Raw genomic sequence first — 96,222 nt, 5'->3', positions numbered from 1 at the left:
CAGGATGGTGATGTCTTCCTGGCTGTAGCCGAACGCCTGCTGGCGATCGAGCAGCGACAGGTTGGAGCGCACGCCGGTGGTCGGCACCTTCGGCAGCTCTTCCAGCACGATCTGGGTTCGCTCCAGCCACTCGGTGTAGGGATGGCTCCTGGCGAGCTCGGCCTTGATCTCGTCGTCGGGGATCAGGCGGCCCTGCTCGAGGTCGACCAGCAGCATCTTGCCGGGCTGCAGGCGCCACTTGGTGATGATCTGGTCCTCGGGAATCGTCAGCACGCCCATCTCGGACGCCATCACGATGCGGTCGTCCTTGGTGACGAGATAGCGCGCCGGACGAAGGCCGTTGCGGTCGAGCGTGGCACCGATCTGGCGGCCGTCGGTGAAGGCGATCGCGGCGGGGCCGTCCCACGGCTCCATCAGGGCGGCATGATATTCGTAGAAGGCGCGGCGCTTCTCATCCATCAAGGGATTGCCGGCCCACGCCTCCGGAATCATCATCATGACGGCGTGCGGCAGCGAGTAGCCGCCCTGCACCAGGAATTCGAGCGCGTTGTCGAAGCAGGCGGTGTCCGACTGGCCTTCGTAGGAGATCGGCCAGAGCCGGTTGATGTCCTTGCCGTACAACTCGGAGCTCACCGAGGCCTGGCGCGCCGCCATCCAGTTGGTGTTGCCGCGCAGCGTGTTGATCTCGCCGTTATGCGCGATCATGCGGTAGGGATGCGCCAGCGACCACGCCGGGAAGGTATTGGTCGAGAAACGCTGGTGAACGAGCGCCAGCGCGCTCTCGAAATCCTTTTCGTGCAGATCGGGATAGTACTTGCCGAGCTGATCGGCGAGGAACATGCCCTTGTAGATCACGGTGCGGCACGACATCGAGCAAGGATAATAGCCGGCGAGGCCGCGGTCGCGGCGCTGATAGATCGCTTGCGAAATCGACTTGCGCAGGATGTAGAGCCGGCGCTCGAAATCGTCCTCGGTCTTGGCGGTGCCGTTGCGGCCGATGAACACCTGCATGCAGGCGGGCTCGGTCGGCTTCACAGTGACGCCGAGCGAGGAATTGTCGGTCGGCACGTCGCGCCAGCCGAGCAGCGTCAGGCCCTCTTCCTTGATCTGGTCGGCGATGATGCTCTTGATGACGTTGCGCCAGGCGGTGTCGCGCGGCATGAACAGCGCGCCGATGGCGTATTCGCCGGGATTGGGCAGCGCGAAGCCGAGTTCCTTCGCCTTGCGGCTGAAGAAAGCATGCGGGATCTGCACCAGAATGCCGGCGCCGTCACCGGCGCGCGGGTCGGCGCCGACGGCGCCGCGGTGCTCGAGGTTGCACAGGATGCTGAGCGCGTCCGCGACGATCTCGTGCGACTTCTTGCCCCTGATGTTGGCGATGAAGCCGACGCCGCAGGAATCCTTTTCCAGGCTCGGATCGTACAAGCCTACGGCCGGCGGGCGTGAATTGTGTTCCTGAATCGGATCACTCGTTTTCGAGGCGACCGTCGCCGACAGTTGCTCTGCCACGATGTTTCCGCGCTCGACTTGCGACCCGTTCATGTCCTCGTCCTCTCCATGCGGCAAGCTGCCTCACCGCCATCTTCGGCGCACCTTGGGCGTCCCGCGGCACCCGCTTCTGGGTCACCGCTCGTCCGCTCGCGAGCCGCATTTTCTTAAATTCAGGCCAAGGCGTTCTTCGTCCCCGAGAACGGCTTTGCCTGTTGCCTTCTTGGCGCTCGAAAGCACCGACTTTCGTTGCAATCCCTATGCCGGAACCGCAAGCAAAATTGAGACAGTCTTCCTGTCCTAACCGCCACCTTGCCAAATTTTTGTCTATCACACAAGCGCGCGCAAGTCCCGATTCCCCATAGATCAATCGATCCCTTTCCAAAAGTTGCGCGGCCCCGCTTTTGAAGCAAACGCGCCCTGATCCGGCCCCGCCGACGCCGGAATCCCCAATGAAGCTTCTGATCAACCCTTCGGAAGCCGCGCCACGCCGCAAGAAGCGAAAGAGTGCGATCCATCCGGGGGCCTGACAGGAGCGTCTCGATCATGAAGTTTTTCACAGGATGGATGGCTGCCGCCGCGCTGGCGCTGGCCCCGACCGCCGCACAAGCGCAAGTTCCAGCGCGAGGGGCGATGATCGCGGTCTCGGATTTCGACGGGCCCTATGCGCCGCCGGAGGCCGCGCCGCCCCCGCCGCCGCGCTATGGCTATGGCTACGAAGAACGCGGGCCGGCCTCGGTGCTGCTGCCATCGACCGAGGTCTACGCGGTGCTGCGCGAAAACGGCTTTTCTCCATTGGGCATCCCGCGCCTGCGCGGCGGCGTCTACACCATCGCGGTGATTGACCGCCGGGGCGAGGACGGCCGGCTGGTGATCGATGCCCGCGACGGAAGGATTTTGCGCTTCATGCCGGCTGCCGACGCCTACGGTATGGCGCCGGGCTACGAGCAGCCTGCGGTTGCGCCTTACCGCCCGCAAAGCGCGCTACCGCCGCCAACCATGATCCGCAATGGTCCGCCACGCCCACCGGCCCCGATCCCACATGTCGCCAGCCGCTCCGTCCCGCTCCCGAAGGCGGCTCCGCCACGCGAGGCGCCGGTCGCCGCCAAGCCAGCCGAACCCGCGGCGGCGCAGGCAGCGCAGGCTCAACCTACCACGCAGACCGTGGCGGCCGTGCCGGCAAAGCCCGCTGAGGTCCCACCGCAAGCCGCCGCGCCGACCGTAGGTCAGGCCAAGCCTGCCGCGACGATCCTGCCGACACAGGAGATGCCGGCGGCACAAGGGCTGGACTAAGCGTGGGCGTTTGATGCGGTGGCCCGCATCACACCAACGGTGTCGCCCTGGCGAAGGCCAGGACCCATACCGCGAGGTCCCTCGGTTATTCGTGGTAGGAGTACCGAACGGCAAGTCTTCGCCACACTACTCCCTGTGGTTATGGGTCCCGGCCTTCGCCGGGACGACATAAAAAAACGCCCCGGGGCACCGGGGCGTTTTCGCAACTTGGAAGTGGCCGACGTGATTTACGCGGCTACCGAGTTCTCGATCACCTGTGCGCCTTGCGCACCGGTGTTGATCGCGATCTGGCGGGGCTTCTTCGCTTCGGGAATCTCACGGACGAGATCGACGTGAAGCAGCCCGTTCTCGAGCGAGGCGTTCTTCACTTGCACGAAGTCGGCAAGCTGGAACGCGCGCTCGAAGGCACGCGCGGCGATGCCGCGGTACAGCACTTCGGCCTTCGAGTTCTCGTTGGCGACTTTCTCGCCCTTGATCGTCAGCGTGTTTTCCTTCGCGACGATGGAGAGCTCATCCTTGGCAAAGCCCGAAACCGCAACGGTGATGCGGTAGTCGTTCTCGCCGGTGCGCTCGATATTGTAGGGGGGATAACCGGGGCTGCCGTCCGAACCGGCCTGGTCAAGCAGGTTGAAGAGGCGGTCGAAGCCGACGGTGGAACGGTAGAAGGGGGTCAGGTCGTAGGTACGCATGGTCAAGTCCTCCATTGAGCGACTGTTGGTAACCCGCCCGCCAATCGGGCCGGGCTTTCGTCTGTGTGCAGCCTGATGTTCCGGTTCCGAAACACTGGTAGCGGCCTGCACCAAGGTGATATGGGTTGAGGAGAACGGCGTTCAAGAGGGCGGATACTTAGCCTTTTCGGCGCTCCCGCCCCCTGATTTGCAGCACTTCGTGCCCAAGCCCTCCTCATCATGACGCTGGTCTCGATACCATCCAATCCCGTTCCCGAAGACGTCGTCAGCGGTACCATCAAGACCCCCGATGGCGTCGAGCTGCGCTTTGCGCGCTGGGCGCCACCGGCGAACCGCAAGGGCACGGTCTGCGTCTTCACCGGGCGCAGCGAGCAGATCGAGAAATATTTCGAGACCGTGCGCGATTTGCGCGACCGCGGCTTTGCGGTGGCGATGATCGACTGGCGCGGGCAGGGCCACTCCTCGCGCCGCCTGCGCGATCCGCGCAAGGGCTATGTCCGCGACTTCGCCGATTTCGAGATCGACGTCGAGACCTTCGTGCAGCAGGTGGTGCTGCCGGATTGCCCGCCGCCCTTCTTCGCGCTCGCCCACTCCATGGGCGGCACCGTGATGCTGCGGGTGGCGCATGCGGGCAAGCGCTGGTTCGACCGCATGGTGCTGTCGGCGCCGATGATCGACCTGCCCGGCCGCGCCACCTCGTTTCCGGCGCGGGCTCTGCTGAAGACGATGCGCGTGTTGGGAATGGGCGGCCGCTATGTCCCCGGCGGCAGCGACCAGATCACCGGGCTCAATCCCTTCATCAACAATCCGCTGACCAGCGATCCCGTGCGCTATGCGCGCAATGCCGCCATCCTGGAGGAGGATCCGACTCTCGGGCTGGCGTCACCGACGGTCGCCTGGGCCGATACCGCTTTCCGCGCGATGAACACCTTCAGGGGCAAAAACTACCCGTCCGAGATCCGTCAGCCGATCCTGATGCTGGCGGCCTCCAGCGACACCGTGGTCTCGATCGCGGCGATCGAGGAGTTCGCCTATCATTTGCGCGCCGGCTCCCATCTCGTGATCGCCGGCGCCAAGCACGAGATCCTCCAGGAGCAGGACCGCTACCGTTCCCAATTCTGGGCCGCCTTCGACGCCTTCGTGCCGGGCACGCCGCTGTTCAAGTGAGGATTTGAAGTGAATGGCTGCTGCGCGCGAGGTGCGCTCCCTCGCCCCGCTTAGTTCGCGAGACCCTCATGGTGAGGAGCGCGGAACGCGCGTCTCGAACCATGAAGGCCCGGCTCTCGCCCGCGGCCATCCTTCGAGACGCCCGCTTTGCGCGGGCTCCTCAGGATGAGGGCGGCCTGCTTGGGACAGAGCTCGACTACAGCGTCTTGAGATACTCGATCAGATCGTAGCGCTCGTTGTCGTCCTTGAACACGCGGCCGATGACGCCGGGACGTTTTTCCTCGCCCGGTTTGCGCTCGAAGGAATGGCCGAGCACGCTGTTGCCCTGGATCGGATCCTTGTCCGACCCCGCCGAGAACTCGGTTTCACCCGGCTTGCACTTCTCGTTGGCGGTGACCGCAAAGCCGACGGTTACGGGATCATAGTCGCGGCGGCCCATGCAGAATTTTTGCGGGCGCTCGCTTGCAGGCTTCAGCAACCAGTAGAGAGAGGGCACCGAACCGTTGTGCAGATAGGGCGCCGTGGCCCAGATGCCGTTCAGCGGCCGTGCCCGATAGCGTGCCCCACCCACCGGATTGAGGCAGTTCTTGCGCGCGAGATTCCACAATTTCGCCCGCTCGGCGTCCGGAGTCTTCTCGTCGTCCATCCATTTGCGGGCGACGAGATCCACCACCGTCATGAGCCCCAGCGCATACACCATCTCGGTCGGCGAGCTCTCGGTCGAGACGTCGCATTGCCACCATTTCTGGAGGTCGGCCGTATTCACCTTCAGGAAGCCGGGCAAATCGACGATCCTGTTGCTGAGCACGAGCGACTGTTCGGGATCCGTCTTGATCTCGTCGAGGGGGATCGTCACCGCGTTCAGCACCTTGCTGTCGCCGCTCGGCTCCCAATGTCCCGAAGACCAGAAAGCCGGGGTGTCGATCGCCGGCAAATGGCATCCGGAACACATCTCAGCGTAGATCTTGCGGCCATTCTCGACCTTCTTCTGATCGAGCCTCCAATTGTCGCCAAGGATCTGCGAGGGCCATTTCGGCGCCAGCAGGCCGCCGAACTTCAGACCGGCGGAGGGATCTGCCGTCTTGAACGGATCTGGCCCCCTGAGCATGTCCTCGATCCAGCCGAGCGTGTTGATATGAACGGAGGACCGCCACAGCCTGTCCTCCGGGTAGGCGTCGGACAGGTTGAGCAGCGCCGTCACGCCGAGGGCTTCGCCGGCGTTGCGGATCAGCGGCTGCTCGATCGAGGCGTCGTACTGGGCGAACTTGAACCAGGGCACGGTCCAGATCGGGGGATAGCTGACCGGGGCGTCCTGGGCGTGCAGGTTCTTCTCGAAACCCTTAAGCCCGCTCAGCGCGAGATCCTGCGAAAAGACTTGATTGCCGATGCGATTGAGGGCGTCGAGGCGACCGAACCCTTCCTCGGTGTCACTCTGCTGCCGGCCGTTCCAGGTCTTCTTGCCTTCAATCGTCTTTTGCTGGGTTTGCGCCCAGTCGATCAGGAAGTTGCCGATCGCGCTGAGCTTCTGCTTGAGCGCGGCGCGGTCAGCCTTGCTGGCATCGGGGCCGAGCACGCGATCGGCGAAGCGCTGGAAGCGGAACGGCACGTAAAGCGTGTAGGCGATCGACAGGCCGGTGGAGAGCTCGAGCTTCTTCAGATCGGTCATGGCCGGACCGCCGTCGAAACGCACGTCCACGCCCTGGTAGTGGATCTGGCCGGTATGGCAGGCCGCGCAGGTCAGTCCGATCTTGTCCTCTTCGCGATGGCCGGTCGCGGGATCGATGACACCGGTCATCCGTGCGAAGCCGACCGGCAGGCCATCGACGTTCTCTGTCGGCGTCCACCTCGTCGACCAATCCGGCACCTGCGTCGTCTCGTAGACATTGGCGTAGCCGAAGCGGCGCAGTGACGTCGCGTCAGTCTGGATCGACTGCGGGCTCGGGATGAACCCGAAGCGCTCGAGATAGGCGCTGTCCGTCATCATGCCCGGCCGCGAGAACAGATGCAGGCGCGGCTGCTCCAGGGCCATGAACCATTCATAAGGCACCGGGAAGGTCGCTGTGCCCTGGCTGGCATGGTGAAACCAGTGCCTGTCCTTCAGCGACCAGTTCTGTTCGAGCCAAAAGGCCGCCTTCGTCTCGGGGACCGTGGGCAAGGGCGGCGGCAGGAGATTCACGAGAATTCCCTTTTGCGGCAGCATGGCACGCACGTGGTCGGGGAATTCGGCGACCGCAACGAGCAAGGCGAGACCGAGGGCGACGAGCAGGGCCGCAACCTTGAGGGCGCCTCGCACCACGCGCTGGCAGGTCGACAGCACCGGCTGCGAGACGAGCCGCTGATTGATGCGAGCAGGGAATTGCCGCTCGTTGAACAGAGTGCGCACGTCGGCCACGCTGAGATAGCGGTCCTCACCCGCGCCCTTGCCCACGATCTTCAGGAGGATCGGCCATTCGAACTTCATCAGCAGGGGGTAGTACCAGCGCGCGGCGCTGCCGGCGCGCTTGAGGTTGTCGCGCATGAAGACGCCGATTTCCGAGGCGTTGAGACCGGGCTCGGAGCCGCCGCCGTTCGGATCCTGGTAGGTCCGGCCGAAGCTCGCAAACCGCGCAAGCTCGTCCTCATCGACCGTGCCGTCGACGCCGAGCACGCGCGAGCCGGCACCGCGCTTGTCGAGAGGGCCGCCACGCAACGCGTCGAGCTGCGCGCCCGAAAATATGCTCTTGAGGACGTGACCAAGACCGTTGGCGATAAGCGCGACGCCGCGGACCTGGATGCGGGCCGAGACCTTCTTCAGCCCGGTCTCGCCGCTTGCATTCGCGATCGTTTGCGACAGCGTGCCGAGCGGGACGGTTCCACCGTCAACAAACCCCTCGCCGACGAGGCCGCGCAGGAATGGACAGGGATTGTTCGGCGAGACCTGGATCGAGGGGGCGAAGGGGGGCTTCGGAGCGGAGTCATGCATGGCCCAAAATCCTGAAAACGGCGAATCGTGAAATACAGACGCGGCGATAGAGCGCGGAAAGTCCTGACAAACCGACAACACGTTATACTACTTCAGCGTGTAGCGGAGTGTGGCTGAATTCACTGTCGTGTCAATAAAGGCGGAGGGGACATTGCCGCGTGGCCGCGGCTGGCCCTCAGGATTCGGCGACGCGTTTGACGTCGCTCAAGACCAGGGTCAGTTTGCCGAGCGGCACGCCCGCATTCAAGAGTCCGGCGCGGTAATGGGCGAGGTCCTCGGGCCGCTTCCAGTGGAAATTGCGCAAATGGCGGTCGACATTGAGTGTCGGGTAATTAGCCATGAGCACGCGGGTCGCCTCGACCGCCTCGTCGCCCCGCCCCAATTGCGCCAGCGCCGCGGCGCGGATTGCCAGCGCCTGCAAATGGTTCGGGTTGATGTAGAGTTGCTCTCGAGCCCATGACAGGGTCGCGTCATATTGGCCCAGCAAATAATGGCTGAAGGCGTTCAGTGCGGCCCATTGGTAGCGCGGATCGCTGTTGTCGCGCTGTGCGGCCATCGAGAACAGCTCGATCGCCTCGCGGTGCTCGCCGACGGCGAAATGGCAGATGCCGAGCACGCCGCGCGCGCCGTTGTCGTAGGGGTTGAGCGCGACGGCGCGTTTGGCGGCATCCATCGCGGCCTCGTAATGGCCCTCCAGCGCGTGGGTCCAGGACAGGATCGAGAACGCAAATGACGAGCGCGGGTCGAGCCGGACGCTGGTTTCGGCAAGCTTCATCGCCTCGGCCCACATCTCGCGCGTGCCCTTGACCCAGCCGAAATGGATACTCTGGATCTGGATCGTGGCGAGATAGGCATGCGCAATCGACAGCTTGGGCTCGAGCCTGATGGCCTCCCGGAACAGGTCGACGGCGATGGCCAGGTCTTCCTTGGTTTGCCGATAATAGTGCGACAGCCCTTTGAGGAAGCGGTCCCAGGCGGTGACGTCGGTCGACAGCCGCGCCGGCGCCGAGGCCTCGGCCCGGACGATCTCGGTGGCGATGGCGGCGGACAGGTTGGTGGTGATCTCGTCCTGCATCGCGAAGAGATCGCCGATGTCGCGGTCGTAGCGGCCTGTCCAGAGCTGCTCGCCGGTCTCCGGCGCGATCAGCTCTGCGGTGACGCGGATCTTGGCTCCGGCACGCCGCACCGAACCCTGGATCAGATAGCTAGCGTCGATCTCCCGCGCGATCAGGCGGGTGCTGACGTTGTTGCCCTTGAACACGAAGGTCGAGTTGCGGCTCAGCACGCGATAGAAGGATTGCAGCGACAGCGCGTGAATCAAATCTTCGGTCAGGCCATCGGAGAAATACTCGTCCTGGGCGTCGCTGAGATTGGCAAAAGGCAGGACGCCGACGATCGCGGTGCGGTACTGCTGCGAGAGGGCGGATGCCTCCCTCAGCGCGGGCGCAAGCGCCGGTGCACCCTCAGGCGTCCAGGTCCAGACCCCGATCGGATCCTTGATGTTCTTGAAGCGGTGGTTGCCGGCATCGACCAGCGGCACGGTGAGATGCTTGCCGGCCTCCTTGTAGGCCTTGGCCGAGATCGCGAAGCCGCCGGGGCTCGCCACGGCTTCGAGGCGGACGGCAATGTTGACATCGTCACCGAAGACCTCGTCCTCGTCGGCGATGACGTCACCCATGTGGATCCCGAGGCGGAACTGCATGGCGCGATCGGCGGGCAAATGGTGATTGCGCTCCGCCATCAGCGTCTGCATCGCGATCGCGGCCTCGGTGGCGCCGACGATCGAGGGGAATTCCAGCAGGAAGCCGTCGCCGGTGTTTTTGACGACGCGGCCGCCGTGATTGAGGATGATGGGGTGGATCGCGCTGCGATGGGCCTTGAAGGCGGCATGGGTGCCGGCCTCATCGGTGCCCATCATGCGCGAATAGCCGGCGACATCGGCGCAGACAATGGCAGCCAGACGTCTTTCCATATTCCGGAGCTCCAAGAGACTTGCAAGAGACTTGGAAGAGATCGAGGACCGGCCACGGCGTGGCAGTCGCCTCGAATCCCGCATTCAAAGAACCCGTTCCTTATAGAGCAGATGAGGCCGAGCGAAAGTACGAACCGCATTGCAAATTCGAGGTAAATCCTCGGCAATCCCGGCAGTGGACGGGGACGAGCGTACCCACTAAGCCGGCCTCTTGGGCCACGGTTGGGCGGCGGAGGTACGTCACACATGCTGGGCATTCACGAAATCTGGCTCTTCGTCCTGTCGGGCGTGCTGCTCAACATCACGCCGGGGCCCGATACGGTCTATGTGATCGGCCGCAGCATGCAGCTGGGCTGGCGAGGTGGCGCCGCGGCCGCGCTGGGCATCGGTTGCGGCTGCTTTTTCCATGTCGCGGGCGCCGCGATCGGGCTTTCGGCCCTGCTGATGGCCTCATCGACCGCGTTCTCGATCCTGAAGCTGGTTGGAGCGGCCTATCTCGTCGTGACCGGGCTTCAGATGCTGTGGTCGCGCCCGGTGCCGGCCTCGGCCATCGACGAGCCGGTGCAGAGCTCGCTGCGGAGGGTATTCCTCCAGGGCGTCTTCACCAACGCGCTCAATCCCAAGGTCGCGCTGTTCTTCCTGGCCTTCCTGCCGCAATTCGTCGCAGCCGACTCGGCGCACAAGCCGCTCGCCTTCCTGACGCTCGGCCTGATCTTCATCTGCACGGGAACGCTGTGGTGCCTGGTGCTGGCGGCGTTCGCGGCAAGGGCCGCCCACCGCCTGCGGAGCTCCGAAGGCGCGATCGCCTGGGTCAACCGTGCCCTCGGCGGCCTCTTCATCTATCTCGGCGTCCGCGTCGCCATGCTGGAGACGCGGTAACGTCTTTTACGCGAATTCCTTCAGCAGCGCGCTGCCGGCGAGATAGAGGCCGAGCAGGATCATCGCGATCAGGAACCAGCGGCGAAACGCTTCCGCCGGCATCCGCGCCCGCACCGTTTGGCCGATGTACATGCCGGCAAACGCGCACGCCATGCCGACGGCGCCCGGCACCGCATTGGCCGGCGTCAGCAATCCGCCCGCGGTGAGGTTGAAGGCGAGCGCCAATGTCGCCGTCGTGAAGAACACGCCGAGCGCCTGCACCAGCTCGTCCTTCTCCATGCCGATCGCCTGCATGAACGGCATCGAGGGGATCACCTGCACGCCGGTCGAGGCCGAGATCACGCCGGTGACCACGCCGACCACGCCGCCGACCCATTTCTCGTTCTTTGGCGCAACGTGGAACTGGAATTTGTTCAGCCCGATGATCGCGTAGACGACCAGGAGCACGCCGAGCACGATCGTGCCGTAGCGCGCATGCGGGCCGGTGAGCGCGCCGGCATTGAGCCAGCACCCGATCACGGTGCCGATCATCAGCGGCCACAGCCGCCGCAGGATGTCGCGCAAATGGGGACCGACGAAAGTCTGCCAGATGTTGGTGACGATGGCGGGCACGATCACGATGGCGATCGCGCGGCTCGGCGCCATGCTCACGGCGAGCAGTCCCATGGACACCGTCGGCAGGCCAAGCCCGACCACGCCCTTGACGAAGCCGGCGAGCAGGAAGATGGCGGCGATGAGAATGAGGAGCGGGTCGATCATATCTGCACATTGACCGATGCCGCGCGTCGGCACAATCTGTAGCTTACGGAGAAAGCCTTCGTCCGGAGCGAAGGCTGGAGGGACCCGGGATGCGCTTCGACCTCGTCGACCTCCAGCTGTTTATCGCGGTCGCCGACCAGCGCAGCATCACCCGCGGCGCGGAGCGGTCGCATCTGGCGCTAGCCTCAGCCAGCGCGCGCATCAAGGGGCTGGAGGATGCGCTCGGCGTCGCGCTGCTCAAGCGCGGGCGCCGCGGCGTTGAGTTGACCTCGGCCGGCGAGAGCCTGCTCGATCACGCCCGTCTCGTCATTCACCAGATCGACGCCATGCGGGGCGATCTCGCCGGCTTTGCCAGCGGCGTGCGCGCGAGCGTGCATTTCCTCGCGAATACCTCCGGCCTCTCGGAGCATCTGCCGAAGGCGCTTGCCGGCTTCCTGCGCGAGCATCGCGACGTCGCCATCGACATCGAGGAGCGCGAGAGCACCGACATCGCGGCCGCGATCACTGCGGGCGCGGCCGATCTCGGCTTCGCAGCCGAGCACGCGCTGCCCGATCATATCGAGCGATTCGCCTTCAGCGAGGATCGCCTGACCCTGGTGACGTCCAGGCGCGGCCCGTTCGCCGGCCGCCGCGCGATCGATTTCCAGGAGGCGGGCGCTTGCGACTTCGTCGGGCTCACCAGCGCCACCGCGCTTCAGGTGCATATTTCGAAGCACGCCGCTCGGCTCGGCATGCGGCCGCATTACCGCGCACGCCTGCGCGATTTCGACGCGATCTGCCAGATGGTCGCCGCCGATGTCGGCGTTGCCCTGGTGCCCGAAGCCGCGGCCCGCCGCTGCGCGAAACTGATGCCGCTTGCCATGGTCCGCCTGCGCGATACCTGGGCCAACCGCAAACTCGTGATCTGCGCGCGAAGCTTCAAGACGCTGCCGCGCCCGGCAAAGATGCTGGTGGAGCATTTGCGGTCTGCGGCAGTGTGAGCTCTGCGCTACCTCGCGGTCTCCACGCCAGCGTCCTTGATCACCTTCGCCCATTTCTTGGTCTCGTCCGCGATGAAGCTGCGAAAATGCTCCGGCTCATCGCCGACAAGCGTCGCGCCCTGGGCGGCGAGCTTTTCCTTCACCGCGGGATCCGCCATCGCCTTCGTGGCGAGGGCATGCAGCGCCGCGACGATCTCCTTCGGCGTGCCCTTCGGCGCCACCATGCCGTACCAGTTCTCGATGCGCAGATCGGCAAAGCCGGCTTCCGCCGTGGTCGGCACGTCAGGCGCCGTCGGCGAACGCTCGGCGGAGCCCACCGCGATCGGCCGCAGGGCGCCCGCCTTGACCTGCGGCAGCAGCACGGGGAGATCCAGGAACGTCATCTGCACCTGCTGGCCCAGCAGATCGTTCACGGCGGGCGCCGCGCCGCGATAGGGCACGTGCACGATGCCGATCTTCGCCGTCAGCTTGAACAATTCGCCGGCGAGATGCGGCAGGCTGCCGGGGCCGGAGGAGGCGAAGTTGAGCTTTCCGGGCTGCGCCTTGGCGAGCGCGATCAATTCCGCGATGTCCTTTGCGGGAACGTTGGTGGCGACAACGAGCATTTCCGGCACGGTCGCCACCAGCGTCACTGGTGTGAGGTCGTTGAGCGTATCGTAGGCGATCCTCTCCATGCTCGGGCTGATCGCCAGCGCGCCGGCGCTGGAGATCGCGATGGTGTAGCCGTCGGGTGCAGCCTTGGAGACGGCATCGGTGCCGAGCACGCCGCCCTGGCCGCCGCGATTGTCGATCAGCACCGGCTGTCCTGACAACTCCGACATGCGCTGGCCGATCACCCGCGCGATGATGTCGTTGGGGCCGCCGGCCGGGAACGGCACGATCAGCTTGATCGGCTTGGCCGGGAAGTTCTGGGCGCAGGCCAGTGTCGGAACCAGAAGCAAGGCGGCGAGAAGGAGCGTGCGTCGGTTGGTCATGCAGGCTCCTATATCGCCTATCCGTTGAGCAGTTTCAGTGCTTCTTCGTGAACCCTGGCGTCGCCGGCCGCGACGATACGGCCGCCGCCCTGCGCCGGCTTGCCTTCCCAGGTGGTGACGACGCCGCCGGCGCCGGTCACGATCGGGATCAGGGCTGCGATGTCGTAAGGCTTCAGCTCGGTCTCAACCACGAGATCGACGTGACCTGCCGCCAGCATGCAATAGGAGTAGCAGTCGCCGCCATAGCGCGACAGCCGCGCGCCCTGCTCGATGCGGCCGAAGATGGCGCGGTCGCGCTCGTTCATCAGCAGCGGGCTGGTGGTGTAGGTCGTCGCCTCCGACAGCGAAGCACAGCGCCGGACCTGGAGCCGGCGCTCGCCGGAGGGGCCTTTATAATGAGCGGAGCCGCTGTCGCCGGAAAAGCGTTCGCCGATGAAGGGCTGGTGCATCATGCCGTAGACCGGCGTGCCCTTGTGCAGGAGCGCGATCAGGGTGCCCCAGATCGGAAAGCCGCCGATGAAGGATTTGGTGCCGTCGATGGGGTCGAGCACCCAGACATAGTCCGAATCCTCGCGCTCGTTGCCGAATTCCTCGCCGACGATGCCGTGCTGGGGAAAGTTGGCCTTGATCAGACGCCGCATCACCGCCTCCGCGGCGCGATCGGCCTCGGTCACGGGGTCGAATTCCCTGGTCTTGCTCTTGTCCTCGATCGACAGCGAGGTGCGGAAGAATGGCAGGATGGTTTCGCCGGAGGCGGTGGCGAGCCGTCCGATGAAGGCGGAGAAATCGATCACCGTCACGGCGTATCCTCAAAAAGCGAAAGTCGGGTGAAGCTCACTCCTGCCTAGCTCAAATCGGAAGAATCGTGCAGCGCTGTCTTGCTTTTGCACCCTGGTATTTTGGATGCGGGAAGCGTTCGCCTCGTCGAAGACACCCGCTGGGCAAATATCGATCATTGAGTTGAAACCTTAGTTCCGGGCCTGCCTTGTTCGTATGCAAATGACTATCAACCCATTGAATTTCCTTATCAAAGGAACTGAATCTGGGTTTCTCTGGAAGCAACCGAGCTATGTCCTCATTGCATGGGAAATCGCTCGAAAGCCCTTGCACTTTGTGCGTCGCGGCCGCATATTGTTGCGGTGCGGTAGCGCTTCTCGCGTTACTGCTGCCCTCCTTGGGCGTTTCCTCCCTAGACTTGGGCCGCTTCTTCATTAGAAGCGGCCCTTTTTTCTTTCAGCCTCTGCTTTCTCTCAGCATCGGCTTTCATTTCAAGGCGCGCCGCGAAACGCGTTCGCGCTGATCGCACCCAACACAATCGTTAGAAGAAAAACGTCGCGCCTATTCCGCCGCGGCCTGGAACGGGCCGAGATCGCCGAACGGGACCGTAGTCGCCAGCACGTCGGCGAGCACGCCGAAGTCCGACGCCACTTGCGCAAAGCGTGGACTGCGCTCGCGCCGCCGCTCGTCCATGTAGATTGCGCGGTTGAGCTCGAGCTGCACGGCGTGCAGGCCACTGGCCGGGTTGCCGTAATGCTCGGTGATGAAGCCGCCGGCATAGGGCTTGTTGCGGCCGATCGAATAGCCGAGGCCGGCCATGGTCTCCTCGACCCGGTCGGGCAATAGCGGCGTGCAGCTCGTGCCGTAGCGGTCGCCGATCACGATGTCGGGCCGGCGCGGCTCGTCGCGGGAGACGCCGACCGAGGGCATCGAATGGCAGTCGACCAGCACGACGGTGCCGAACATCTGGTGCACCCTGTTGATCAGCCGGCGCAGCGCGCGATGATAGGGCTTATACAACGTCTCGATCCGCCCCAGCGCGTCGTCGACCAGGATGCGCTCGCGATAGATCTCCTGGCCGTCGCCGACCACGCGCGGAATGGTGCCAAGTCCGCCGGCAACCCGCATCGAGCGGGTGTTGGCAAAGCTCGGCAGGCGCCCGGTGAACATCCGGGGATCGAGCTCATAGGGCTCGCGGTTGACGTCGACATAGGAGCGCGGAAAGTTGACCCGCACGGTCGGAAAACCGCGCTCGCTGAGATGGCCGATCAGCTCGTCCATGAAGGAATCTTCGGAACGCCGCAGCGTCGGCAGGTCGATCCTGGAGGCGCTGAGGAATTCGTCCGGATAGGTCGAGCCGGAATGGGGCGAGTTGAAGATAACAGGCGCGCGCCATTGCGCGGGCTCAACGATCTCGAAGGCTGGCGACCTGTCGCCGTCAAACCGGGTCATCTTCTCAGGCTTCGTCCCTTGGTGTCAGGCTTCGTCCCTTGGCAATCACGCTTTGCCCGTTGGTATCAGGCTTCGCCCTTGGCGCCGCACGATCCAACAAGCCCGGCACCGGCCTCAACGCATTGATTCGGCCGATCGGGCGGCTCTTATGTGTCGTCATTGTCCGGAATCGCAACCATCCTGCCAAGCGAAAAGATGAGATCTGTGCTGGAACATGTCTTAACCCTGCGGGCAGCGAGGTGGGGACCGGCAAGTACGGCTCGATTGCTTCGAACTGCTTTCAGGTTCACAAGGGGCCGGCAAGCACAGCCGGCTGAGGGTAAAGATTTTCACCCCAAATTTACCCTCCGTCGGGCTTAGTGACCTCTGCTGATATCCTCTGGGGATTCGACATTTCCGCCATGCCAAAGATCCTGCTCGCCGAAGACGACAACGACATGCGCCGTTTCCTGGTCAAGGCGCTGGAAAACGCCGGTTTTCAGGTCTCGTCCCACGATAACGGCATGGCCGCCTATCAGCGGCTGCGGGAAGAGCCGTTCGAAATGCTGCTCACAGACATCGTGATGCCGGAGATGGACGGCATCGAGCTCGCCCGCCGGGCCTCGGAACTCGACCCCGACATCAAGATCATGTTCATCACCGGCTTCGCCGCGGTCGCCCTGAACTCGGATTCGGACGCCCCCAAGAACGCCAAGGTGCTGTCCAAGCCTGTGCATTTGCGCGAATTGGTCAGCGAAGTGAACAAGATGCTGGCGGCCTAAATCGGCCGCCTTCCGTCCTTGCACCGGCTCCCCTGAGCCGTTATAGGGACCCGACCCGATCTAGACGACATCTAGGGCGCGTAGCTCAGCGGGAGAGCACTACCTTGACATGGTAGGGGTCACAGGTTCGATCCCTGTCGCGCCCACCATCCTTCGCTCGCGATAGCCGAGTGAAGGATGCCACGCCGAAGCCCAAAGGGCGCAGGCGGGCTGCCGCCGCGAGCTACGGCTCGGCAAGCCACCAATCTGATTGCGGCGAAGCGTGTCCGGCGTAGCTCGAAGAGCGGAGACGGACTGGAGCGGCAGCCTCCTCAGCCGACATACCGCCGCTAAATCCCCCTATTTCAGTTCCGTATTCGCGACCGGAAGGATGGAGGCGACGTGCCAGCCGTCCGTGTCCTGAACGTAGGTCTGGCTGATCAGAAACGTGTTCTGTTGTGGCGGCTTGCCCGGAAGGCCGCGCGTAAAGACGATCGGCACGAGGACCTGCATGACCTCGTTCGAGATCACGGCGACGTGGAATTTCGACATGTCGGGTTCGAGGTGCCAGGTGCCTTCGTAATACGCCTTGAAGCGGTCGGCGATCGGATCACGGCCTCTGGTCTCGATCCCTCTCGCAAACAACAGCGTGCTCGGCGAATTCCAGAGCATGGCCTTCACATCGTTTGCGCTATGCGCATTCTGCGCGGCAATGAACTTGTCGAAGATGGCTCGCGCCTCGGCATCATTTGCGGCAGCGCGCGCAGGTCCGGCTGGCCAGAACGTTGCGGCGAAAAACAGCGCTGCGGTCATCACGGCAAGATGGGGGCGTCGCGCAATCGGTCGTGACCCGGCGCTGGCCAAAAACTTCCTGGGAAGGATCATGTTCACCTCGTTGTTTGCCGGCTGGCGTTTTGAATGCTGGTTGTCATACCATTGATCGCTTCGCTGATTTTTCAGGATCGCGCGATCAGAGCTCACAGCTGCATCACAGATGCGTTGGATCAGGCTGTCGGATGCCGCGGGACGTAACCGGCAAGCTCTCGCCGCCGGCGTCAAGTTGAGTTATCGTCTTGCAGTGTCATTAGCTCGGATGACATCCGGGCCACGATGCCGCCTGGCGCGATCCGGCCACATCACGGTGAAGGGAATGCGCACCATGCGAGGGAGCTGTCTTGCCGTGGCGATATTGTCGCTGATGGCGTCGCGGGCCGACGCAGCCATCATCGACTGGCAGGCTGAGCTCCAGCGCTGCCGCGCGCTGCGCGAAAACGTGGCGCCACTGCTGCAGGCCGGCCAAGGAATATCCGCAGTCGGCCGCTCCAATACGGCCGTGCGACGTTGCATCTGGATCCAGCGCCGGGCGGTGCGCAAGAAAATCCCCGGCGCGGAGACCTGGTAGCTACGCAGACCGGCATCTGCCCATCTCTGAACAGACGTGTCCGAAAAGACGTGTCTGCAAAAAACTTGCCTGAAATAGACTTGCCTCAAATAGACTTGGACCCGCGCACGATCGTCTCCATAATCGACGCAGAAAGTGCATTGCTGCGGCAATCAACCCGCCAACAAAAATGCGGCACACTGCAAGGGAACTGGAGACGCCGATGTTCAAAACCCCGAGTCCGAAATTCGTGATGGCGCTCGCCGTCGTCACAGGCCTCGCGATGGCGCAAGCCCACGCGGATTCGTCGCTGCCGGTGGGACCGAAAGTCGGCGATCAGGACCTGTCCGGCTTTTATCGCTGGCCCCAAGCCCTCCCAGAAAGCCCCGGCGTGATGCTGCGCAGGGAGGCGATGCTTGCGCAGCCGGAGATCACGAGCGCCGGTGTCGCCGAGCGCATCCTCTACACATCCACGGATGTGCGCTGGCACGCCGGTATCGTGCCGGTGAGCGGTACGGTCTATCTGCCCAAGGGCGAGCCGCCGGCCGGAGGCTGGCCGCTGGTCGCGTGGGCGCACGGCACGCTCGGCGTGTCGGATTCCTGTGCGCCGTCCTGGACCGGGCACAAGCCGCGCGATGCCACCTACATCCAGCGCTGGCTCGAGAACGGGTTTGCGGTGGTGGCGACCGATTATCAGGGGCTCGGCGGCGCGGGGCCGCATCCGTATCTGATCTGGGAGGCGGAAGGGCGCTCCGTGCTCGACGGCGCGCGTGCTGCGCTCGCCGCGTATCGCGACAAGCTCGCTTCAAAGGTTTTCGTCACCGGACAATCGCAAGGCTCGGGCGCCGCAATCGGCGCGACCGTGATCGCGGAAAGCTACGCGCCCGACGTGCCGCTGATCGCCACCGTGGCGACGGGCCTGGTGTCCACGTTCCCCGATGGCCCCTATAAGCCGCCGCAGACGACCGCGATCGCTTCGCCGATCTATACGTCGCTGATGATGCTCGGCGGCTCGCTGCCGGATGGTGCGCCGTCCGCCGACGATCTCGTCTCCGACAAGGGCAAGCCGGTCCTGAAAGCGGCGCGTGAAAGCTGCACGCCTGAGATGCGCGAGGTCGCGCGCAAGGACGGCATTACCGCCGAGAACGTCTATGTCGAGCCCATCGCCAATGTGCTGGCGCGGTTGACGCCGATCACGGACATGAAGGCCGTGCGGCTGAAGGTGCCGGTGCTGCTCGGGACCGGTCTTGCCGATTCCACGCTGGTCCCGACACGGCAATATGCCGAAGTCGCGGCGCTGTGCGCGGCCGGCAACGAGGTGGTCTGGAAGACTTATCCCGGCGCGACGCACAATGGCGGCCTGAACGCGGCCTTCCCGGATGCGCTCGCGTTCTTCCGCGGCATGCTCGCCGGACAAAAGCCGCAGGCCAATTGCGCGGGAATTGCCGAGCCCGGCGCTCCGGGCGAGGCCGCGAAGGGCATCGCTTTCAACGATTAGCTCACGAGATACTTCTTCACCGCCGCCTCGTCCCACACAATTCCGTTGCCGGGCTCCTCGCCCGGCAGGGCAAAGCCGTCCTTGACGATCAGCCGCGTTGAAAGCACCGCGTCGGCCCAGTCGACATATTCGAGCCAGTGCGCGGTGGGCGTTACGCACAAAAGATGCGCGCTGACTTCCGAGAACAGATGCGTCGACATCTCGACGCCGGCGGCATGCGCCAGTGCGGCGGCGCGCAGCCAGCCGGTGACGCCGCCGATGCGCTGCACGTCGGGCATCACGAAGTCGCAGGCCTCGGCGGAGAGCGCGGATTGCATCGCGAACGCGCTGTCGAAATTCTCGCCGATCTGGACCGGCGTGCGCAGCGCGTCCGCGATACGGCCGTTGCCCTCATAATCGTCGTGACGGATCGGCTCCTCGATCCAGGTCAGCCCCTCGTCGTCGAGCATCTCGCCGCGGCGGATCGCCTCGGTCACCGTCAGCGCCTGGTTGTAGTCGCACATCAAGGTCACGTCGTCGCCGACGGCCTTGCGCACCGCGCGCACCACCTTCAGGTCTTCCCGTGCATCGGGGCGGCCGACGCGGATCTTTGCGGCCTGAAAGCCCTCGGCCAGCAGTTTGTGGGCTTCCTCCACCGCGGCATCCGCCGGCATGATGCCGAGCCCCTTCGAATTGTAGGCCCTGACCGGTTTTGGCGCGCCGCCGAGCAGCCGCGCCAGCGGCAGGCCGCGTGCGCGTGCCAACGCGTCCCAGGCCGCCATGTCGATGCCGGATTGCGCCAGCCGCTGCAGGCCGGCGAGGCCGAGCAGGGTGAAGCGCTGGGTCAGCTTGCGCTCGATCTCGAACGGCAGCAGCTCGTCGCCCGCAAGCAGCTCTGACATTTCCGCGACCATCGCCGCCAACGGCTTCAAGGCCGAGGGCGTGATCGAGAACAGATAGGCGTGCCCCCGCACGCCCACGTCGGTCTCGCAGTCGATCAGCACCAGCGGCGCTTTTGCGACAGCCCCGGTCGAGGTCTTGAGCGGGAGGTTCATCGGCACGATGACGGGGCGCGCATTGAAGCGCTTGATACGGATGGTCTCGGTCATTTGGTGGATCTCCCGGCGGAGTGAATGCAGGTTCGTGCCGATCTTAAACATCCGTGATGAAACGAAAAGCCGCCGACCGCGACCACCATAAAATGGGGTTGCGCGGGAGTTGAAGCCGGCGTGAGAAGCCGAATTCAGTCCGGGCGTGCCCGGATTCTGCCAACACGCAGGTGCGTCGCCTCTCCCGCTTGCGTGAGAGGTCGGCGCCGTCCGGGCGATGCGAAGCATCGTCCCGCGCGCCGGGTGAGGGCTTTCTCCTCTTGGGGGCTCTCGATTGCGGATGCACCGTCTCCCCAACCCTCCCCCGCAAGCGGGGGAGGGAGCGCACCTCTCCCTTCGATGCGATAAACGCCGACGCTCCCTCAAGCGGGCAACTGCCCTGCCCGAGTCAGCTCACCGCGCCGCGCCTTCCGTGAAGGCCGTCTCGATCACATCGCCGAAGGGTTGCCAGGAGCGGCCGTCGAACTGGACCAGCCGCATCTGCCTGATCGGCAGGTAGCTGTTCGGCGAGGTGTTCATCCTGATGTTGGGCAGCGCGACCGAGGGTTGATAATTCCTCAGCGAAGCCGCCTGACGCATGATGTTCTCGCGCGAGAGGTCATCGCCGCATTGCTTCAGCACCTGCGTCAGCGCCTCGGCCGCGGCATAGCCATAGAGCGCCGCGCTGCTGTTGGTGCTTTCGTCGTGATGGTATTTGTCCATGAAGGCGAACCAGTCCTTCATGGCGGGATCGTCCTTCCATGCGGGATCGCTAGGATCCTTCAGGAAGGCCGCCGAGATCACGCCGGAGGAATTCTCTAGGCCTGCCGGCGCCATCGCGTTGGCAATCGAGGCGGAGGCGTCGTTGACGATAAAGACCGGGCGCCATTTCAGTGCCGCCGCCAACTTGATCACCTTGGACGCCGTCGACGGCACGCCGAGAAAGACAAAAATATCGGCACCGGCGCGCTTGAGGATCGAGACGTGTCCGTCGAGATGCTCGTCGGCAATGTCGAAGGCGATGTCGACGAGGACGAGACGGTTCAGATCGCCAAGGCCTTCCTCCATGCCCTTGAGAAGCGCACGCCCGAACTGGTCGTTCTGCCAGAGCACCACGATCTTCTTCCTGGGATAATAGGCCTGGAGATAGTTGGCGTAGATGCGCCCCTCCGACCGGAACGACGGCTGCCAGCCCATGGTCCAGGGAAACGCCTTGGCCTGGCTCAGCTCCTCGTCGCCGGAGGCGACGAACAGCTGCGGAATCTTCTTCTCGTTCAGATACCAGCGCGCGGCGATATTGCCCGGCGTGCCGAACGAGCCGAACATCAAATGCACGTCGTCTTTCTCGACGAGATTGCGCGTCAGCTCCAGCGCGCTGTTCGGATCAGAATTGTCGTCGCGGGTGATAAAGCGGATCTTGCGGCCGTTGATGCCGCCGCGCGCGTTGACCATGTCGAAATAGGCGGCTTCCGCCTGGCCAATGGCGCCGAACTCGGAGAGCGGTCCCGAATACGGCATGACATTGCCGATGCGGATTTCGTTGTCGGCGGTGGGTTGATCGGCGCGCTCCTGCGACATCGCCCCGAGCGAGGCGTAGGAGATGATCAGAACGAACAGCAGCCTGCCGGTGACGCGCATGCTCGACACCTTGTCGTTGGCCCCCAACGAGGTCGGCTCACTCCGCAGCAAGGCGATTGATCTACGTCAAGCGTTTGTCAAAGCTGTGGCCGGACGGCGGGCTTCTTGCCGGCCGAACGGAATGGCAAGCGTATTGACGTGCCGACCGTGGCGGGCCGTCCGCGGACCTCGAACTCGATCTCGACCCCGCGGTCGCGAAACCGGACGATACAGTGCAGGTTGCCGATGAAAAATGATTCTATCTGTGAAAGTTCACATTTGGGATAGCGGGCCTTAGTTTGGCTGGTGGTCAATATTGACCGGTGGCAGCAGAGCTTGCCGTTCCATCATGTTCCATCACCGCTCCCATTGGCATCCATCGATGACAGAGAGTATTGCGCTCCCGCCGGATCCAGGCAAGCCTCATGACCATTCAACGAACGCCTTGTCCTAAATGCCAGACGACAATGATGCTGGCGCGCATCACGCCCGGCTCCGCCGGTTTTGACATTCGTACCTTCGAATGTTCCGCTTGCGATTTCGTCGATCAGATCGCGGTCGATCTGGTCGACCCGATGAGATCGGCCCGTACCTTGGCTTGGTTTCACAGCGAATTGCGGGCGCCTACGTAGGAACGCGCCCTACCCGGAACGATCGAGCGCCGAAAGCCTGGACGTGGGCGTTGGTTGAGAATAACCGATTGCAGCGCTCGGCTTGGCAGGGACGGTGACGTGCTCAGTATGGATCGGTCCGACCTTGAGTGTTCCGCTCAGCGCTATTCTTCAGCGATCTTAGTGCTGCGCTTTGACAAACATGTCGAAGGAGGGTTTCCGAAAGACGGACGACCAATTCTTTCAAGTCCTTGGTCTCCTTTTCGAGAGAGTGGAGGGCGCGCTCCATTCGCAGTTCGTCTTCGAGACTCCGGGGCCAAAGGGTTGGCTGTCTTCGCTCGGTGATCATCCCTTCCTCCCAACAGCGCTACGTATCTCTTCGCGCTCTTTGGCATGACGCCCCCAAAAAAACTACGTGCTCTCAACGACGATTCGCAGCTCAATATTGCTCAGCTTCGGCGGTTATCGCATTGGGTATCAGAAGGCTCGATTTGCCGGGGCGCTCTCAGTCGCCGCACTCGGATACGATGCTCCTTGCTACGAATCTCCTCGCTGTGAGGAAATGAGGCCTGCTAGGACAGCCATGTTGTCCAACCCTTCTACCTGCCGCCGGTGGTAGACGTAGTCACCCGAAGATCCGCATTAATAATGCTTTGCCGACGGGAGCGGCGCGTATGCCGGTGAATGCACTGACGTAGTCACCGGAATAGAAAGCGCGAATGAGATCGATGCGCGTGTTCAGGGTTTCATCAAACCGGACCGCAAATCCATCCCCAGTTCGTCGCACGACCAGGGCAGCTACTTTTCTTTCCTGGAGGGTGCAATGAACCGCGGTCCCGACTGGCGGTGGCTTGTCGCTCACGAAGCGGGCGCCCGTGATCGACATGTCTGCCAAACGGTAGATGAACTGCCGGCCACCGAGATTGAAAAGAACCGGCTCATCTCGCTCGAACCGCTCGGCCTTCCGTCGCCGCGGCTGCTCGATCGACACCAAGCAGACGATCATCAGAATGATCGCGTTGTACAAACTCCAGGCGAGCGCCAGGCTGCCATAGGCGATCATGTCGCCTTGCACATGAAGCACGAACGCATAGACGATACCCGCGAGCGTAATCGCCAGTGCGGTGCCGTATACCCTGAGCAGTGGCCACTCGATGAAGCGTTGATCGCGATCCCCGCCCTTTGCGGTGACCTTGAATTTGTGCCCCTGCGTCTTGAGCAGCCCCGCCGCCACGGCCTTGAGAACCGCCGGCAGTGCAATGTATTGAGCGACATCCGACATCACCGCCATGGAGCGTCCGCGGGAAATCCAGGCCATGGTGAGCGAATACCAGACATAGAAGGGTAGGAAATATCCGAGGAGTTCGAAAAGATCCGCCTGGACGGCTTTGACGCCGAAGAGAAGATAAAGGCTCGGAACGACGAGACCGAATACCTTGACGACATAGGTCGAGGTCCAACTCATGAATGCTTCGATGAGAGACAGCCTGTCGATAACATCCAGCTGCGATCTTCGGGAAAAAGGGCCACTTCGCTCGCGAAAGATCTGCATGAAGCCAAGACACCATCGGCTGCGCTGGGTGATGTACTCCTTGAGGCCCTCCGGGGCCAGCCCCAAGGTCAGACGTTCGTTCAGGTACACCGTGCCCGCGCCAATTTCCTTCAGCCGCAGCGTCAGCAAGTAGTCCTCCGTCACGGAGTCGGTCGGAAAGCCGCCAATTTTCACGAGGGATGAGAATCTGATGACCGACGACGTGCCGCAACAAAAAGCCACGCCCCAAGCGTCTTTCGATGGCATCAGAATATCGAAGAAGAAACGCTGCTCGTCCGGCCAGACCTTGGTCGCGGCCAGGTTGGTTTGGATCGGATCCGCATTGATGAAATGCTGAGGCGTTTGCACCACGCCTACGCGCTGATCGCCGAACAAGCACATCGCGCGGGCGAGGAATTCGGGCATCGGAACGAAATCGGCGTCGAGGATCGAAATGAAGTCAGGGGGATCGGCGAGCTCCGCCACATGCCGCAGGGCGTGATTGATGTTGCCAGCCTTGGCGTCGGTGTTGTCGGGGCGCGCCAGATAGCGGCAGCCGAGCTGGCCGGCAAGCTTTTCGAGCCAGTCACGCCGCCCGTCGTCCAGAACCCAGACACGGTAGTTGGGATAGTTCATTCCCGTGGCGCCGATGATTGTGCGCTCCAGGATCGACGTTTCCTCGTTGTAGGTGCAAACGAATACGTCGATCAGCGGAGCTTGCCGCCCGGCAAGCCACCGCCCGTTGGCTTCGACTTGCGGCGTACGATCGGTCGTGCGGCTGAGAAATACCAGCGACAGTGCACCCGCTGCAAGCGATGCAGCCTCGACGATGAGGAACAGAAATCCCACGGCGAAATCGGCGGTCCAGCCGACGGGCGGGACCGTTGCCGTCATGCGCCATCCAAAATAACGGAGCATGAGCAGCAACACGATTGAAATCATCAGCGAACGCGCCGCGGAGTTTTCGTGCCTGAGCCAGGGAAGGACGGCAACGCAGAACCCGAGCGCAATAAGGCCCGGCGTCAGCGCGGCGATCATGGCTTTCTCGCCGTGTCTGCCGAGAAGATGACGCGTCCGGTTCGCCCGACCGGACAATCGTTGGAGCCATCGTTGAGGTCGGGGACAGAAATCGTCGCGCGATACGGTTCCTTGCTCAGCGCATCGGGATTAATGGCGAGGTTCGCTGCGGCCCCTGCGGAGCCGGTGAGATTGACGACGGTGCCAGCCAATTCGGGCCCGCCGGCGCTCGGCCGGAAATGTGCGAGAGATCCCAGTTTCAGCCCGTTATACACGCTCTCAGTGACGTTCGCCGTCACCACGGCACCGGAACAATCGAGTAGACGGACGAGCGGTTGTCCGGCCCGGACGTCCTCTCCAGGCGCCGTCATGACCTCCCATATTCGGCCGGCGATGGGGAATTTGATGTCCGCCTCGGAGCGGCTGATGTAACGAGATCGTTCGGATTCAATCTCGCCGACGAGCCACGAGATTTGCGCATCAGCATGCGCTACGTCCGCGGTGAGCCCTTCAGCCCGCTGCCGCATTTCCTCCTCACGCTGCACCGAGCTCGGACGATCGTTGTAGCTGTCGCCGAGGAACGTGCCCTCGCGCGCGGCGGTGAGCTCAACCTGGGTTGCATCCAGGCGGCGGCGCGCGCCGATTTCGGTTTGCTGGGCAATGGTTTGATCCCGCGTCAAGCGCCCAAGCTCGACAGACGAAACGCTGCCCGATTTGATAAGCGATGAAGCTCGTTCCACCGCGGCCGCCGCCTCCTCGCGACGCGCTGCGGCGGCTTCGATTGATGTTTGGATTTCTGCGATGCGCGCCTCGAGCTGACGGATGCGCCCCGCTGTGAACAGGGCCGCCTGACGCGCCAGATCCTTCTGCGCCGCCTGGGCTGAAGCTATCTTCGAAACGAGGCTCGGCCTTTCGTTTTCGAGGCGAGACATCTGACTGCGTAGATCATCGAGCCGCACGCGGTCTCCGCGCGGATTGACGACACGAAGGATGAAAGTGCCCTCGCCGACGATGCCTAAATCGCCTGCCAGACTGGCCCCCGCTGAAATCTTCCCGTCGATCGGCGACCTCAATGTCACGAGCCTGGAATTGACGACGGCTTCGACGCTTGACGTCTGGAAAAGCGCCCTGAGCGGCAGCCAGCCGAATACTGCGACGATGGCGATGCCCGCTGCGGCCTTCACAAATCGGCGAAGCGTCCGGCTCGGCTTGGATTGCGCCAGATCCGCGGCCGCAGCGCCGCCAGTTGCCGGGGCATCGGTATTGCCGGGACTGAGACGCGCATCCAACGCGCGTTGCAAACCGTGCGCGTCATGGTTTCCGTCCATCGCGAGAGGCTTCGCGATATCTGGACCGCCGCTTTCGAGCGTCGAACCGAAACGCGTTTTGTTTTGCATCATACACCTGACAGCTAACGCGCAACCTCAGAGCGAGATGCCGTCGGCCGGACCCAAATGCAATCTTGGTGTTGAAACAGTTAGTTGAAACAAGAGAACTGTCTGCAATAGAGAGCCGCCAAGAGCCGCGTTGGCCGAACGGGAACAGGGTCGGTGCTACCGTTCGGCTGATAAGTTGACGAGGTGCAGCTTGGTGGCTTGGGCCGGCGCGGGCGAAGCCGGTGGCATTGCCTTCTCAAAGTCCGCGAGAATGCTGGCGCCGAGCTCCGAGGCGGGGATCGGCCGGCCGAAGAAGAAGCCTTGCACCTGATCACCCTCGGCCGCCTCGAGAAAAGCTGCCTGGTTGGCGGTTTCGACGCCTTCGACCGTGACGCGCATGTGCAGTTCCCGTCCGAGCGCGATGATCGCTTTCACTACTGTCCCGACCTGACAATGGGGGCCGTTGAGGCTCTGCATGAAGGCTCGATCGATCTTGATCTTGTCGAACGGAAAGCGCCACAGATAGCTGAGGCTCGAATAGCCAGCCCCGAAATCGTCCATCACGATGGCAACGCCCATCGTCTTGAGCGTCCGGAGTTGCGCCATGATCGTTTCGGTGTTGCCGAGCAGCAGGCTTTCGGTGATCTCCAGTTCGAGCCGGTGCGCCGCGAGTCCAGCCTCTGTTAGTGCGGTGGCGACGATGTCACCGATGTTGCCCGCCACGAACTGCGCGGGTGACAGGTTCACTGCAACGGTCAGGTGCGCCGGCCAGGTCGCGGCCGTGCGGCATGCCTCCCGCAATACCCACGCCCCGATCTTGTCGATAAGCCGCAAGTCCTCGGCGACCGGAATGAAGGTCAATGGCGGAATGAGGGTTCCGTCCGCCGCAGGCATCCGGATCAGCGCTTCGAACCCGGCAAGGCGGCGCCGGGATACTTCGAAGAGCGGCTGGTAATGCAATTCGAAGCGATCATTCAGCACCGCCTCGCGAATCGCCCTCTCAAGCTCGATGCGCGCTTGCAGCTCGGTGTCCATTTCGGGCAGGAAAAACCGGATGCAGTTGCGGCCGGCGGCCTTGGCCGCGTAGAGCGCGAGGTCAGCACTCTTGAGCAACCCCTCGGGGCTGGTGTCTTCCCCCGTCGCCAGCGCCACGCCGATGCTAGCGGTGGTGAGGATCTCGTGCTGCTTGAATTTCACGGTCGCATTTATCGCGGCGGCGAGATGGCTCGCAAACGACTCGGCCTGAGCTTTGCCGGCGATGCCGCACTGCACGACCACGAATTCGTCGCCGCCGAGCCGCGCCACCACGTCGTCGATCCTGACCGCGGCGCGAAGACGCTTGGCGATGGACTTGAGCAGAAAATCGCCGCCGTCGTGACCAAGCGAATCGTTGACCTCCTTGAAACGGTCGATGTCGATGAAGTGTACGGCAAGGCTGCTGCCCCGCATCGGCAGGCGAGCGATGGCGCTCTCCAGTTTTTCGATCAGCTGCGGGCGATTGGTCAGCCCGGTCAACGCGTCATGATGGGCGAGAAACCGGATGCGCCGGTCAGCGTGCTTCACCTTTGTTTCCCGATACCAGGCAATTGCGGGAATGGAGAAGGCGAGACCTGACAGCAGGCAAAGAAACACGGCTGCGGTCAGGAACGTATTGTGGACATTCTTGCGTTGCTCGGTTTCATCCACGTAGGCCGCAACGACAGCGGTGAGGCGACCGTCGGTCTGGATCGGGACATAGGCGCGGGCGAAGAATGCCGGTCGGTCGGGCGATTTTCCCTCCCCGACGTCGATGATCGGTTGACCGTCAACCGCTGATCGCGCTGCATCGGGGCTATATTCAGACAAGTCGACGAGCGCGATCTTTTCGCGGGTCGAAACGAACTGGGAGTAGCCATTACGGTTGAATATTTCGTAGTGAAAGACCTCGCCGGAATTTCGCGCCGACCGGAAGAACGCCATGCTCGCGGCGGAAGGCTGCTCGCCGCCGGCGATCTGCTCGAGATCGGCGACACTGGCCGCAAGGAACCTCGCCCAGCTACGAGCGGTCGACGTCGCATCTTGACGGAGAAGATGTTCGGTCGTGATTTTCAGGGTGGTCCCGGCGCCCAGCAACAGAATGGCGAGCGCGGCGACGATGGTGACGATGTTTCGCTGAGGCCGGATCCTGGCGAGTGACGGCATCAGTGCTACCGCGTCGATCGCATTTTCGTGAGCTCGGCCCGAGCGGTTTTCAGCAGCTCGGCATTGCGCTCACTTTTCGAAGCCCAATCGTCGGCAACGGCCGCGAACACGGCATTGGCCGCATCGAGGTCCGACGGCGAGGGTATGGTCACCTGGCGTTTGGGATCGGTCTTCAGCTCACCCATGATGCTGTTTTCCACGGCTTCGTAGGTATCCATGAAGCGCCCGGCAGACCATGCACCACTGTATTTGAGGATGATCGCCTGCGCCGATTTCGGCAGCCGGTTGAACGTCTTCCGATTCATCAAGACCATCAGCGGCGCGCCGCCGACACCAAGAAGGTAATGATAAGTCGCAACGCGTTTGATGCCGTAATCGACCACTGAAGCAGGGTTCACGAGGGCGCCATCGATGCTGCCGTTGCCGATGGCTTCGGAGATCTTGTTGACCGGCAGGAGCACAGGCCGCGCCCCGAGCTTTTCGAGCGCTGCGGCTTCGCCAGGATTGTTGACGCGAATTCTCTTGTCCTTGAGATCGTTCAACGACGTGATCGCGATATTGCTGTGGATCGTCTCAGGCTCGCTGACATAAGCGCCGATCACGATGTAGTCATCGTATCCTTGCAGCGCGTTGGCGGCCATCAGCCGGCCGAACACCGCAACGGACTCCCGCATGCTCGCAAACAGGCCGGGCATTTCGATGATTGCGTTATCCGCAAACCGGTTGCGCGTCAGCCCCGTCACGACGTAGGCGATGTCGGCCCTACCGTCGAGCACGAGCTGGGGCTGCTCAGCCGGATCCTTGCCAAGCGCGCCGCTGAAATAGGTTTCAATTTCGATCTGGCCTCTGGCCTCGGTGTTGACCGCCTCGACGAACGGCTTGACCGCGGCGAGATAACTCGTCGAGCGGTCGGAGCTGAAGAAGGCCAATTTGAGCTTGACCGGTTCGGCGGCTGAGGTCGAAATCAACGCAAACGAGATCACCGCGCATCGTGCCAGCAACGTAAGCATCGGTTTTCCGATCGTGGCAGCGACGGGTCACACAGTTGTGCGAAACGCCGATTTTCTCGGTCTGTAGCGGACCCTCATAGATTGAACTACTTCAAGTAACTCTCCTAGATAGCACGCGGTGCTCCAGGCGGCGACCAGGATCGCGAATCGTGGTTTAAGGCGTGCTAACGTCGGCGAGGCGTGGCCGGTATCGGCGTGCTCCCGGCACGCCGCTACGGCAGCCCGCGCGCCTCGAGCTGATGCACCAGCAGCAGCGTCGGCTCGGCGAGGCTGTCGCCGGAGCCGTCGAGACCGAAGGCGCTCGCGATGCCGTCGCGGCTCCGCAGCAGCGCGCTGCGCGGACAATGGCCGGCGCCGCAGAGCGTCTTCTTCAGGGTCTCGCCCTGCGCCGTGACGCCGGCGGAATCATCCGCGGCCCAGGCCAGCACGATCGGGACGTCGACATTGAGGATGCCGGGGAAGACCGAGCGCTTGTTGTACTGGCTGGCGTCGCTGCCGAGATAGGCCTTCTCGCTGTCGCTCGCGTCCTTGCCGGCGCGGTAGACCCCGGACACCAGCACGACTGCCGCAACATCGGCGCGGTCGGTCTGGAGTTCGGGATGGGCCAGCAGGGTGGCGACATGGAAGGCGCCGGCGCCGTAGCCGACTGCGACGATCTCGCGGGCATCGCCGTTGAACAGGTCGATATTGCCGTGGACCCAGGACAGCGCCGCCGCTACGTCGGTCGCACCCGCCGGCCACGTCGCCGAGGGCGCCAGCCGATAGTTGACGCGCACGCCGACCATGTCGTTGCGTGCGGCAAAGCACATGGCTTGGTCCTGGATCTGGCGCGACAGCTCCGGCGCGGCGCGGTCGCCGGTGAAGGTGTCGCCGGTCACGAACAGCAGCACCGGCCGCGGCGTATCCGCCTTGGTCGTGGCGGTGGCGACATCGAGCACATTGGCTTCGCTCTCGCCGTAGCGCAGGCCGCGCGAGAAGGTGACCTGCTCGCACAGCCGCGCGGTGCCGCCCGCGGTGGTGTCGTTGTCGGTGAGGCCCACCCGGACGAGATCGGACGGCGCGTCCGGCCGCATCGGTAGGGGACCTTGTGCGGAGGCTGCCGTCAGGCCCAGAGTCAGAAAAAATGCGAGAAAATTCTTCATGTCGGTGTTGGCCCTGCGTGCCCGATATGGGCTCGCGCGTTTGGCCCGTCTTTTCAATTCGCCTTATTAGTTAGCTGGTCATGAGGCGATTTCACGGCACCCATGGTTCTCTCGGCTCGTCCTCCGCGCGTGGTTCAATTCCCCGGCTGAAACGTGCACTCCGCCCCGCTGCCGTCCTTCCGGCGGATTGCGTTGGGGTCGATCGTGCAGCTCAGCTTGGTCAGGCTCTCGAAATTCGATCCCGCGGCGCCGTCGGACGGAATGCCGGCCAGTGCTTCGGTGGCGAAGATCTCGCTGGCCGTGGAGCCGTTCACCGTCCTGGTCTTCTTGCCGAAGGTGACCTCGCAGTTCCGCACGGTGATGTCGACATTGCCGGCGCGACAAACGATTCGATCGGCGGTCACCACGATCGGCTTCTTGTAGGGAATGTCGCTGTTGGCGGCGAACAGCATCGCCATCGCCTTCTTCTCGGCGCCGGACAGGACCGACGACAGCGGCGCGATCACCCCCGCGAGCGCCAGCGCCGTCGAGCCCGAGACTTTTGCGGGCGTCGCGTCGGAGGCATCGGCGACGCCGGAGGCGGTAGCGACAACGAGGGTGCAGGCGAGGATCAATCGACCGGGCTTCATCTTGGCTCCCTGGACCTGCAGTCGCGGCTTCCTCCCGCGCGGCGCGTGGAACCAGTTTAGCATGTAAACGCGAATTGGAAGGCAAGTTCGCCGGGCCTTGCGCCTTTGCGCGGTGCGGCTGTTTTGCCCCGAGGTGTCAAACGGTTATGCCGCGGGGCCGAGCCTCGCGCCGACACGGCCGTTCTACTGTGCATGGGGTTGTTTTCGCGTTTTTTTGTTTTGGCCCGCTCTTCAGGCCTGCTTCATCGTCCGGAAGGTGATGGAATAGCGGCGCGCCTCGACCGGCGGGATGCTGTGCTCCCATTGCGACCGCGCCTCCCCGTCCATCATGTAAAGCGAGCGCGGCAGAGCTTCGAGCGTGTGGCGCTCCCATTTGTCGCCGCCGCGGCGGCGGAAGCGGAATTTGCAGGACGAGCCGAGCGACAGGCCGAGGATTTTGTCGAAATGCGGCTTGTCGCGATGCCAGCCGATGCCGACGCCGGCGTCGTATTCGGTGCAGAGCACTTGCCGCACGCTGCCGGCGGCAAGCCCCGCCCATGCCTCGACCTGCCGTGCGGCGGGGACGACCCAGTCAGGGATCGGCTCGGCCTCGGCCAGCCGCTGCAATGTGTAGTCATAGCGATAGCCGAAGGACGCCACCCGGCGGTTGCCCTCGAAGGCGCCGAACTGGAAGCGCTGGAGCGGCAATGCTGCGATGCGGCCGATGAGCGCCTGCTCGGCGGCGGCCTCGACGAAGTCATCGGTGTAGCGAAGGCCGGCAGGCCCTGCTTGCGGATCGGCGAACAAACCAAGCTGCGTCCTTCCTCGCATTTCCGTGATGGAACCTAATGGTGGCTGATGCGACTTACATATGACGCGGAAAGTAACGTGCGAGGCTGTCATGGCAGAGAAGCATACCGCCGATCCGGCAGAGATCATGCGGGCGACCGGTCATCCTGAGCTGGAATACGCCGCCGGCTGGACCATCGCCGGTCTGGTCACGATCGGCACCATCGTCGCCGCCTGGGTGTTCGCGATCTAGCCCATTGGAAACTGGAGCTCGAATGCCGCGCCGTCCTCGGTCGGCTTGAGCCTGATCGAGCCGCCATGGCTCGCCATCACCGCGCGCGCGATCGCGAGCCCCATCCCGGTGCCGCCCTGGTCGCGGCGGGTGGTGAAGAACGCGTCGAAGATCCTGTCGCGGTTCGGCGACGAGATCGGCTCCCCGTCATTGCTCACAGTCAGAAGCAGGGTCGTGCGCTCGTCGATCGCCTCCAGCCTGATTGTCCCGGCGTTGTGCCGCATCGCATTGTCCGCGAGGTGCGACAGCACGATCAGCGCCTTCTCAGCCGACATGCCGATCATCAGGTCAAGGCTGCCGCTGGCCTCGATTGAGCTCGCTGGAAACCGGCTCCTGAGGTCGGCAATCACGGGCGCCAATTCGGTGCGTTCGTTTTGCGGCAGGCTTTCGGCACGCGCGAGTTCGCGCAGCCGCTGCGCCATCGCTTCCAGCCGCTTTGTGTCGGACAGGATATTGGCGATGAACGTCTCCTGCTCGGTGGGCGTCAGGCTTCCCGCTTTGCCCTGAACCGAATCCTGCAACAGCTCGGCGGCGCCCTTGATCGAGGTCAGCGGCGATTTCAGTTCGTGGGTGAGGTGGGCCGAGAAGGTCGCGATATAGTCCGAGCGCCTTGCGAGCTGCTCGGCCATGCCGAGAAAGCTGTGCGAGAGTTGCGCGAACTCGCGTGTGCCGTAATGTCGGAGCGGCCTGAACGCCTCGCGGTCGCCGCGGCCTATTCTGGTGGCGCGATCGATCAGCTCGCGCATCGGCAGCGTGATGGTGCGCGAGAATACGAGGCCGATCGCGATGGTGCCGAGAATCACGGCAAGCCCCGCCAGCACGAACTTGGCCCGCTCCTGGTAGAGATGGTCGAAGATGTTGCTTGGGGTCCGCGTCGTGTAGATCACCCCCGCGACGCGGTTGTTGACGATGACAGGCATCGCCGAAAACACGTGGACGCCGAGGCCGCGGCTGAAGGAATAGATCGACGGCGGCGGCTTGTCCGGCACGCGGTTGCGCAAGGTGGCGCGGTATTGGCCGTGCAGCGCGTCGGCGACCTCCTCGATATGGGCGAGCGATTGCCCGACCTCCTGCCGCCCGGCGATCACCACGCCTTGGGGATCGAGGATGCGAAAGCCTGCCAGCGTCACCTTCTGGGTCTCGCGGATGATCGGCGTCAGCTTCGCGCCGATCTCGACATAGGCGGGTTGCGCCGGCTGGGCCGCCGCCAGCGCCTCGGGTCGCCGCCGCAGCAAGTCATTGGCGGTGAGGTCGAGCGCGGGGCGGATCGGGGTGACCTGGTCGCCGGGGTCAGGCAGCACGTTCGGCGGCACCTCGGCGCCGAGCGTGAGGCCACTGTCGAGCCTTGCCGTGACCTCCTGCGCATAGATCGTCGCGAGCACGCGGCTCTGCGCGATCAGCTCGGCCTGGGTCTGGCGGATGAGCTGGTTGTCGTAGAGACGGAAGAAGAACAGGCCGACCAGCGGCAGCACGCCGACGGTCGCCAGCACCGTGAAGATCACCAGGGTAAGCGACGGCCGCCATTTGTCGGGCGCCGCGCTCATGCGTCCTTCTCGCAGCGGCCGAGCTTGAAGCCGACGCCGTGAATGGTCTCGATGACGTTGTCACAGGCCAGCGCCGCGAGCTTGGCGCGGATGTTGCGGATGTGGCTGTCGATGGTGCGGTCGGAGACCTGGATGTTGAGCTGATAGGCGGCCCGCATCAGCTGCTCGCGGTTGAACACTGAGGTCGGCCGAGTCAGGAACGCGCGCAAAATGCCGAACTCGATCGCGGTCAGCTTCAGCGGCGTGCTGGCGAAGGACGCGACATGCTGCTCGGGATCGACCAGAAGGCCGCCTTGCGCGAGGGCCGACGGCCCCGCCTTGGCCTCGCCATTGCGCGGGCCGAGACGGCGCAGGATGACGTTGACCCTCGCCACCAGCTCGCGCGGGCTGAACGGTTTCGTCACGTAGTCGTCGCCGCCGATCTCGAGGCCGAGGATGCGGTCGATCTCCTCGTCGCGGGCCGACAGAAACAGGATCGGCACGTCGGAGGCTTTGCGCACCTCGCGGCAGACGTCGAGGCCGTCGAACTCGGGCATGCCGATGTCGAGTACGATCAGGTCGGGCTTGTCGGCGGCAAAGCGGCTCAGCGCCTCCTTGCCGTCGCGCGCCTCGATCACGTCCATGCCGGCTTTCTTCAAGGCAACGCGGATGACCTCGCGGATGTGACCCTCGTCGTCGACGATGAGAATGCGGTGCGCCAAGAATCTCTCCGCTGCCTCGTTAGCCCGTCGGCCGAGCTTTCGCCAGCGCGTCCAGCCTGCGCTGGAGTCGCCAATTCCGGAAGCCCCAGCTCCGCCAGGCCAGATCCTGAAGCTGGACTTCTACAAGCCGATCGCGCCGCGACACAAGGCAGTTGTCGTCCGACCGATGAGCGATGACCTTGTCGAGGGCAGGCAGCGCCTGCGGTCCAAGTGTGAAGAGGTAGTTGGCATCGATGTTCAAGCCCTTACCCGACATTTCGTTGCTGTGGCTCAGATTATAGTCGGCGATGAACGCATCGAAGTTCACCAGCGAGCAGCCATACAGCGTGATCGTTAACGCGATCAGATTGGCGCCGACGAGCCATTGGTTTGACCTGTCGAGCACGATGCGGGCGACGATCAGGATCAGTCCGAGCGCCACCAGCCCCATCCAGATGAAGGCCGCGATGCGCCAATAGGTCAGCATGTAGATGTCGACGTACAGATCGAGGCGAAGGATGGAGGAGGCGACGAGAAGAACGTTCTGCCCCACCCAGAGATAAACCAGCGGCCGCATGATCTTCGATTTCTCCGCCGGCCCGCCCGGACGCATCGCGACCAGCACAAAGGCGGCGGCAAGCAGCGCGGTGGCGATCAGCGGGTAGGCGCCGCGATGGGCGTAGGCCGCATAAGTCATGTTGGCCGGCAGCGCGACATGGCCCCAGAGGTAGATGCCGTCGAGAATGGACTGTGCCGCGAACAGCAGATTGAACAGGATCAGCGAGCGCAGGATGGTGGAGGGGCCCAGGAACTCAGCCGAGACTTGGGACGGCAGTGGCGGCGGCACGGGGCCATCGACGATCGTCGTTGTGGCAATCGTCTTGCGCCGCCAGCGCACATGGATGGACGGCCAGACCAGCGCCAGCATCATGGTCCAGAACAGCACGCGCGGGATGCTGACATAGTCGAGGATGAGCTTTGGATTGAGCAGAGACACCCACTGCTCGATCACCGGATTGGCGGCCGCGAACAGCGCGACGAAGACGGTGCTCAGCACAGCAGGCATCAGCCAGAGTGCGATGCCGCGGGTGAACCCCGACATGCTGAAGATATGCAGCGCGTCGAGGAAGAACCTGAAGGGCCCGAGCAGGAAGAGGTTGCGCAGCGCGCGGGCACGTTCAGGGAGCCCGGTCGTTTCCGGATTGGTCGCGAGCAGGAGCGCAATCATTAGTGACGCGAGCAGGATCAGGAAGGACAGCGTGTTGACCTCCTCGATGGCCGGGACGAGGCCGGCGACGAGAATACTCCCGCCGATCGTGGCGCGCCGCAAATCCAGGGTCGTATGATTGAAGAGCGCCGATACCAAAGCCGTCGCGATCGCAAAGAGCGTCAGCGATAGCCCGATCCGCTGGCCGTAGAACAGCCAGTCGGCGAGCGCGGCGAGAACCAGCGCGAGGCCGACTTTGGGCGGAATCGAGGAAGGCCTGATCGGCTGGAGGTCCGAGGTGATCGTCGTAGCCAGGCTCGTCATGTCCGGAAGACCTTTCGTGATGGGCGGCATCACGAAGTTTGAACGTCGTTTGTGCAGAAGGCGGGATCGTCGTCTGCACGATTTCAGGAGTCTTTTGCAGATTATGTGCAGGCGCCCTTTTGGTCCTTACGCGGCGCGAATCACTTTGATAGGTGCGTTCATCACCTTGGGCGTGACGCATCATGCAATTCCTCAATCGCATCGGTCTCATCCTGCTCTGGTTGGCCGCGCCTCTCGTCGCATTTGCGGCCGCGAACAAGAACGATCCTTATCTGCTCGTGCTGCGGGGCGCCGGAAACATCGCGCTTGTCCTCACAAGCATCGTGATTGTGCTCATCCTGCTGCGTAGCGGGCGTTGGCGCACGATCGCCGGCCGGCTCCTTGTCATAGTCTGGTGCGTACCGCCGCTCCTGATGTCGGCGGCGCACCTGAAATTCGAACTGCGCAAGTACGATGTTCTTGCCGTCAGTGCGGCCGAGGCGCGTCAGCTCGGACCTCACTTCATGGTCGGTTATTCCTCCTTCCCGGAGATCGCGCGCCTTGCCGAGCAAGGATTGATCGGCGGCATCTACGTCACCCGGCACAACATCCGGGGGCGGACCGTGGAGGCGCTGCGTGCCGAGATCGCGGCGCTCCAGGACAAGCGGCGAGCCGCCGGCCTGCCGGCGCTGGTCGTCGCCGCGGACCAGGAGGGCGGCATCGTCGGGCATCTTGCGCCGCCGTTGACGAAGCTGCCGGCGCTGGCGACGCTTGCCGGGCTTGCCCCCGATGACCAGCAGGCCAAAGCGGCAGGGTTCGGCCGCATCCACGGACGTGAACTCGCCGGGCTCGGCGTCAACCTCAATCTTGCACCAGTGCTCGATCTCAAACCGCCGGTCCGGCGCAATCGCCTCGACTTTCACACACTCATCGGTCAGCGCGCGATTGCGACCGATCCGGCCGTCGTCGGCGCGATCGCGAGCGCTTATGTGCGTGGGCTGGAAGAATCCGGCGTCGGTGCCACGCTCAAGCATTTTCCCGGCATCGGCCGCGTTCGCACCGACACGCATCATTTCAGCGCCAATCTCGACACGCCGGTGAAGGAGTTGGAAGCAACCGACTGGCTTCCGTTCCGCGAGGTGCTGTCGCATTCGCGCAGCGCGCTCATGGTCGGGCACGTCACGCTCACGGCCGTCGATCCCGACCGAGCTGCCTCGCATTCGAAGCGCGTCGTCGAGGGGATCATTCGCGACAAATGGGGCTACCAGGGCGTCGTCATGACCGACGATTTCGTGATGGGGGCGATCTACCAGAACGACGTCTGCCGGGCCGTTGTCGAGGCCATCAACGCGGGCGTCGATCTGCTGCTGGTCGCCTATGACGGCGCGCAATTCTACCGGATTTTCGCTTGCGCCCTGGATGGATCGCGGCAGGGCAAGCTCGATACGGCGATGCTGCGCGCGAGCCACGCGCGGCTCGCGCGGGGTTTCCCGTCCGAGCAGGCGCGAGCCGCCTCACGCCCCGTGAGCGTCGCCCGCCAAAACTAGCCCTTCGCGAACTGACGGTAGTCCGGCTCGCGATGAAACCAGAACTCGTAACCGGTGATGGCCTTCTGCATGGCGACATCGTGGATCGGCTGGTTGAGCGGAATGACGGGAACATCGCGCATGCAGAGCGCGATGAAATCCTTCACAGCCTTTTCGTACTCGGCAGCATCCGTGGTGAACCGTGCCTTGTCGATCAGCGCGTCCATTTCCTTGTTCTGGTAGGAGGAGATGTTGAAGATCGAATTGTTGCCGTGGAAATTCCAGTAGAAGTAGTATTCGGGATAATCGAGCCAGCCGCTGAAGCGGTTGAGCGCCAGAGGCAGCTCTTTCTTGTTCAGCGTCGTGCGCCAGTTCGCGCCGGGGATCTTCTCGATCGCCGCCTTGATGCCGATCTTGGCGAGACTTTCCTGGATCAGGATCGCGGTCGGCTCGCCGACCGTGGCGGTGCCGGTGTCGAGCGACAACGTTGTCTCCAAGCCGCTTTCGAATCCCGCCTCCTTCATCAACGCTTTGGCCTTGTCGAGATCGGTGACGTAGGGAAACGCCTGCGGCCAGACCGGCTTTGAGACGTCTGCTGCTCCGCCATACATGGGAACGGCACGCCCGAAGAACGCGCTGTTCTGGATCTGCTCATACGGCATCGCCCAGGCGACGGCTTGGCGCAGCTTCACATTGTCGAACGGCGGCTTTGCCGTGTTGAGCGCGACGGACCAGAGCGCGTTCGGGATCGGCACGCCCGAAACCTTGACCTTACCCTCCTTGATGATCTGCTCGAAGTCACGCGGTGCAAAGCCGCTGGAAATGTCCGCATCACCCCGCTCCAGCATGGCGCGGCGGGTGCCGGCGGAAGGGACGTCGCGCGCGATCACGCGCCGGAGCTTCGGGAGAGGTCCGCTCTTCCAATCGTCGAAGCGCGCCAGCACGGTCTCGCTGCCCGGTTTCCAGCTTTCGATCCTGTAAGCGCCGCCGCCGGCCTCGTTGTTCCTGAGCCACGCCAGTGCCCACGGGTCTTCCGCCGTCGCGTTCTTTTTCGCAAGCTCCGAGTTGATGATGAAGGGCACGACCACCGCGACGTTGAACAGCAGCATCTTGTCCTTGCGCACATAGTCGATGCGGAAGGTGTGATCGTCGACCACGACAAACTGCTCGGGTTTTTCCAGCGATCCCGCCGACATCTGGAAGGTCGGAAAGCCGCCGACCTTCACCGCGCGGTCGAACGACCATTTGACGTCTTTCGCGGTGACCGCCGTGCCGTCGTGGAATTTCGCGTCCTTTCGCAATTTGAAAGTGCAGGACATGCCGTCGGCCGCAACCTCGAAGCTCTCGGCGAGTTCAGGCGCGAGCGTTTCGCGGTCATAGGACAGCGTGCCGTCGGGGAGCGTCTTGGAGGCGTAGCTCAGCAGGCGATCGTAGCAATTCCAGGACAGCCCGTTCACGGTTTGGTTGGAGCCGACGCCCTGCATGTCGAGCGAGTTCGGCCCGAGTTCCTGCACCACCAGCAGCGTCTCGCTGCGCCCTTGCGCCGTGGCAAAGCGCGGAGCGAGGGCGGTCATTCCGGCGAGGCCGAGGCCGCCGAGCACGCCGCGACGGTTTAGTTCGAATGATGATGCGCTCATGGGTGCCCCACTCTTGAGAAATTTGCACCATAAAGAGGCAAGGCGCATGCCATCGGCCGCGCTTCACGGCGTCGCATCCCGTGCGGATCTCAGTCCTACGGCGTCACCGCTCCGCGGCGCACGGCGCGCGGGGCGGTCAGCTCTTTCCAAGTGGAATTGGCGACATGCACCGGCGAGAACGCCGGGCGCTCGACATAATGGCCGTCACCGGCCTCGGCGCGCAGATCGCCATCCTTCCAGACGATTCGGCCGCGCGACAGCGTCGCCGCCGGTCCGCCGGTGCAGGAAAAGCCCTCGAACACGTTGTAGTCGATCCGGCTCATCTGCCGCTTCGCGCTGATGGTCCTGCTCGCCTTGGGGTCCCAAACCACGACATCCGCGTCCGATCCGACGGCGACCGCGCCTTTGCGCGGATAGATGTTGAGGATGCGGGCGATGTTCGCCGAGGTCACCGCGACGAACTCTTCCTTGGTCAGCCGTCCTGTTGCAACGCCCGCTGTCCACAGCAGCGCAAGACGATCTTCGAGGCCGCCGGTGCCGTTCGGGATCTTTCTGAAATCGCCGAGCCCGAATCGTTTCTGCTCGGTAGTGAAGGCGCAGTGGTCGGTCGCGACCACTTGCAGCGAGCCGGCTTGGAGACCGGCCCAAAGACTATCCTGATGCGACCTGTCGCGGAACGGCGGCGACATCACGCGCTGCGCGGAATGATCCCAATCCTTGTTCTGATATTCACCGGCGTCCAGCAGCAAGTGCTGGATCAGCGGCTCGCCATAGACGCGCTTGCCAGCTGCGCGTGCCCGCGCGATCGCCTCATGCGCTTCGCGGCAGCTCGTGTGTACGATGTAGACTGGCGTCCCCGTCATGTCGGCGATCATGATGGCGCGGTTGGTGGCTTCGCCCTCGACCTCCGGTGGCCGTGAATACGCGTGTCCCTCTGGCCCGGTGACACCGCGCGCGATCAGCGCCTCCTGCATCAGGGCGACGACGTCGCCGTTCTCCGCATGCACGACGGGCATGGCGCCGAGATGGGCGCAGCGGGCGAACGAGTTGTAGAGCTCGTCGTCGTTCACCATCAGCGCGCCCTTGTAGGCCATGAAGTGCTTGAAGGTGTTGATGCCGTAGGTTTTGACCACGGTCTCCATCTCGTCATGGATCTGCTTCGACCAGGATGTTACGGCCATGTGGAAGCCGTAGTCGGAGGCCGCCTTCTCGGATTTGTGCCGCCACTCCTGATAGGCCGCGAGCATCGACTGGCCGGGATCGGGCAGACAGAAATCCACCACCATGGTGGTGCCACCGGCCAGCGCCGCCTTAGTCCCTGATTCGAAATCGTCCGCGGTGACAGTGCCCATGAACGGCATTTCGAGATGGGTGTGCGGATCGATGCCGCCCGGGATGACGTAGGCGCCGCCGGCATCGATGATCTCGCTGCCGGTGGGCGCGTCGAGCGATTGCCCGACCGCGACGACGGTCGCGCCGTCGATTAGCACGTCCGCGCGGCGCGAATGATCATGATTGACGACGGTGCCGCCGCGGATGAGGAGGGGCATTGGATGCTCCGGAGAGGGAAGTGGACCTCGCGAAGCTAAGCGCGCTGCATGGGATGTGACAGGTGAAATTTTAGCCAGTCGCCGCCGACAGTTGAGCTGTGCGCTCTCAGCCTCTACGCCGCCCGCGCGATCAGCCCGTCGATCATCGCGCGCACCAAGCCCGCGATTTCCGCCCGAAGCGCCGGTAGCGGTACCGCGACCAGCTTCTGCTCCAGCCCCAGCGCCACCATGCCATGCACCGCCGAGAACAGGCTGCGCGCAGTGATGCCGAGCTCCTCCCGACCGCGTTTTGGAAACAGCGCGGCCAGCGGCTCGTGGACGTGGCGGAACAGCTGCATCTGGTCGTCGATGGACCAATCAGGAAGGGGCTTGTCGGCGTCCATGCGGTGCTCGAACAGAGCGCGCCACAGTTCGAGATTTTCCGCGGCGAAATCGCAATAGGCGAGGGCGATGCGGACCAGCCTCCCCTGCGGCGACGGCTCGCCCGCGCTTTCCGCCGTGCTCAGGGCCTGGTCGAGCCGAAGCAAAGTGCGCGAGCCCACGCGCAGGATCAGCTCGTCCACATCGGCGACGAGATTGTAGACCGCGCCGTTGGCGCAGCCGATCTCGCGGGCGAGATCGCGGGTTTTCAGGCCCGCCAATCCCTTCTCGGCGATCATTCGTTCCGCCGCCAAGATCAGATCGGATCGAAGTTTCTCTCTGCGTTCCAATGCCTTAGCCATTTGCAATCAAATTTCTGAGCGCTGCTCAAACATTTCTTGAACGAAGTTCAAGTTTCTTGCTACAAACAAACGTGAGCAGCGCTCATAACAGGGAGCCAACAATGTTCAAGACCGTAGTGACACTTTTCCGCGGCAGCGTGGCCGCCGCCGGCGAGGAGCTGGAAGACCGGACGGCCCTTCTGATCCTCGATCAACAGATGCGCGACGCGGCAGCCGCCCTCGAGCGTGGCAAACGGACCTTGGCGCTGGCGATCGCGCAGGACCAGCAAGAAGGTCGCAAGCTCGAGGCGACCGTCGCCCGCATCGCCGATCTCGAGACGCGCGCGGTTGCGGCGCTCGACGGCGGCCGCGAGGATCTCGCCAACGATGCCGCCGAAGTCATCGCAGGCCTGGAGGCCGATCGCGATGCAGCGCTGACGGCACGCGCCTTGTTCGCAACCGAGATTGCGCGGCTGAAGCGGCACGTCGCAAGCGCGCAAGCCCGCATCACCGAGCTCGACCGCGGCCGCCGCGTCGCCCGTGCCTCGGAAGCGGTGCGCTCGCTTCGCCGCAGCGGCATCGAGGCGGCACGCCCCTACGAATCCACGCTGCCGGAGGCGGAGAGCACTTTGAGGCGTCTTCGTGAGCGGCAGATGGAAGCCCAGGCCGCTGACGACGCGCTGGTCGAGCTCGACGCGGCCACCGGCCCGCGCGCCACCGCCGAAAAACTCGCCGAGCAGGGTTTTGGCCCCCGGCTCAAGACGACCGCAGACGACGTGCTGGCGCGGTTGAAGTCCAAGCGCACGCCGACTGTCTGATCCCAATCCCCATCATCATTCGAACCAACAGGAGACCATCATGAACCAGAATGGCCAGCCCCACAGCGGCGCCTGGGTGACCTTCACTTACGTGTCCTTTGCAGCCTCCGCCTTCCTCGTCGCCATCGGCATCTTCTTCCTGCCGATCGATTTCTGGATGAAGGGCTATCTCACCATGGGGGTTGTGATGCTGATCCAGACCTGCGTCACCCTGACCAAGACCATCCGCGACAATCACGAAAGCAGCCGGATGGTGAACCGCATCGAGGATGCCAAGGCGGAACGTCTGCTGATGGAAGTCTCCAAGGCCGCTTGACGGGCATAGACAATCCGCAAGGAAGCAGCGGAGCAATGCGCTCCGCGGCTTCGGCGCCGGAACGCAGTTCGCGACACCTCATATCGCGCCTGCGAAATGCAACAGAGCCATGACGATCGCGCGGGCGTGCGCTCTTGCGCAACCGCACGGGCAGGGGCAGTCTTCACAGGCGGCGCACAAGAACGCCGCCAATAAGATGTGCTTACAAGATCTCGGCGAGGAACCTCATGGCAGCGACGCGGATCGACTGCGACATCCACCCGGCGGTTGGTGGCACGCGCACGACGCTACTGCCCTATCTCAGCGATCACTGGAAAGAGCAGGTCGTGAGCCGCGCCATCGACGGGCTCGATCTCACCTCCTATCCGCCCAGCATGCCGCTAAGCGGCCGCGCCGACTGGCGTCCGGCGAACGGCACAAAGCCCGGTTCCGATCTCGCGATGGTGCAGAAGGGCGCGTTCGAGCAGTTGGGTGCCAGTCACGCGATCATCAACGTGCTCTATGGCGCGCAGGCCGTGTTCGACCCCTACATGGCGGCCGACTTCTGCAAGGCGATCAACGACTGGATCGCCACTGAGTGGCTGTCGCGCGATCCGCGCTTGCGTGCCTCGATCGTGGTGCCGATGCAGGACCCGGATCTGGCGGTCGAGGAGATCGAGCGCCGCGCCGGCGATCACCGCTTCGTCTCTATCCTCGTGCTGGCGCAGGGCGAGACGCTCTTGGGACGGCGGCATTTCTGGCCGGTCTATCGGCTCGCGGAAAAGTACAAGCTGCCGCTCGCGATCCACGCCGGCACGCAATATCGGCAGGCGCCGAGCTCGGCCGGATGGCCGTCGCACCGCTACGAATATTACTTCGTCGAGGCACAGGCATTTCAGGCGCAGATCTTGAGCCTGATCTATGAGGGCGTGTTCGGCAAGTTTCCGAATCTCAAAGTCGTGCTGATGGAATCCGGCGTGAGCTGGCTGCCGGCCTTCATGTGGCGAGCCAACAAGACCTGGCGCGGGGTGCGCGTCGAGGTGCCCTGGGTCGAGCGCGAGCCGGCTGCGATTATTCGCGACAATTTTCGCGTCACCATGCAGCCGTTCGATGCGCCGGGTGACGTCAGAAGCGTTGAGGAGATCATCGACCAGATCGGTTCTGAGAAGATGTTCCTGTTCGCGTCCGACTATCCGCATTGGCAGTTCGACGGCGACGATCCGATCCCGCCGAACCTGCCGAACAGCATCATCTCGAAGATGTGCGTGGACAACCCGCTGGAGACGTTTCCGCGGCTGTCGCTCGCTAACTGACCTTGGAGGTTTGCATGAGTGAGGTCATCGACCGCCCGCTGCGGGAAGACGAGAAGCCCGCCGCTTCGCGGCTGCGCATCGTCGATTGCGACGTCCATCCGAGTCTGCATTCGTTCGACGATCTCAACGAGTTCCTGCCAAAGCGCTGGCAGCAGCATCTGAAGGAATATGGCAGCCATTTGCGCACGCCCTATCTGTTCACCACGCCCTATCCGCGCTCTTCGCCGCTGATCGCGCGCCGCGATGCGTGGCCGCCGACGGGCGGGCCGCCCGGTTCGGATCTCGCCTTCATGCAGAAGCAGCATCTCGATCCGCTCGACGTTGAGTTCGGGATTTTGCAGGTGCTCGATCTCTTCATCTTCTCGCAGCAGAACCTCGAATTCGGCGCCGCAATCCAGCGTGCCATCAACGATTGGCAGCTGGCGTTCTGGTCGCATCGCGACCCGCGCCTGAAGGCTTCGATCCTGGTCGGGCAGGACGGTGTTGATCTCGCCATCGCCGAGATCGAACGCTGCGCGAAAATCGGCGAATACGTCCAGATCAACGTCTCGCCGCGCGCCAACGAGCCGCTGGGCCGTCGCCGCTACTGGCCGATCTACGAGCGTGCCCAGGAACTAGGTCTGCCGCTCGGCATCCATGTCGGCGGCTATGGCGGGCATGCGCCGACCGGTGGCGGCTGGCCGTCCTATTACGTCGAGGAACACCAGTCCAACGCGCACACCATTGCGGCGCAGCTTGCCAGTCTCGTGATCGAGGGTGTGCCGGAGCGTTTTCCGAAATTGAAGTTTGTCTTCATCGAGGGCGGCTTCGGTTGGATTCCGTCCGCGGTGTGGCGAATGGACCAGCATTTCGAGCGCTTCCGCAGCGAGGTGCCGCATCTCAAGCGCAAGCCGTCGGAATATGTCCGCGGGCATTTCTGGTTCACGACGCAACCGATCGACGAGCCTGACGAAGCCCGCCACCTGCGCTCTCTGATCGAATGGGTTGGCATCGATCGTCTCCTGTTCTCGTCGGACTATCCGCACTGGGATTTCGACGATCCGCGCTTCGCCTTCAAGACGCCGCTGACGGAGGCCGAGCGAAAGAAGATCTTCAGCACCAATGCCCGCGCGGTCTACAAGTTCTGAGAAGGTCTGCACGGTATGGCCCGTCACATCGTCGCGTCCACCTCGGAGATCCCACCCGGTGGCAACAAGGTGGTCGATGTCGCGGGCCGCGACATCGTCGTGTTCCACGTCCATGGCGAGTTCTTCGCGCTGCTGAACCGCTGCCCGCACGAAGGCGCGCCGCTGGAGAAAGCGGCGTGCGTGGCGCGGCTGACCTCGCCCGAGCCCGGCATCTATCAGCGCTCGCGCGTCGGCGAGATGCTGCGCTGTCCCTGGCACGGCTGGGAGTTCGACATGCGCAACGGCCAGTCGTGGTTCGATCCGAAGCGCGTCAAGATAAGGTCATATCCGGTCGCTGTGGAGCGCGGCGAGGAACTCCAGAAAGGCCCGTATGTTGCCGAGACCTTTCCGGTGCATGTCGAGGACAGCTACGTGATTGTGGAGGTCTGAGCAGCCGTTTCGGATTGTGATTTTGCCGCAGGTGGGATAAGCCTCGCCCGCATTTATGGCGGAGACGAGCTTTGTCGAAACAATCCCTGCGTGAGGAGGCTGAGCGCCTGATCCGCGAATCGATGGAAAAGAAAACCGTCGTCGTCAAGCAGGGTGATACCCGCATCGAGGCCGTCTGCGGTAAATGCGGCGCCCCGAACCGTGTGCAGGCGCCAAAGGGCCAGACCCGCATCAAGTTCGCCTGCAAGAATTGCGGGCATCAGCAAGAGACGCTGTAGAGCGCCCCCTGTGTAAACCCTCATCCTGAGGAGCCCGCCGGAAGCGGGCGTCTCGAAGGGTCGAGGGCCCCAACCGGGCCTGCATCGTTCGAGACGCGCGTTCCGCGCTCCTCACCATGAGGATCAAACAGCCTAATTCCCCTTCACGAACTTCGCGAATGCATCCGCATGGTCCGGATGCCAGCGTGACAGCGGCGGGCGGTTCTCCACGATGTCACCGGCGGCCCACAGCATGCGCTTTTCGTCGAGCGCGCGCGGGACGTCGTTGTCCGGGCACAGGATGTAGAAATCGCCGGCCTCCAGCCGCGCCAACATGAAATCCACGGTCTGCTCGGCCGTCCAGGCGCCGGCCGGCTTCTCTGTCCGGCCCTTCGCGGTAAGGGCCGTGAAGACGAAGCCGGGAATCAGCAGATGCGCGGTGATGCGGCAACCCGCAGTGTTCCGCAACTCGTGCTGCAGCGCTTCCGTAAAGGCCTTCACGCCGGCCTTGGAGACGTTGTAGGCGGGATCGCCGGGCGGGGTGGTGATGCCCTGCTTCGAGCCGGTGTTGATGATGAGCCCCGCCCTGCCGCGCGCGATCATGTTGGGCGCGAAGATGCGCGAGCCAGTGATGATGCCCCACATGTTGACGCCGATAATGCGCTGCCAATTGTCGGGTTCGCCGAACAACGTGCTGCCGGGCTGGATGCCCGCATTGTTCATGAGGATGTCGGTGCCGCCGAAGCGCTCGCGCACGGCGCGCTCGAGTTCCGCCACGCTCTCGGCCTTGCTGACGTCGATCGCGAAGGGCATCACATGTGTGGCGGACGTCAGGGATGAGAGTCTTGTTGCGGCGTCCGCCAGCCGCGTTTGATCCACATCGGCGATACACACTTTCATGCCGTTCCGCGCGAAGGCTGCTGCGGCGGCGAATCCGATGCCGGACGCACCGCCGGTGATCACGGCTACATTGTCTTTGACGATCGCGGGATGCGGCATGGTTCGGTCTCCGGGGGAGGGGCTCGGTCGTGACATAACACGACACTTGCGCGACCCTGCACAAGTCGGCATGGGAGGTCTTCGTTCCGCACCGACTTTGCGCCTCTCCTTTACGCCTGTCCGGCACCGCAGTATTCTATCGACCTAACGATCCCGCCCAGATCGAACCAATCAATCATTGACAGGGAGTTCAGCCATGGCTGTGTCGCAGGCTATTCCAATCACGCGCCACCCGTTCGCCAACGGGTCCTACAAGCAGATGCTGATCGACGGGAAGTGGGTCGATGCTGCCTCCGGCAAGCGCTTCGAGACCCATAACCCCGCGACCGGCGAACTGCTCGCAACCGTTGCCGAGGGCGACAAGGAAGATATCGACCGTGCGGTCGCTGCCGCTCGCCGCGCCTTCGAAGGGCCCTGGAGCAAGGTCAAGCCGTTCGAGCGGCAGAACCTGCTGCTGAAGCTTGCCGACCTCGTCGAGAAGAATTTCGACGAATTGTCGCAGCTCGACACGCTCGACATGGGCGCGCCGCTCAGCCGTACCCGCGCCTATCGTCTGCGCGCCGTCGGCATGTTGCGCTATTATGCCGGCCAGACCACAGCGATCCATGGCGAGACCATCGAGAACTCGCTGCCCGGCGAAATCTTCTCCTACACACTGAAGGAGCCGATCGGCGTCGTCGGCGCCATCATTCCCTGGAATGGTCCGCTGACCGCGACGATCTGGAAGATCGGCCCGGCGATCGCGACCGGCTGCACCGTCGTGCTCAAGCCCGCCGAAGAAGCGCCGCTGACGTCGCTGCGCATCGCCGAGCTCGCGATGGAAGCGGGCGTCCCGCCCGGCGTCATCAATGTCGTGCCTGGCTTTGGCGAGACCGCGGGCGCGGCGCTTGCCGCACATCACGACGTCGACAAGGTTGCCTTCACCGGCTCGCATGTCACGGGCCAGTCGATCATTCGCGCCTCGGCCGGCAACCTCAAGCGTGTCTCGCTCGAGCTCGGCGGCAAGTCGCCGGACATCGTGTTCGCGGACGCCGATCTCGATGCCGCCGTGCCGGGCGCCGCGATGGCGGTGTTCGCCAATTCGGGGCAAATCTGCAGCGCCGGCACCCGGCTGTTCGTCGAGCAGTCGATCTACGAGGAGTTCGTCGGCCGCGTCGCCGAGTTCGGCAAGAAGCTGCAAGTGGGCAACGGTCTCGACCCCAACACCCAGATCGGACCGCTGGTGTCCGAGCAGCAGCTCGAGCGCGTCACCAGCTATCTCGACATCGGCCAGAAGGAAGGCGCCAAGGCGCTCGCCGGCGGTGGCCGCGTCACCGAAGGCGCGCTTTCAAAAGGCTTCTTCGTCTCGCCGACGGTGTTCGCGGGCGTCCAGGACAATATGCGGATCGCGCAGGAGGAGATCTTTGGACCCGTCATCTCCGCGATCGCATTCAAGGACATGGACGAGCTGGTCAAGCGCGCCAACGCCACCACGTTCGGTCTTGGCTCGGGCCTGTGGACACGGGACGTCAGCAAGGCGCATGCGGTTGCGAAGCGCCTGCGCGCCGGCTCGGTGTGGGTGAATTGCTACCAGGCGATGGACCCTGCAGTCCCCTTCGGCGGCTACAAGATGAGCGGCTACGGCCGCGAATCCGGCAAGCAGCACGTCGAGGAATATCTCAACGTGAAGGCGGTGTGGATCAAGACGGGCTGAGGCCTGTTCTCTTCGCGGATTCCGTGGCAGGGAATATCTGCTTTTGTGGGGGCGGCGCCTTTTCGGGTGGCCGCCCCTCGCTATATGACGCGCATCCTTCCTTAGCCATTCTGGAACCAGCATGAAATTCGAGGCGTTGTTTCAACCGTTGCAGGTCGGTCCGTACAAGCTCGCGCATCGCGTCGCGATGGCGCCATTGACGCGCATGCGGGCCGAGCGCGAGAGCTTTTCGCCGCGGCCGCTCAACGCCGAATATTACGGTCAGCGCGCCACTCAAGGCGGCCTGATCATCGCCGAGGCCTCGCCCGTGCTCTCGCACGGCCGCGGCAATCCGGCGACGCCTGGCATCTATTCGGAGACGCAGATCGCGGGCTGGCGCAAGGTGGTCGACACCGTGCACGCCAAGGGCGGCATCATCTTTCTCCAGCTCTGGCATGTCGGCCGCGTCTCGCATTCCTCCTTCCACGGCGGGGAGCTGCCGGTCTCGGCCTCGGCGATCCCGATCAGGGCCGAAGGCATGAAGGCAGTGACCGCCGACGGCAAGATCTCCGACTACGAGACGCCGCGCGCGCTGGACACGGACGAGGTCAAGGGCATCGTCGAGGCGTTCAGGCAGGGCGCGAAGAACGCGTTGGCCGCCGGGTTCGACGGTGTCGAGATCCACGGCGCCAACGGCTATCTGCTCGAGCAATTCCTGCAATCACGCAGCAACCAGCGCACCGATCAATATGGCGGTTCGATCGAGAACCGCGCGCGGCTTCTGCTCGAAGTGACCGAGGCCGCGATCGAGGTCTGGGGCGCGGGCCGCGTCGGCGTGCGGCTGTCGCCCCACGGCATTGCCAATGATTCCGGCGAGCCCGATCCGATGCCGCTCTACACGCACGTGGTCAAGGCGCTTGACAAGCTCGGTCTAGCCTATCTGCATTTCATCGAACCGCGCTCCAGCGGCTCGGGGCGCGCAGAAGTCAATTGGCAGAACGTGCCCTCGGCGATGCTGCTGTTCCGGCCGCTCTACGGCGGCGTGCTGATGACGGCCGGTGGCTTCAGCGGCGAAACCGCGAATGCGGCGATCGCCGATGGCCACGCCGACCTCATCGCCTTCGGCCGCATCTTCATCTCCAACCCCGATCTGCCGCGGCGCCTGCAGCACGATTACCCTCTCACGCCGTATAACCGTACGACATTCTATGGTGGCGAGGAGAAGGGCTATACGGATTATCCCGTGTATGACGAACTGACGCCGGTCTGACACTGCTGTAGCCCGGATGAGCGAAGCGATATCCGGGGTCTTCACCCAAGCTCTGGTCTTCCCGGATGTCGCTTCGCTCATCCGGGCTACGGAGTTATTGTGTTGCCCCGACGGACACCACGAATTTCGTCATTGCGAGCGATGGGGGAAGTGCTATGGCCAAAGCCGCAGCCGCCGCAGGTATAGCCACCGGGCAATGCCTCTGCGGCAAGGTCACCTTCGAGATCGACGTGCCCGCACGCTGGGCCTGGCACGATCACTCCGCCGCCAGCCGTCGCGCCCACGGCGCCGCCTATGCAACCTATGTCGGAAGCTGGAAGAAGCGGTTTCGCATCACCGCAGGCAAGACGGCGCTGACCCGCTACGAGGACAAGGCAACGAAGACCGCGCGCAGCTTCTGCGCGCATTGCGGCACGCCGATCACGTACGAGCGCCCGCGCGGGCCGCATATGGTCAACATCCCCCGTGCGCTGTTCAGGGAACGCACCGGCCGCCAGCCGCTCTATCACATCGCCATCGAAGAGCTGCAGGAATGGGCCTATACCGGCGAGCCGCTGGTGCCGTTGAAAGGTTTTCCCGGTGTGGTCTGGCAGCGCTCGAAAAAGAAGAAGCGGGCGGGCGGGGAGGATCCGTTCGAGCTGGGGCGCGAGGAGATGTAGCGCCCGCCCACGCAACGCAGCCATGACTGCGCTTCCTTGCGCGCCTCCCGCGATTTCGGCCATCATGCGCCCGTCCTTGCGGCAACGTCCGCCTCTGGAGGAAGCATGAAGAACAAGATCACCGGCCGCTCCGCCTTTCTCGCGTTGCTCAAGGACGAGGGCATCACGCATCTGTTCGGCAATCCCGGCACCACCGAGCTACCGATCATGCATGCGCTGAAGGACCATCCTGATCTCACCTATGTGATGGCGATGCAGGAGAGTCTGGTGGTGGCGATCGCGGATGGCTACAGCCGCGCCTCCGGAAAGCTCGTCGCCTGCAACGTCCATGTTGCGCCCGGCCTCGGCAACGCGATGGGCTCGCTCTACAACGCCCAGTTCACGGGCACGCCGATGATCCTGACCGCGGGTCAGCAGGAGCAGGGCCACGGCCTGATGGAGCCGGTGCTGTACGGACCGCTGGTCCGCATGGCCGAGCCGCTGGTGAAATGGGCGGTCGAGGTGACGCGCCTCGAGGATCTGCCGCGCATCGTGCGCCGCGCCGCCAAAGTCGCGACCACGCCGCCGACCGGGCCGGTGTTCATTTCGTTGCCCGGCGACATCCTCAACAGCGAGGCCGGGATCGATCTCGGCCGCTCCACCCGCATTGATGCCCGCACAAGGCCATCGGATGAGGCACTAAACGCGTTCGCCGCGCGGCTGCTCAGGGCCGAGCGTCCCGTGATCGTCACCATGGACGAGGTGGTGAAGAGCGACGCGCTGAAGGAGGCCGCCGAACTCGCCGAGGTGCTCGGTGCGGCTGCCTACCAATCCTCGACGCCCTATGGCTCGCACTTCCTCTCGGAGAGCCCGAGCTTCGTCGGCACGTTGGCACGTGTCCAGAAAGTCGCGCGCGACACACTTGCGGCCTACGACCTCTTGATCGCGCTCGGCGGCGATCCCTTGCGAATGTCGGTCTACAGCGAGGTCGATGCGCTGCCGGAGGGCCTTGGCATCGTGCAGATCGGCCTCGGCGATTGGGAGATCGCCAAGAATTACGGTGCCGAGATCGCGCTGAAGGCGGATTTGAAGGAAACGCTGCGCGCGCTGATCCCGGTGCTGAAGGAGATGGGCGGCGCTGCCCTGGCGCAACGTGCGAAGCAACGTCTCGCCGAGCTTGCGCCGAAGAACTGGACCGCGCGGCGCACCGCGCTGGTCGAGCAGATCGGCAAGGCCGCGGACCGCAGCCCCATCGATCCGGACTGGCTGGTGCTGCAAATGGTGGAGGCCATGCCCGCCAATGCCATCCTCGTCGACGAAGGCCTCACCTCGAGCCGCCAGATCACGGCGCTCCGTGCGCACCGCGACCGCTTTGGCTATCATGGCCTTGCCTCGGGCGGCATTGGCTGGGGCCTGCCGGCCTCCGTCGGCGCCAGCATCGCCAATCCCGATCGCCCCGTGGTCTGCTTCTCCGGCGACGGCAGCGCGATGTATTCAATCCAGTCGCTGTGGACGGCAGCGCATCACAAGCTGCCGCTCAATGTGGTCATTGCCAACAATGGCGGCTATCGCATCATCAAGCAGCGTCTGCTCGCCTTCCATGGCGACGACAATTACGTCGGCATGGATTTTGTCGATCCGCCGGTGGATTTCGCGGGCGTGGCGAAGGCACTGGGATGCGAGGCGATCAAGGTCAGCGATCCCCGCGAGTTGAAGGCGACGCTGGCGTCGGCGTTTGGCCGGCCGGGGACGAAACTGATCGAGGTGATGGTGGACGGGAAGGTGTGAGGCAGCGTCACTTGCGGCGCTGATGCCCGCCACGTTCTCAGTCGTCATCACCCGCGAAGGCGGGTGATCCAGTATTCCAGAGGCGGCGGTGATTGAGTCGAGACGCTGCGGCGTACTGGATGCCCCGGTCAAGCCGGGGCATGACAGCGTACCTTAAGACGCTACCCCTTCCTCCCCACCCTGAACCCCGCCGCCGGATGCGGCGCCCCCAGCCTTGCACGCCCGTCACCGAACAGCTTCTCGCGCAGTGTGCCCGGCGCGTACTCCGCCTTGTACCGCCCACGGCGCGTCAGCTCCGGCACCAGCATATCGGCGATGTCCTCGAAATCGCCAGGTGAGATCGCGAAGGCGACGTTGAGACCGTCGACATCGGTCGCCTCGAACCACGCCTCGATCTTGTCCGCGACCATCTCCGGCGTGCCGACCACGACGGGGCCGGCGCCGCCGACGCCGACATGCTCGATGACGTCGCGCACGGTCCAGACGCGATCGGGATCGGCGCGGGTGACGTTATCGAGTGCGCTGCGACCGGCGTCGTTCTGGACATGACGCACCTGCTGGTCGAGCTCGTAGCCGGAGAAGTCGATTCCGGTCCATCCCGACATCAGCGCCAGCGCGCCCTCCGGGCTGATGTGGCGGCGATAGTCGGCATATTTTTCGTTCGCCTCGGCCTCCGTCCGCCCGAGGATGATCGTCATCATCGAGAACATCAGGATTTCCGCCGGATTGCGGCCGAACGCGGCGGCCTCCTGACGGATCGCCGACACGCGCGGCGCGATCACCTTGGCCGACGGTCCCGACATGAACACGCATTCGGCGTGCTGTGCTGCGAACTTCCGTCCGCGCGGCGAGGTGCCGGCCTGGTACAGCACCGGCGTGCGCTGCGGCGACGGTTCGCTGAGATGAATGGTGTTGTTGATGCGCCAGTTCGCGCCCTCGTGGTTGACGCGATGAACTTTTGAGGGATCGGTGAAGATGCCGCGCGTGCGGTCGCGCAGCACGGCGTCGTCTTCCCAGCTCCCTTCCCAGAGCTTGTAGACGACCTCCATATATTCGTCCGCGATCTCGTAGCGGTCGTCGTGCCCGATCTGCTTGTCCTTGCCGGCGCCGCGCGCGGCGCTGTCGAGATAGCCGGTGACGACATTCCAGCCGATACGTCCCTCGGTGAGATGATCGAGCGTCGACATCCGCCGCGCGAACGGATAGGGCGGCTCGAAGGAGAGATTGCTGGTGACGCCGAAGCCGAGATTCTGCGTCACCGCAGCCATTGCCGACAGCAGCAGCAGCGGATCGTTCGAGGGCGACTGGGCCGCGTTGCGCAAGGCTGCGTCAGGACTGTTGCCGTAGACGTCATAGACGCCGAGCACGTCGGCCAGGAACAGCCCGTCGAAACGGCCGCGCTCCAGCGTTTTGGCAAGATCGATCCAGTAGGGCAGGCGGGTATATTCGGCAGTGCGGTCGCGCGGATGGGTCCAAAGGCCCGGTGACTGGTGCGCGACGCAATTCATCGCAAATGCATTGAGCCTGATCTGCTTGGCCATGATGGTCCCCCGGCGCCCTGTACCGGGCACTCTTCGAATGATAGAGCTGCGCCCGAACTTGGCGAAGTTCTTGCATATAGCGCGACGTTGGCAAGGCCAAAATCAGCGGCGCTGCCGCGCTTGGCAAGCCAATCTCAAGAGAGCAAGAACGAAATCCCAAGACTATCGAAGTCCCCGCCACTTTCGGAGGCCTGCCCGTATCGGGTATGCTCCTTCGTCTCGCAACCTAAAAAAGAAAATAATGACCAGAGCCGATGCCATCGCCCGCGCCCGTGACGATTTCAAATCCGGCGCGTTCCTCGCTGAACTCGACCGTCGCGTCGCCTATCGGACCGAGAGCCAGAATCCGAACCGGAGCGTCGAGCTGCGCGCCTATCTGGAACAGGAGATGGTGCCCGCTTTCGCCGCGCTCGATTTCGAAAGCCGGATGATCGAATCTCCCAGCGGCAAGGCGCCGTTCCTGTTCGCCGAACACCGCGAGAGCGAGACGGCGCCGACCGTGCTGATCTACGGCCATGGCGACGTCGTCGACGGCATGGAAGGCGAGTGGCGTGATGGCCGCGATCCCTGGCGCACCACGGTTTCGGGCACGCGTCTTTACGGTCGCGGCACCGCCGACAACAAGGGCCAGCACAGTATCAACATGGCCGCACTCCGCGCGGTGCGCGAGGCCCGCGGCGGCAAGCTCGGCTTCAACGCCAAGTTCATCCTCGAGATGGGCGAGGAGATCGGCTCGCCGGATCTCGGCAAGGTCTGCGATCTCAATCGCGATGCGCTCAAGGCCGATCTGTTCATGGCCTCCGACGGGCCGCGCCTGTCCGCCGACCGTCCGACCCTGTTCCTCGGCTGCCGTGGCGGCATCCGCATTCATCTCGATGTGAACCTTCGCGACGGCGGCCATCACTCCGGCAATTGGGGCGGCGTGCTCGCCAACCCCGCGACCATTCTGGTCAACGCGATCTCGACGCTGGTCGACGGCCACGGCCGCCTTCAGCTGGACGCGCTGAAGCCGCCGCGCCTCACCAACCAGATCCGCAGCTATCTTGCGGACGTGCAGGTGGTGCCGACCGAGGACGAGCCGGCGTTAGCCGAGAACTGGGGCGAGGAGGGTCTTTCGGCGGCCGAGCGGCTCTATGCCTGGAACACGCTCGAAGTGCTGGCGATGTCGTCGGGCAATATCGAGAAGCCGGCCAACGCCATTCCCGGCCACGCCAATGCCGTGCTGCAACTGCGTTTCGTGGTCGGCACCAAGATCGATGGGCTGATCGAGGCGGTTCGCGCGCACCTGGTGCAGAAGGGCTTTCCGATGGTCGAGGTCCGGGCGGCGCAGAGCTTTGCCGCCTCGCGCACGGATTTCGACAGCCCTTGGATCACATGGGCGGCGGATTCGGTGCGCCAGACCACCGGCAAAGCGCCGGCGGTGCTGCCGAATTTCGGCGGCTCGTTGCCCAACGACGTGTTCTCCGAGATATTGGGCCTGCCGACGATCTGGGTGCCGCACTCCTATCCCGGCTGCTCCCAGCATGCGCCCAATGAGCACATCCTGCTGCCATTGACCGAAGAGGCCTTGACGGTGATGGCCGGCCTGTTCTGGGATCTCGGGGAATTGCCAAGCGCGCTAACAAGACCGCTAACGCGCCCGCCGGCCTGAGCCGTTAACCGGAGCCGCGATCCAGCCAAAAGTCACATTCTATTCCAACCCAATTTGTGCTTGCATCCCGCCGGCATCATCCTGAAAGGGGACCAAAAAGTGAAACATTTCCGTAGCATCGGCCTCGCGCTCGCCGCGACCTTCGCTGTCAGCCAGGCCGGGGCCGAGGAGCTCACCGGCACGCTGAAGAACATCAAGGACACCGGCGCCATTACGCTCGGCTTCCGCGACTCCTCGATCCCGTTCTCCTATCTCGACGACAACCAGAAGCCCATCGGGTTCGCGATGGACATCTGCTACAAGATCGTCGACGCCGTGAAGAAGGAGCTCAAGCTCGACAAGCTCGAGGTCAAGCTCAACCCGGTGACTTCGGCGACCCGTATTCCGCTGATGGCGAACGGCACCATCGACCTCGAATGCGGTTCGACCACCAACAACGCCGAGCGCCAGAAGCAGGTCGCCTTCACCAACACCCATTATTTGACCGCCAGCCGCTACGTCTTCAAGAAGTCGAGCGGCCTGAAGTCGATCGACGATCTCAAGGGCAAGACCGTGGTCTCGACCGCCGGCACCACCAACATCAAACAGCTCACCGAAGCCAATGTTGCGAAAGGCCTCGGCGCCAACATCATCCCGGCCAAGGACCACGCCGAATCCTTCCTGATGGTCGAGACCGATCGTGCCGTCGCCTTCGTGATGGACGACATCCTGCTCGCGAGCCTCGTAGCCGGCTCGAAGTCGCCCGACGACTACGTCATCTCCAAGGACGCGTTCTCCAAGCCTGAGCCCTACGGCATCATGCTGCGCAAGGACGACGCGCCGTTCAAGAAGGTGGTCGATGCGGCGACCGCCGCGCTCTACACCTCTGGCGAAGGCCAGAAGATCTACGACAAGTGGTTTACCCAGAAGATCCCGCCGAAGGGTCTGAATCTCAACACCCCGATCTCGGCCGAGCTGAAGAACGAGTTCGCCAAGCCAACCGACTCGCCGAACCCGGACGATTATAAGTAAGCTATAACCGCGATCTTTCGATCCGGATCGTGTCCGGCCATCTTGACTCCAAGGTGGCCGGACATTTGCATAGGCGCCGGGACATCCATGACTGGCGCGTTCGCGCGGGGGACACGTGAACTACCACTGGAACTGGGGAATTTTCTTCGAGCCCAACCCGATGGGGACCGGCACCTATCTCGACATGCTGTTGTCGGGCCTGGTGCTGACCCTCAAGACGGGTGCGCTCGCATGGATCATCGCGCTGATCATGGGCTCGATCGTCGGCGTGATGCGCACGCTGCCGTCGAAGGGAGCGTACTGGTTCGGCTTTGCTTATGTCGAATTCTTCCGCAACATGCCGCTGCTGGTGCAGCTCTTCCTGTGGTTCTTCGTGCTGCCGGAACTGCTGCCGAGATCTGCCGGCCTCTGGCTGAAGCAGCTGCCCAATGCGCCGTTCTGGACGGCGGCGATCGGCATCGGCTTCTTCATGTCGGCGCGCGTCGCCGTGCAGTTGCAGGCCGGCATCGGATCGCTCCCGCGCGGCCAGAAGATGGCGGCGACCGCGCTCGGCCTGACGACCTTGCAGGCTTATCGCTACATTTTGCTGCCGATGGCGTTCCGCATCATCCTGCCGCCGCTGACGTCCGAGTTCCTCAACACCATCAAGAACACGGCTGTGGCCATCACCATCGGCTTGCTTGAGTTGACCGGGCAGGCGCGCTCCATGCAGGAATTCTCGTTCCAGGTGTTCGAGGCCTTCACCGCCGCGACCCTTCTCTATCTCCTCGTCAACGCCGTCGTCGTGACCGCAATGCGCTTCCTCGAGCGCTACGTCGCGATCCCCGGCTACATCACGGGGAAATAACACCATGTTCAGCAATTTCGATTTCGAGGTCATCCGTCGCGCACTGCCCTATCTGTTTTACGAGGGCATGACGTTCACGCTGATGCTTACGGGTCTTGCGGCGCTCGGCGGCCTGATCTTTGGCACGGCCATCGCGCTGATGCGGCTGTCTGGCTTCAAGATCCTGGGCCGAATCGCCGGGGTCTATGTCGACTTCATGCGATCGCTGCCGCTGGTGCTGGTGATCTTCTGGTTCTACTTCCTGGTGCCCTATATCGGGCAGTGGGTGACCGGCGCGTCGCGCCCGATCAGCGTCGGCGCGTTCGCATCCTCGCTCATCACCTTCATCATGTTCGAGGCCGCGTACTTCTCCGAGATCATGCGTGCCGGCATCCAGTCGATCTCGCGCGGCCAGCCGGCCGCAGCCAACGCCCTTGGCCTGACTTACGCCCAGACCATGCGCTACGTCGTGCTGCCGCAGGCCTTCCGTAACATGCTGCCGGTGCTGATCACGCAGACCATAGTGCTGTTCCAGGACACCTCCCTGGTCTACGTGCTGTCGATCACCGACTTCCTCGGTGCGGCAAGCAAGGTCGCGCAGCGCGACGGCCGTCTGGTCGAAATGTATCTGTTCGCAGCAATCGTCTACTTCACCATTTCCTGTGTTGCGTCCTTCGGCGTTCGCCGCCTGCAGGCGCGCATCGCCATCATTCGATAGAGTCTGTCATGATCGAGATCAGCCACGTCGACAAATGGTACAGCCCGAGCTTCCAGGTGCTGACCGACTGCACCACCAGCGTCACCAAGGGCGAGGTGGTCGTGGTCTGCGGCCCGTCGGGATCAGGTAAGTCGACGCTGATCAAATGCGTCAACGCCCTGGAGCCGTTCCAGAAAGGCGACATCAGCGTCGATGGCACCAAGGTCAACGATCCCAAGACCAATCTGCCCAAGCTGCGCTCGCGTGTCGGCATGGTGTTTCAGCACTTCGAGCTGTTTCCGCATCTGAAGATCATCGACAATCTCTGCCTCGCACAGCAGAAGGTGCTCGACCGGTCGCGCGACAAGGCGATGGCGAAAGGCATGCAGCTGCTGGAGCGCGTCGGCCTGAAGGAACAGGCGCAAAAGTATCCCGCGAACCTGTCCGGTGGCCAGCAGCAGCGGGTGGCGATCGCTCGCGCGCTCGCGATGGATCCCATTGTCATGCTGTTCGACGAGCCGACCTCGGCGCTCGACCCCGAAATGGTGAGCGAGGTGCTCGACGTCATGGTGGACCTCGCCCATGAGGGCATGACCATGATGGTCGTGACGCACGAGATGGGCTTTGCCCGCAAGGTTGCCAACCGCGTGATCTTCATGGATCGCGGCGAGATCGTCGAGGACGCCCCGAAGGACGATTTCTTCGGCAAGCCCCGCAGCGACCGCGCGCAGAAGTTCTTGTCGAAGATTCTCTCCCACTAACTCCGCCGTCATTCCGGGGCGCGACGTAGTCGCGAGCCCGGAATCCATCGGGCGGCATTGTACGAGGCGAAATGGATTCCGGGCTCATTCGCTGCGCGAATGCCCCGGAATGACGAATAGAGGGGTGATCGCCGCCCCCATTTCACGTATAAGCGCGCCAAATCCCTTCCTCCCCAGGAGACCTGCCTTGGATCCGATCGCCTATGTCAACGGCTCATTCGTCCCGCTCTCGGACGCCAAAATTTCGGTCCTCGATCGCGGCTTCCTGTTCGCCGACGGCATCTATGAGGTCTCGGCCGTGCTCGACGGCAAGCTGATCGACAATGCCTCGCATCTGGCGCGGCTGGAGCGCTCGGTCGGCGAGATCCAGCTGAAGCTGCCCGAGACGGTCGAGCGTATCACCGAGCTCCAGAAAGAGCTGATCGCGCGCAACCAGGTCGAGAACGGTCTCGTCTATCTCCAGGTCACCCGCGGCGCCGACAAGGGCCGCGATTTCGCCTTCCCCAAGGGCGACGTCAAGTCGAGCCTGGTGATGTTCACGTCGGAGAAGGACATCATCAACGCCGCCTCGGCCAAGACCGGCATCAACGTGATCACCGTGCCCGACATCCGCTGGGAGCGGCGCGACATCAAGAGCGTCGCACTGCTCGCGCAAGTGCTGGCAAAGCAGGCCGCGGCCGAGGCCGGCGCGGGCGAAGCCTGGATGCTCGAAGACGGCTACGTCACCGAAGGCGGTTCGTCCTCGGCGTTCATCCTCACCCAGGACGACGTCATCGTGACCCGCAAGAACTCCAACGCGATCCTGCCGGGCTGCACCCGGAAGGCGGTGGTGGCGCTGGCGGAAGAGCGCCAGCTCCGCGTCGAAGAGCGTTCCTTCACGGTCGCCGAGGCGCTCGCCGCCAAGGAAGCCTTTGCCACTTCGGCGTCGTTGTTCGTCCAGCCGGTGGTTGCGATCGACGGTAAGAAGGTCGGCGACGGCAAGCCCGGCCCGCTTGCCGCGCGGTTGCGCGAGATCTACGTGGAGTTCGCCAAGGCGACGGCGGTTTAGCCGTCCACCGCCGTCATCGCCCGGCTTGACCGGGCGATCCAGTACGCCGTGACGGGAGTGCTTGACTCGAGAAGCCGCGGCGTACTGGATGCCCCGGTCAAGCCGGGGCATGACAGTCGAATGCATGGAGGCAGTTTGGCCTCATGCGTCAGCACCTCAGGCCACCGACGCCTTCACCTTCACCGGGTGAACCGCGCGGAATGCGATTGCGATCCTGTTCCAGGCATTGATGGCGCCGATCAGCATGGTCAGGTTCACCGTCTCCGCATCGGAGAATTGCGCGCGGACCTGCTCGTAGACGTCATCGGGCGCGTGCGTCTCGGAGATCAGCGTCACCGACTCGGTCCAGGCCAGTGCGGCGCGCTCGCGGTCGGTGTAGAGCGGGGATTCGCGCCAGGCGTTGAGCAGATAGATGCGCTGCTCGGTCTCGCCGCGCTTGCGCGCGTCCTCGGTGTGCATGTTGATGCAGAAGGCACATCCGTTGATCTGTGACGCGCGGATCTTGACGAGCTCGATCAGCGATTTCTCAAGGCCCGTCGACTGGATCTGCTCTTCCAGCCCCATCAGGGCCTTCATCGTGTCGGGTGCGGCCTGGTAGAAATTCATGCGGGGTTTCATGGTCGTTCTCCTTGGTTGCCGGGTTGATGTCAGTGGGCGCCGCCGGCCGAGGCATGGCCGGGCTTCTTCAAGAACAGGACGGCGGCGAGCGCCACGATCAGCGCCATGCCGAGCAGATAGAAGGTGTCGCTGAAGGCGAAGATGTAAGCCTGCTTCTGGACGATGTGACCGATCGCGACATAGGCGCGATGCGCGGCATCCGCACGGTCGAGCACGCCGTGATTGATGAAATATTGCGTGAGCTGTTCCAGTCTCGTGCGGGTGGACTGCTCGAATACCGAGACCGACTGCATCAGCACGTTGGAGTGATACTGCTCGCGTTTGGTCAGCAGGGTCTGCAACAGCGCGATGCCGACGGCGCCGCCGAGATTGCGCATCATGTTGAACAGGCCGGACGCCGAGCCCGCATTCTCCGCCTCGATGCCGGCCGTGGCCACCGCGGACAGCGGCGCCATCACCAGCGCCTGGCCGATCGCGCGGACCACATTGGGCCAGAGCAATTGATCGGCGGCATAGTTGCCGGTCATATAGATATTCATGAAGTTGGAGGCCGCGAACAGGACGAAGCCGACGCCGATGATGAGCCGCGCATCGAGCGTCTGCATCAGCCGCGGCACCAGCGGGATCAGCAGAAGTTGCGGCAGGCCGGTCCAGGCCAGCACCATGCCGATCTGCTCGGCATTGTAGCCCTGGATGCGGGCCAGATATTGCGGCAGGATGAACACCGAGCCGTAGAGTGCGATCCCCAGCAGGAAGTTCGCGAGCATGCCGAAGCCGAAGTTGCGGCGGACCAGCAGACGCAGGTTGAGGAGCGGCTTCTTCACCGTGAGCTCGATGATCAGGAAGGCGATCAGGGCCACGGCCGCGATGACGGACAGCTTGACGATGAAGGGCGAGCCGAACCAGTCGTCCTTGTTGCCTTCCTCGAGCACTGTCTGCAGCGCCGACAGTCCGATCGCCATGGTGATGATGCCGGCCCAGTCGCCGTCGCGCAGCAGCGACAGCTTCATGGGCTTTGCATCGAGGGCGTACCAGAGCATGCCGACCATGATCCCGCCCGGGACGACGTTGACGTAGAAGATGTACTGCCAGCCAAAATTCTCGGTGAGATAGCCGCCGATGGTGGGGCCAATCGCGGGCGCGAACGTCGCCGACAGCGCGAACAGCGCGAGGCCGACCGGCTGCTTTCCGCGCGGCAGCAATGTGATGATGAGCGTGAACGCCATCGGAATCAGCACGCCGCCGGTAAAACCTTGCACCGCCCGCAGCACGATCATCTGCGGCAGGTCCTGCGCCAACGCGCAGGCGGCCGATAGGACCAGGAAGAGGACCGCGTTGGTGAGGAGATAGATGCGGATCGAGAACACCTGCGCCAGCCAGCCCGAGAGCGGGATCACCACGATCTCCGCGATCAGATAAGAGGTCGAGATCCAGCCGCCATCGTCGATGCCGGCGCCGATCGCGCCCTGGATGTCGGCGAGCGACGCGTTGACGATCTGAATGTTCAGCACCGCCATGAAGGCGCCGAGCGTCGCGCCGATCACGGCAATCCAGGTCTTGGTCGACACGGCAGGCGTTATGGGGGCCGCGACTGAAGCGGGGATTTTGGCGGCGGAGGCGGCGTTGACGGTCGTTTGGAGCGTGCTCATGGAGGCCTCGTCTCGGTTACGGAGACAGGATGGATCAAGCAGTTGGTTTCGATAATCGGAGAAGCGCAGGAAGGATCATCCGGCAGGATTTGAAAATCCCACGGGACCCTCCCGGCTTCAGCCGCCGTTAGGACGGGCCGCGTTGTCGGCGAGATGCTTTGCCGTCTCGCGCTCGGCCATGACGGCCTGTTTGGTGTCGACGGTCGGCACCGCGGACATGCCGGGGCGCAGCAGGCCGGTCAGGCTGTGGTCGTCGAGCACGATCTTCACCGGCACCCGTTGCACGATCTTGGTGAAATTGCCCGTGGCGTTGTCGGGCGGCAGCAGCGCGAATTCAAGGCCGCTCGCCGGCGACAGGCTGTCGACATGGCCGCGCAGGGTCTGGTTGCGGAAGCTGTCGACGTGCAGCTCGACCGGCTGGCCGGAGCGGACATGGGTGAGTTGCGTCTCCTTGAAATTTGCCACGACATAGACCGCATCGAGCGGCACTACCGCCATCAATTGCGTGCCGGCCTGCACGAACTGTCCCACGCGCAATGAGCGGGCGCCGACCGTGCCGTCGACCGGCGCGGTAATCTCGGTGTAGGAGAGATTCAGCGTCGCCTGCTCCGCGACCGCGCGCGCATGTTCGAGTTGGGCCGTAGCCTGCGCGCGCTGGGTGGTGAGCACGTCGACCTTGCGTTGCGCGGCCACGAGGCCCGACCTGGCATGTTGCAGCTGTGCATTGCTGGCGCGCAACGCAGCGTCAGTCTGTTGTGCGCGCTGAATCGTGCCGGAGCCCGACTTCATCAAATCGTCGTAGCGGGCGCGCTCCTCCTGCGCAAATTTCAGATTCGCGTCCGCAGCAGCGACATCGGCCGTGCTCTGCTCGATGATCGGCTGCTGGAGTTCGAGCTGGGCGTCGAGGTTGCGCACCGATGCTTCCGCCGCAGCGACATCAGCGCGGGCCTGGTCGAGCGCCGCCTTGAAGTCGCGGTCGTCGATCTTCGCCAGCACCTGGCCCGCTTTGACCTTTTCGTTGTCGCTGACCAGCACCTTGGCGATGTAGCCCGAGACTTTTGGCGCGACGATCGTGGAGTCGGCCTTCACATAGGCGTCGTCGGTTGTCTCGAGATAACGGCCGTTGACCCAGTAGTCGTGTCCGTAATGGACAATCGCTGCTGTGCCCGCGAGGAACGCGAGCGCCAACGCCGCCCGCCGGACCATATTCCGGGTCGGACCACGCACCGGCACCGGCGGAGAAGCTTGCAGTATCTCAGTCGCTTGCTGGAAGTTTTCGGTGCGGGGCATCTCGGACATGGCAGTCTCCTGTCTGGTGGCTGAGACTATCGGTCTTCTTCGCTCGATCGATAATCGGCGAAATACCGGAAGGATTATCCGCTGAGAGTGGATAGTCCGGGGACCCGCCTTCGCGTATGGTCTACCGAGCCGGAGGTGCGACTGCCCCAGAGCGATTGCCGCCTCTGTCGAGCGATTGCGGCTAACCCGTCCGCCATCCGCGCGCGAGACGATCTGATGGATAATCGGACAGAATTTCTTGCGATTATCGACCAAGAGCGGATAATCAGTCGGTATGGACCGATTGACAAGTCTCGAAGTCTTCAGCCGGGTGGCCGAGGCCGGCGGCTTCTCTGCAGCAGCCCGCAAGCTCAACATGTCGACCACCATGGTGAGCAATCACGTCCAGGCGTTGGAAGACCGCCTCGGGGTGAGGCTGCTTCAGCGCACCACGCGCAAGGTCAGCCTCACCGACATCGGCAAGGCCTATTACGACCGCTGCATCCAGATACTCGCCGAAATCAAACAGGCCGACGACATCGCGAGCGAATTGCAGTCGGTGCCGCGCGGCACGCTACGGATCCACGTCGCCACGCATATGGTGCCGTTCGTCGCGCCCGTGGTGGCGAGGCTCCTGTCGACCTATCCGGAGCTCAAGATCGATCTGCGCATGGGCGAGGCCGACATCGATCTCATCGAAGAAGGTTATGACGTTGCTCTGCGCATGACCGCGCCGCCGGATTCGAGCCTGATCGTCCGCAGCCTGGCCACCTGGCGCCACGTCCTGTGCTGCTCGCACGACTATCTCGACAAGCACGGTCGCGTGCAGAAGCTCGACGAGCTCGCCGCGCACAATTGCGGGCGCCATTTGAATTATCCGTTCGGCGACGATTGGCGCTTCTTCGATCGCAAGGGCGCGCCGGCATCGGTGCGCATCTCCGGCAGCTTCATCACCAACAGCGGTGAGGCCTTGCGAAAGGTGGCGCTGGAAGGCGCTGCCGTCTGCCTGATGGCCGGATTTCTGATCCGCGACGATCTCGAGGCCGGTCGGCTCGTGCGCCTCTTGCCCGAATATCGTCCAGTCGAGATGTCGATGAATGCCGTCTATCCACACCGCCATCATCTGTCGGCAAAGGTCAGGACCTTCATCGACATGCTCGTGCATCATAGCGCTGAGCAGCAGAAGCTGATCAATCCCTATTCATGATCGGGACGGCGCCGGCAGCCGTCCGAACACTTTTTCAAGTGCCATCCCGACCGCAAGTAGGCGGCGATCGCTTCCGGACGGGCCATCCAGCTCGAGCCCGATCGGGAGCTTGCTGACCGGGCCGAGCGCAATCGGGATCTGGATTCCGGGAATTCCGGCATTGCTGCCTGGATCGGTGTTCTGGATGAACAGGCCGAAATTTTCGAGGCTGCTGGAATCGGGATTGGAGGCAATGGCGACGCGCGGCGTGGTCGGGAAGGCGATGGCATCGAGCCGGTTGTCGGCGAAAGTCCTGCTGTAGAGCGCCTGAAGCGCGGGGCGCGCTGTGTTGATCGCGGCGTCGTAGATCGGCTTGGCGTCAATCAGCGTGCCATCGGGGGCGGGCAGTTTGCGCGGGATCACCAGCCCATCATAGGTACCCTTGACGTCTGCGCTGGATATCTCCGCTGCCAGCGCCGCGATGCTGAGGCCGGTACCGGTGTGTCTGAGATACGCGACCATGTCGTCATAGGCCTCATACAGCACGACGGGAAAGCTCACTTGGCCGTTGAGTTCGGCGAGCAGCGGCATCTCGATTTCGATGACGGTGACGCCCTGCGCCTTCATTTTCGTGACGGCCGCCTCGAATGCGGCGTCGGTGTCGGCGTCGAGATTGCTCAGCATCGCCTTTACGATGCCGATCCGCACCAGCTTCAGATCGGCCGGCGCGATGGCATCGCCGCCTGCAATGACGCGGTCGAGCAGCGCGACATCCGCCATGGTCGCGGCCATGGGACCCGCGGTGTCGCGGGTGTGCGAGAGCGGCGCAATTCCAGCTTGCGGATAGCGTCCGATGGTCGGGCGCAGCGAGGCGCATCCATTCAGCGCAGCCGGCACCCGGACCGATCCGCCGGTGTCGGTGCCGAGCCCGCCTGCCACGATGCGCGCGCCGATCGCGGTACCGGTCCCGGAGGAAGAGCCGCCGGCGATCAGGGCGCGGTCATAGGCGTTGCGCACGCCGAACTCGGCAGCGGTCTTGAATGCGGTGTTGTAGCCGGAGATGCCGAAGGCGAGCTCGTGCATGCTGGTCTTGCCGATGATGACCGCGCCTGCGGCCCGCAGTTTTGCCGCAACTGGCGCGTCGGCCGTGGGAACGTAATCCTTCAGGGCCGGCGTGCCCGCGCTACAGGGCAGCCCGGCAACCTCGATGTTGTCCTTGATCACGATGGGCACGCCGCCAAGCGGTTTTGTCCGGTCGCCCGTCGCGTCGAATGCGGCAGCAACCTTCAGGGCGCCGGCCTGGTCCAGGGTGACGAAGGCATTGAGGTCGGCATTGGCTTTGGCGCGGGCAAGCGCTTCCGTCGTGAGTGCTGTGCTCGTCACCTTGCCGGCGCGGAGGTCGGCGGCGGCCTGGGTCAGGGTCAACTGATCGAAATCCATGATGCGTCACCCGCTTGCCCGGCTCCATCATGGAGCCCTCGAATTCGGGAGGCTGAAGCCTCGCCGGCATCACGTCAACCGTGGGCGCGCAACTTTGCCTGCGACGCTGCGATCACATCGGCGAGAAGCCGTTCGACCGCCGGCTTCACCTTCGCGATCGCGATGTCCTTCACCGGCCCGTAACCGCGGATCTCCATCGGCGCCTTGGCGATCACGACGAGATCGGGCAGGCGCGCCGCATCGAGTTCGCCGAGCATCCGTTCGATCACGCCCTCATACCAGGCGATCAGGTTTCGCTCGGTGCGGCGTTCGACGGTGTAGCCGAACGGATCGAATACTGTCCCGCGCAACCCTTTCAGTCGCGCGAGCGCGGCGAGCGGCAGCTGGATCCACTGGCCGAAGGCGCGCTTGCGCGGCCGGCCGCGGGCGTCGCGCTCGGACGGCAGGAAGGGCGGAGCGAGATGGTATTTGACGCTGAAGCCGTCCTCGAACTCGCGCTTCAGCTCGTCGAGGAAGCCGCTCTGCATGTGCAGGCGCGCCACCTCGTACTCATCCTTGTAGGCCATCAGCTTGAACAGGGCGCGCGCAACCGCCTCGGTCAACTTCTCGCTATTCAGGTTGGCTTCCGCATTGCGAACGTTTGCAACGCGTGCTCGATAGCGCGCTGCATAGGCATCGTTCTGATAAGCCGCGAGGAAGTCGGCGCGGCGGTCGATCAGCTGGTCGAGCGTCTCGGCCTTGGGCGCTTCGTCCACCTTCGGCAAGAAGTCAGGGTCGGCCGCTGCAATCCGGCCCCAGGCGAAAGCCTGCTTGTTGCTTTCGACCGCGACGCCGTTGAGCTCGATCGCGCGCAACAGCGCCGACAGCGAGACCGGCAACAGCCCGCGCTGCCAGGCAAAGCCCAGCATGACGATGTTGGCATAGACGGCATCGCCGAGCAGACGCTCCGCCAGTGCGTTGGCGTTGATGGTGTCGAGATTGCCGTCGCCGATCACCTGGCCGATCGCGCGCAGGCGGGCGGGTGAGGCGAGATCCGCGTCGCGGAAGCGGACGACCTCGCCGGTCGGCATCTCCGCGGTGTTGACCGCGGCTCGCGTGCCTTTCCGATAGGTGCCGGACGCCTTCGGCGAGGAGCTGACGACGAGGTCGCAACCGATGAGCGCATCGGCCGCGCCCTGGTCGATACGGACCTGATGCAATGCGTCGGGGGACGCGGCCAACCGGATGTAGCTCAGCACCGGCCCGAATTTCTGCGCAAAGCCGGTAAAATCCAGCACCGAGACGCCGTTTCGTTCGAGATGCGCCGCCATGCCGATCAGCGCGCCGACCGTGATCACGCCGGTGCCGCCGACGCCGGTGACGAGCAGATCATAGGGACGGTCGAGCGTTGCGAGAGTGGGCAGGGGAAGTGTGGCCGCGTGGCCGACCGCGTCGGTCCGGCTTGCGCCCTTCTTCCGGCGCGTCGCGTCCTCAACGGTGACGAAGCTCGGGCAAAACCCGTTGAGGCAGGAAAAGTCCTTGTTGCAGGACGAGAGATTGATCCGCCGCTTCCGGCCGAAGGGTGTCTCCTTGGGCTCGACGCTGAGGCAGTTGGATTCGACCGAGCAGTCGCCGCAGCCTTCGCAGACGAGATCGCTGATATAGGCGAAGCGTTTGGGATCGATCATCTGCCCACGCTTGCGACGACGCCGCTTCTCTGTCGCGCAGGTCTGCTGATAGATCAGAACCGAGACGCCGGGAATCTCGCGCAGCTCGCGCTGTACATCGTCCATCTCTTCGCGCGGATGGATGGACACGCCGACCGGCAGGTCGCCTGGCGAAAATTGCGCTGGATCGTCCGACACCAACGCGATGCGCGCAACGCCCTCGGCGCGGACGCTGTGCGCGATGGCGTGGACGCTGATCGGGCCGTCGACGGGTTGGCCGCCGGTCATGGCGACGGCATCGTTGAACAGGATCTTGTAGGTGATGTTGGCTTTGGCCGCGATCGCCTGCCGGATCGCCATCGAGCCCGAATGATAATAGGTGCCTTCGCCGAGATTCTGGAACACGTGCTTGTTGCCGGTGAAGCGTGACGAGGCGGCCCAGTTCACGCCTTCGCCGCCCATCTGGATCAGGGACGATGTCTCGCGGTCCATCCAGCTCGCCATGAAATGACAGCCGATGCCGGCCAGCGCCTTCGACCCCTCCGGCACTTTTGTCGATGTGTTGTGCGGGCATCCGGAGCAGAAATACGGCGTGCGCGTCGCACCGCTGACGTTGATCGTGCGCGCAGCCTCAGGCATCAAGCCGGCTGCGCGCGCGGCGAGATTAAGGCTTGGGAACATCGGATCGAGACGGCGTGCAAGCACCCCAGCGAGCGCGCGCGGCGACAATTCGCCGATCCAGGAGATCAGCCGCGCGCCGGTTTCGTCGTGCTTACCGACCATGCGCTCGGGTTTTTCGCCCGGATAATCGTAAAAATATTCCTTGAACTGGCTTTCGATGATACCGCGCTTCTCCTCGACCACGAGGATCTCGCGCTTGCCCTTCACGAAGGCCATCGCGTCATGCAGCGCCAGCGGCCAGACCATGCCAACCTTGTAGATGTCGATGCCGATGCTGCGGCAGGCCGCTTCGTCGAGATCCATCAACCGCAACGCTTCCATCAGATCGAGATGGGCTTTGCCTGTGGTGACGATGCCGTAGGTAGCGCCCGGGATATCGTAGATGTGACGATCGATCGGATTGGCCTTTGCGAAGGCGTAGACCGCGTGCTTCTTCGCCTCCAGCCGCTCCTCGATCTGCGGCCCCGGCAGATCGGGCCAGCGATAGTGCAAGCCGCCGGGTGGCGGCGTGACGTCCGGAGTGTGGAAGGCGCGCGGCGGGCGCAGCGCGACGGAGGCGCCGGATTCCACGATCTCCGAGATCGCCTTGAAGCCGACCCACATGCCGGTGAAGCGGCTCAGCGCATAGCCATATTCACCGAATTCGAGATACTCGCTGACGCTTGCGGGGTGGAGCGTCGGCATGAACCAGCTCATGAAAGCGACGTCGGACTGGTGCGGCATCGAGGACGAGACGCAGCCATGGTCGTCGCCAGCGACCACCAGAACGCCGCCATGCGGTGAGGAGCCGTAGGCATTGCCGTGTTTCAGCGCATCGCCGGAGCGATCGACGCCGGGACCCTTGCCGTACCAGAGCCCGAACACACCATCGACCTCGCGGTCAGCTTGCGTCTCGACCTGCTGCGACCCGAGCACCGCCGTCGCGGCAAGGTCTTCGTTCACCGCGGGGAGGAATTCGATGCGGTCCCGCTTCAGCCGCTCCTGGATGCGCCACAGTTCGAGATCGATGCCGCCGAGCGGCGAGCCGCGATAGCCCGAGATGAAGCCCGCCGTGTTCAGCCCGGCGGCACGGTCGCGCCGCACCTGGTCGAGCGCGATGCGGACGATGGCCTGCGTGCCGGTGAGGAAGACGCGGCCTTCTTCGCGATCGTAGCGGTCGGAAAGCTGGTAGGCGTCGAGTGAGGAAATGGCGTCCATGCGGACCTCCCGCGGCATCCTTGCCGGATGGGAGAAGGGTAGGCCTCGGCAACTGGTAGGTCCTACCTATTTTCCCGAATAGGATATCCATTGTGGTAGAATTGTCCGTTATAATCTACAAAGCGGTAGAGTAATCCATTTTGGTGCTTTCCATGATCGAAGACCAAGACGCGCGGATTCTCGCCTATCTCCAGAAGGACGGCCGCGCCACCAACCAGCAGCTCGCCGACGCGGTCGGCATGTCCACCTCGGCCTGCTGGCGCCGGGTGCGCGCGCTGGAGGAGAGCGGTGCCATCCAGGGCTATGCGGCCCTGGTCGCGCGCGAGCAGGCCGGCTTCGCGATGTCCGCGATCCTCCACGTCTCGCTGGAACGGCACGACGCAAAATTCGTCGACGAGTTCGTCGCGCGGGTGACCACGCGGCGTGAGGTGCTGGAGTGCTTTGCGACCACGGGCGATGCCGATTACCATTTGCGCGTCGTCGTGCAGGACATGACGGCCTACAACAAATTTCTCGACGAGTTCATGTTCCGCATTCCCGGCATTCGCTATGTCAGAAGCAATGTGGTGCTGAAGGAGATCAAGACCAGCGTGATCCTACCGTTTTGAGAGGCAGCGCTTCGTCGTCCCGGCGAAGGCCGGGACCCATAACCACGAATGCCAATTGCCTTGCGAAGCCGTAACGACGAGTCCTAATCAAAACATCTGCTGCGGCGCATGGGTCCCGGCTTTCGCCGGGACGACACTGTTGGTGCAACGTGGGCTACCGCTCCTCCCGCACGAATCTATTCCGCAACGTGCCGATGCCGGTGATGTCGATCTCCACGACATCGCCGTGCTTGATGTCGGGCGACGCACCGTCGGTGCCCATCCAGATCATGTCGCCGGGCCATAACGTAAAGTATTTGGATAGCTCGACAAGGAACGGCACCACGCCGAAGATCATGTCGTTGGTGCGGAAGCGGTTGGTTTCCTCGCCGTTGACGCGAACGATGGTCTCCATACGGGCGAGGTCGACTTCGGTCTCGATCCACGGGCCCATCGGCTTGAACGTGTCGGCGTTCTTCGACCGCCACAGGCTGCGGTCGGCTTTCTGCCAGCTTCGTTCGCTGACGTCGTTGCCGATGGTGTAGCCGAACACGCAATCCATCGCATTCTGCTTCGTGAGATGCTTGACCTTCTTGCCGATGATGACGACGAGTTCGCCTTCGTAGTGGATCTTGTCCGTCGCAAAGGACGGGATCACGACGTCCTCGTCATGTGCGATCAGCGCATTCTGAGCGCGATAGCCGATCTCTGGTCTGTCCGGCACTGCCGGCACTTCGCCCCGCTTGTCGGCGGCCTCTTTCAGGTGCTTCAGATAGTTCAGGCCGACGCAGTAGAAGGTGCGCGGAATCAGCGGAAGCTCGATTCTGACCTGCGACAGCGGATGCGTGCGCGAGGTCCGCTGCCATTCGCCGAAGGGATCGCCGTCGACCGCAATCACTTGGTCACCCTCGACGAATCCCCAGGACGTCTTGTCCGCGGCCGTGAATGTCAGCCAGCGCATGCCGTGTCTCCGTTGTTATTCCGCGGCATCGCGCGGCTGCACTTTCCAGTCGCCGGCCGCCGGCCGCTTCAGCCCGAGATTTTCCCGCAGCGTCTTGCCGCGATATTCCTTCTGGAACAATCCGCGCCGCTGCAATTCCGGGACGATATATTGCACGAAATCCGCATAGGAGCCGGGCACATAGGTCGCGGCGATGACAAAACCGTCGCAGCCGTGCTCGACGAACATTTCTTCGAGCTTGTCCGCGATCTCCTTGGGGCCGCCAACCATCGCATCCTGGACCTGACCGCGGCCGGAGAAGGTGACGAAGTCGCGCGCGCTCGGATTGCTTTTACCGGAGTTCTTGAGCACGCCGTCCCGGATGCCCAGAATGCCCTGCATGCTCTTCAACTCCTCAGTCGTCAGCGGCTCGTCGAGATCCTTGGAGGCGAAGTCGTAGTTGAGTGCTTCGGCCAGCAGCGACAGCGCATCGATCTGCAGCGGCAGCTTGTTGATCAGCGCCATCTTATCTTCGGCCTCGGCTTTGGTCGCGGCGCAAACCGGCGTCGTCAGGTTGCAGAGGAACATCGCCTCCGGATCGCGGCCGACTTTCGCGGCCTCGTTACGCACCGCCGCATAGCCGTCCTTGGCGGCGGAGAGGTTACGTGCAGCGGTAAAGATTACTTCGCCCCATCGTCCTGCAAAGCGCTGCCCGCGTCCGGACGCGCCGGCCTGGATGATCACGGGATGGCCCTGATCCGAGCGCGGCACGGTGAAGGGACCGCGCGACTTGTAGAATGGGCCCTTGTGATCGAGCCGCTTCACCTTGGCTGGATCGGCGAAGCGGCCGCTCGTCTTGTCCATGATGAGCGCGCCGTCCTCCCAAGTGTCCCAATGGCCGAGCACGACCTCCATGAATTCGTCGGCCTTGTCGTAGCGGGAATCATGTTCGGGATGAGAGTCGCGCCCCATGTTGTGTGCCTCGCCGTCGTTGAGCGAGGTGACGACGTTCCACCCGGCGCGTCCGCCGGACATCAGGTCGAGCGTTGCGAAGCGGCGGGCGATGTCGAAAGGTTCGAAATAAGTCGTCGAGCCGGTCGCCCCCAACCCGAGCTTCTCCGTAACCATGCCCATCGTGGTCAGCACGATCAGCGGATCCATCTTCACGCAGCGGATGCCGTATTCGACGGTGTGGGCGTGATCGTTGCCGTAGCGGTCCGGCATCGCCAACCGGTCGTCGAAGAACGCCATGTGGAACTTGCCGGCTTCGAGGATTTTGGCGATCTCCTGATAATAGTCCGCCGACATCGAATCGTCGCGCGAGTCCGGATGCCGCCACGAGCTAGGCAAATTCGTGCAGTTCTGGGCCTGAAGGAAGCCGACCAGTACCATCTGCCGCGTCATGCTGCTGTTCTCCGAATTGCGTCAGGCCGAAATCCGTCAGGCCAGGTCGAGGATCGTATCGAGCCTGTACTCGCGCGCCAGCGCGCGCCGCAGAGGTCGCCATGTCCAGGTAGAACGGCGCATCGAGGTCGGACGGCACCGCAATCGAGATCGGATGGTGCCGAGCCGTGCCTCCTTGCCGCCGAAGGCCGCCACGTGCTTCCGCGAGCGGCCGGAATCCGCCGTCGCGATCCCGATCATGCCTTCGCGCATCGCCATCAGCGGAAACAGCGATCACGCCGTGGGAATCGTGGCCGGCGAGATTGGCGTTGACGCAGTCGCATGCGATCGCGTCGGCCTCTTCCGCGGAAGCTCCGGCGGCACGAAGCAGCGCGGCGCTGATGCGCGTGAGGCGGTCGGCCTGGACGATCGGCATGGCGTTTCCTCAGGTCTCGCCCTTGGCGGGCTGTGCCTGTTGGAAGCCATCGTCTCAAAGCACCGGTGCGATATCAATCTCCCGTAAACCAATACAGGGCTGCAAATTCGTAAAGGGAGCGCGTCTGTGGCTGAAACCGCCATCCAGTATAGCGATTTTGACAGGTTCGCGACAGCTGTTTGCAGCTCGTTCACTTTGATCGACGGTTTGCGGGAACCAATAACCACCACTTAGGCCATCGCCCTCATAAGCTACCCGGGAGAAAATGGCAGAAATGCCGGGGAGTTGAGATCGTGCAGACGACCCTCGCGCGCACACTTGCAGCGTTGAGCGACATCAACGAAGCCATCCTTTACGCGAAGTCGCCGGACGAGCTGTACCAGAAGGTCTGCGACGCCGGGTTTTCGAGTGGGGACTTCATGGCCGTCGCCGTGTTCCTGGCGGAGCCGGATGGCCAGCGGCTCCGATTTGCGGCCGGCTGCGGCGACGACGTTGCGCGGCTGCGTGCGATCACGATCACCACGGAGGCCGGCACGCCGGAGGGGTCGGGCGTCGGCGGCGAAGCCTTTCGCAGCCAGGGGATTTGCATCAGTAACGATTATCTGAACGATCCGCGCTCGCTCGCGTGGCGCGAAGGCGCTGCCGGAGCGGGTGTCGGGGCAGCCGCGGCGCTTCCCCTGATCTGTGGCGGTCGCAGCATCGGCGTGTTGTATGTGACGCGCTCGGGGGCAGGCACGCTCGACGAGGCGATGGTCTCGCTCTTCGAGCGGATGTCGAGCAATATCTCACATGCGCTGGAGAATTTCGCGCGCGAGACAGCGCGCCTGGATGGCGAGCGGGCAGTGCGGCGGCTCAACCGCATGTTCGGCGCCCTCACTGCGACCAACGAAGCAATCCTTCACGCCAGCACTGAGCAGGATCTATACCAGCGGGTCTGCGATGCCGCTGTGCATAGCGGCAAATCGCTTGCCACTTTCGTTCTGCTGCGCGAGCCGGATTCCGAATGGCTGACGCCGGTGGCAGCGACCGGACAAAATCTGGATCTGATCAGACGCACGCGCTACTCGATCGATGCGGAGAGTCCCTATGGCAAGGGCATCTCCGGCCAGGTGTTCCGGACTCAGAAAGCGATCGTCGAGGACGACCTCCTCAATCGTACCAAGGGGACGACCTGGGAGCAAACCAACGTCGATGCCGGCGCCGTCGCCTGCGTGGCTGCTCCCTTGATCAAGCGTGGCACCAGCATCGGCGTGCTGTTTTTCTTCGTGAGCAAAGCCTGGGCGAAAGACGAAGGCATCGTCGCACTGTTGCTGCGGATGACCGAAACCGTATGCTTTGCGCTCGAGAACTTTGACCGCGACAAGGAGAAGGCCCAGATCGCGCTGGAGGAGGAACGGCTGGCGCGCATGTACGCGGCGCTAAGCGCGACCAACGAGGCCATTCTGCGGGCAAGATCCCGCAGCGAACTGTTTGACCTGGTTTGCGAAGCCACGGCGCAGGGCGCGAAGTTCGCCTCGACCTCGATCGCGTTGCTCGACCGCGACGCGGGACTGCTTCGCGTTGTCGCATCCTTTGGACCGAACGCCGCTGAGGTACGAACCTTCAGATTGCGGGTCAGCGACAAGGTGCCGGAGGGACGTGGGTTGACCGGCACTGCGTTCCGGACCCGGAAGGCTTGCATTAGCAACGACATCCTGGCAGACGCCCGCCTCGAGCCTTGGCACGCCAGCGCGCGTCGCAACGGCATTGCGTCGTCAACCGCGCTGCCGCTGTTCAATGGCGACAAGGTCGAAGGCGTATTCCTGTTCAACTCGCGCGAGCGCGGCACTTTCACGGACGAGTTCGTCGAGCTCCTGCGTAAGCTCCAGGCCAACGTCGCCTTTGCGCTCGAGAATTTCGATCGAGCCGACGAAAAAGCGCGGGCCGACAAGCAGCGCGATCGCCTGAGTGGCATGTTCGAGGCGCTGAGCGCGACCAACGAAGCCATCATGCGCGCCAAGACGCGCGAGGAGCTGTTCGAGGTCGCGTGCCAGGCCGCCGTGCTCGGCGGGGTGTTCGCCTCCGCGACAATCGCCACTTTGGACGACAAACGTGAACTTGTCCGGGTCGTCGCCGTGAAGGGACGCCTGCAGGAACGAATGGTGGGACGCACCTGCCTTGTTTCCGCCGACCATCCTGAAGGCCAGGGAATCATAGGGATGTCGCTGCGGACCCGCCGGGCCAGTGTCATCAACGATTATCTGAATGATCCGCGATCGGTGTACTGGCATTCCAAGGCGATCGAGGATGGAACCCGGGCTGCTGCCAGCTTCCCGCTGCTGCGGGGCGGCCAGGAGCCGATTGGCATCCTGCTTTTCCTCGCACCGGAAGAGAATACGTTCACACCCGATTTGGTCGAGCTGCTCGGACGTCTGGCTGAAAACGTCTCTTTCGCCCTCGACAATTTCGATCGTGCCGAGGAGAAGGCCCGCACCGAAGCGCAGAAGGAACGCCTGACGCGGATGTTTGCGTCGCTGAGCGCCACCAACGAGGCGATCATGCGGGCGAAGTCGCGCGCCGAACTGTTCGACCTCGTCTGCCTTGCTGCTTCGAATGGCGCAAAATTCACCTCCACCACCATCGCGCTCGCGAGCGCCGAGAGCGACCAGCTGGAAATCGTCGCCAGCGCCGGACCCGCGGCCGGCACCACGCGCACCGTCCGCCTCTCCATCGACCCCGATTGCCCGGAAGGTCGTGGGATGAGCGGCACGGCATTCCGCACGCGCCAGCCTTGCATCAGCAACGATTATCTCAACGACGATCGCGTCCGCGCCTTCCACGCCATCGTCCGCGGCGACGGCGCGCGCTCGGGAGCGGCATTCCCGCTGGTCGCCCACGACCAGGCAGTTGGCGTCATGATCTACTTGTCGGCGGAGCCTGCCGCCTTTACCGACGAGTTCGTCGAGCTGCTGCAGCGTCTCGCCGAAAACGTCTCCTTCGCGATGGAGAATTTCGATCGCGCCGACGAGAAGAACAAGGCCGACGAACGGATCGAGTATCTCGCCTCCTATGACAGCCTGACCAACCTGCCCAACCGCGAGACATTCAGTGCCGTGTTGCGCGCGGCAATCGATGCGGCGGAGCGCCATGACCATCGTTTCGCGGTGCTGTTCATCGATCTCGACCGGTTCAAGGTCATCAACGATTCGCTCGGCCACGAGGCGGGCGATTTGCTCCTGCTCGAAGTCGCCGACCGGTTGCGCAGCGCGCTGCGAGCGAGCGACGTGGTGGCGCGCCTCGGAGGCGACGAGTTCGTGGTTATCCTCGACCAGTGCGGCGAGATCGACGACGTCCAGCGCATCGCGACGGAACTGCTCCGCGTGCTCGCGAAGCCAATGGAGCTGGCCGGCCACGAGTGCCACACCACCGCCTCCATCGGCATTGCGATGTATCCGGCCAACGGTGCCGACGCGCTGACGCTGACCAAGAATGCCGACATGGCGATGTATCTCGCCAAGGAAGACGGCAAGAACGGCTATCGCTTCTTCTCCAAGGAAGTGAACACGCAGTCGATCGAGCGGCTGTCGCTGGAGAGCGCGCTGCGCCGGGCGCTGGAGCGGGATCAGTTCACTTTGAACTACCAGCCCAAGGTGGACATGGTGACCGGCCAGATCACCGGCGTGGAAGCGCTATTGCGCTGGACGCATCCCGATCTCGGCAATATCTCGCCGGCGCAGTTCATTCCGCTGGCGGAGGAGACCGGATTGATCGTGCCGATCGGCCGCTGGGTGATGAAGGAGGCCTGCGCGCAGGCCATGGCCTGGCAGCGGCGCGGCCTCTTGCCGGTATCCATGGCGGTGAACCTGTCGCCGCGCCAGTTCGTCGACGAGCATCTCTTGCAGGACGTCGACGAAGCGCTCGCCGCAAGCGGCATGTCGCCGGTGCTGCTCCAGCTCGAAGTCACCGAGAGTATGATGATGCGCAATGTCGGACGTGCGATCAAGGTGCTCGACGCCATCCAGAGCCGCGGCATTCGCTTGGCGATCGACGATTTCGGCACCGGATATTCGTCGATGTCGCTGATGAAGCATTTTCCGATCGACACCATCAAGATCGACCGCTCCTTCGTGCGCGACCTGCCGCAGGATGCGGAGGATCAGGCGATCGCGCAGGCGATCATCAGCATGGGCAAGGCGCTCGGTATGACCGTGGTGGCGGAAGGCGTCGAGAACGCTGAACAGGAGGCGTTCCTGCGCGCCCATGGCTGCGACGAGATGCAGGGCTTCCTGATCTCCAAGCCGGTGCCGGCGCGGCAGATGGCCGAGCTGCTACGGCCGACGGAGCCGCCTGTCGCGCCGCCGCTCCAGCCGGAGCCGGACCATGCCGCCACCGCGGCCGCGGCGCTACGGTTGAAAAGCGCTGTCGTCTGATGGCTGCGGGTGGAGCTCGCGGACGTCCTCTTCCCTGATCTCCGCCTTGCGTGGAAAATCATCCGGCCACGGAAGCGAGGTTTGTTCGGCGAAGAGCGCGATAAGGACATGCGCTCCATCGGCAAAGCTCGACCCGTCGCCAAGGCCGAGCTCACGACACCAGGCCTGTCGCATCGGCTCGTGCGTGTCGAATACCGCCATCGCCGGACCCCACCACCAGGCCGGCGCCGGCGATCGTTCGTCCTCCGGCACGGCATGCCAGAGGATGAGCTCGTTCATCATGCGCTCGAATTGCAGGCTTGCGGCCTGATGCATTCGTTCCGTGCTCCCTTGGGTCGCGCCTGAAAGCAGGCCGATGCGCGGACTCGATCGTGGCCTTCGCTGTGAAAAGCTGGCTCGCGCTATTGGCTGAGCCGATTGTGCCGCTTGTGTCGGCGGCCATACAAAAACATGCGGCGGCCGCGAAAGTTGCCGGCGCCGACTGTGACAGTCTCTTTAGCCGCTTATGAGCCCGACCCGCAAGGCGCAATACGGCGCCGCCGGCGTTGAAACAGCGCAGGCGGGGCTGATAACCGGCGGCGGTCATGTCGTTCTACTCAGCGATTAAGGGGCCGATTGCGGCTGAACAGCAGATAGATCGCGCGAGGATTGGTGGTCAAATAACGCCAGAACAGGCGGCGGGGCTCGAGCAAGGTGCGCCAGGCCCATTCCAGGCCGATCTTCTGCATCCATCGCGGCGCGCGGGCGCGGCTTCCCGACAAGAAGTTGAACAGGCCGCCGGATGTCTTGATGACGCCGACATTGGTGAGATGCGGCGTGAATTCCTCGACGAAAGCCTGCTCGTTTGGCACGCCCAGCGCAACCCAGAGATAATCCGGTGCTAGCGCGTTGATCTCGTCGACCTTCGCGCGCAGTGCATCGCCACGGAGATAGCCGTGGCTGTAGCCGACGATCTTGAGGTTTGGATACATCTTCCGGACGTTCTCGACCGCAGCGGCGTTCTCGTCCTCGCTCGCGCCGAACATGTAGAAGGTGCGGCCGACCGCTTCGGCCTTGCGCGCGACGACGTGAAACAGATCCGTCGTGGCGACGCGCTCGGGCAGCGGAAACCAGGATTGCAGCCTCGACGCCGCCACCAGCGGCTGGCCATCGGCGTTGATGAGGTCGGCGCCGCGGAACAGGCGCTCGGTCTCCGGTTCGGTCGAGCACCGCGCCAGCACCTCGCCGTTGGCCGAGGTCAGGTGCAGCGGACGGCCGATGCGATGGCGCGGATCGGTCGCCTCGATCATGAAATCCGCGGTCGCTTCCAGGTCGAGTGCGGCCATACGAAGGCCGCCGATGGTGATCCGCGGCACGTCGGCAGTTGCGGTCCGGCCATCGAGATTGATGCGGCGCTCAAGCATATTGTCTGCCTCGTTGGCGAGCTTGGGCCATAGGGGTGAGTTCGTCGAGCACGACGCCGACGAGCTTGCGCTCGGCGCGGCCGAGCGTGCTCAATATCTCTTCGAGGCCGTCGTTGATGTCGAGGCTGGTCGGCAGCACCGCCACCAGCGCGTCGGCATCATCGAGCAGCTTGCGGCTGCCGGTCGTGAGTGGCGCCGCGGGACCGTCGAGGATCACGAGGTCATAACCGCCGGCGGAGCGCGCCTGCTCGATGGCCTTGCGGATGGCGTCAGTGGCCTTGCCTGCGTCGCGTTCGGCGGCCGGCAATACCGAGATGCCGTTGAGTGTCTTGATCTCGCGCGCGGCCTTGCTGCCGATCGAAAGCCATCCAACCTTGCTCGGCTCACTCTTGCCGGGACGGTTGACCTTGTTCGAGAGCGAGTGGGCCTGGTGGTCGGCATCGATCATCAGTACCCGAGCGCCGTCGCGCGCGGCCGCGAGCGCGAAATTCAGCGCGGTCACGCTGCGCCCGGTGGTCTCACTGGCACCGACGAGCGCGATAACAGGCATTGTCTTTCCGCCGGCGCGCCGGGCCGCCGTAGCGCGCATGTCGCGCCAGGCGTTGAGCAGCGTCGTCAGGGGAAAGCCGGGGCGCAGCGTCGGCCAGCCCAGCCGGGTGAGGTCGATGCCGCCGCCGGTGGCGAGAATGGCACCGAGCGTGTGGATGACGTCGGCCTCCTGGAGGCGCGCGATCAGCGGCTTTTCGATCAGGGGCTTCTCGACCATCGAAGGTTGCAGCGGCGGGGCTGTGAGTTCCGGCAGTGCCTGCGCGATTTCCGGGGCTCGCGAGGCCGGGTGGGGCCGGGCGGTCTCCGCCGTTCGCGAAGGCTCTGAAGCTCGCGGAGCTTGCGGCAACGGAGTGCGATTGGGCCGGGCCGGCGCCGGCGCCGGCGCGAATGCGCCGGCGAACAGCAGTTCGGCCGCGACGAACCAGCTCGATGCAGCGATCGCGCCGAAGATGAAGCCGATCATGGCGAACAGGCTCATCGCCGGCGGGAACGAGCGCCGCTGCGGCACCGTCGCTTCGCCGATGATTCGGGCCGCCGAGGTGTTCAGCGTCTCCTGCTCCTCGGTCTCGCGCGAACGCTTGAGGAAGGATTGATAGACGTCACGGCTGGCATCGGCTTCGCGCTCGAGCTCGCGCAAGCGCACGGCGGCCTGGCTGAGCTGGACGCTCTGCCGCTTCTGTGCCTCCAGCGCCCGGCTGAGCGAGGCTTCAAAGTCGCGGGCACGCGTCAAATCGTTCTTGGCGGACTGCGCGAAGCGGTCGATCTCTTCGTTGATGGTGCGCTTGAGATCTTCGACCTGCTTCTCGGTCTGGCGCAGCGCCGGATGACGTGGGCCGAGCTCGCCGGCCTGCTCCGCATATTTCTTGCGCGCGTCGGCATATTGCGCGCGCAGGTTCGCGATGGTCGGCGATTGCAGCGCTTCGGAGTTCGCGCCCGCATCTGCCGTGGTGCGCCGGCTCGCCTCAATCTGATCGAGGCGCGCCTGCGCGTCCATGGTCGCGGCGCGGGCGGCGGAAAGCCGCTGGTTGCTGGCGGAAAGCTGCTGGTCGCTGATCAGCGCATCCTGGGTACCGACGAAATTGTTCTGGGCCTTGTAGGTCGCAAGCACGGTCTCGGCGTTGCGCAGCCGCTCGCGCAACTCCTTCAAGCGGCCGGAGAGATCGTTGGTGGCGCGCCGCGCGGCTGACGCCTGCGAGTTGCGGGATTCCGCGAGGTAGGCACTGGTCAGCGTGTTGGCGAGCATCGCCGCTTTCGCCGGATCGGTCGACCAGACCTCGATGTCGACGATGAAGCTCTTCTCGGTCTTGCGGATCGTGATGTGCCGGTTCAGCGCCTCGAGGGCGGCGAGCTGCACTTCCCTCTTCTCCGTGGCGGAGGGCGCGCGGGGCTGAAGGCCGATCAGACCGAGCAGCGAGGACATCACGCCTTTGCCGTCGGCGCCGCCGCCGAATTCGGGATCCTTGTCCAGATCAGCCTGCTGGATCACCTGGAGCAGCACGCTGTTGGAGGTGATCAGGCGCGCCTGGCTCTCGACCACCATCGACATGCCGGAGACGTCCTGCGCGCGAGGCGTTAGCTCGCGATCGACGAGCTGAAGCTCGCGCGGGTCGACATAGAGTTGGGCGGTGGCGGTGTAGCGGGGCGTCAGGCTCTTGCCCACGGTGACGGCGGCCGTTGCACCGAGCAGCGCGGCAACGGCAATCGCGACCTTCCGCCGCCAGAGCAGATTGACCAGCTCCAGCACGTTGAAGCCAACCCGAGGCCGCTGCTGCGGGGCCTCCGGTCCGGCCCGATCTATCGGCTGGTTATAGTCAAGCATGATCCCCAGCTTTCATTCCAAGTGCCGCGAGCTGAGGGGGTACTCTTCGCTCTACGCCACGCACCTCAGATATAGGTGCCCACTCAACGCAACAGGGAAAATTAACCATACTCATTGAGGGACTATTCACCGAAATGGCAAACAAAGCGTTTAAGCGCATGCCACTCTTCGACGCGTCGCCGTGACGCATGCGATGGCGCGGTCCTTCAGAGATTAACGGTTCGTTACCGCGTGCATCGTGGCCGCGAGGCTTCGCTGGTCTTGCGATCGGCTGCGCGCGCACCATGGCCGTCAGCTTTTCCGCAGGATGACGTGATAATCGCCGCGGCGGACGTCGGTCCCGCGCGGGAGCATGGCGTTGAGCACGGCGGCGCCGGCGTCGACCAGGGCTGCGAACAGCGGCTTGCGCCGGCGCATCTCGGGATAGCGCGGGCTCTCGACCTCACGGCGGTAGATCATCTCGAGGCCATTGGCGGCGGCGAACGCTTCGAGCCTCGGTAGCGACACCAGGGGATGGAAGAAGGTCGGGAACGGCGGCTCGCCCGGCAAGCCGGCATCCTTGATGCCTCGAATGTGCCGGTAGAACCAGACGTGGAACCAGTGCGGCGAGTATTTGGTGACGACCCCGGACAACGAGCGCGGATTGGGCGCGCCGATCAGGATCATCCCGCCGCGCTTGAGCGCATCTCGGAAATTCAGGAGTGCGGCGTCGACGTTGGGAAGATGTTCGATCACGTTGTAGCAGATCACCAGATCGAAGGTCTCGCGCCCGAAGCGGTAGGTCTGGACATCGCCGAGGATCGCTTCGTCCGCGTAGCTGTTGTTGCGGACCTGGTCCTCGTCGATATCGACGACGGTGACCTTGCTGCGGCTCAGCAATTCCGGTGGCAGGACGCTGCACGAGCCGCCTCCGGCTTCGTAGGTGGCGAGCTGGCCCTGCGGCAGTCCGCGGCGCAGTACGTCGTGGACGGCGAGCAGGCTGTCGCGGGCTTCACCGGGGACGAGATCGTGCAGCGCCTGAGTGCGTGCCATGGCCGCGGGAATTTGGACCGCCGTGGCTGTCGCGAAATCGATCGTGGCTGGCTTGTTCATATTTTCTGACCGCGCTTGTTCGACTTAAATTTACAGGAAAAATCTCGTGTGCCCGTAGAGCAAATCCGATACCGCGACGCTTCACCCGTCGCGGTACTTACGATCGGGTTAATGAGCATGTGCGTTAACTACGGTATCGTCCACGCCAGCCATCGGCACGGTGGACCGCGAATTGCAGCATCACTGCGCGCAAGGCTTCGCAGCAGAAACACCCGAAATCAGTTAAGTGCATGGATGGCGGAAAATCGGCGGCGTGGCGCCGTCGCGAGGCTCAAACCGGCCGTTCATTTTGGGACGTGCCTGTCCCGCGGCGATGTGCCGTCGCGGGACGGCGCTGATGCCCGGATCGAAGCAGGGCTTTTTCAATCTATCTCGGACATCTAGAACGTCATGACATTGATCCCGACAGACCTGTCCGCCACGCGTATCTCGGATGCCGTGCGCGATCCCGACCGGGAGATCGCGTCCAGCTCCCGGATTATCGACCTGTCGGTTGGGATCGTCGTCTGCATTCCCTGCTTCCGCCGCCCGCAGCATCTGCGGTCGACGCTGGACTCGCTCGTCAGTCAGCGCACCCCGCGCTCCTTCGCCGTCGTCATGGTCGAGAACGATGCGGTCCGGCGTGAAAGCGCGCCGGTGGCCGCGGAATATCTCGCCGATGGCAGGCTCCAGGGTGTCTGCCTGGTTGAGAAACGGCAAGGCAACGTCCAGGCGATCAACGCCGCGTTCGAGACGGCGCTGGCGCTGTTTCCCGCCGCGACCCGGTTCCTGATGATCGACGACGACGAGATCGCCTCGCCCGATTGGCTCGAGCTGATGGTTCGCACCGCGGAGGCGACCGGCGCCGATCTGGTCGGCGGGCCGGTGCTGCCGGTCTTCGAGGATCGCAGCATGCCCTGGCTTTCGCGCCACCCCGTTTTCTGCCCCGCCTATGATTACAGCGGCGCTGTGCCCCTGATCTACGGCTGCGGCAATTGCCTGATCACGCGTGCGGCGTTCGAGAGGTTCGCCCGTCCGGCCTTCGACCCGCGCTTCAACTTCCTCGGGGGCGGCGACTGCGATTTCTTCGTGCGCTGCCGCAATGCCGGCATGACGTTCCACTGGACGGCGGAGGCAGTCATCACCGAGACGGTGCCGCAAAGCCGCACCAGTTTCGGCTGGATCGTGAAGCGAGGCCTGCGCATCGGCGCGATCAATTATCGTGTGCAGTCCAAGGCCGCGCAGGGCGCCGCGGCGCGAGTGTGGGTGTTTGCGCAGATGCTCGGGAGGTTGCCGCTGTCGCTGGTGCGCGCGGCCGCTCTGCTGAAAACGTCGAAGGTCGTCGTCGCGATGCACCCCGTGATGGTCGCGCTCGGCTCGGCGCTCGCCGCGTTCGGCATCGAGCCGAAACCCTATAAGGCCTCGAAGATCGCGTCCTGACGCCGAGGTCGCGGTCTAAATACCGAAGCAGGCGAGGGCGACCCTAACCGCGGAACGCGGCAGCGATTTGAGCGAGCGGCGCCCGACCATCCCGAGATAGGCGAAGGCCTGGCGATATCTGCCGAAGCGGACCGCTTGCATCGCCGAATACGTGACGAGATGAACCTCGGCGGCCCGGCGCAGCCCGGCTGCCATGCCCGCGGGCAGTCGCGCCATGATCAACCCGTCGTCGAATATTCGTGCGATCGCCGGAAAGAAATCCTGTGGCGTCCGCACCGCCGCGTTCATGGTGTTGGCCGTGTGCAGGCGGTAGTCGAGCAGAAGGTTTGGCGCAAATTCGAATTCGCCGATCGCGGCAAGGCGGCACCAGCAGTGCCAGTCTTCGCAATATCTGAGCGAGACGTCGAAGCCGCCGATAGCGCGGAAGGCCTCTGCACGTGCCAGCGCAATGCCGCCATTGACGATGAAGTTTCCGGCCGCGAGCCGCGCCAGCACGTCGCCGGACGGTTTGCGGCGTCCTTTCAGCAGATCCCGGCGGCCGATCTGCCGTCCCTCGCTGTCGATCGTGTTGTAGTCGCCGTAGACAAGAACCGCTCGCGGCGCGGCACGCGCAGTGGCCAGCAGGGCCGCGACCGCGCCGGGCCGCAGGCGATCGTCGGCATCGAGGAAGAGCAGCCATTGGCTGCTCGCATGTTGTGCGCCGAGATTGCGCGCTGCCGATACGCCAGCGGCGCCGTTGGTCATCAGGCGCAGTCGCGGGTCACGAATGGCACGGACGATCGCGGTGGTGCTGTCGGTCGAGCCGTCGTCCACGACGATCACTTCGGTGACCTCGGCTTGCGCCAGTGCGCTGGCGAGGGTTTCGCCGACATAGGCCGCAACATTCTTGGCCGGAATGACGACGGATACCGACGTCGTTGAGCCGACCTGCAGCGGGACGCGTGCCGCCGGAACGACGCGCGATGTCGCCGGCAATTCGAGAATTTCTTCCGCGGTGATCAAGATACGACTCGCCTTTAACCGTCTGTTAACCAGGGCGCATCTGCGAGTTGGCAACGCGATCGATCGGAACCTTGGCCGTCGCGAATGATACTCGCATTGGGGAAAAAAGCGTCGCCACGAAGGCTGCCGCAGCGTTGGTTTCGTCAATTAGCGTTAAGCCGCCGGCATTAAGCCTGTGGCAAATTTGGAAGAGTGCGACAGCCGGTCCCATGCGAGAATGGGCAACCTGGCTGCCGCGGATGGACCCAGTGCCCGCAAAGACATTCGACTACGATCCCGACGACATGGTCCTCAACCTGTTCTACGAGGACAAGGACGATCGCTGGTTTCCCGGCGATCGGCATCTGCGGCGCATGGCGCGTCGCATGCTGCTCGGCGAGCCGCGCATGAGCGGGCAGCTCCGCGTGTTCCTCAATCTCTGTGCAGGGCTCGATCGGCTCGGTATCCGCTATCGCGTCAACGACTATGGCTACATCGCGCGGCATCCGCGCGAACTCGCCTGCATCATCGGCCGCACCTTCCTGCTCGACAAGTTCGCCTGGAAAAATCCGATCCTGCTCGGCGTTGCCGCCCACAATCATCCGCTCGACGATCCCGACCTGTTCAAGCGCCTGCCGGTCAAGAAGGTCGTGGTGCCCGGCCCGTGGTACGCCGACATGTATCGGCCGCATTGGCCCGACACGGAGGCTTGGCCGATCGGCATCGACACGGATCTCTGGGCACCGTCGCCGACCTCGCAAAAGAGTGTCGACGTCCTGATCTACGACAAGGTGCATTGGGACCGCGATCGCTACGCGGCGGAGCTGATCGAACCCGTCCGCGCCCGGCTCACGAGGGAAGGCCGCTCGTTCACCGAGCTGCGTTACGGCAGCTACAAGGAAGAGGACTATCGGGCCGCGCTCGCGCGATCGCGTGCGATGATCTTCCTCTGCCAGAACGAGAGCCAGGGCATCGCCTATCAGCAGGCATTGTCTTGCGGCGTCCCGGTGCTCGCCTGGGATCCCGGCGGCCCCTGGCGGGACCCCGATTATTATCCGCATCGCGTCCAGTTCGCCCCGGTCTCGTCGGTGCCGTACTGGGACGATCGTTGCGGCGCCAAGTTCGTCGACATCGCCGGGTTCGAGGCGGGCTGGGATGATTTCTGGGCCGGGTGCGCCGCCGATACGTTCGATCCGCGCGGCTTCGTGCTCGACAACCTCACGCTGGAACAGCGCGCGCTTCAATATTACGAAATCGCGCGGAGCATCGTGCGGCCGCAGGCGGTGCCGCAGAGCCCCGTTGGACTGGTTGACGAATGCTTAACAGGGATCGGCTAACTCTTGGAGCTTCCCCCGGCTTCACCACTACTCTCGAGCCATGGATCGCAGCGCCACTGATATGACCGACGTCGAGGCCCGATCGTTCGGCGGCGTCCTGCGCGATGGGCTTGCGGGGATCGACGCCGTGCGGGCGGCGCGCTGCCTCGTCGCAGTCGCAGCCCTGCTCCTGGTGCTGGTGACGCTCGATCCGTTTCCTGACCTGCGCAACGAGGATGTCACCACCGTCGTCGGCGGACGGATGGCGCTCACTTATGTCTCCTGGGGCTTGCTGGCGGCGGTCGCGGTACTGTTGGTCGCCGCAACGGATGCGCCCGCGCTGAAGACGCTGGTGACGCCGCTGCATCTCTGCCTGGTCGGATGGCTGTTGATCAACATCGTCTTCTCCGAGAATCGCGGAGTCTCGATGCAGCGCTTCGTGCTCGCAGCCAGCGTGATGTCGCTCGCGGTGCTTTTGCCGTTGCTGCCGCCGACGCAGCGCAGCTTCAACCTGTGTCTCGGCGGCGCCGCGCTCGTATTGCTTACCCTCTGCTATCTCGGCGTCTTCCTGGCGCCGCAATACTCGATGCACACCGCACTCGACGTCACCGAGCCGCAGTTGGCCGGCGACTGGCGCGGCAGCTTTGGTCACAAGAACATCGCTTCGCCGGTGATGACCATCCTGATCTATGTCGGCATTTATCTGTCCGCCGTCGGCTCCTTCGTGATGGGGCCGGCCATCGCCGCGCTGGCCGGAATCTTCCTGATCTTCACCGGCGGCAAGACGTCGTCGGTGCTGTGTCTTGCGATCTACGCGCTCGCCTCGCTGGTCTGCGTCACGCCGAGCCTGTGGCTGAGGCGGATGATCTGCTTCGTGCCGCTGATCGTGATGAACCTGCTGACAGTCGGCAGCGTCCTGAGCCCGGCGCTCGGGGCGATGACGCGGCTGCTTCCGCTCGATCCCACCTTCACCGGCCGTTCTGCCATCTGGGAGTTCGCGCTCGCAGCCGTCGCCGAGAAGCCGACCATTGGTCACGGCTACGCCGCGTTCTGGGACGACGTGACGGCACGGCAGACCGTCCAGGGCGCCGAATGGGCAACGAGCGCCGCGCACAGCCACAACAGCTATCTCGACCTCGCGGTCACCATCGGCCTTCCGGGGTTGTTGCTGGTGATCCTCGTCTTCGTGCTCGCGCCGCTCGGCAATTTCCAGACGGCCCGAACTCACAACCGCAGCGGTGCGTTGGCAAAGCTGTTCCTGACCGTGTGGCTGTTCGGCCTGTACTACGGGGCCACCGAGACCTTCCTGCTCGAACGGCAGAATCCGATCTGGTTCATGTTCGCTGTTGCCGTGGCCGGCCTGCACTTCCTGGCCAGGTTCCAATGCGTCGCGGAAACGGATGACTTGTCGCAGCCGGTGCTGCCGCAGTGGCATCGGCTTAACGATAAGCGGTGAGGTCACTTGTGGCCGCGACAAAACATAATCTATCTGGAAACACCCAGTAATCGCATGTCCCGCGGATGACGATCCTCAGCGTCGAGCAACCAGATGATCTTGTGTCCAGCGCGTCGGGAATCGCGGTCGATTTCGTGCGTGACTGGAAGCAGGCCGCATCGCGCCTGAACGCTGGCCATCGCACTGCATTCCAGCATGGCTATTGGCTTAGCGCCTGGTACGAGGCGTTCCACGATCTCTCGCCGCTGATTGCATTGATCTCCGATGCCACGACTGGCAAGGACATCGCAATGGTGCCGATGATCAGCCATCTCAGGCGCGGCATCCGCATCGTCGAATTCGCCGATCTCGGCGTCTCCGACAACAACGCGCCGATTCTGGCGCTCGATGCCGCGCTGGACGCGGCGGCGGCGGATGCGATCGGCAAGGCGTTGATCGACGCATTGCGCGCATTGCCGGACCGCTTCGATTTGCTGCGCCTGAAGAAGATGCCGGCCCAGATTGGCAGCAACCCGAACCCGCTGGTGTCGCTCGGCCGGATCGGATCCTGCTCGCTCAACGGCAACCTCGTGCTGACCGGCGACGACTATGAAGATTACCGGGCCTCGATCAAGCGCATGCAGATGCCACGCTGCTGGCGCGTCTTCAGCCGTCACGCCGGCGCGCGATTCGAGATCGCCACCGATGTCGCGCGTGCGCGCGAGCTGCTGGACGTGATGGATGCCCAGCAGCAGGCGCGCATGCGAAAGCTCGGCTCGCGCTTCGTCCTCAACGACGAAACCCATGCGCAGTTCTATCGCGAGGTCGCCCGCCAGGGTGCTGCGGACGGTTACGCCGTCATTTCGGCGCTGGTCTGCGACGAGGCCGTCGTTGCCACCACGCTCGGCGTCAGGTCTGGTGCGACCTATTTCCTGCTGCGCATCAGCCACGCCGGCGATTCCTGGTCGAACTGCTCGCCGGGGCTGCTCGTGACCGAGCGCACCATGGCGGCGCTGCATGCCGACGGCGTGCGCCGTTTCGACCTCAGCATCGGCAACCAGGACTACAAGCGCCGCTTCGGCGCCGAGCCGGTGCCGCTGACCGATGTCAGCGTCGCGCTGTCCTGGCGCGGCATGCTCTTCGCGTGGCGTGACCATGTCGCGCAGGGCCTGCGCCGTCACCCCAGGCTCGCCGCCTTTGCGGCGCAGGCGATGGGCAAGGGGACGCGCTGACGCGCTGCCCTGGATTGCAGGGTCACGCGATTATCGCAATCGTTGTGTTATCGTCGCCTGTTTCCCGGAGGCGACATGAAAGATCGTTCGGCAAAATATCGCGCATTCTATGCGCAGTTGATCTGCGCCGCGGCGAGGGCCGCGGACCCCCGTATCGAGGAAGCCTATCGCACCGTCAGGCGCGAGCCGTTCGCCGGACCCGGGCCGTGGTCGATCTCGGTTGGCGGACACCCCTATGTCGTGACGCCCGACGATGATCCCGCCTTCCTCTACCAGAACACGCTGCTCGCGCTCGACAGCGCGCGGGGTCTCAATATCGGGATGCCCGGCGCGCACGCCTATTGGCTCAGCGGTTGCGCGGTGAAGCAAGGCGAGATCGTGATCCAGATCGGCGCGGGGAGCGGCTACTACACGGCGATCCTCGCGCATCTCGTCGGCCCCGGCGGCCGCGTCCATGCCTACGAGATCGACGAACGTCTGGCAGGGCTCGCGCGCGAGAATCTGAAGGACATCGACCATGTGGATGTGTGGGATCGTTCGGGCATCGCGTCCGATCTGCCCAGAGCCGACGTGATCTATGTCTGCGCGGGTGCGGCGCAGCCGGCTGCCGAATGGCTCGATGCCTTGCTGCCCGGTGGGCGGCTGGTGTTTCCGCTCGCGCCTGAAGGCATGCTCGGCGGCATGCTGATGATCACGCGCCCGGACGAGGGTGCAGCCTGGCCCGCCAAATTCCTCGGGCGTGCCCAATTCATCGGCTGCGCGGGATTGCAGGATGCGGATGCTGCCCGGCGACTGGCGGAGGCGTTCGCAAGGGGATGGGAGGGCGTGCAGTCGTTGCGGAGAGAGGGCGCTCCCGACGAGACGTGCTGGTTCGGCGGTGACGGCTGGTGGCTCTCGACGGCACCGGCGCCTGTCGCGACTGCGCCCATCAAGCCCAACGCGGACATCACGCAGGCCTAGCCGGTCACGCCTTCGTGCAGCCGGCACAATGAAAGCGGCCGCGCGAGGCGCGGAACAGGCTTCGGCAATACCATCGCCGCGCCAGCGCCTGAGCGGGCCTGCGGATCATCTGCGCGATCAACAAGAGTTCGAAAGCCATTCGTATCGCTTTTGGTGAAATATCCTGACCACAGAGATGGGGCGGCATCCCCCGAAGAGAATGCCGCCCAGATCGCACCTGCCATGCAGTGGTTCAGGCGTAAAGCTTAACCGCGCTCAGCCGTGCAGCTTCCTGGCCGTCTCCGCGATCTGGCGGCCCTGATAGCGTGCGCCGGCGAGCTCGTTGGCGCTGGGCTGCCGGCTGCCGTCGCCGCCGGTGATCGTGGTGGCGCCATAGGGCGCGCCGCCGGTGACCTCGTCGAGCTTCATCTGGCCGGCAAAGCCGTAGTTCAGGCCGACCACGACCATGCCGAAATGCAAGAGGTTGGTGATGATCGAGAACAGCGTCGTCTCCTGGCCGCCATGCTGGGTCGCGGTCGCCGTGAAGGCGCCGCCGACCTTGCCGTGCAGCGCGCCCTTGGCCCAGAGACCACCGGCCTGGTCGAGGAAGTTCGCCATCTGCGAGGCCATGCGGCCGAAGCGGGTGCCGGTGCCGACGATGATCGCATCGTAATTGGCGAGGTCCTCGATTTTGGCGATCGGGGCGGTCTGGTCGACCTTGTAATAGGAGGCTTTCGCGACCTCGGCCGGCACCAGCTCGGGCACGCGCTTGATGTCGACGGTGGCGCCGGCTTCGCGCGCGCCCTCGGCGACGGCATTGGCCATCGCTTCGATGTGGCCATAGGCGGAATAATAAAGGACGAGAACTTTGGTCATGATGATCTCCGTTGGATGCAGATTTGATGGTGGGTGTCGGGAGCGTCATGCCGGGACAAGCCGGCATGACGAATGCGTTTCTAAGCCGCGTCGACGAGCACGATCTCGGAATCTTCCAATGCCGTGATCTTCAGACTGTCTTCGTCGCGGATCGCGGCGCCGTCGCGGGCGTTGACGCGCACGCCGTTGATCTCGACCGACCCCGCCGCGGGCACGAGATAGAGGTGCCGCGACTTGTGCGGCACGTACTCCGCGCTCTCGCCTGCCTTCAGCGTGGTGGCGAGCACCCGCGCATCGGCGCGGATCGGCAGCGCGTCCGTGTCTTGCTCGAAGCCGCTCGCGATGGTGACGAGCTTGCCGGAGCGGTCTCCTTTCGGAAACGGCTTCGAGCCCCAGGTCGGCTGTCCGCCACGCGCGGTCGGCTCGATCCAGATCTGGAAGATCCGGGTCTTGCTCGGCTCCAGATTGTACTCGGAGTGGCGGATGCCGCTGCCGGCGCTCATCACTTGCACGTCTCCCGCTTCGGTGCGTCCCTCGTTGCCGAGGCTGTCCTGATGGGTGATCGCGCCCTCGCGCACATAGGTGATGATTTCCATGTTGGCGTGGGGATGGGCTGGAAAGCCGGTGTTCGGCGCGATCTCGTCGTCGTTCCACACCCGCAAGGCGCCGTGACCCATGTTGTCGGGGTCATAATGGCTTGCGAAGGAGAAATGATGCTTGGCGTTGAGCCAACCGTGATCGGCGCCGCCGAGCTTTGCGAAAGGTCTGAGTTCGATCATCTGCGTAATTCCTTGTTTTGGCGGGTGGCGCCTTGATCAGGCGCCGAAACCGCCGTCGACGTTGAGCACCGCGCCGGTGACGAAGGAGGCTTCCGGGCTTGCGAGGAAGACGATTCCGGCGGCGACTTCCTCGGGACGGCCGAAGCGCTGCAGCGCGTGCTGCTTGCGCTGGGTCTCGGCGAACTCGCCGCCGTCCTTCGGATTCATGTCGGTGTCGATCGAGCCGGGCTGCACCACGTTCACGGTGATGCCGCGCGGGCCGAGGTCGCGGGCTGCGCCCTTGGTGTAACCGACCACGGCCGCCTTGGTGGCGACGTAGTCGGCAAGGCCCGGGAACGAGGCGCGGTCGGCAAGCATCGAACCGACGGTGACGATGCGGCCGCCCTCGCCCATCAATTGCGAAGCGGCGCGGATCGCCGCGATCACGCCATGCACGTTGACCGCGTCCTGGCGGGCGAGCGCTTCGGTGTCGGCATTGGCATCGTCGATCGCGCCGCCGCTCGCGACGCCGGCATTGTTGACGAGGATGTCGAGATGGCCGAACTCCTTCGCGACGGCCTTGACGAGCTGCGTCACGTCCTTGGCCGAGGCCTGGTCGGCCTTGAAGGCGCGGGCCTTGACGCCCCGGGCCTTCAACTCGGTGACGACCGCTTCCGCCTTTTCGGGAGAGGCAACGTAGCTGATGGCGACATCAGCACCTTCATCGGCGAGTGCGCGGGCAGAGGCCGCGCCGATACCGCGCGAGCCGCCGGTGACGAGGGCAACCTTGCCTGAGAGCTTCTTGGTCATTGGATTTCTCCAGTCCTGAATGTCTGATGACCCTTGGATAAGCCTCCGCCTGTGGTTATAAATAGAAACTGTTGAAACGTATTGTTTCCAAAAACATCCCGATCGGACCCGCCATGGCCAAACTTCCCGATTTCGAGGCACTCGCGATTTTCGCAAAAGTTGTGGAATTACGGTCGTTTGCGGGGGCCGCGAGCGAGCTCGCGATGTCCAAGGCGACGGTGTCCAAAGCGGTCACGCGCCTCGAAGAGCGGCTCGGCGCCCGGCTGTTCAACCGCACCTCACGCCGGCTCGCGCTGACCGATGCTGGCCATAAGCTCGCCGAGCGTGCGACGCGCCTGCTGTCCGATGGCGAAGCCGCGGAGAACGAGGCGCTGGCGCAGTCGGTCGCGCCGCGGGGCCTGGTGCGGCTCGCCGTGCCCATGACATTCGGGATCAAGGCGGTGGCGCCGCTGCTGCCGGAGTTCTTCGAAACCTATCCCGAAGTCTCGGTAGACCTGCATCTGAGCGATGCGACCATCGATTTGATCGGCGAGGGCTTTGACATGGCTGTGCGGATCGCGCGGCTGCCGGATTCCTCGTTGATCGCGCGGCGCCTCTTCACCATGCCGCGTTTCACTGTGGCCGCGCCGTCCTATCTGAAGCGCGAGGGACGACCGACGCATCCGATGCATCTGGCCGCGCACAAATGCTTCAGCTACGCCTATCTCTCGACGCCGAACGTCTGGCACTACACCAATGCGGCCGGCGAGCAGGCCAGCGTGCGTCCGGGCGGACAGCTCCGTGCCAACAACGGCGACGCGGTGATGCCGGCGCTGATCGCCGGCCTCGGCATCGCCGACCTTCCAGAATTCATCGTCGGCGACGCCATCTCCTCCGGCGAGGTCGAAGTGATCCTGAAGGACTGGAAGCAGGTCGAAGGCGCCGTGCATCTGGTGACGCCACCCGGCGGCCCGCGCCCCGCACGCGTCGAGGCGCTCGGCGATTTTCTCGCAGCGAAACTGCCGGGTACGTGCAAACGGCGGGTGAAGAAGAGCGAGCGAACAGCGTAGGTGCCGTAGGGTGGGCAAAGCGAAGCGTGCCCACCAATTCACGCGAGGAATCGCAAGTGCCTCAGTACCGCCGAGCGCAAGGCAACATGTTCTTCTTCACCGTCGTGCTAGCTGATCGGTCAAGTACGCTACTCGTCGACCAGGTTGATCGCCTACGCCAGATTTACCGAACGGTCGTGCAACGCCGGCCGTTCGGGACCGTCGCGATTTGTATCTTGCCTGACCACCTCCATGCGATCTGGGCGTTGCCTTAGGATGACGCCGACTTTTCGTCGCGATGGAATCTGATCAAGGGTGGGTTTTCGCGGCGGCTGGAGGCCGGCGAGCGTTCAATCAGCAAGTCGAGGAAGCGCGAGAAGGGCATCTGGCAGCGCCGCTTCTGGGAGCACTCAATTCGCGACGATGCTGACTTGGAGCGGCACGTTGATTACATACACTTCAATCCCGTGAAGCATGGCCTCGTCGCGCGTGTGCGCGATTGGCCTCACAGCAGCTTCCATCGCTATGTCGAGCAGGGCACCCTTCCCGTGGATTGGGGAGGGGATATGCGGGACGTTGCCAGGCAATTCGGCGAATGATGGTGGGCACGGCGCGCGAAGAGCGCGCCTTTGCCCACCCTACGGCACCTCGCCGCACAGCTATCGTAGGGTGGGCAAAGCGAAGCGTGCCCACCAATCTTCGACTACGATACCTTCACGCCGTCGATCGCGACCACGCGCAAGGCCGGCCGCAACGTCCCCTCCAGCTGTGTCTTCAATTCGTGCACGCGCGGATCGCTCGAGCGTGCCGCACACACCGCGTATTGATGCACGGATTGCGCCAATGCGCGTTGCGCTTCCGGCGTTCGTGTCACGTCAGGCTTTGAAAGCCGCAACACGATAGCGGCGAGATTCACCAGCATCTCGTCCAGCGCCACGTCAATGGTCTGAAGTCTATTCATCGCTCCACTCCCTGGGAGGCAACGGGAGGGTCCAGGGGACGTTCCTGACCGGGCGGAACATGGATAATGCTTCGTTAATCCCGCCGCGCGGCTTGTTCTTGCGGAGGGGCACGCTAGGCTGGCGACACAAAAAAACAGGGGGGAAGTCTGCCATGGATCGACGCGATGTCCTGCGCGCCGCTGCCGCATTGCCGTTGTTGCCTGCGTTGTCGAGCGCGGCTTTCGCGCAAGCCTATCCCACTCGCAACGTCACCATGATCGTGCCGTTTCCAGCCGGCGGCCAGGCGGATCTCGCGGCGCGCCCCGTCGCACAGGCGCTGGAGCGAATCCTCGGCAAAGCGGTCATCGTCGACAACCGCGCCGGCGGTGGCGGTGGATCCGTTGGCAACGCCGCGGCGGCGCGCGCCGAGCCTGACGGCTACACGCTGCTGATGACGCTGTCCTCGCTCGCGGTGCTGCCCGAGGCCGACCGGCTGTTCGACCGTCCGGTCGCCTACGAGCTCTCGCAGTTCATGCCGATCGCGCGGGTGCTGGCCGATCCCACGCTGCTCGCGGTACCGGCCTCGGCGCCGTGGAAGACCGCGCAGGATTTTGTCGAGGATGCCAGGAAGCGTCCCGGCCAGATCACCTATGGCTCGTCGGGGCCTTACGGCACGTTGCATGTGGCGATGGAGATGTTTGCGAGCAGCGCCGACATCAAGCTGCTCCATGTGCCGTTTCGCGGCGCCGGACCGGCACTCACCGCGCTGCTCGGCGGCACCGTGCAGGCGATCGCCGCCGCACCGGGAACGCTGAAGCCGCAAGTGGAGGACGGCAAGCTGCGCGTGCTCGGCAATTGCGGCGCCAAGCGCATCGCAAGCTTCCCCGATGTGCCGACCTTCCAGGAGCTCGGCTACAAGGACGTCGAGATGTACATCTGGGCCGGACTCTTTGCCCAGAATGCTCTTCCTGCCCCGATCGCGACTCGCCTGCGCGAGGCAATGGCGCAGGTGATGACGAGCCCCGACGTGCTCAAGGCCTTCGAAACGTCGGGCAGTCTCGTTGCCTATCAGGACGCGCCGGCGTTTGCCGAGTTCGTGGCGGTCGACAGCGCGCGGCTGATTGCGGCGGTGAAGAAGATCGGCAAGGTCGAATAGGTTCCTGGCCCGTTTTCACAATTTTTTGTTGGTCCAGAACCTCCCCGCGTCTCATTGATTCAGCAGAATTCGAGAGACTCGCGAAGGAATCGGACATGCGAACAGAGCGGATTGCGCTGGGTGTGGCGCTTGCGATCGGCGGCATCGCCGCGCAGGGCGTTGCATCCGCTGAAGAGTATCGCGGAACCATGGAGCAGCAGATGGCCTGCACGCCGGATGTATGGCGGCTGTGCAGCGACCAGATCCCTGATGTGAGCCGCATTACGGCCTGCTTGCGGCAGAATACGCCCCAGCTCTCCAGCGGTTGTCGCGCGGTGTTCCAGTCCAACAACCAGATGCCGCCGCAGCAGCAGGTTCCGGGCAATCGCGCCGCGCCGGCGCCACGATACAATGCTGCGCCGCCGCCTCCGGCGACCCAGCCCCGGCCTTACGACGAGGATGATTAGCGCGCTTCGGATCTGGTCTCGCAGACATCGACCCATTCCGCCGCGGTCAGCTCGGCCATCCGCTCCGGCGTGATCCGTACCGCGCTATGGGTCGAGCCGGCAGCCGGCACCACCACGTCGAACGCTTTCAGCGAGATGTCGCAATAGACCGGCAGCGGCGCCTTCAGTCCGAACGGGCAGACGCCGCCGACCTCGTGGCCCGTGACCTCCGCGACCTCTTCCAGCCCCAGCATCTTCGGCTTGCCGCCGAACGCCGCCTTCACCTTCTTGTTGTCCATGCGCGAGGTGCCGGCCGCGACGATCAGGATCACGCGCTCGCCGATCCGTAACGACAGCGTCTTGGCGATGCGTCCGGGCTCGACGCCATAAGCCTCGGCGGCCAACGGCACGGTCGCGGAGCTGATCGGGGATTCGATGACTGATATGTCGGGGGCTTTTTCAGCGAAAAAATCGCGAACGGATTGAAGGCTCATTCAGATCGGCTCATTCCAGACTTATGGGCGGGCGGCGATGCCTAAACAATCCTTGGCAGCTCCGAGAGCGCCCGGACGCGATGATCCGGCGCAAAGCCGAGCTCGTCCATTTGGGTGCGGATCGCCTTGAACATCGTCAGCGGTGCCACGAGTTCGTTCTCGACGCAAGCCAGGGCCATCGCTTCCGGCGTCACCCGTTCGATCCAGGCAACGTTCAGCCCGAATGCTTTCGCGCCCGCGACATCCCAGGGATTGGAGGAGACGAACAGCACCTCGTCCGGCGCGGTGCCGAGCACCTCGCCGATCAGCTCATAGGCCTCCGCGCTCGGCTTGAAGATCTTCTTCGCGTCGACGCTGATCGTGGCATCGAGCAGGGCGTCGAGACCGGAGTTGCGCACGAGCGCATTCAGCATGTCCGGACTGCCGTTGGAGAGGATGGCGAGTTTTCGCGGTTTCAGAGCCGTGAGCGCTGCCGTCGCATCCGGATAGAGATCGAGATGCAGGTACTTCTCGATCACGCGCTCGAATGCCTCGTTCTCGTAAGCGAGCCCGAGCACG

81 protein-coding genes, 1 tRNA gene and 2 pseudogenes (1 of these 84 cut by a window edge) are annotated in these 96,222 nt (G+C 63.9%); 39 read left to right on the top strand and 45 right to left on the bottom strand.

Annotated elements, in window-relative coordinates:
• Window positions 1-1,542, bottom strand: a pseudogene (locus ABIB80_RS25780) (glutamate synthase subunit alpha); the annotation flags it as partial.
• 492 nt (window positions 1,543-2,034) lie between these two features.
• Between ABIB80_RS25780 and ABIB80_RS25775 the strand changes: the two are divergent.
• Complete coding sequence (locus tag ABIB80_RS25775) at window positions 2,035-2,781, top strand: hypothetical protein (RefSeq protein ID WP_354128683.1); 747 nt, start codon at window positions 2,035-2,037, stop codon at window positions 2,779-2,781.
• Window positions 2,782-3,008: 227 nt separating this feature from the next.
• On the opposite strand, the gene ABIB80_RS25770 is transcribed toward ABIB80_RS25775, so the two are convergent.
• Window positions 3,009-3,470, bottom strand: a complete 462-nt coding sequence (locus tag ABIB80_RS25770) for an Hsp20 family protein (protein WP_007597127.1) — start codon at window positions 3,468-3,470, stop codon at window positions 3,009-3,011.
• Window positions 3,471-3,689: 219 nt separating this feature from the next.
• Here ABIB80_RS25770 and ABIB80_RS25765 point away from each other — a divergent pair, with 219 nt between their 5' ends.
• Window positions 3,690-4,637, top strand: coding sequence for an alpha/beta fold hydrolase (locus ABIB80_RS25765; RefSeq protein WP_007597126.1), 948 nt, complete (start codon window positions 3,690-3,692; stop codon window positions 4,635-4,637).
• A gap of 196 nt (window positions 4,638-4,833) precedes the next feature.
• On the opposite strand, the gene ABIB80_RS25760 is transcribed toward ABIB80_RS25765, so the two are convergent.
• Window positions 4,834-7,599, bottom strand: a complete 2,766-nt coding sequence (locus tag ABIB80_RS25760) for a di-heme-cytochrome C peroxidase (protein WP_354128682.1) — start codon at window positions 7,597-7,599, stop codon at window positions 4,834-4,836.
• Window positions 7,600-7,774: 175 nt separating this feature from the next.
• Complete coding sequence (locus tag ABIB80_RS25755; RefSeq protein ID WP_354128681.1) at window positions 7,775-9,571, bottom strand: adenylate/guanylate cyclase domain-containing protein; 1,797 nt, start codon at window positions 9,569-9,571, stop codon at window positions 7,775-7,777.
• A gap of 246 nt (window positions 9,572-9,817) precedes the next feature.
• Here ABIB80_RS25755 and ABIB80_RS25750 point away from each other — a divergent pair, with 246 nt between their 5' ends.
• Window positions 9,818-10,450, top strand: a complete 633-nt coding sequence (locus tag ABIB80_RS25750; protein ID WP_354128680.1) for a LysE family translocator — start codon at window positions 9,818-9,820, stop codon at window positions 10,448-10,450.
• Window positions 10,451-10,456: 6 nt separating this feature from the next.
• Here the strand turns inward: ABIB80_RS25750 and ABIB80_RS25745 are convergent, their stop codons facing one another.
• Window positions 10,457-11,209 (bottom strand): sulfite exporter TauE/SafE family protein, encoded by a 753-nt coding sequence (locus tag ABIB80_RS25745; RefSeq protein ID WP_354128679.1) that lies wholly within the window; start codon window positions 11,207-11,209, stop codon window positions 10,457-10,459.
• 89 nt (window positions 11,210-11,298) lie between these two features.
• Here ABIB80_RS25745 and ABIB80_RS25740 point away from each other — a divergent pair, with 89 nt between their 5' ends.
• Complete coding sequence (locus tag ABIB80_RS25740) at window positions 11,299-12,189, top strand: LysR substrate-binding domain-containing protein (RefSeq protein ID WP_007597112.1); 891 nt, start codon at window positions 11,299-11,301, stop codon at window positions 12,187-12,189.
• A gap of 8 nt (window positions 12,190-12,197) precedes the next feature.
• Here ABIB80_RS25740 and ABIB80_RS25735 read toward each other — a convergent pair whose 3' ends face one another.
• From ABIB80_RS25735 to ABIB80_RS25725, 3 genes are all read right to left on the bottom strand, one after another.
• Window positions 12,198-13,163: a Bug family tripartite tricarboxylate transporter substrate binding protein gene (locus ABIB80_RS25735; RefSeq protein WP_354128678.1), complete on the bottom strand. Its 966-nt coding sequence runs from the start codon at window positions 13,161-13,163 to the stop codon at window positions 12,198-12,200.
• A gap of 17 nt (window positions 13,164-13,180) precedes the next feature.
• Window positions 13,181-13,963: a histidinol-phosphatase gene (hisN, locus tag ABIB80_RS25730; protein ID WP_219680659.1), complete on the bottom strand. Its 783-nt coding sequence runs from the start codon at window positions 13,961-13,963 to the stop codon at window positions 13,181-13,183.
• Window positions 13,964-14,501: 538 nt separating this feature from the next.
• Window positions 14,502-15,392 carry an N-formylglutamate amidohydrolase gene (locus ABIB80_RS25725; RefSeq protein WP_354128677.1) on the bottom strand — a complete coding sequence of 297 codons (891 nt, stop codon included), beginning with the start codon at window positions 15,390-15,392 and terminating at the stop codon, window positions 14,502-14,504.
• Between the two features lie 401 nt (window positions 15,393-15,793).
• Between ABIB80_RS25725 and cpdR the strand changes: the two genes are divergently transcribed.
• Window positions 15,794-16,153: a cell cycle two-component system response regulator CpdR gene (gene cpdR, locus ABIB80_RS25720; protein WP_007597092.1), complete on the top strand. Its 360-nt coding sequence runs from the start codon at window positions 15,794-15,796 to the stop codon at window positions 16,151-16,153.
• Between the two features lie 74 nt (window positions 16,154-16,227).
• A tRNA-Val gene (locus ABIB80_RS25715) sits at window positions 16,228-16,302 on the top strand.
• Between the two features lie 190 nt (window positions 16,303-16,492).
• Here ABIB80_RS25715 and ABIB80_RS25710 read toward each other — a convergent pair.
• The gene (locus ABIB80_RS25710) at window positions 16,493-17,191 is read right to left on the bottom strand and encodes a DUF4440 domain-containing protein (RefSeq protein WP_354128676.1); all 699 of its coding nucleotides are present in this window, start codon (window positions 17,189-17,191) and stop codon (window positions 16,493-16,495) included.
• A 100-nt stretch (window positions 17,192-17,291) separates the two neighbouring features.
• On the opposite strand from ABIB80_RS25710, the gene ABIB80_RS25705 reads away from it, so the two are divergent.
• Together ABIB80_RS25705 and ABIB80_RS25700 are read left to right on the top strand one after the other, a co-directional pair.
• Window positions 17,292-17,534, top strand: coding sequence for a hypothetical protein (locus ABIB80_RS25705; protein ID WP_035995285.1), 243 nt, complete (start codon window positions 17,292-17,294; stop codon window positions 17,532-17,534).
• A gap of 202 nt (window positions 17,535-17,736) precedes the next feature.
• On the top strand, window positions 17,737-19,011 hold the full coding sequence (locus ABIB80_RS25700; RefSeq protein ID WP_354128675.1) for a lipase family protein: 1,275 nt from the start codon (window positions 17,737-17,739) through the stop codon (window positions 19,009-19,011).
• Here ABIB80_RS25700 and ABIB80_RS25695 read toward each other — a convergent pair.
• The gene (locus tag ABIB80_RS25695; RefSeq protein ID WP_354128674.1) at window positions 19,008-20,099 is read right to left on the bottom strand and encodes an enolase C-terminal domain-like protein; all 1,092 of its coding nucleotides are present in this window, start codon (window positions 20,097-20,099) and stop codon (window positions 19,008-19,010) included. The two genes, ABIB80_RS25700 and ABIB80_RS25695, sit on opposite strands and share 4 nt — an antisense overlap.
• Before the next feature lie 393 nt (window positions 20,100-20,492).
• Entirely contained in the window at window positions 20,493-21,716 is a 1,224-nt protein-coding gene (locus ABIB80_RS25690) for an ABC transporter substrate-binding protein (protein ID WP_354128684.1), read from the bottom strand.
• A 404-nt stretch (window positions 21,717-22,120) separates the two neighbouring features.
• Here ABIB80_RS25690 and ABIB80_RS25685 point away from each other — a divergent pair, with 404 nt between their 5' ends.
• Complete coding sequence (locus ABIB80_RS25685; RefSeq protein ID WP_354128673.1) at window positions 22,121-22,327, top strand: response regulator; 207 nt, start codon at window positions 22,121-22,123, stop codon at window positions 22,325-22,327.
• A 604-nt stretch (window positions 22,328-22,931) separates the two neighbouring features.
• Here ABIB80_RS25685 and ABIB80_RS25680 read toward each other — a convergent pair.
• The 7 genes from ABIB80_RS25680 to ABIB80_RS25650 form a co-directional block, all read right to left on the bottom strand.
• Window positions 22,932-24,875 (bottom strand): glycosyltransferase, encoded by a 1,944-nt coding sequence (locus ABIB80_RS25680; RefSeq protein ID WP_354128672.1) that lies wholly within the window; start codon window positions 24,873-24,875, stop codon window positions 22,932-22,934.
• On the bottom strand, window positions 24,872-26,254 hold the full coding sequence (locus ABIB80_RS25675; protein ID WP_035993653.1) for an HlyD family secretion protein: 1,383 nt from the start codon (window positions 26,252-26,254) through the stop codon (window positions 24,872-24,874). Before ABIB80_RS25675 ends, ABIB80_RS25680 begins: the two co-directional genes overlap by 4 nt.
• 153 nt (window positions 26,255-26,407) lie before the next feature.
• The gene (locus ABIB80_RS25670) at window positions 26,408-28,411 is read right to left on the bottom strand and encodes a putative bifunctional diguanylate cyclase/phosphodiesterase (RefSeq protein ID WP_354128671.1); all 2,004 of its coding nucleotides are present in this window, start codon (window positions 28,409-28,411) and stop codon (window positions 26,408-26,410) included.
• Between the two features lie 5 nt (window positions 28,412-28,416).
• Window positions 28,417-29,421: a TRAP transporter substrate-binding protein gene (locus ABIB80_RS25665; protein ID WP_007597075.1), complete on the bottom strand. Its 1,005-nt coding sequence runs from the start codon at window positions 29,419-29,421 to the stop codon at window positions 28,417-28,419.
• A gap of 212 nt (window positions 29,422-29,633) precedes the next feature.
• Window positions 29,634-30,563: an alpha/beta hydrolase gene (locus ABIB80_RS25660; protein WP_354128670.1), complete on the bottom strand. Its 930-nt coding sequence runs from the start codon at window positions 30,561-30,563 to the stop codon at window positions 29,634-29,636.
• 134 nt (window positions 30,564-30,697) lie between these two features.
• Window positions 30,698-31,192, bottom strand: a complete 495-nt coding sequence (locus ABIB80_RS25655; protein WP_007597073.1) for a hypothetical protein — start codon at window positions 31,190-31,192, stop codon at window positions 30,698-30,700.
• Window positions 31,193-31,423: 231 nt separating this feature from the next.
• Entirely contained in the window at window positions 31,424-32,002 is a 579-nt protein-coding gene (locus tag ABIB80_RS25650) for an alpha-ketoglutarate-dependent dioxygenase AlkB (protein WP_007597072.1), read from the bottom strand.
• A 70-nt stretch (window positions 32,003-32,072) separates the two neighbouring features.
• Between ABIB80_RS25650 and ABIB80_RS25645 the strand changes: the two genes are divergently transcribed.
• Complete coding sequence (locus tag ABIB80_RS25645; protein ID WP_007597071.1) at window positions 32,073-32,213, top strand: hypothetical protein; 141 nt, start codon at window positions 32,073-32,075, stop codon at window positions 32,211-32,213.
• On the opposite strand, the gene ABIB80_RS25640 is transcribed toward ABIB80_RS25645, so the two are convergent.
• From ABIB80_RS25640 to ABIB80_RS25630, 3 genes are read right to left on the bottom strand one after another with little or no spacing between them, the layout of a single operon-like run.
• A complete protein-coding gene (locus ABIB80_RS25640) occupies window positions 32,210-33,796 on the bottom strand; it encodes an ATP-binding protein (protein ID WP_007597069.1) in 1,587 nt (528 codons plus the stop codon). The two genes, ABIB80_RS25645 and ABIB80_RS25640, sit on opposite strands and share 4 nt — an antisense overlap.
• Window positions 33,793-34,497, bottom strand: a complete 705-nt coding sequence (locus ABIB80_RS25635) for a response regulator (protein ID WP_007597067.1) — start codon at window positions 34,495-34,497, stop codon at window positions 33,793-33,795. The genes ABIB80_RS25640 and ABIB80_RS25635 overlap by 4 nt, the downstream gene beginning before the upstream one ends.
• Window positions 34,498-34,516: 19 nt before the next feature.
• Complete coding sequence (locus ABIB80_RS25630; protein WP_007597065.1) at window positions 34,517-36,007, bottom strand: DUF4153 domain-containing protein; 1,491 nt, start codon at window positions 36,005-36,007, stop codon at window positions 34,517-34,519.
• 182 nt (window positions 36,008-36,189) lie between these two features.
• Between ABIB80_RS25630 and ABIB80_RS25625 the strand changes: the two genes are divergently transcribed.
• Window positions 36,190-37,533 carry a glycoside hydrolase family 3 N-terminal domain-containing protein gene (locus tag ABIB80_RS25625; protein WP_007597063.1) on the top strand — a complete coding sequence of 448 codons (1,344 nt, stop codon included), beginning with the start codon at window positions 36,190-36,192 and terminating at the stop codon, window positions 37,531-37,533.
• Here the strand turns inward: ABIB80_RS25625 and ABIB80_RS25620 are convergent.
• From ABIB80_RS25620 to ABIB80_RS25610, 3 genes are all read right to left on the bottom strand, one after another.
• On the bottom strand, window positions 37,530-39,149 hold the full coding sequence (locus tag ABIB80_RS25620; protein ID WP_007597062.1) for an ABC transporter substrate-binding protein: 1,620 nt from the start codon (window positions 39,147-39,149) through the stop codon (window positions 37,530-37,532). The genes ABIB80_RS25625 and ABIB80_RS25620 overlap by 4 nt on opposite strands.
• Window positions 39,150-39,244: 95 nt before the next feature.
• Window positions 39,245-40,699, bottom strand: coding sequence for a dihydropyrimidinase (gene hydA, locus ABIB80_RS25615; RefSeq protein WP_007597060.1), 1,455 nt, complete (start codon window positions 40,697-40,699; stop codon window positions 39,245-39,247).
• Between the two features lie 113 nt (window positions 40,700-40,812).
• On the bottom strand, window positions 40,813-41,421 hold the full coding sequence (locus ABIB80_RS25610; RefSeq protein ID WP_007597053.1) for a TetR/AcrR family transcriptional regulator: 609 nt from the start codon (window positions 41,419-41,421) through the stop codon (window positions 40,813-40,815).
• Between the two features lie 101 nt (window positions 41,422-41,522).
• Here ABIB80_RS25610 and ABIB80_RS25605 point away from each other — a divergent pair, with 101 nt between their 5' ends.
• From ABIB80_RS25605 to ABIB80_RS25580, 6 genes are all read left to right on the top strand, one after another.
• Window positions 41,523-42,218: a PspA/IM30 family protein gene (locus ABIB80_RS25605; RefSeq protein WP_007597052.1), complete on the top strand. Its 696-nt coding sequence runs from the start codon at window positions 41,523-41,525 to the stop codon at window positions 42,216-42,218.
• A 40-nt stretch (window positions 42,219-42,258) separates the two neighbouring features.
• On the top strand, window positions 42,259-42,534 hold the full coding sequence (locus tag ABIB80_RS25600) for a YiaA/YiaB family inner membrane protein (RefSeq protein ID WP_007597050.1): 276 nt from the start codon (window positions 42,259-42,261) through the stop codon (window positions 42,532-42,534).
• Window positions 42,535-42,761: 227 nt separating this feature from the next.
• The gene (locus ABIB80_RS25595) at window positions 42,762-43,826 is read left to right on the top strand and encodes an amidohydrolase family protein (RefSeq protein WP_007597048.1); all 1,065 of its coding nucleotides are present in this window, start codon (window positions 42,762-42,764) and stop codon (window positions 43,824-43,826) included.
• Window positions 43,827-43,840: 14 nt separating this feature from the next.
• On the top strand, window positions 43,841-44,953 hold the full coding sequence (locus ABIB80_RS25590) for an amidohydrolase family protein (RefSeq protein WP_007597047.1): 1,113 nt from the start codon (window positions 43,841-43,843) through the stop codon (window positions 44,951-44,953).
• A gap of 15 nt (window positions 44,954-44,968) precedes the next feature.
• Window positions 44,969-45,382: a Rieske (2Fe-2S) protein gene (locus ABIB80_RS25585; protein ID WP_007597046.1), complete on the top strand. Its 414-nt coding sequence runs from the start codon at window positions 44,969-44,971 to the stop codon at window positions 45,380-45,382.
• 71 nt (window positions 45,383-45,453) lie between these two features.
• Window positions 45,454-45,660, top strand: a complete 207-nt coding sequence (locus tag ABIB80_RS25580; protein WP_007615092.1) for a hypothetical protein — start codon at window positions 45,454-45,456, stop codon at window positions 45,658-45,660.
• A 132-nt stretch (window positions 45,661-45,792) separates the two neighbouring features.
• Here ABIB80_RS25580 and ABIB80_RS25575 read toward each other — a convergent pair whose 3' ends face one another.
• The gene (locus ABIB80_RS25575; protein ID WP_007597044.1) at window positions 45,793-46,638 is read right to left on the bottom strand and encodes an SDR family NAD(P)-dependent oxidoreductase; all 846 of its coding nucleotides are present in this window, start codon (window positions 46,636-46,638) and stop codon (window positions 45,793-45,795) included.
• A 196-nt stretch (window positions 46,639-46,834) separates the two neighbouring features.
• On the opposite strand from ABIB80_RS25575, the gene ABIB80_RS25570 reads away from it, so the two are divergent.
• The 4 genes from ABIB80_RS25570 to ABIB80_RS25555 all read left to right on the top strand — a co-directional run bounded on the left by ABIB80_RS25570 (window position 46,835) and on the right by ABIB80_RS25555 (window position 52,006).
• On the top strand, window positions 46,835-48,331 hold the full coding sequence (locus ABIB80_RS25570) for an aldehyde dehydrogenase family protein (RefSeq protein WP_007597043.1): 1,497 nt from the start codon (window positions 46,835-46,837) through the stop codon (window positions 48,329-48,331).
• 121 nt (window positions 48,332-48,452) lie between these two features.
• Window positions 48,453-49,580, top strand: coding sequence for an alkene reductase (locus ABIB80_RS25565; RefSeq protein WP_354128669.1), 1,128 nt, complete (start codon window positions 48,453-48,455; stop codon window positions 49,578-49,580).
• 155 nt (window positions 49,581-49,735) lie between these two features.
• Entirely contained in the window at window positions 49,736-50,239 is a 504-nt protein-coding gene (locus tag ABIB80_RS25560; protein ID WP_007597039.1) for a GFA family protein, read from the top strand.
• A gap of 105 nt (window positions 50,240-50,344) precedes the next feature.
• The gene (locus ABIB80_RS25555) at window positions 50,345-52,006 is read left to right on the top strand and encodes a thiamine pyrophosphate-binding protein (protein ID WP_007597037.1); all 1,662 of its coding nucleotides are present in this window, start codon (window positions 50,345-50,347) and stop codon (window positions 52,004-52,006) included.
• A 161-nt stretch (window positions 52,007-52,167) separates the two neighbouring features.
• On the opposite strand, the gene ABIB80_RS25550 is transcribed toward ABIB80_RS25555, so the two are convergent.
• Window positions 52,168-53,547: an LLM class flavin-dependent oxidoreductase gene (locus ABIB80_RS25550; RefSeq protein WP_007597036.1), complete on the bottom strand. Its 1,380-nt coding sequence runs from the start codon at window positions 53,545-53,547 to the stop codon at window positions 52,168-52,170.
• 241 nt (window positions 53,548-53,788) lie between these two features.
• Here ABIB80_RS25550 and ABIB80_RS25545 point away from each other — a divergent pair, with 241 nt between their 5' ends.
• The 6 genes from ABIB80_RS25545 to ABIB80_RS25520 all read left to right on the top strand — a co-directional run bounded on the left by ABIB80_RS25545 (window position 53,789) and on the right by ABIB80_RS25520 (window position 59,541).
• Entirely contained in the window at window positions 53,789-55,198 is a 1,410-nt protein-coding gene (locus ABIB80_RS25545; protein WP_007597034.1) for a M20 family metallopeptidase, read from the top strand.
• Window positions 55,199-55,297: 99 nt separating this feature from the next.
• Window positions 55,298-56,209 carry an amino acid ABC transporter substrate-binding protein gene (locus tag ABIB80_RS25540; protein ID WP_035995282.1) on the top strand — a complete coding sequence of 304 codons (912 nt, stop codon included), beginning with the start codon at window positions 55,298-55,300 and terminating at the stop codon, window positions 56,207-56,209.
• Between the two features lie 115 nt (window positions 56,210-56,324).
• On the top strand, window positions 56,325-57,056 hold the full coding sequence (locus ABIB80_RS25535) for an amino acid ABC transporter permease (RefSeq protein WP_007597031.1): 732 nt from the start codon (window positions 56,325-56,327) through the stop codon (window positions 57,054-57,056).
• 4 nt (window positions 57,057-57,060) lie between these two features.
• The gene (locus ABIB80_RS25530; protein ID WP_007597029.1) at window positions 57,061-57,753 is read left to right on the top strand and encodes an amino acid ABC transporter permease; all 693 of its coding nucleotides are present in this window, start codon (window positions 57,061-57,063) and stop codon (window positions 57,751-57,753) included.
• Window positions 57,754-57,761: 8 nt separating this feature from the next.
• A complete protein-coding gene (locus ABIB80_RS25525; RefSeq protein ID WP_007597027.1) occupies window positions 57,762-58,493 on the top strand; it encodes an amino acid ABC transporter ATP-binding protein in 732 nt (243 codons plus the stop codon).
• A gap of 187 nt (window positions 58,494-58,680) precedes the next feature.
• The gene (locus ABIB80_RS25520; protein WP_007597025.1) at window positions 58,681-59,541 is read left to right on the top strand and encodes a D-amino-acid transaminase; all 861 of its coding nucleotides are present in this window, start codon (window positions 58,681-58,683) and stop codon (window positions 59,539-59,541) included.
• A 156-nt stretch (window positions 59,542-59,697) separates the two neighbouring features.
• On the opposite strand, the gene ABIB80_RS25515 is transcribed toward ABIB80_RS25520, so the two are convergent.
• The 3 genes from ABIB80_RS25515 to ABIB80_RS25505 all read right to left on the bottom strand — a co-directional run bounded on the left by ABIB80_RS25515 (window position 59,698) and on the right by ABIB80_RS25505 (window position 63,107).
• Entirely contained in the window at window positions 59,698-60,159 is a 462-nt protein-coding gene (locus ABIB80_RS25515; protein ID WP_007597023.1) for a carboxymuconolactone decarboxylase family protein, read from the bottom strand.
• 29 nt (window positions 60,160-60,188) lie between these two features.
• Window positions 60,189-61,808, bottom strand: a complete 1,620-nt coding sequence (locus ABIB80_RS25510) for an MDR family MFS transporter (protein WP_007597022.1) — start codon at window positions 61,806-61,808, stop codon at window positions 60,189-60,191.
• A 117-nt stretch (window positions 61,809-61,925) separates the two neighbouring features.
• Complete coding sequence (locus ABIB80_RS25505; RefSeq protein ID WP_007597019.1) at window positions 61,926-63,107, bottom strand: HlyD family secretion protein; 1,182 nt, start codon at window positions 63,105-63,107, stop codon at window positions 61,926-61,928.
• A gap of 274 nt (window positions 63,108-63,381) precedes the next feature.
• On the opposite strand from ABIB80_RS25505, the gene ABIB80_RS25500 reads away from it, so the two are divergent.
• Window positions 63,382-64,293: a LysR family transcriptional regulator gene (locus tag ABIB80_RS25500; protein ID WP_007597018.1), complete on the top strand. Its 912-nt coding sequence runs from the start codon at window positions 63,382-63,384 to the stop codon at window positions 64,291-64,293.
• Here ABIB80_RS25500 and iaaH read toward each other — a convergent pair.
• On the bottom strand, window positions 64,288-65,712 hold the full coding sequence (gene iaaH, locus ABIB80_RS25495; RefSeq protein WP_007597017.1) for an indoleacetamide hydrolase: 1,425 nt from the start codon (window positions 65,710-65,712) through the stop codon (window positions 64,288-64,290). The two genes, ABIB80_RS25500 and iaaH, sit on opposite strands and share 6 nt — an antisense overlap.
• Window positions 65,713-65,786: 74 nt before the next feature.
• Window positions 65,787-69,236: an indolepyruvate ferredoxin oxidoreductase family protein gene (locus tag ABIB80_RS25490; RefSeq protein ID WP_007597015.1), complete on the bottom strand. Its 3,450-nt coding sequence runs from the start codon at window positions 69,234-69,236 to the stop codon at window positions 65,787-65,789.
• Between the two features lie 152 nt (window positions 69,237-69,388).
• On the opposite strand from ABIB80_RS25490, the gene ABIB80_RS25485 reads away from it, so the two are divergent.
• Entirely contained in the window at window positions 69,389-69,844 is a 456-nt protein-coding gene (locus ABIB80_RS25485; RefSeq protein WP_007597013.1) for an Lrp/AsnC family transcriptional regulator, read from the top strand.
• 154 nt (window positions 69,845-69,998) lie between these two features.
• Here ABIB80_RS25485 and ABIB80_RS25480 read toward each other — a convergent pair whose 3' ends face one another.
• From ABIB80_RS25480 to ABIB80_RS25470, 3 genes are read right to left on the bottom strand one after another with little or no spacing between them, the layout of a single operon-like run.
• A complete protein-coding gene (locus ABIB80_RS25480; protein ID WP_007597011.1) occupies window positions 69,999-70,784 on the bottom strand; it encodes a fumarylacetoacetate hydrolase family protein in 786 nt (261 codons plus the stop codon).
• Window positions 70,785-70,799: 15 nt separating this feature from the next.
• Window positions 70,800-72,167 carry an LLM class flavin-dependent oxidoreductase gene (locus ABIB80_RS25475; RefSeq protein WP_007597009.1) on the bottom strand — a complete coding sequence of 456 codons (1,368 nt, stop codon included), beginning with the start codon at window positions 72,165-72,167 and terminating at the stop codon, window positions 70,800-70,802.
• Window positions 72,106-72,582, bottom strand: coding sequence for a hypothetical protein (locus tag ABIB80_RS25470; protein ID WP_473253579.1), 477 nt, complete (start codon window positions 72,580-72,582; stop codon window positions 72,106-72,108). Before ABIB80_RS25470 ends, ABIB80_RS25475 begins: the two co-directional genes overlap by 62 nt.
• 293 nt (window positions 72,583-72,875) lie before the next feature.
• Between ABIB80_RS25470 and ABIB80_RS25465 the strand changes: the two genes are divergently transcribed.
• Entirely contained in the window at window positions 72,876-76,991 is a 4,116-nt protein-coding gene (locus ABIB80_RS25465; protein WP_354128668.1) for a GAF domain-containing protein, read from the top strand.
• Here the strand turns inward: ABIB80_RS25465 and ABIB80_RS25460 are convergent.
• From ABIB80_RS25460 to ABIB80_RS25445, 4 genes are all read right to left on the bottom strand, one after another.
• Window positions 76,965-77,306 (bottom strand): hypothetical protein, encoded by a 342-nt coding sequence (locus ABIB80_RS25460; protein WP_007597007.1) that lies wholly within the window; start codon window positions 77,304-77,306, stop codon window positions 76,965-76,967. The genes ABIB80_RS25465 and ABIB80_RS25460 overlap by 27 nt on opposite strands.
• 281 nt (window positions 77,307-77,587) lie before the next feature.
• On the bottom strand, window positions 77,588-78,394 hold the full coding sequence (locus tag ABIB80_RS25455) for a WecB/TagA/CpsF family glycosyltransferase (protein ID WP_007597006.1): 807 nt from the start codon (window positions 78,392-78,394) through the stop codon (window positions 77,588-77,590).
• Window positions 78,387-80,762 carry an exopolysaccharide transport family protein gene (locus ABIB80_RS25450; RefSeq protein WP_354128667.1) on the bottom strand — a complete coding sequence of 792 codons (2,376 nt, stop codon included), beginning with the start codon at window positions 80,760-80,762 and terminating at the stop codon, window positions 78,387-78,389. The genes ABIB80_RS25455 and ABIB80_RS25450 overlap by 8 nt, the downstream gene beginning before the upstream one ends.
• A 291-nt stretch (window positions 80,763-81,053) precedes the next feature.
• Window positions 81,054-81,854, bottom strand: coding sequence for a class I SAM-dependent methyltransferase (locus ABIB80_RS25445; RefSeq protein ID WP_007597004.1), 801 nt, complete (start codon window positions 81,852-81,854; stop codon window positions 81,054-81,056).
• A 390-nt stretch (window positions 81,855-82,244) separates the two neighbouring features.
• On the opposite strand from ABIB80_RS25445, the gene ABIB80_RS25440 reads away from it, so the two are divergent.
• Complete coding sequence (locus ABIB80_RS25440; RefSeq protein WP_007597003.1) at window positions 82,245-83,273, top strand: glycosyltransferase family 2 protein; 1,029 nt, start codon at window positions 82,245-82,247, stop codon at window positions 83,271-83,273.
• A gap of 15 nt (window positions 83,274-83,288) precedes the next feature.
• Here the strand turns inward: ABIB80_RS25440 and ABIB80_RS25435 are convergent, their stop codons facing one another.
• Complete coding sequence (locus ABIB80_RS25435) at window positions 83,289-84,275, bottom strand: glycosyltransferase (RefSeq protein ID WP_007597002.1); 987 nt, start codon at window positions 84,273-84,275, stop codon at window positions 83,289-83,291.
• 248 nt (window positions 84,276-84,523) lie between these two features.
• Here ABIB80_RS25435 and ABIB80_RS25430 point away from each other — a divergent pair, with 248 nt between their 5' ends.
• The 4 genes from ABIB80_RS25430 (at window position 84,524) to ABIB80_RS25415 (ending at window position 89,197) form a co-directional block, all read left to right on the top strand.
• Window positions 84,524-85,591 (top strand): glycosyltransferase, encoded by a 1,068-nt coding sequence (locus ABIB80_RS25430; protein WP_035995280.1) that lies wholly within the window; start codon window positions 84,524-84,526, stop codon window positions 85,589-85,591.
• 40 nt (window positions 85,592-85,631) lie between these two features.
• Complete coding sequence (locus tag ABIB80_RS25425; protein ID WP_007597000.1) at window positions 85,632-87,026, top strand: O-antigen ligase family protein; 1,395 nt, start codon at window positions 85,632-85,634, stop codon at window positions 87,024-87,026.
• 65 nt (window positions 87,027-87,091) lie between these two features.
• Window positions 87,092-88,237, top strand: a complete 1,146-nt coding sequence (locus ABIB80_RS25420) for a GNAT family N-acetyltransferase (RefSeq protein WP_007596999.1) — start codon at window positions 87,092-87,094, stop codon at window positions 88,235-88,237.
• 75 nt (window positions 88,238-88,312) lie between these two features.
• Window positions 88,313-89,197 (top strand): protein-L-isoaspartate O-methyltransferase family protein, encoded by an 885-nt coding sequence (locus ABIB80_RS25415; RefSeq protein ID WP_007596998.1) that lies wholly within the window; start codon window positions 88,313-88,315, stop codon window positions 89,195-89,197.
• Window positions 89,198-89,452: 255 nt separating this feature from the next.
• Here the strand turns inward: ABIB80_RS25415 and wrbA are convergent, their stop codons facing one another.
• The 3 genes from wrbA to ABIB80_RS25400 form a co-directional block, all read right to left on the bottom strand.
• Entirely contained in the window at window positions 89,453-90,052 is a 600-nt protein-coding gene (gene wrbA, locus ABIB80_RS25410) for an NAD(P)H:quinone oxidoreductase (protein ID WP_007596996.1), read from the bottom strand.
• 80 nt (window positions 90,053-90,132) lie between these two features.
• Window positions 90,133-90,831: a pirin family protein gene (locus ABIB80_RS25405; protein ID WP_007596995.1), complete on the bottom strand. Its 699-nt coding sequence runs from the start codon at window positions 90,829-90,831 to the stop codon at window positions 90,133-90,135.
• A gap of 36 nt (window positions 90,832-90,867) precedes the next feature.
• Window positions 90,868-91,620, bottom strand: a complete 753-nt coding sequence (locus ABIB80_RS25400) for an SDR family NAD(P)-dependent oxidoreductase (RefSeq protein WP_007596994.1) — start codon at window positions 91,618-91,620, stop codon at window positions 90,868-90,870.
• Between the two features lie 113 nt (window positions 91,621-91,733).
• On the opposite strand from ABIB80_RS25400, the gene ABIB80_RS25395 reads away from it, so the two are divergent.
• Complete coding sequence (locus ABIB80_RS25395; RefSeq protein WP_007596993.1) at window positions 91,734-92,669, top strand: LysR family transcriptional regulator; 936 nt, start codon at window positions 91,734-91,736, stop codon at window positions 92,667-92,669.
• A gap of 56 nt (window positions 92,670-92,725) precedes the next feature.
• Window positions 92,726-93,247: pseudogene (locus tag ABIB80_RS25390) on the top strand (REP-associated tyrosine transposase).
• A gap of 104 nt (window positions 93,248-93,351) precedes the next feature.
• Here ABIB80_RS25390 and ABIB80_RS25385 read toward each other — a convergent pair.
• On the bottom strand, window positions 93,352-93,609 hold the full coding sequence (locus tag ABIB80_RS25385) for a hypothetical protein (protein ID WP_007596992.1): 258 nt from the start codon (window positions 93,607-93,609) through the stop codon (window positions 93,352-93,354).
• A 152-nt stretch (window positions 93,610-93,761) separates the two neighbouring features.
• Between ABIB80_RS25385 and ABIB80_RS25380 the strand changes: the two genes are divergently transcribed.
• Window positions 93,762-94,745, top strand: a complete 984-nt coding sequence (locus ABIB80_RS25380) for a tripartite tricarboxylate transporter substrate binding protein (protein WP_007596990.1) — start codon at window positions 93,762-93,764, stop codon at window positions 94,743-94,745.
• A 95-nt stretch (window positions 94,746-94,840) separates the two neighbouring features.
• Window positions 94,841-95,191, top strand: coding sequence for a hypothetical protein (locus tag ABIB80_RS25375; RefSeq protein ID WP_007596988.1), 351 nt, complete (start codon window positions 94,841-94,843; stop codon window positions 95,189-95,191).
• Here ABIB80_RS25375 and ABIB80_RS25370 read toward each other — a convergent pair.
• Together ABIB80_RS25370 and ABIB80_RS25365 are read right to left on the bottom strand one after the other, a co-directional pair.
• A complete protein-coding gene (locus ABIB80_RS25370; protein ID WP_007596986.1) occupies window positions 95,188-95,664 on the bottom strand; it encodes a YbaK/EbsC family protein in 477 nt (158 codons plus the stop codon). The genes ABIB80_RS25375 and ABIB80_RS25370 overlap by 4 nt on opposite strands.
• 41 nt (window positions 95,665-95,705) lie before the next feature.
• A protein-coding gene (locus tag ABIB80_RS25365; protein WP_007596984.1) for a haloacid dehalogenase type II crosses the window boundary here: on the bottom strand, window positions 95,706-96,222 show its 3' portion. It continues 215 nt past the right edge of the window; 517 of the gene's 732 nt are visible here — the last part of the coding sequence; its start codon lies off the right edge, out of view; the stop codon is at window positions 95,706-95,708.

Origin of the sequence: Bradyrhizobium sp. i1.15.2 (genome assembly GCF_040548425.1) — a bacterium.
GTDB lineage: Bacteria > Pseudomonadota > Alphaproteobacteria > Rhizobiales > Xanthobacteraceae > Bradyrhizobium > Bradyrhizobium canariense.
The sequence above is the reverse complement of the archived record's forward strand: the minus strand, read 5'-3'. Positions and strand labels throughout refer to the sequence as shown.

Bases quoted from the DNA above. Each gene is read 5' to 3' on its own strand.
- ABIB80_RS25585 (WP_007597046.1), top strand. From the start codon at position 44,969: ATGGCCCGTCACATCGTCGCGTCCACCTCGGAGATCCCACCCGGTGGC.
- ABIB80_RS25610 (WP_007597053.1), bottom strand. From the start codon at position 41,421: ATGGCTAAGGCATTGGAACGCAGAGAGAAACTTCGATCCGATCTGATC.
- ABIB80_RS25640 (WP_007597069.1), bottom strand. From the start codon at position 33,796: ATGAGCGCGGCGCCCGACAAATGGCGGCCGTCGCTTACCCTGGTGATC.
- ABIB80_RS25505 (WP_007597019.1), bottom strand. From the start codon at position 63,107: ATGTCCGAGATGCCCCGCACCGAAAACTTCCAGCAAGCGACTGAGATA.
- ABIB80_RS25735 (WP_354128678.1), bottom strand. From the start codon at position 13,163: ATGACCAACCGACGCACGCTCCTTCTCGCCGCCTTGCTTCTGGTTCCG.
- ABIB80_RS25605 (WP_007597052.1), top strand. From the start codon at position 41,523: ATGTTCAAGACCGTAGTGACACTTTTCCGCGGCAGCGTGGCCGCCGCC.
- ABIB80_RS25425 (WP_007597000.1), top strand. From the start codon at position 85,632: ATGGATCGCAGCGCCACTGATATGACCGACGTCGAGGCCCGATCGTTC.
- ABIB80_RS25490 (WP_007597015.1), bottom strand. From the start codon at position 69,236: ATGGACGCCATTTCCTCACTCGACGCCTACCAGCTTTCCGACCGCTAC.
- ABIB80_RS25415 (WP_007596998.1), top strand. From the start codon at position 88,313: ATGAAAGATCGTTCGGCAAAATATCGCGCATTCTATGCGCAGTTGATC.
- ABIB80_RS25645 (WP_007597071.1), top strand. From the start codon at position 32,073: ATGGCAGAGAAGCATACCGCCGATCCGGCAGAGATCATGCGGGCGACC.
- ABIB80_RS25725 (WP_354128677.1), bottom strand. From the start codon at position 15,392: ATGACCCGGTTTGACGGCGACAGGTCGCCAGCCTTCGAGATCGTTGAG.
- ABIB80_RS25775 (WP_354128683.1), top strand. From the start codon at position 2,035: ATGAAGTTTTTCACAGGATGGATGGCTGCCGCCGCGCTGGCGCTGGCC.
- ABIB80_RS25405 (WP_007596995.1), bottom strand. From the start codon at position 90,831: ATGATCGAACTCAGACCTTTCGCAAAGCTCGGCGGCGCCGATCACGGT.
- ABIB80_RS25660 (WP_354128670.1), bottom strand. From the start codon at position 30,563: ATGAAGAATTTTCTCGCATTTTTTCTGACTCTGGGCCTGACGGCAGCC.
- ABIB80_RS25400 (WP_007596994.1), bottom strand. From the start codon at position 91,620: ATGACCAAGAAGCTCTCAGGCAAGGTTGCCCTCGTCACCGGCGGCTCG.
- ABIB80_RS25655 (WP_007597073.1), bottom strand. From the start codon at position 31,192: ATGAAGCCCGGTCGATTGATCCTCGCCTGCACCCTCGTTGTCGCTACC.
- ABIB80_RS25385 (WP_007596992.1), bottom strand. From the start codon at position 93,609: ATGAATAGACTTCAGACCATTGACGTGGCGCTGGACGAGATGCTGGTG.
- ABIB80_RS25375 (WP_007596988.1), top strand. From the start codon at position 94,841: ATGCGAACAGAGCGGATTGCGCTGGGTGTGGCGCTTGCGATCGGCGGC.
- ABIB80_RS25450 (WP_354128667.1), bottom strand. From the start codon at position 80,762: ATGCTTGACTATAACCAGCCGATAGATCGGGCCGGACCGGAGGCCCCG.
- ABIB80_RS25550 (WP_007597036.1), bottom strand. From the start codon at position 53,547: ATGGCCAAGCAGATCAGGCTCAATGCATTTGCGATGAATTGCGTCGCG.
- ABIB80_RS25370 (WP_007596986.1), bottom strand. From the start codon at position 95,664: ATGAGCCTTCAATCCGTTCGCGATTTTTTCGCTGAAAAAGCCCCCGAC.
- cpdR (WP_007597092.1), top strand. From the start codon at position 15,794: ATGCCAAAGATCCTGCTCGCCGAAGACGACAACGACATGCGCCGTTTC.
- ABIB80_RS25470 (WP_473253579.1), bottom strand. From the start codon at position 72,582: ATGCCGATCGTCCAGGCCGACCGCCTCACGCGCATCAGCGCCGCGCTG.
- ABIB80_RS25575 (WP_007597044.1), bottom strand. From the start codon at position 46,638: ATGCCGCATCCCGCGATCGTCAAAGACAATGTAGCCGTGATCACCGGC.
- ABIB80_RS25445 (WP_007597004.1), bottom strand. From the start codon at position 81,854: ATGAACAAGCCAGCCACGATCGATTTCGCGACAGCCACGGCGGTCCAA.
- ABIB80_RS25685 (WP_354128673.1), top strand. From the start codon at position 22,121: ATGACCATTCAACGAACGCCTTGTCCTAAATGCCAGACGACAATGATG.
- ABIB80_RS25475 (WP_007597009.1), bottom strand. From the start codon at position 72,167: ATGACGCGGCAGATGGTACTGGTCGGCTTCCTTCAGGCCCAGAACTGC.
- ABIB80_RS25700 (WP_354128675.1), top strand. From the start codon at position 17,737: ATGTTCAAAACCCCGAGTCCGAAATTCGTGATGGCGCTCGCCGTCGTC.
- hydA (WP_007597060.1), bottom strand. From the start codon at position 40,699: ATGCCCCTCCTCATCCGCGGCGGCACCGTCGTCAATCATGATCATTCG.
- ABIB80_RS25705 (WP_035995285.1), top strand. From the start codon at position 17,292: ATGCGAGGGAGCTGTCTTGCCGTGGCGATATTGTCGCTGATGGCGTCG.
- ABIB80_RS25380 (WP_007596990.1), top strand. From the start codon at position 93,762: ATGGATCGACGCGATGTCCTGCGCGCCGCTGCCGCATTGCCGTTGTTG.
- ABIB80_RS25395 (WP_007596993.1), top strand. From the start codon at position 91,734: ATGGCCAAACTTCCCGATTTCGAGGCACTCGCGATTTTCGCAAAAGTT.
- ABIB80_RS25625 (WP_007597063.1), top strand. From the start codon at position 36,190: ATGCAATTCCTCAATCGCATCGGTCTCATCCTGCTCTGGTTGGCCGCG.
- ABIB80_RS25755 (WP_354128681.1), bottom strand. From the start codon at position 9,571: ATGGAAAGACGTCTGGCTGCCATTGTCTGCGCCGATGTCGCCGGCTAT.
- ABIB80_RS25690 (WP_354128684.1), bottom strand. From the start codon at position 21,716: ATGCGCGTCACCGGCAGGCTGCTGTTCGTTCTGATCATCTCCTACGCC.
- ABIB80_RS25460 (WP_007597007.1), bottom strand. From the start codon at position 77,306: ATGCATCAGGCCGCAAGCCTGCAATTCGAGCGCATGATGAACGAGCTC.
- ABIB80_RS25650 (WP_007597072.1), bottom strand. From the start codon at position 32,002: ATGCGAGGAAGGACGCAGCTTGGTTTGTTCGCCGATCCGCAAGCAGGG.
- ABIB80_RS25745 (WP_354128679.1), bottom strand. From the start codon at position 11,209: ATGATCGACCCGCTCCTCATTCTCATCGCCGCCATCTTCCTGCTCGCC.
- ABIB80_RS25515 (WP_007597023.1), bottom strand. From the start codon at position 60,159: ATGAAACCCCGCATGAATTTCTACCAGGCCGCACCCGACACGATGAAG.
- ABIB80_RS25675 (WP_035993653.1), bottom strand. From the start codon at position 26,254: ATGATGCAAAACAAAACGCGTTTCGGTTCGACGCTCGAAAGCGGCGGT.
- ABIB80_RS25530 (WP_007597029.1), top strand. From the start codon at position 57,061: ATGTTCAGCAATTTCGATTTCGAGGTCATCCGTCGCGCACTGCCCTAT.
- ABIB80_RS25455 (WP_007597006.1), bottom strand. From the start codon at position 78,394: ATGCTTGAGCGCCGCATCAATCTCGATGGCCGGACCGCAACTGCCGAC.
- ABIB80_RS25500 (WP_007597018.1), top strand. From the start codon at position 63,382: ATGGACCGATTGACAAGTCTCGAAGTCTTCAGCCGGGTGGCCGAGGCC.
- ABIB80_RS25695 (WP_354128674.1), bottom strand. From the start codon at position 20,099: ATGACCGAGACCATCCGTATCAAGCGCTTCAATGCGCGCCCCGTCATC.
- ABIB80_RS25750 (WP_354128680.1), top strand. From the start codon at position 9,818: ATGCTGGGCATTCACGAAATCTGGCTCTTCGTCCTGTCGGGCGTGCTG.
- ABIB80_RS25485 (WP_007597013.1), top strand. From the start codon at position 69,389: ATGATCGAAGACCAAGACGCGCGGATTCTCGCCTATCTCCAGAAGGAC.
- ABIB80_RS25555 (WP_007597037.1), top strand. From the start codon at position 50,345: ATGAAGAACAAGATCACCGGCCGCTCCGCCTTTCTCGCGTTGCTCAAG.
- ABIB80_RS25595 (WP_007597048.1), top strand. From the start codon at position 42,762: ATGGCAGCGACGCGGATCGACTGCGACATCCACCCGGCGGTTGGTGGC.
- ABIB80_RS25740 (WP_007597112.1), top strand. From the start codon at position 11,299: ATGCGCTTCGACCTCGTCGACCTCCAGCTGTTTATCGCGGTCGCCGAC.
- ABIB80_RS25680 (WP_354128672.1), bottom strand. From the start codon at position 24,875: ATGATCGCCGCGCTGACGCCGGGCCTTATTGCGCTCGGGTTCTGCGTT.
- wrbA (WP_007596996.1), bottom strand. From the start codon at position 90,052: ATGACCAAAGTTCTCGTCCTTTATTATTCCGCCTATGGCCACATCGAA.
- ABIB80_RS25480 (WP_007597011.1), bottom strand. From the start codon at position 70,784: ATGCGCTGGCTGACATTCACGGCCGCGGACAAGACGTCCTGGGGATTC.
- ABIB80_RS25600 (WP_007597050.1), top strand. From the start codon at position 42,259: ATGAACCAGAATGGCCAGCCCCACAGCGGCGCCTGGGTGACCTTCACT.
- ABIB80_RS25525 (WP_007597027.1), top strand. From the start codon at position 57,762: ATGATCGAGATCAGCCACGTCGACAAATGGTACAGCCCGAGCTTCCAG.
- ABIB80_RS25570 (WP_007597043.1), top strand. From the start codon at position 46,835: ATGGCTGTGTCGCAGGCTATTCCAATCACGCGCCACCCGTTCGCCAAC.
- ABIB80_RS25665 (WP_007597075.1), bottom strand. From the start codon at position 29,421: ATGCTTACGTTGCTGGCACGATGCGCGGTGATCTCGTTTGCGTTGATT.
- ABIB80_RS25560 (WP_007597039.1), top strand. From the start codon at position 49,736: ATGGCCAAAGCCGCAGCCGCCGCAGGTATAGCCACCGGGCAATGCCTC.
- ABIB80_RS25770 (WP_007597127.1), bottom strand. From the start codon at position 3,470: ATGCGTACCTACGACCTGACCCCCTTCTACCGTTCCACCGTCGGCTTC.
- ABIB80_RS25630 (WP_007597065.1), bottom strand. From the start codon at position 36,007: ATGACGAGCCTGGCTACGACGATCACCTCGGACCTCCAGCCGATCAGG.
- ABIB80_RS25590 (WP_007597047.1), top strand. From the start codon at position 43,841: ATGAGTGAGGTCATCGACCGCCCGCTGCGGGAAGACGAGAAGCCCGCC.
- ABIB80_RS25620 (WP_007597062.1), bottom strand. From the start codon at position 39,149: ATGAGCGCATCATCATTCGAACTAAACCGTCGCGGCGTGCTCGGCGGC.
- iaaH (WP_007597017.1), bottom strand. From the start codon at position 65,712: ATGGATTTCGATCAGTTGACCCTGACCCAGGCCGCCGCCGACCTCCGC.
- ABIB80_RS25440 (WP_007597003.1), top strand. From the start codon at position 82,245: ATGACATTGATCCCGACAGACCTGTCCGCCACGCGTATCTCGGATGCC.
- ABIB80_RS25760 (WP_354128682.1), bottom strand. From the start codon at position 7,599: ATGCATGACTCCGCTCCGAAGCCCCCCTTCGCCCCCTCGATCCAGGTC.
- ABIB80_RS25565 (WP_354128669.1), top strand. From the start codon at position 48,453: ATGAAATTCGAGGCGTTGTTTCAACCGTTGCAGGTCGGTCCGTACAAG.
- ABIB80_RS25545 (WP_007597034.1), top strand. From the start codon at position 53,789: ATGACCAGAGCCGATGCCATCGCCCGCGCCCGTGACGATTTCAAATCC.
- ABIB80_RS25420 (WP_007596999.1), top strand. From the start codon at position 87,092: ATGACGATCCTCAGCGTCGAGCAACCAGATGATCTTGTGTCCAGCGCG.
- ABIB80_RS25765 (WP_007597126.1), top strand. From the start codon at position 3,690: ATGACGCTGGTCTCGATACCATCCAATCCCGTTCCCGAAGACGTCGTC.
- ABIB80_RS25670 (WP_354128671.1), bottom strand. From the start codon at position 28,411: ATGCCGTCACTCGCCAGGATCCGGCCTCAGCGAAACATCGTCACCATC.
- ABIB80_RS25510 (WP_007597022.1), bottom strand. From the start codon at position 61,808: ATGAGCACGCTCCAAACGACCGTCAACGCCGCCTCCGCCGCCAAAATC.